Origin of the sequence: Streptomyces sp. XM4193 (assembly GCF_023072595.1) — a bacterium.
Classification (GTDB): domain Bacteria; phylum Actinomycetota; class Actinomycetes; order Streptomycetales; family Streptomycetaceae; genus Streptomyces.
Genome location: NZ_JALLGK010000005.1, coordinates 1 through 114,427 on the forward strand (window position 1 = coordinate 1; position 114,427 = coordinate 114,427).

Here is a 114,427-nt window from a genome sequence, read left to right on the forward strand (position 1 = left end):
TCCGCCGTCGGCGCCGCACGCCGGGCACGCGCCGCCGATGCCGCATGCGCCCCAGGCGCCGCCCGCGCCTTCCTACGGCGGCAGCTTCGCTCCGCCCGCGCCCGGCGGCTTCGCCCCGCCGGGAGCCCCGACCGCGCCGCCGGGTGCGCACACCCCGCCGGGTGCGGGGCAGCAGCCCGGATACGGCGTACCGCAGGCGGCCGGCCAGGGCCTCGGCGTCACTCTGGAGAAGTACCGGGAAGCTCCCAACGGCCAGCGCTGGACGCAGCAGAACGCACAGCTCGTCCGCGTCGACCTCGGGATCGACGGCCAGCCCGTGCTCGCCAAGCAGGGCAGCATGGTGCTCTACCAGGGCAAGGCCGAGTTCGGTTACAAGGGCGCCGGGATCCGCGGCCGCATCGTGGGCAACGCCACCGGCCAGGAGATGCAGCTGATGCGCTGCAGCGGCAGCGGGCAGGTGTTCTTCGCCGAGGAGGCCGCCTATGTGCACCCGGTGGAGCTGCAGGGCGACGCCATCTGCGTCTCCGCCGAGAACGTCCTGGCCTTCGACGAATCGCTCCAGTACGAGGTTCGTCGGATCGAGGGACACGGCATCCCCGGCGGCGCCCTGTTCACCATGCAGTTCCACGGCACCGGCACGATCATCGTCAAGACCCGGGGCACCCCCGTCGTGCTCCCGGTGACGCCGTCCACCTACGCCGACGCCCAGGCCGTGATCGCCTGGTCCGCCGCGGCACAGGTCATCGTCAGCAGCCAGGTCCGCCTCCGCCGCCAGGCGTACCCGGGCCACAGCGGCGAGAGCGTCAACCTCCAGTTCCGGGGCGCGCCCGGGAACTTCATCGTCGTCCAGCCGTACGAGGTCTGAGGGAGCCCGTCATGCACCAGCAATCCATCGCGGGCTTCGCCCCGTCACCGCCGGCCGCACGTATGGAGTGCCACGGCAGCAGCATGCTCAAGGTCGCCATGGCCACCGGTCAGGACCTCTTCGCGCGCACCGGCTCGATGGTCGCGTACGAGGGCTTCGTCCAGTACGAGCCGAACCCTCCCGCCATCCGCCGGATGGCCTCGCAGTGGCTGACCGGTGAGGGCGCGCCGCTGATGCGCTGCCACGGCGACGGTCTGCTCTACCTCGCCGACTACGGCGCCGACGTCGTGGTGCTCCACCTCTCCGAGGACAGCCTCTCGGTCAACGGCACCAACATCCTCGCCTTCGACGCCCACCTCGACTGGGGAGTCGAGCGGGTCAAGGGGATGGCCAAGTTCGCCGGCCAGGGGCTGTTCAACGTCGCGATCTCCGGCACCGGTTGGGTCGCGCTGACCTCGCGCGGCACGCCCGTAGTCGTGGACTGCGGCCGCGGCGAGGACGAGACCTACGTCGACCCCGACGCCCTGGTCGCCTGGTCGAGCGGGCTGAAGATGAAGGGCAAGCGGAGCTTCAAGGCCTCCTCGATGATCGGCCGCGGCAGCGGTGAGGCGTACCAACTCGGCTTCTCCGGGCAGGGCTTCGTCGTCGTCCAGCCAAGTGAGGACAGCGCCGACCGCCTGCGGGCGCGCGGCTGAAGGGGAGCGAAGACACCATGCAGAGTCCGCTTTTCGGCCACACCGAGGTCCAGAGCCAGGAACGCTACGCGCTCCAGAACGACAAGATGCTGCGCGTGGCGCTCACCGGCCACGAGGACGTGCTCGCCCGCAAGGGCAGCATGGTCGCGTACCAGGGCATGATCGAGTTCGACGGCGAGTACCAGAGCCACCAGCAGCAGCACGCCCAGTGGTGGACCGGCGAGGTCATCGACCTGATGCGCTGCTCCGGCCAGGGCACGGTCTACCTCGCCAACCTCGCCCAGTCCGTGCACATCATGGAGGTCGACTTCCAGGGTCTGACGGTCGACAGCTCGTACGTCCTGGCGATGGACTCCCATCTGCACTGGGACGTCATCAGCGTCGACAGCCAGTACGGCATCTCCGGCTCGGGCAAGTACAACCTCGTCATCACCGGTCAGGGCAAGGTCGCCCTGATGACGTCCGGTCAGCCGCTGATGATGCAGGTCACTCCGGACAAGTACGTCAGTGCGGACTCCGACGCCGTCGTCGCCTGGTCGACCTCGCTCCAGGTGCAGCTCCAGGCCCAGACGAGCTCCTCGGGTGTGTGGCGGCGACGGGGCTCCACCGGCGAGGGCTGGGAGCTCAGCTTCATGGGGGAGGGCTACGCGCTCGTGCAGCCCAGCGAGTTGCTGCCGCCGCAGGGTGCGGAGATCGGCCAGGGCCTGCGCGCCCAGTACGGCATGGGCAACCAGGGCGCCCGCGGGATGAACCAGGGCCAGGGCTGGGGCCACTAGCAGCACCACTTTTCCGAGCCGGTGAGCCGGACGGGCGTGCGTGACGCGGCGCGCCGCTGCCTCGGCCGGGAGGGTGGGGCGCGTCGGTGGCGGGCGACCCGGGCGGGTCGCCCGCACCGGGCAGCCCGAAGCCGGACTCGAAGCCGAAAGCCGAAGCCGAAAGCCGAAGCCGAACTCGCACCCTTCCGGCTCAGCCGCGCCGGATCAGCGACACGGCCCGGCTCCGGACCAGCGACGCAGCCGACCCCGGATCAGCCGTCCCCGTCGCGGGCGGGCCCGCCCGGGCCGAGGGGCCGGCCCGCTGCGAGCCTGGAGCGGGTCGCCGACACCAGGCGCAGCACCGACCCGTCGGCCACCTCGGCCAGCCGTGCCCACCCGGCCGCGTCGCCGTAGCCGTACCAGCGCAGGTCGAGCGACTCCTCGCTGATCCGCTCGGCCGCGTCCGGCGGCGCCAACGCCGCGTACTGCACGTCCAGATGCACCGCGCACGGTGTGCTGTGCCGGTCCAGCCGCACCGGCCCGCCGGGCAGCAGGCGCAGGCCGACCACTCCGGACTCCTCGGTCGCCTCCCGCAGTGCCGCAGCGGCCAGGCTGTCGTCCTCCGGCTCGCAGTGCCCGCCCATCTGGAGCCACATCTCCAGCTTGCGGTGCAGCGTCAGCAGCACCCGCTCGCCCACGGGGTCCACCACCAGCGCGCTCGCGGTCAGATGGCCCTCCGCACAGGCTTTCCACATGCCGTCGCGGTGGGCGAGCAGGTGATCCAGATACGCCTGCCGCAGGGCGTCCTGCTCCTCGCTCGGCGCGGTCCACTCCTTGAGCGACCGCGCCGCCTCCGTGTGCAGGCTCACGAGTCCTTGCCGCTCCTGCCGCCGTCCGCGCCGCCGTCCGCGTCGTCCTCGTTGCTGCTGCCGTCCGTACCGCCGTCGTCCTTGCGCAGATCGGTACGGCCCTCGGCGCCGCCTTCGTCCGAGCCCCGGTCCGTACGGCTGTCCGCGTCCTTGCGGCCCTCGGCGGCGTCGCCGAGCAGACGGTCCAGCTCGGAGAAGTCGACGTGCTCGCGGTGCACGAAGCCGTCCGGATCGTCCAGGTCGGCAGCGGTGGGCAGCATGTCGGGGTGCTCCCAGAGCGCGTCGCGGCCGTCGGCGCCGCGGGCGTCGGCCAGCGAGGCCCACAGCCGGGAGGCGTCACGCAGCCGGCGAGGACGCAGCTGCAGCCCGATCAGGGTCGCGAACGTCTGCTCGGCCGGGCCGCCGGTCGCCCGCCTGCGCCGCAGCGTCTCGCGGAGCGCGCCCGCGGAGGGCAGGTGCGGCTCCGCGGCGGCGTGGACCACCGCGTCCACCCAGCCCTCGACCAGCGCGAGCGCGGTCTCCAGGCGGGCGAGCGCGGCCTTCTGCTCGGGGGTGTCCTCCGGCTGGAACATGCCCTGCTGAAGCTTCTCCTGAAGCTCCTCCGGGTTGTTCGGGTCGATCCGGCCGACCACGTCCTCCAGCTTCTCGGTGTCGACCTTGATGCCCCGGGCGTAGCCCTCGACCGCGCCGAAGAGGTGCGAACGCAGCCACGGCACGTGGACGAACAGCCGCTGGTGGGCGGCCTCCCGCAGCGCAAGGTAGAGCCGGACCTCCTCCTGCGGCACGCCGAGGCCCTCACCGAAGGCGGTGACGTTGCCCGGCAGCAGCGCGGCCCTGCCCGAGGGGCCGAGCGGCAGACCGACGTCCGTGGAACCCACGACCTCACCGGCCAGCACGCCGAGCGCCTGCCCGATCTGGGTGCCGAACATCGCGCCGCCCATGGAACGCATCATGCCGAGCAGCGGGCCGGCCATGGCCTGCATCTCCTCGGGCAGCACGTCGCCCATCGCGGCACCGACACGCTCCGCAACCGGGTCGACGAGATCGCGCCACACCGGCAGCGTCGCCTCGACCCATTCGGCGCGGCTCCACGCCACCGCCGACGTCGCGCCCGAGGGCAGGGAGGTCACGCCGTCCAGCCACAGGTCCGCGAGGCGTACGGCCTCCTCGACCGAAGCCTTCTCGGACGGGCCGACGCTGGCGTCCTTCGAGCCGTCCTCGGCGCCCTGGGCGACGGTCTGGCGGGCGATGTCCTTGGCCATGTCCCAGTTGACCGGGCCGCCCTCGTAGCTGAGCATCTGCCCGAGCCGCTGGAAGGCGGCGCCGAGGTCACCGGGGTTTCCCGGGCCGCCGGCGAGCGAACCGAACATCGCGGCGAGCGGGTTCTCCGCGCCCGAGCCCGTGCCGAAACCGAACGGGTCGCCCCCGCCCTGGCCCGACGAGCCGCTCTCGCCACGGCGCTTGTCCCGGCCGTCGTCGCCGTCCTCCGGCTCCTCCGGCGGGAGGTTGAATCCGAATGGGGTGTCACTCACGGGGTTCCTCGGATCTGTACGGTCGCGGATGGGTGGTCTGCCGGTGCCGGCGACACGGGCGGCGGACGCTGCCCGCAGCCCTCTCCTGTGACGAGCACTATCTCCAGCCTAGACATCCGTCGGCGCGGCGTCAGGCAGGATGGGTGCCGGTGGAGGCCGTACCAGAGACAACCGCGGGAGAAGCCTGGTGAGTTCCCAGGAGCAGTACGTTCGCGTTGCGCGAAACAACGGTGCCCACGCGACGATCGCGATCACCGGGGCGGCGACGGGGGTGGGGGCGCTGTTGACCAGGAGGCTGGTCGACTCGCCCGAGATCAAGGAGGTCCTGGCGCTGGACGACCAGCGCGGCGACGTCGCGGAGGCGCAGTGGCACATCACCGATGTCCGCGACCCGGGCATCGCCGAGCGCTTCCGCCGGGACGGCGACCCGGTCGACGCCGTGGTCCACCTGGCCGTCGACCTCGATCTCGGCACCGACCCCGCGGCCCGGACCGCCTACAACGTCCGCGGGGCGCAGACGGTCCTCACCGCCGCTGCGGCGGCCGGAGTGCGCCGTGTCGTGCTGTGCACCTCGGCGATGGTCTACGGGGCGCTCCCGGAGAACGACGTACCGCTCTCGGAGGACGCGGAGCTCTCGGCGACCGCCGACGGCACCGGCATCTCCGACCTGCTGGAGATCGAGGAGCTGGCCAGGCGGGCGCCCCGCGCGCATCCGGGGCTCAACGTCACCGTGCTGCGTCCGGCGATGCTGGTCGGCGGCACGGACACGGCGCTGACCCGCTACTTCGAGTCCCCGCGGCTGCTCGTGGTGGCCGGCTCCCGGCCATGCTGGCAGTTCTGCCACGTGGACGATCTGGCGAGCGCCCTGGAGTTCGCCGCGCTGGAGAAGGCCGAGGGCGAGCTGGCGGTGGGCTGCGAGGGCTGGCTGGAGCAGGAGGAGGTCGAGGAGCTGTCCGGTCTGCGTCGGATGGAGCTGCCCTCCGCGGTCGCGCTGGGTGCCGCCTCCCGGCTGCACCGCCTCGGGCTGACGCCCTCCCCGGCCGGCGACCTCGCGTACACGATGTACCCCTGGGTGGTCAGCGGCAGCCGACTGCACGCCGCCGGCTGGCGGCCCGAGTACACCAACGAGGAGGCACTGGCCGCGCTACTGGAGGAAGTCTCCGGGCACCACACGGTTGCCGGCCGCCGCCTGGGCCGCAAGGACGCCGCCACCACGCTCGGTGCCGCCGGCGCCACCGTCGCCCTGGTCGGCACGGCAGCCCTGGTGCGCCGCGCCCGCCGCCGCCGCGGCCTCTGACGCCCGGCCCGCCCCACCGGTCCCGCCCCACCGGCCCCGCACAGCGCGCGCCGATGCCCGGCGTACGGACTCCTGCGCCCGCGTACGGACCGACCCCCGCGCTCGGCGTACGGACCCCGCGCCCGGCGTACGGACCCGCCGGCCGCCCGAGACCGGCGCCCGGCCCGCGTCCCCGTACGGGCGCCCGCCCACCGGGCCGGACGCCCGGGGACGGGGCTCGTGCGGCAGCATTGGCGCATGGCAAAGAGTCACGACCACCCGGGCGAGCAGGCCGCGGAGCGACCGATCAAGCTGCTCGCCGTACGCGACACACCGCTCTCCCTGGACGAGGTCTTCACCGCCGTGGGTGACGACGCGGCCGGGGGCACCGCGCTGTTCGTCGGCACTGTCCGCGACCACGACAGCGGTGCCGATGTGGACAGGCTGAGCTACTCGGCGCATCCGACCGTCGAGGAGGAGATGCGTCGAATCGCCGAGCGCGTCTGCGCCCGGCATCCGGTCCGAGCGCTGGCGGCGCTCCACCGTGTGGGTGATCTGGAGATCGGGGATCGGGCGGTGATCGTCGCGGTCTCCTGCCCGCACCGCGCCGAGGCGTTCGAGGCCTGCCGCATGCTGATCGACGACCTGAAACACGAGGTCCCGATCTGGAAGCACCAGACCTTCGCCGACGGAACGCAGGAGTGGGTCGGCGCCTGCTGACAGCCCGGAGCGCTCCGGGCGGCCCGTCACCGGCTCCTGTCCCGGTTGCGTAACCCTCCGTGGCGCCGGACTGTTGACATCTCCGATGGACAACTCCTTCGCCCCCGTCGACCGCGGGGGCGAAGAGTCGGGAGGAACGGTCATGGCGTCACTTGTCTGGTTGCTGATACCCGTGATGGCGGTCTGCATAGCCGGGTTGTGGTCCTCCTGGGCCACCCGTCGACGTATGAACGGCGGCGGTGACGCCGCGGGCGTCGCCGGATACGACGCGTTCCGCAGCGCGATGGAACGCCCCCGCGAAGCGTGGGCAGCGGAGCCCGCGCCCGAGGCCGACAGCGCACCGCGGGCCGAGGACGAACCGCAACCCGACTGCGACGACCGGCCGCCGGCCCGGAATCGCCGTCGCAACCGCTCCGGGGTCGAGCTCAACTCCCCTGTCGAGCACGTCGATCGGCGCTCTCCCGCCACCACCCGAAAGGACCGTCGCTCGCGGCTGGAAGCCGTGCGCGAGCCGGTGGTGAGCGCAGCCGCCACGGACAGCCCGTCCCGGACGGCGGACTGAGGACGCCGCCCGTTAGTGTCGGGGCATGTCACGCCGTCATGCGACGATCTTCAGCTCGCTGTTCCTGCTCATAGGTCTGCTGTGCGCCATGCTGGTGGTGCGCGTGCCCTACTCCGAGCTCTCTCCCGGTCCCACGGTCAACACTCTCGGGGACCACGGCGGTGACCCGGTCCTGAACATCGAGGACCGCAAGACGTATCCCACCTCCGGCCACCTCAACATGACGACGGTCCGGGTCACCAGCGCCGACTACCAGATGTCGCTTCCCGAGGCGATCTACGGGTGGATCCGGGACGACAGCGCGGTCGTGCCGCACGACACGCTCTACCCGGACGGCAAGACCGCCGAGCAGGCGGAGCAGGAGAACGCCGAGGAGTTCAGCCAGTCCCAGGAGAGCGCCAAGGCGGCTGCCCTCAAGGAGCTGGACATCGAGGTGCCCACCCGCACGGTGGTGGCCGCGGTCGTCAAGGACAGCCCGGCCGAGGGTGCGCTGCGGGCGGGCGACGTGATCAAGGCCGTGGACGGCGAACCGGTGCGCAAGCCGGGCGAGGTCGCCGAGCTGGTGACCAAGCACAAGCCGGGCGAGGACACGGAGTTCACCGTCGTACCGGTCAAGGAGGCGGCGGCCGCGGAGAAGGACGGCGAGGACCCGACCAAGGGCAGGACCAAGAAGGTCACCGTCACCACCGCGGCGGCGGACGACGACAAGCGGGCCATCGTCGGGATCCAGGCGGGCAGCGCGTACACCTTCCCCTTCCCGATCGACATCAAGCTGGCGGACGTCGGCGGTCCGAGCGCGGGGCTGATGTTCTCGCTGGGCATCATCGACAAGCTGAGCCGGACGGACCTGACGGACGGCGAGTTCGTCGCGGGCACCGGGACCATAGACGCCGAGGGCAAGGTCGGACCGATCGGCGGCATCCAGATGAAGACCCTGGCCGCACGTTCCGCCGGTGCCTCCTACTTCATGACGCCCGAGGCCAACTGCCCCTCGGCGACGCGCAATGTGCCCGACGGGCTGAAGCTGGTGAAGGTCGGCACGCTCCAGGACGCGCTCGATGCGCTGAAGTCCGTGCGCGAGGGCAAGCCCGAGGAGATCCCGGTCTGCGGCAGGGACTGACCGGCCCGCCCGAGGCCGCGCCCGCGCGGCGACAACCCGGGTGCCGACAACGCGGGTGCCGCACGCAACATCGCGCGGCGCCCGGCATCCGGACACGCCTCCGCCCGCCGGCGATCGAACCGGCGGGCGGAGGTGTGTCGGCAGAGGTGCGTCGGCGACGGGGCGTAGACGACCGCGCCGGGCGGTCAGGAGAAGGTCGCGCCGAGCGCCTCGGCGAGCCCGGGGACGAGCGAGGAGCCGGTGAGCACCTCGGTCTCGCTGTCCTTCTGCTTCAGGCGCAGCGCCGAGTCGCGGGTGCCGTCCCGCAACACGGCCACGGTGATGCGTACGTCCTGGCGGTCCGGGTGCTCCGCGACCCACTTCGCCAGCTCGCCGTCGTCCAGCCCGGCGGGGATGGACTCCTCCGCGGTCGGCGGGAGCATCAGCCGCTCGATCGTCAGCGCGCAGCCCGCGACCGCGTCCGGCCAGGCGATCGTGGCGAGGAACTCGTCGAGCGGGACACCGGCGGGAAGTTCGTCCTGCTCCACCGGGGTGAGAGGTGCCTGTGCGCTGCCCTCGTCGCCCTCGGCGTCGTCGGTGAGGCCCAACTGGTCGGCCAGCGCCGGTTCCTGGGCGCGGAGCCGGGCCGTGTCGACCAGTGCGAAAAGTCGGGCGGGCTGATCCCAGCCCAGGCCCGAGGCGTAGCCGTCGATCTCTAGTACGGCCCTGGTCAGCGGGTTGGCGGCCAACGGAGTGCCGTTGTCGGGGAGGTTGCTCATCCCCATATCGTGCCTTGCCCTACCCCGGGAACGGGAACTGAGTAAAGCTTGAGTAAGTTGATGGGGGTGGGCCCTAGTATTCGGGGCTGCTTCATTTACTGCTTCACCCACTGCGATCTTCGAGGTGCGCACCTTGGCTTTCCAGATGCCGGACCGGGGCTCAGGAGGCCCCACCGGGCCACGGATCAGAGTCGGCCAGCCTTCCAGGCGCGCCAAGACGCTGCTGACGACAGCAGGCGTACTGGCAGTGCTGGCCATGCTCTTTGTCATGTTTGCCGGGTTCTGGACGGAATGGCTCTGGTTCCAGTCCGTCCAGTACACGACGGTCTTCACGACGACGTTGTGGACCAAGGTGGGCCTCTTCGCCTTCTTCGGTCTGCTGATGTCGCTCGCCGTGGGCCTCAACATCTGGCTTGCCCACCGGCTCAGGCCGCCGCTCAGCGCGATGTCGCTCGAGCAACAGAGCCTGGACCGCTACCGGATGGGCATCGCGCCTTTCAAGAAGTGGGTTCTCCTCGGGATCACCGCGCTGGTGGGGCTGATCTCCGGCGCCTCCGCCGCGGGTCAGTGGCGCACCTGGCTCATGTGGGTCAACGGCACCTCGTTCGGCAAGACCGACGCGCAGTTCGGCAAGGACATCTCCTTCTTCGCCTTCGACCTGCCGTTCTACCGCTTCCTGCTGAGCTTCGGCTTCGCCGCCGTGGTGCTCTCGCTGATCGCCGCCGCCCTGGTCCACTACCTCTACGGCGGGCTGCGGCTGACCACTCCCGGCGCGCGTGCGACCTCGCAGGCGACCGGTCATCTGTCCGTGCTGCTGGGGCTGTTCGTCGCGCTGAAGGCGGTCGCGTACTGGCTCGACCGGTACGGCCTGGCGCTGAAGTCCAGCAGCATCCGCGGCACCGACTGGACCGGCCTGAAGTACACCGACGCCAACGCGTACCTGCCGGCGAAGACGATCCTCTTCATCATCGCCGTGATCTGCGCGGTGCTGTTCTTCGCGGCCCTGTGGCGTCGCACCTGGCAGCTGCCGGTCATCGCCTTCGGCCTGATGGTGCTCTCGGCGATCCTGATCGGCGGCCTCTACCCGGCGATCGTGCAGAAGTTCCAGGTCCAGCCGAACGAGCTGGTCAAGGAGACGCCGTACATCAAGAAGAACATGGAGGCGACCCAGGAGGCGTACGGCATCAACGACGCCGACGTCTCCGACTACAAGGGCACGACTCCGGACAACGGCGACGAGAACGAGAAGCTGCGCGAGGCCGCGGACACCACCGCCAGCCTGCGGCTGCTCGACCCCAGCGTCGTCCCGCCCGCCTACCGCCAGCTCCAGCAGGTCCGCGGTTACTACACCTTCCCGGACACGCTGGACGTCGACCGGTACGCCGACAAGGACGGCAAGGAGCGGGACACCGTCGTCGGTCTCCGTGAGATCAACATCGACGGCATTCCCGAGCGGAACTGGATCAACGACCACTTCAAGTACACGCACGGCTTCGGCATGGTCGCCGCCAGCGGTACCGACGTGGACACCGACGGCACGCCGGTCTTCTCCGAGCGCAACCTGCCGCCCGAGGAGACCCTCGCGGGCAAGTACCAACCGCGCGTCTACTACGGCGAGAAGACGACTCAGTACTCGATCGTCGGCGGCCCCCAGGAGGAGCTGGACTACGCGGACGACGAGGGCGAGAAGACGTACAACTACACTGGCAAGAGCGGTGTGAGCATGTCCGGCCCGCTCAACCGGGCGGCGTACGCGCTGACCTTCGGTGAGCCGCAGTTCATGTACTCCTCGGCCATCGGCGACGGTTCGCGCATCCTCTACAACCGGACTCCCAAGGAGCGGGTGGAGGCGGTCGCCCCCTGGCTGACCATCGACGGCGACCCGTACCCGGCGATCGTCAAGGGCAAGATCCAGTGGATCGTGGACGCCTACACGACCTCGGACGGCTACCCCTACTCCTCGCGCACCACGCTCGGTGACACCACCGAGGACTCGCTGACCGCCGACGGCCAGCGCTCGGTGATCGCGCAGCAGGACGAGGTCAACTACATCCGGAACTCCGTGAAGGCGACCGTCGACGCGTACACCGGCGATGTGAAGCTCTTCGAGTGGGACAAGCAGGACCCGGTGCTGAAGACCTGGATGAAGGCCTTCCCCGGCACCGTCGAGGGCAAGGAGAAGATCAGCGACGAGCTGATGGACCATCTCCGGTACCCGCAGGACCTGTTCAAGGTGCAGCGCGAGCTGCTCCAGCGCTACCACGTGGACACGCCGGGCCAGTTCTACTCCGGCTCGGAGCGCTGGCAGATCCCGGACGACCCGACGCACAAGGACAACCCGTCGGTGCCGCCGTACTACCTGAGCATGAAGATGCCGGACCAGAAGGCGCAGACCTTCTCGCTCACGACGACGTTCAACCCGAACCGACGTGAGACTCTGGGCGCCTTCATGGCGGTGGACGCGGATGCGAGAAGCGACGAGTACGGCAAGATCAGAATTCTGAAGCTGCCGTCCAACACCACCGTCGCCGGACCGCAGCAGGTGCAGAGCAAGTTCAACTCCGATCCGGACATCGCGAGAGAGATCAACATCCTCCAGCGCGGTGACTCCGAGGTGGAGTACGGCAACCTGCTGACCGTGCCGCTGGAGGGCGGACTGCTCTACGTGGAGCCGGTCTACGTCCGCGGCGCCGGCACCAACTACCCGCGCATGCGGAAGGTGCTGGTGACCTACGGCGAGGAGATCGCCTTCGAGGACACTCTGGAGCAGGCGCTCGACAAGGTGTTCAACACCTCGGGCGGCGGCGACGAGGACTCCTCGGACGATCCGCCGGCCGAGGACGAGGAGGAGAACACGCCTCCGGACAACGACGGTCCGCCGACCTCCGTCGAGGACGCCCTCTCCGACGCCAAGGACGCCTACGAGGCGGGCCAGAAGGCGCTGGAGGAAGGCGACTGGGAGGAGTACGGAAAGCAGCAGAAGGCGCTGCAGGAGGCCCTGGAAGAGGCCGAGGGCGCCTCGGACCCGGGTGACTGACCTGCTCCTTCGGCTGCGATGAGCCCTCCCGCGCCGTGGTAGTGTTTGCACTGCTACGGCGCGGGGTGGAGCAGCTCGGTAGCTCGCTGGGCTCATAACCCAGAGGTCGCAGGTTCAAATCCTGTCCCCGCTACGAAGGAAGGGCCCGGAGTTTCGACTCCGGGCCCTTCGTCGTGTGTGCGCTCGCGGTCGCCGTTCCCGTCGGGCCCGGCAGTGCCCGGGGCCGGATGTGCTGCGTCCGACGGTGCCCGTCAACCTGTCGCACGGAAGTGACCCGAGTACGCCTGCGAGTCTGTTTTCGTCTCCCGCGCGACCGTATCGACCGCCGCCGTGAATGCGGAGATTTGGTGACGCCCGTATCCGGGTTGCCGGCGCCGGCGCTCTGAGCAGCCAGGGGGCGGGAGCGTCCCGCGAAGGTTGATGAACGCTCAACTGCCAAACCCCCAAACGTGTTTGAGCACCCGTGATGTCGGGAAGTCGACAAAACGCTGAAGTGACCTCCTGGCTGCGATATACCAGGTGTACGCCGGTTACGGGTGATGCGACGATGGAGCTTATGGGGGACAGGGCGAGATTCGACACGGCATCCTGCCCGGCCGTCCACGACGTCGACGAGACGACACGGAAGGCGGCCGAGCAGGGGGACCGGGCTGCCCAGAGCAAGCTCGGCGTCGCGCTGCTGCGCGACGGCGAGTTGGACGGCGCGGAGGAGATGCTGCGCTCCGCGGCGCTCGCGGGTGACCGCGCTGCCGCCAACAATCTGGGAGTGCTCCTGCAGCAGCGGGGGAACGCGGCCGAGGCCGCCGAGTGGTGGCGCACTGCCGCCGTTGCGGGCTCCGCCGCAGCGGCGCACGCACTCGGCCGCCACCACCGCGAGCGGGGGGACGAGCCCGCCGCCGACTACTGGTTGCGTCAGGCCGCCGAGTCCGGGCATCTGCTCGGCGCGTACGCGCTGGCGGACCTCCTGGACCACCGCGGCGAGGCCGGGGCCGAGGAGTGGTTCCGGGCAGCCGCCGAGCGTGGGCACCGGGAGGCCGCGTACCGCGTCGGTGTGCTGCTGCTGAACTCGCGCCGGAGCAAGGCCGGTTCGAGCGGCGGCTCCGGCTTCGGAGGCTCCGGCGGCTCCGTCGGGGCCGGAGGTTCCGGCGGCGGACACGACCGGCGCGAGGCCGAGGCCGAGCGGTGGTTCCGCCAGGCGGCCGCCCGGGGGCACCGCCTCGCGGCGTTCCGGCTGGGCACCCTGCTGGAGGAGCGCGGCGATCTGCGCGAGGCCGGCCGCTGGTACCTGATCGCGGCCAACGACGGTGAGCCCAGGGCCGCTTGTGCCCTCGGCTTCCTGCTCCGCGACGCGGGCAACGAGGAGGCCGCCGAGCAGTGGTGGCGCACCGCGGCCGAGGCGGGCGACGGCAACGCCGCCAACGCGCTCGGCGCGCTGTGCGCGGACCGCGGCCAGTTGCAGGCGGCCGAGCGGTGGTACCACGCGGCGCTCGACGCGGGCGACCCCAACGGCGCGTTCAACCTCGGGCTGCTCTGCGCGGGCCAGGGGCGGACCGCGCAGGCGGAGAGCTGGTACCGCAGGGCGGCGTACGCCGGGCACATCGAGGCGGCGAACGCGCTGGCCGTACTGCTGCTTCAGCGCGGCGACGCCCAGAGCGCCGAGCCGTGGTTCTCCAAGGCGGCCGAGGGCGGCAGCGTCGACGGTGCGTTCAATCTCGGCATTCTCTACGCGGGCCGACACGACCAGCGCGCGGCCGAGGACTGGTACGCCAGGGCGGCTGCCGCCGGGCACCCCGAGGCGGCGCTCCAGGTGGCCGTCACGCTGCTGAACGCCGGTGACGCGGCGGGCGCCGAGCAGCAGCTCCGCAAAGCCGCGGAGGGCGGCAGTGTGGAGGGCGCGTTCCGGCTGGCCGACATGCTGGAGCGCGAGGACCCCGAGCTGGAGGCGCGCAGCGGCCCCGACACCATCGGGTTCGGCGGTGGCCGCGACGTGCTCGGTGCCGCCTCGCGCGCGCCGGCGGGCAGGGCCTTCGGCCGTGCCGCCCTCACCGGTGACGGGGCGCCCGGAGCAGCGGCCGCAGGCGACGGCTCCGAGGGCCGACTCGACGGCGAGGGCGAGGCGTTGGAGCCCGGTCCGACGCGTCCGGCGGAGGTGCCGGAGTACGAGCGCTGGTACCGCTCGGCGGCCGAGCGCGGCCATCGCCGTGCCCAGGTCCGCCTGGGAATGTGCGAGGCGGGTCGAGGCGACGTCGTCGAGGCCGCGCACTGGTACCGCACCGCCGCCGAGGCCGGCAGCAGCCACGGTGCGTTCAACCTCGGTCTCCTCCTGGCCCGCGAGGGCGCGGAGCCCGAGGCGGCGATCTGGTGGGAGCGGGCCGCCGACGCGGGACACGGTCGTGCCGCGCTGCGTCTGGCGCTGCTCGCCGCCCGCCGGGGCGAGTTGACCGAGGGTCGGCACTGGTGCGAGCGCGCACAGGACCTCGGTCCGGCCGAGGTCGCGGGCCGCGCCGAGCGCCTGTGGGAGGCGCTCCGTACGGGTCTGAGCGCCTGAGCGCCGCCCGGGGCCCCGTGGGGCGGGGCACCCGGGTACAGCCGTGCCCGGCGCGTACGCGGCGCCCGTCGCGGTGGTGCGGACCGCGTGCGTCCGCCGCGACTGCCGCTGCGGGTACGACGCGTACAGGAGGTGGCCGGGGAGCACCCTCGGACGAGGCCGCACGGCGGGCGGTCCAGCTTCGGCCGCTTCGTTGGCAGGAGGTCCTGCTGAGACTGCGGATTCCGCGTCGCGTGGGCAGCGCGCCGATCGGCAGATCTTCAGCAATCGCGTGGCACGGCGGGGGCTGGGCGGAGTGGATCCCTGCCCCGGCTGGGGCTGTTCAGTCGGCAGTCTGGATCCGCTCCGGGCTAATGCCCAGGATGAGTTTCTCCAGCGCGTCGTGGGCAGAGCCGAACGTAGCCAGCCAGGTCTCGACCAGGTAGATCTCGCTGTTCTCGTCGATACCGAGGAAGAATCTGCCCTCATCGAGTTCTCCGATCGGGAAGATGACGCATCCGATGGTGTGACTCCAGCCCGCGAAGCGGTCTTCCTCGCCGCTCAGTTTGGCCGGGTCGAAGTTGAATGGGGTCTTGGCGCAGTTGATCCCGGGGCCGCGGATCTGGAAGTCCAGGCCGCCGAATTCTGCCAAGAAGGCTTCAGCGGCATCGTGCATGCGAACCAGGCCGGTCTTCTCGAGCGTCCTGCGCCAGTGGTCCGTCGGGACGCGCCGTCCTGGCCGCCAGCCTGCTGAGCGCAGTGCCTCCTCGATCACGCCGGTTTGCCGCGGATACGTCACCGTATCGACCCACCCCTGGTCCACGGGCACGTCTTCTGGCCAGCCGGGCCGCCAGGCTGCCTGCCAGCGGCCGAAGTCGTCCCGCAGGAACTGTGGGTCAACCGGCTTGAGCCGCACTTGCTGGCGCTCACCGGCCCACCAGACCTCGAACTCGGCCTCGGTGCCTTGGGTCGGCCAGTGTGCCGCGGCCGCCGGTAGAAGAAGAACATCGACGAACCCTCCGATCGGAAGGCCGATGTCGACGAAGATCCCGATCGCGCCCGGCCTCGGGACTGCCGTCACAGTCCCACGGAATCGTTGTCCGAACCTCAGGCTGCGACGGATTCGAATCCACTCCTCGGCGCTGACCACCCGGACATCCTGGCACCTCGCTCTCCGAAGCAGGGGCCGTTGCCGCCCACGACCAAGGGGTCCAATGACCGAGTGGTTCCCGGGCTGACCGCCACCGACCACAGCTGTCAATGCAGACGCACGACGAAGGCCCGGCTCCTGTGAGGAACCGGGCCTTCGACTTCAGTAGCGGGGACAGGATTTGAACCTGCGACCTCTGGGTTATGAGCCCAGCGAGCTACCGAGCTGCTCCACCCCGCGTCGGTGAAACCACCATATCCAGGCGGCGGTGAACAGCGCAAATCCGTTCCCGCCCGCCCTCCTGAGGGCGTGCCGTCGGTGCTGGTGTGTCAGGAGCGGCACGCGCACGGATCCGGACGGCGAGACCCGAACCGGCCCGCACGGAGCCCGGGGCGTTGGCGCGGCGTCGGGTGCGGTTCCACGCGGCGGACCGGCGCACGGGCGCCGTGCATGCACAAGGCCGCCGGCCCGGGGGAGGGGCGGCGGCCGGAGGGTCAACGGGGGTGCTGTCAGGTGCAGTTGGGGCAGACGCCGCGATAGGTGACGGTGGCCTCGGAGATCGTGAAACCGAAGCGCTCGCTCTCCGGGAGCGCGCCGAGCGGGTCGCCGAGCGGGTGCACGTCGCGGATGGTGCCGCAGCGGGAGCAGACCAGGTGCTGGTGCTTGTGGTGCGCGTTCGGGTCGTACCGCTTGGCGCGGCCGTCCGTGCTGACCTCCAGCACCTCGCCGAGCGCCACCAGCTCGCTCAGGGTGTTGTAGACGGTCGCGCGGGCGATCTCGGGGAGCCGCTCGACCGCGCGTGCGTGCACCTCGTCCGCGGTGTAGTGCACGTGCTGCCCGTTGAGTACTTCGGCGACGACTCTCCGCTGGGCGGTCAGCCGCCAGCCTCGTTCGCGCAGGCGTTCCAACAGGTCACTCATCACTCCACCCATCGCTTCAGGTAAGGGTCAGCTTAGCAGCGTTTCAAGTCATAACCGGACACGGTATCTTCTTCTCCGGCGTCTTGACTTGGACAATGTCCAATGTAGGCTCGGATCTCGGCGAAAGCCAAGGGACAGGACAGAGCGCAGGAGGCTCAAGTGAGTGCAGGGAACGACACGGCCGGTCCGCTGACGACGGAAGCCGGAGCGCCGGTCGCGGACAACCAGAACAGTCAGACCGCGGGGGCAGGCGGCCCGGTTCTGGTGCAGGACCAGCTGCTGCTGGAGAAGCTCGCCCACTTCAACCGCGAGCGCATCCCGGAGCGCATCGTGCACGCCCGCGGCGCCGGTGCCTACGGCACCTTCACGGTGACCGCCGACCTGAGCCGCTACACCCGTGCCAAGTTCCTCTCCGAGGTCGGCAAGGAGACCGAGACCTTCCTCCGGTTCTCCACGGTCGCCGGCAACCTCGGCTCTGCCGACGCGGTGCGCGACCCGCGCGGTTTCGCCTTGAAGTTCTACACCGAGGACGGCAACTACGACCTCGTCGGCAACAACACCCCGGTGTTCTTCATCAAGGACGCCATCAAGTTCCCGGACTTCATCCACACCCAGAAGCGCGACCCGTACACCGGCTCCCAGGAGGCGGACAACGTGTGGGACTTCTGGGGTCTGTCTCCCGAATCCACCCACCAGGTGACCTGGCTCTTCGGTGACCGCGGGATACCGGCCACCCTGCGCCACATGAACGGCTACGGCTCGCACACCTTCCAGTGGACGAACGAGGCCGGCGAGGTCTTCTGGGTCAAGTACCACTTCAAGACCGACCAGGGAATCAAGAACCTCACCCAGGACGAGGCCGACGTGCTCGCCGGCCAGGACCCGGACAGCCACCAGCGCGATCTGCGCGAGTCTATCGAGCGCGGTGACTACCCGAGTTGGACCGTCCAGGTGCAGATCATGCCTGCGGCCGACGCGGCGACGTACCGGTTCAACCCGTTCGACCTCACCAAGGTGTGGCCGCACGAGGACTACCCGCCGATCGAGCTCGGCAAGCTGGAGCTCAACCGCAACCCGGAGAACATCTTCGCCGAGGTCGAGCAGTCGATTTTCTCCCCGCACCACTTCGTGCCTGGCATCGGCCCCTCGCCGGACAAGATGCTCCAGGGCCGGCTCTTCGCCTACGGCGACGCGCACCGCTACCGGGTGGGCATCAACGCCGACCACCTGCCGGTCAACCGTCCGCACGCCACCGAGGCGCGCACCCACGGCCGGGACGGCGTGATGTACGACGGCCGCCACGGCCGCGCCAAGAACTACGAGCCCAACAGCTTCGGCGGCCCGACCGAGACCGGTCGCGCGCTCTGGGAGCCGGCCGAGGTCAGTGGTGTGACCGGTGACCACGTCGCGCCCTCGCACGCCGAGGACAACGACTACGTCCAGGCCGGAAACCTCTACCGGCTGATGTCGGACGCGGAGCAGGAGCGCCTGATCGCCAACCTGGCCGGTTTCATCTCCCAGGTCTCGCGGGACGACATCGCGCAGCGCGCGATCGAGAACTTCCGCAAGGCGGACGAGGAGTACGGCAAGCGCCTGGAGGCAGCGGTGCAGGCCCTGCGCTCCTGAGTACGGAGGCCGCCCGCCCCCGAGAGGCGGCGGGCACCTCGTGCGCGCGGACGGGTCACCGCGACGGAACGGCCCTGCGTCGCCGGTGATCGACCGCCGTGCCCGGAGGGGCCGGACGCCGAAAGGCTCCGGCCCCTCCGCGGTCCTGGCACCCGCCCGGGCCGCCGCGCCCCGCAGCTCCCGCGAACCGCCTGCTCCTCAGCGGTGGCCCCGGCCCGACCGGCGGGAACGCTGCGGGTCGGCGGTCAGCCTCCCAGGTACGTCAACACGGCATCGTGCAGCAGGCCGTTGGAGGCCGCCGCGTTGCCGCTGTGCGGCCCCGGCCGCCCGTCCAGGCCGGTGTACATGCCGCCCGCCTCCTGCACGACGACGGCCGGCGCCGCCATGTCCCACAGCGACAGTTCCGGCTCGGCGCACATGTCCACCGAGCCCTCCGCGACCATCATGTACGGCCAGAAATCGCCGTACGCCCGGGTGCGCCAGCAGTCCCGGCTCAGCTCCAGAAGCCCGTCGAGGTTGCCCTTCTCCTCCCAGCCGTGCAGCGAGGAGAACGCGAAGGAGGCGTCCTGGAGGCCGGCCACCCCCGACACACGGATCCGGGACGCCTGCGAGAGGCTGCGCCCGGTGAAGGCGCCGGTGCCCTCGGCCGCCCACCAGCGACGGTGCAGCGCGGGCGCGGAGACCAGGCCCACGACCGGCCGGTCGCCGCCCTCGCCGGCCTCCATGAGCGCGATCAGCGTCGCCCAGACCGGAACCCCGCGCACGTAGTTCTTGGTGCCGTCGATCGGGTCGATCACCCAGCGCCGGGGACCGGTGCCCTCGCTGCCGTACTCCTCGCCCAGGACCGCGTCACGCGGTCTGGCGCGCTTGAGCTGACTGCGCAGCAACTCCTCGACGGCCTTGTCCGCCTCGCTCACCGGAGTCATGTCCGGCTTGGTCTCCACCTTGAGGTCCAGCGCCTTGAAGCGCTCCATCGTGATGGCGTCGGCGGCGTCGGCCAGTACGTGGGCAAGACGCAGATCATCGTGGTAGTCGGGCATGGCCGAACAGTATCCAGTGCTCAGGTGGGGTACCACCAAGCACCCCCGGGCGCCGTCGCGCGGCAGATGACTGGCATATGTCTTGACACCATCTGGCGGTGCGTCAATTCTGTGCGCGGGCCCGCCCCCAGGGGCCCGGAAAGGTAGTGATGTCCACAGCGCGCGAGACCTTGCTGGACGCGGCCCAGGCCATCCTCGAGAACCGACCGTGGTCCACGGTGCGGATGGTCGAGGTCGCGGCGGTGGCCGGTGTGTCCCGGCAGACCCTGTACAACGAGTTCAGTTCCAAGGAAGGGCTGGGGAACGCACTGGTCAGCCAGCGGGTGGAGGTGTTCGTCCAGGGCGCCGCCGCCACCGTGGCAACCGCCCGCAGGGAGGGCGGCGAGCCCGCCGTGTGCTGGGCGACCGGCGTGGTGTGGATACTCCACCGGGCACGGGAGGAGGCGGTCGTACGGGCCGCCCTCACCGGAGGTTGGAGCGCCCGGCTGCCGCTGCCCCAGTTCTCGCCCGAGCAGCTGCTCGGCCAGCTCTGCGACCGGATGCTCGCCGCGCTGGATGCGGCGGGAACCGTACCGCTGGAGGATCCGCGGACGCTGCGCCGCGCCTGCGAGGCGGGGCTGCGCCTCGCGCTGTCCTATGTCGTCGCGCCACCGAAGGAACCCGAGGCGGCGGCGCGCGTCGCGGACGTGGTGACCGCGTTGTGGGTGCATCTGCGCGCGGACGAACGCGAGCGCCGCATGGGCAGCGCAGCGGAGGCCGCCCGGACGACCCGACCGCCCGAGCCCGGCCGGATCCCCGGTCCGGCGCGCGGCGGCGAACCGGGGCGGGGCGTCGGCCAGGGGCGTGCCGGGGTGCCCGAACGTCCTCGGGAGAGCTGACCGGCCGTCGGGCCGCGACCCCGTGAGGACGGGGGCGTCGATCGGCGGGACGCGCCGGGCAGCGCACGCGCGCAGGGACGAGCTCGCGCAGGGCAGGGCCCGAGCAGGCACTCGCCGGGCAGAAGCAGGGGCAAGAGGCATTGGCAGGGGGTTGGCGGGCCGGCTCAGTCGCCCTCGTGACGCTCGCGGGTCGCCAACAGCCGCCGCAGGGAGTCCAGCCGGGCCGGATCGGCGTGGCCCGCGGCGACCCAGGCGTCCAGTGCGCAGTCCCGCTCGTCGTGGCTGCACGCGCGGGGGCAGCCCTCGGTGCCCGCCTCCAGCTCCGGGAAGGCGTGGATCACACGTGAGGGATCGATGTGGTGCAGCCCGAAGGAGCGCACGCCCGGGGTGTCGATCACCCAGCCGTCGGAGTCGGGCAGCGGCAGGGCGAGAGCCGAAGTGGTGGTGTGGCGCCCGCGGCCGGTGACCGCGTTGACCACGCCGGTCGCCCGCTGGTTGGCGGGTACGAGCGCGTTGACCAGGGTGGTCTTGCCGACACCGGAGTGGCCGACGAAGACCGAGACCCGGCCGCTGAGCAACTCCCGCACCGCGTCCGGCTCCTCGTGGTGGTGCACCGCGACCGTACGCACCCCGAGCGGCGCGTAGGTCTCCAGCAGCGGGGCGGCGGGGGCGAGATCGGACTTGGTGAGGACGAGCAGCGGCTCCATCCCGGCGTCGTACGCGGCGACCAGGCAGCGGTCGATCATCCGGGGGCGCGGCTCGGGGTCGGCGAGCGCCGTGACGATGGCCAGCTGGTCCGCGTTGGCGACGATCACCCGCTCGAACGGATCGTCGTCGTCGGCGGTGCGGCGCAGCACGGAGGTGCGGTCCTCCACGCGCACCACCCGCGCCAGCGTGTCCTTGGCTCCGGAGAGGTCGCCGACCAGCGCGACCAGATCGCCGACCACCACGCCCTTGCGCCCGAGTTCACGGGCCTTCATCGCGGTGATGCGGCGGTTGTCGACGAGGCAGGTGATCCGGCCGCGGTCGACGGTGAGGACCAGGCCCTCGGCCGCGTCCTCGTGCTTGGGCCGGATGCGGGTGCGGGGACGGCTGCCCCGGCGGCTGGGACGGTGCCGGATGTCGTCCTCGTCGGTGTGCTTGCCGTAACGGCGCATGCCCCGGCCTCTCAGGCTCTCGTGCCGAGCATGCCGTGCCACATGTCGGGGAAGTCGGGGAGCGTCTTGCCGGTGGTCGCGATGTTCTCCACGCGGACGTCGGGCACCAGCAGTCCGAGCAGCGCCCCGGCGGTGGCCAGGCGGTGGTCGTCGTAGGTGTGGAAGACGCCTCCGTGCAGCGGCCGCGGACGGATGTGCAGCCCGTCCTCGATCTCGGTGACGTCGCCGCCCAGTGCGTTGATCTCACGGGTGAGCGCGGCCAGCCGGTCGGTCTCGTGCAGCCGGAGGTGGGCGACGCCGCGCAGTACGGACTCGGAGTCCGCGAGCGCGGCGACGGCGGCGATGCCCGGGGTGAGCTCGCCGACCTCGCCGAGGTCGATGTCGATGCCCCGCACCCGCCCCGATCCGGTGAACGTCAGTCCCTGCTCGGTGAGTTCGCAGCTGCCGCCCATCGCGGTGAAGATCTCCCGCAGCGCGTCGCCCGGCTGGGTGGTGTGCGCGGGCCAGTCCGTCACCGTGACCGCGCCGCCGGTCAACAGGGCGGCGGCCAGGAAGGGTTGGGCGTTGGAGAGGTCGGGTTCCACGACCAGATCGCGACCGAGCAGCGCACCCGGCGCGACCCGCCACACGTCCTGATCGCCGCCGGCCTCCGGGCTGTCCACCTGAGCACCCGCGGCGCGCAGCATGTCGACGGTCATCCGGATGTGCGGCATCGACGGCAGCTTCCCGCCGACGTGCCGCACCTCGACGCCGTGGTTGTAGCGGGCGCCGGAGAGCAGCAGTGCGCTCACGAACTGGCTGGAGGAGGAGGCGTCGACGGTGACCGGGCCGCCGGCCAGCGAACCGCTGCCGCGCACCGTCAGCGGCAGCGCGCCGCGGCCCTCGTCCTCGATGCCGGCGCCGAGGGCGCGCAGTGCGTCGATGACGCCGTGCAGCGGGCGCTCGTGCGAGCGCGGGTCGCCGTCGAAGTGGATCGGGCCGTCCGCCAGCGCGGCGAGCGGCGGGAGGAAGCGCATGACCGTACCGGCGTTGCCGACGTCCACGGTGACCGGGCCGCGCAGCTCGTCCGGGACGATGCGCCACGCCTCCCCGGTGCCGTCCGGGCCGACGCCCTCCTCGATGCCCACGCCCAGGGCGCGCAGCGCCTGCGCCATCAGCAGGGTGTCCCGGGACCGCAGCGGTCTGCGCAGCCAGCCCGGCTCGGAGGCCAGGGCGGCCAGCACCAGAGCGCGGTTGGTGACCGACTTGGAGCCGGGCACGGTGACGGTGGCCTTCACGGGGCCGCGGGCGAGCGGAGCGGGCCAGTGCGCGCTGTGCGTGGACTCGTCGGTCATGCCCACACTTTAGTGGGTGCGGTACGGGCCCGACCCGCCCTGTGGCCCCGCCTCGCGCCCCTCACCAGCCCAGCAGCCAGCGTGCGCCGCCGGTGAGCGAGCAGAGCGAGACGGCGTGGAAGAGCAGCAGCCAGACCACGGCCGGAGCGTGGGTCAGCCGCTGCAACTGGTCGGCGTCGGAGTCCCGGGCGCCGCCGTACCGCCGCTTGGCCTGGAGCTCGAAGACCGGCCGGACCCCGCCCAGCAGCAGGAACCACACCACTCCGTAGGCGAAGACCGACTGCACCTCGGGCTCGGTGAACCAGGAGACCGCGAAGAACAGACCGCCGGTGACGATCACGCTGAGCGCGCCGTAGACGTTGCGGATCATGATCAGCATCGCCAGCAGCAGCGCCGTGGCGCCCCACAGCAGCGCGGTGATGTGCCCGGTGGTGAGCAGCCAGGCGCCGAACAGGCCGAGCAGCGAGGGCGCGGTGTAGCCGGCGGCGGCGGTCAGCACCATGCCGATGCCGGTCGGCTTGCCGCGCGAGACGGTCAGCCCGGAGGTGTCCGAGTGCAGCCGTATGCCGTCCAGGCGGCGGCCGGTGAGCAGCGCCACGAGACCGTGGCCGCCCTCGTGGGCGATGGTCACCGCGTTGCGGGCGATGAGCCAGCTGGGGCGGACGCTCACCACCAGCAGCGCCACCGCCGCGACTGCGAGGACCAGCCAGGTCTCGGGTGCTGGTTGGGTGCCGGTCACTTCGTCCCAGACGTCCGTCATGACTGCGATGTCCCCCTCTGCTCGTCCATGCGTCTTCGCCGTTCCCCGTACCACCGCCCCAACGCTCGACACGGCCCACGAGTGCCGTGGCAGTCTGGCACTCATGTGCGGACGGTATGCAGCCAGCCAGAAGCCGGAGGACCTGGTCCGGCTCTTCGACGTGTCCGGGTGGGACCCGCAGGAGGCACTCGCGGGCGACCACCCGAACTACAACGTCGCGCCCACGGACCGCGTTCTGGCCGTGCTCGACCGGCCGTTGCGCCACAGCGAGGACCCGACCCCGGTGCGGCAGCTGCGCGAGCTGCGCTGGGGGCTCGTGCCGTCCTGGGCGAAATCGCCGGAGAGCGGGGTGAAGATGATCAACGCCCGTTCCGAGACGGTCGCGGAGAAGCCCGCCTACCGCAGGGCGTTCCTCTCCCGTCGCTGCCTGCTGCCGGCCGACGGGTACTACGAGTGGGTCACCGCGAGCGGCGAACTCGACCTGGAGCAGCAGGGCAAGCGCAAACGCCCGCGCAAGCAGCCGTACTTCGTCACACCGGTGGACGGATCGGTGATGGCCTTCGCCGGGCTCTACGAGTTCTGGCGCGACCCGTCGGTGCCCCAGGGCGATCCGAGCGCGTGGTGGGCGACCTGCACCGTGCTCACCACGGAGGCCGAGACCGATCCGCTGCCGGACGCGGCGGAGGGCGGTCCGCGTTCGCTCGCCGACATCCACCCGAGGATGCCGGTCGCGCTGCCCGCCGACCGTTGGGACAGCTGGCTCGACCCGCGGCACCAGAACCCCGACGAGCTGCGGGAGTTGACGAGCGCGCTGCCGGCCGGTCGGCACCGCGCGTACCCGGTCGGCACGGCCGTCTCGAACGTGCGCAACAACGGACCGCAGCTGAAGGACGAGTTGGCCGAACCGGAGCTGGGCACCCTCTTCTGATCCCGCGGCGGTCGCCGGCGGGGCGCCGGACGGACGCGGACGCGGGTGGAACGCGGGTGCGGGCGGCGCGGGTGTGACGCGGGCTCGGGTGGCCCGCGTCCTCGGCGGGCGGTCGGTCCCACGGCGGCGGAAGCGGCCAACCCGCCGTACCGCTGCGGGTGTTGGTGTGCCGGTCGGCCGCGGTGCTTCGATGGGGCCATGGTCTCCGAACCCACCCCCTCCCAGGTCCCCACTCCGGCCGGACCGGCCAGGATCCACTGGCACCGCGCCGCCTCCGCGCACACGCTGCTGGCGCTCGGCCACGGTGCGGGCGGCGGTGTGGAGGCCCGCGATCTGCGCGCGCTCGCCGGCTCCCTGCCCGCGCGCGGCGTGACGGTCGCGCTCGTCGAGCAGCCCTGGCGGGTCGCGGGCCGGAAGGTGGCGCCCGCGCCCAAGACCCTCGACTCGTGCTGGCGTGCGCTGTGGCCCGCGCTGGAACAGGAGCGGCTGCCGATCGTCGCCGGCGGGCGCAGCGCCGGTGCGCGGGTCGCCTGCCGCACGGCGGGGGAGCTGGGTGCCCGTGCGGTGCTGGCGCTCTCCTTTCCGCTGCATCCGCCGGGTCGTCCGGAGAAGTCCCGGATCGAGGAGCTGACCGCGGCCCGGAAGGCGGTCGGGGAGGTGCTGGTGGTGCAGGGCGCCCGTGATCCGTTCGGGCGGCCCGAGGAGTTCCCCGCCCGGGAGCGTCCGGTCGCGGTGCCCTTCGCCGACCACGGCTTCGCGGTGCTGAAGAAGGCGGACCTCTCCCAGGACGGAGCGATGCAGGTGGTCACCGAGGCGGTCGCCGGCTGGCTTGAGGGCCAACGGGCGTGACCCCGCACGGGGTTGGCGTTCTGTGAGCGAGGTCTCAGAGCCGGTTCCGGGCCGGTTCGCCGGATCGGGAATGAACGGCGGGTGAGGGCTGTTGTGCGGAGTGTCCGGTACGAGACCGGCCGGTTCGAGCCACCGCACTGAGAGGGAGCCGCAAGCATGGGTTCTGTAGCCTGCCCGCAGCGTCCCCAGGCCGCTGACCTGGACTGGGCCACGTTGGCGCTGGCCGGCGCCGCGCACATCCGGCCGGTGGACACAGCAGGCCGAGGGGTGTCCGATTCGCTATTCTCCGATGCCAGTGGGTCCGCGCACGGGCTCGCCGTCGCTACCGAGGAGGTGGGTCCGGTCACCGGTTCCGAGGACGAGGGCACCCGGGTGGAGAGCGAGAGCGAGCGCAGCGCCCGTTTCGAGCGCGACGCGCTGGGCTTCCTCGACCAGATGTACTCCGCCGCGCTCCGTATGACGCGGAATCCGGCCGACGCCGAGGACCTGGTCCAGGAGACGTACGCGAAGGCGTACGCGTCCTTCCACCAGTTCCGCCAGGGCACCAACCTCAAGGCGTGGCTGTACCGCATCCTGACCAACACCTTCATCAACTCCTACCGCAAGAAGCAGCGGGAGCCACAGCGCAGTGCCGCCGAGGAGATCGAGGACTGGCAGCTCGCCCGCGCCGAGTCGCACATGTCGACCGGTCTGCGGTCCGCGGAGTCCCAGGCCCTGGACCACCTCCCGGACTCGGATGTGAAGCAGGCGCTCCAGGCGATCCCCGAGGAGTTCCGCATCGCGGTCTACCTCGCGGACGTGGAGGGCTTTGCCTACAAGGAGATCGCCGACATCATGGGTACGCCCATCGGCACCGTGATGTCCCGTCTGCACCGCGGTCGCAGACAGCTTCGCGAAATGCTGGAGGACTACGCCCGCGAGCGCGGCATGGTCCCGGCAGGCGTCGCCGCCGGAGGGTTGGACGAGTCGCACAACCGGAAAGGCTCGGGCTCATGAGTAGCTCTGACCCGAAAGAGACGAACTGCTCTGAGGCTCTGGACCATCTCTACGAGTATCTGGACCAGGAGATGCCCGACGTCGATCGGGACAAGCTGGCCGAGCATCTCGACGAGTGCTCCCCGTGCCTGGAGAAGTACGGCCTGGAGCAGGCGGTCAAGAAGCTCGTCAAGCGGTGCTGCGGCCACGACGACGTGCCCTCGGACCTGCGCTCGAAGGTCATGGACCGCATCGACCTGATCCGGGCCGGCGAGGTGCTGCCCGAGGACACCGTGGTCGACATGGCCGGCTACCGGCACTCGCCGCCGGAGGGCGTCGCCGAGAGCATCCCCGAGGGTCGGAGCGAGCCGGACAGGCCCGCCGCGCAGGAAACGCCGCAGCCCGGCGGGACGCGCAAGCAGACCCACTGAGCGGCGGGCCCCGCGCGGGTCCGCCGCCGCACCTCCTCCGCGCCGCTCCGCTTCCCCCGCCCGGGCTGCCCGAAGCGTCCGGGCTTCCCGAAGCGCCTCCGCGCGGGGCGCGGTCGCTGGCGGCGCTGTCCGGGCGTCCTTCTGCCGCCGGCCCGGGGCGTGTACGCCTGGTGGAGCCGGTACGCCGCCACCGTTCGGTGTGCGTGAGCCGGGCGGCCTCTTCGGATTCCCGTGCCGAGGCTCCGGCCCGGAGCCTCTCGGGTGCGGCCCTCTGCCCCCCCAGACGCGGCTCTCTGCCCTCCACCGCTGCCCGAGCCCTCCCTGGCGCCCTTGGGTCGCCGCTGCATCGCCGCGTCCCCGCTGACCCGCGTCCCCGCTGACCCGCGTCCCTGCTGCCCCCGTTCCTCTCGCGTGCCTCCGTGTGGTGAAGCAAGCTGATCCCAGGACGTACGGCCAACTGTCGAGCCGGTGTCCGAATCGGGCCGCACGACTACCCCGTCACCGGTCCGGATCGGTTCGACTCCCGGGTAATGAGCACACCGCGAGGTGGGCATGGTTGGATGCGGGAACAGCGGCCCGAGCGAGCGAAGCGGAGTCCTCGGCGACTTCGGGAGCCCTCGGACGGGTAACTCCACTACCAACAGGCGGGAACCAGGCGGGATCATCGTGAAGTTCTTCGGCAGGGTGCGGCATCGGCCGTCCACGGACTGGCGGTTGGCCACCGACCGCGCGTTCACCCTCATCGGCGACGGCCGTTACGAGGACGCGGGCGCGTTGCTGACGCGTGCCGCCGATCTCGAACCCTGGCTGTCGGAGTCCTGGTTCAACCTCGCGCTGCTGCACAAGTTCCGGCACGACTGGGACCGTGCCAGAGTCGCGGGCCTGCGGGCCGTGGCGCTGCTGGACCGGTCCGCGGGTGCCCCGGACTGGTGGAATCTGGGCATCGCCGCCACCGCGCTGCAGGACTGGCCGCTGGCACGGCGCGCCTGGCAGGCGTACGGCCTGCGGGTGCCCGGTCCGGCGCCGGCCGAGGCGTCCCCGAACGCCGAGCCGACGGGCATGGGGCTGGGCAGCTCCGCCGTGCGGCTGTCGCCGGAGGGCGAGGCGGAAGTGGTCTGGGGCCGCAGGCTGGACCCGGCCCGCATCGAGGTGCAGTCCATTCCGCTGCCGTCCTCGGGGCGCCGCTGGGGCGAGGTGGTGCTACACGACGGCGTACCGCACGGTGAGCGCACGCTGATGTCCGGTGCGTCGCTCTCGGCCTACCCGGTTTTCGACGAGATAGAGCTCTGGGCGCCCTCGCCGGTGCCCACCTGGGTGGTGCTGCTGGAGGCGGCGGCCGAGGAGGACCGGGACGCGCTGGAGGCGCTCGCGGCCGAGGCCGGGTTCGCCGCCGAGGACTGGTCGTCCTCGGTGCGGCTGCTGTGCCGTTCGTGCTCGGAGTCGCGGATGCCCAGCGACCAGGGCGACGGCGAGCTGCGCCAGGATCCGCACGACCACAGTGCGCCGGGTCGGCCCGGCCCGCTCGGGCACATGGCGCCCGGAGGCCCGGGCCTGCTGTGGACCCCGGAGCGCGAGTGCGGGATCGCGGCGCCGCGCGGCCTGGTGAAGGGCCTGCTGGACAGCTGGGTCGCGGACAGTCCGGAATCGCGTGCGTGGCGTGATCTGGAAGAGGTCTGCTGAGGCGCTTCGCACGGCCCCGTACCCTGTAGGCCGATATCTGGTCGGTTGAGGAAGGCGTACGGCGGACATGGCCCAGCAGCAGGAGACCCGGTCTACGGACGAGACAGCCGAGGACGAGTTCATCGTCGACACGGAGGACTGCGAGGCGCGGGAGCAGGCGTACCGCGAGCGGGGCACGGCCCGCCCGATCACGGTGGTGGGGAATCCGGTGCTGCACCGCGAGTGTGCGGACGTCACCGAGTTCGGGCCCGAACTCGCGGCGCTCGTCGACGACATGTTCGCCTCCCAGCGGGCCGCCGAGGGCGTGGGGCTCGCCGCGAACCAGATCGGAGTGGACAGCAAGGTCTTCGTCTACGACTGCCCGGACGACGACGGTCTGCGCCACGTCGGTGTGGTCTGCAACCCGGTTCTGGACGAACTCCCGCCGGAGCGCCGCAATCTGGACGACAGCAACGAGGGTTGCCTCTCGGTGCCGACCGCGTACGCCTCGCTGGCACGTCCCGATGTCGCGGTGGTCCGCGGCCAGGACGCCGAGGGCAAGCCGATCGTGGTGCGCGGCACCGGCTACTTCGCACGCTGCCTCCAGCACGAGACCGACCACCTCTACGGCCGGCTCTACATCGACCGGCTCTCCAAGCGCGAACGCAAGGACGCGCTGCGTCAGATGGAGGAGGGCACGCCCCGCTACGAGACCGTGCCGAACGACTGAGCCGGGTTTCCGGTCCGCTGCGGCCGCCCGCGCCGATGCCCGGCGCGAGGCGGCCGCACGTCTGCCACGGCCTCGCCGCTCGGGGTGCGTTTGATTGCATCGGCCATGGTGGCAGCGGTGCCAATGGTCCGCCCACTGGTAGTTCTCCGCGCGTAGTTGACGCGTTGTGAGCGGTGGGCCAACCTCGGTTCCCATGTGGAGACGACGCGTGCCGAGGGCCCTTCTCGCATTTGTCATGGCCGCGACTGGCGTGGTGGGTTTCACGGCTGCCACCGCCTCGACCGCACAGGCCGACGAGTGCTTCACCTGGGACCGTACGCTCGCTCCGGGCGACACCGGCGCCGATGTGACCGAGCTCCAGATCCGGGTCGCCGGCCACCCCGCCCCCGGTGAAGTGCTCACCGTCGACGGCGACTTCGGGCCCGCCACCGAGGCCGCGGTCGGACGTTTCCAGAGCGCGTACGGGCTGGAGTCCACCGGCGTCGCCGACTCCGGCACCTTCGACAAGATCTACGAGCTGCAGAGTCCGGACTGTTCACCCGCGCACTTCGAGTTCAGCGAGCTCAACACCTGCAACTCCGACTGGAGCGGCGGGAAGGTGAGCGCCACCGAGGCCAGGGAGAACGCGAAGCGGACCATGTGGAAGCTGGAGGCGATGCGCAGGGCGCTCGGCGATCAGCCGATCCGGGTCACCAGCGGGTTCCGATCCGTCGCCTGCAACGACGCGGTGGGCGGCGCGCCCGACAGCCGCCATCTGTACGGCGATTCGGCCGACCTCGGTGCCTCGCCGCACTCCCTGTGCACCCTGGCGAAGGCCGCCCGCGACCACGGCTTCAACGGCATCCTCGGCCCCGGATACCCGGGCCACGACGACCACACCCACGTCGACCACCGGCCCGCCAAGTTCTGGTCGGCCCCCGGCTGCGGAATCTGAGCCCGGTCGGACCGACCCCTTCCGCGAGCAGCGCGCCCGTACGACCCGTACCGGTGCGCAGCCGCCCCCACGACCCCCACTTCACCACCGGAACCGGAAGGTACCCCCACATGAAGAAGCTCGCGAAGCGCACCGTCGCCATCGGCGCGGTGCTGGCGCTGCCGCTGCTCGTCGTCCCCGGCTCGGCCCAGGCCGACAGCGGGGCCGCCGGCGACGTCGGCAGCGCCGCCAAGATCAGCCACTCGCAGGCCGCCTCGATGTTCCAGGGCGCAGGCATCCCCTGGACCTCCAGCGGCAACTGCTCGGACCGCAACAAGCCCAACTGCACCTCGTTCGAGCAGATCCACGACCACACGGTGCGCGGCGCCATCACGCTGAAGTCGGCCAGCGGCTGCGCCATCAACGTGACCGGCGGCACCGAGACCGGCCACGCCGACGGCCAGTACAGCCACTGGAACGGCTACAAGCTCGACATGTCGCTCTCCAGCTGCATCCAGAACTACGTGGACGCCAACTTCGCCTACATCGGCGGCAACAAGTGGCAGTCGGGCTCCGGCAACATCTACTACCGCGAGGGCAACCACTGGGACATCACCTTCCACAACTGCGGCGGCTGCTGACCCCGGCGGTCCCACAGCGCGCAGCAACGCGGCCCGCCTCCCCGTGTGTCGGGAGACGGGCCGCGTCGGCCGGTGGGCGCGGGGCGTCATCGAAGGCTCAGGGATTCAGTGCTCCCACAGCCCTTTCATCACCCTCCGCAGCACCCACCGCCCTCTCAGCCTCAGAACTCGTCGTCGAAGCTGACCGAACCCTCGACGGCCACCTGGTAGGCGGAGGCCCGGCGCTCGAAGAAGTTCGTCAGCTCCTGGACGTTCTGGAGCTCCATGAAGCCGAACGGGTTCTCCGAGCCGAACACCGGCTCCAGCCCGAGGCGTACGAGCCGCTGGTCGGCGACGCACTGCAGGTACTCGCGCATCGACTCGGTGTTCATGCCCGGCAGTCCCTCGCCGCACAGGTCGCGACCGAACTGGAGCTCCGCCTCGACGGCCTCCTTGAGCATGGCGGTGACCTCGCGTCCGAGCTCCTCGTCGAAGAGCTCGGGCTCCTCCTGGCGGACGGTGTCCACCACGTGGAAGGCGAAGTCCATGTGGCAGCTCTCGTCCCGGAACACCCAGTTGGTGCCGGTCGCCAGGCCGTGCAGCAGTCCGCGCGAGCGGAACCAGTACACGTAGGCGAAGGCCCCGTAGAAGAACAGCCCCTCGATACAGGCGGCGAAGCAGATCAGGTTCAGCAGGAAACGCCGGCGGTCGGCCTTGGTCTCCAGCCGGTCGATGCTCTCGACCGAGTCCATCCACTTGAAGCAGAACTGCGCCTTCTCCCGGATGGAGGGGATGTTCTCCACCGCGGCGAACGCCTCGACGCGCTCGTCGTGGTCGGGCAGATAGGTGTCGAGCAGCGTCAGATAGAACTGGACGTGCACGGCCTCCTCGAAGAGCTGCCGCGACAGGTAGAGCCGCGCCTCCGGGGAGTTGATGTGCTTGTACAGCGTCAGCACCAGGTTGTTCGCCACGATCGAGTCGCCGGTCGCGAAGAAGGCGACGAGTCGGCCGATCATGTGCTGCTCGCCGGCCGACAGCTTGGCGAGGTCGGCGACGTCGGAGTGGAGGTCGACCTCCTCCACGGTCCAGGTGTTCTTGATGGCGTCCCGGTAGCGGTCGTAGAAGTCCGGGTAGCGCATCGGGCGCAGCGTCAGTTCGAAGCCCGGGTCGAGCAGGTTCTTCTGGTCGGACGCGGCGGAGGCGGTGTGGCCGGCGGAGGGCCTGGTCTCTTCCGGTGTGGTGGTCATTACTGGCAGGCCTCGCAGGACTCGGGGTTCTCCAGCGAGCAGGCGACGGCTTCCTCGGCCTCGGCGATCTGCTGCGCGGGGATGGGGGTCGGGGACTTCTGGCTCACCGTCGCCGCCCGTGCGGACTGGGCGATGCGGGTGGCCGGGCGCGAACGCAGGTAGTACGTGGTCTTGATGCCGCGCTTCCAGGCGTAGGCGTACATCGAGCTGAGCTTGCCGATGGTCGGCGCCGCCATGAAGAGGTTCAGCGACTGGCTCTGGTCGATGTAGGGCGTACGGGCCGCGGCCAGGTCGATCAGCGCGCGCTGCGGGACCTCCCAGGCGGTGCGGTAGAGCGCCCGTACGTCCTCGGGGACGCCGGGCAGTTCCTGCGCCGAACCGTTGGCGTCGCGCAGCGCCTGGCGGGTCTCGTCGTTCCACAGGCCGAGCCGCTTCAGCTCGTCCACCAGGTAGGTGTTGACCTGGAGGAACTCACCGCTGAGCGTCTCGCGCTTGAAGAGGTTGGAGACCTGCGGCTCGATGCACTCGTAGACACCGGCGATCGAGGCGATGGTGGCGGTCGGGGCGATCGCCAGCAGCAGCGAGTTGCGCATGCCGGTTTTCGCGATCCGGGCGCGCAGCGCCTCCCAGCGCTCGGCCCAGGCGGGCTCGGCGTCGGGGTAGTGGTCCGGGTGCAGCACGCCCCGGGCGGTACGGGTCTCGCTCCACGCGTCGTGCGCGCCGTGGCGCTCGGCGAGATCGGCGGAGGACTCGTAGGCGGCGAGCATGATGCGCTCGGAGATCCGGGTGGAGAGCTCCTTGGCCTCGGGGGAGTCGAAGGGCAGCCGCAGCCGGAAGAAGACGTCCTGGAGCCCCATCAGACCCAACCCCACCGGCCGCCAGCGGGAGTTGGAGCGCTCCGCCTGCTCGGTCGGGTAGAAGTTGATGTCCACCACGCGGTCCAGGAAGGTGACGGCGGTGCGCACGGTGGCGTCCAGCCGCTCCCAGTCCATCTCGCCGTCGTCGCCGAGGTGGGCGGCGAGGTTGACCGAGCCGAGGTTGCACACGGCGGTCTCGCCGTCGTTAGTGACCTCGAGGATCTCGGTGCAGAGGTTGGAGGAGTGGACGACCCGGCCGGACTCCGCGGTCTGGTTGGCGGTGCGGTTGGCGGCGTCCTTGAACGTCATCCAGCCGTTGCCGGTCTGCGCGAGGGTGCGCATCATCCGCGAGTACAACTGGCGTGCGGACACCTGCTTGTTGGCCAGCCCCGCCTCCTCGGCCGCCCGGTAGGCGGCGTCGAACTCGGCGCCGTACAGGTCGACCAGCTGCGGGACGTCGGCGGGGGAGAAGAGCGACCACTGGCCGTCCGCCTCGACCCGGCGCATGAACTCGTCCGGAATCCAGTGCGCGATGTTCAGGTTGTGGGTCCGGCGCGCCTCCTCGCCGGTGTTGTCCCGCAGCTCCAGGAACTCCTCCAGATCGGCGTGCCAGGTCTCCAGGTAGACGCAGGCCGCGCCCTTGCGGCGTCCGCCCTGGTTCACCGCGGCGACCGAGGCGTCCAGGGTGCGCAGGAAGGGGACGATGCCGTTGGAGTGTCCGTTGGTGCCGCGGATCAGTGAACCCCGGGCGCGGATGCGGGAGTAGGACAGCCCGATGCCGCCCGCGTGCTTGGACAGCCGCGCGACCTGGTGGTAGCGGTCGTAGATGGAGTCCAGCTCGTCCAGCGGCGAGTCCAGCAGGTAGCAGGAGGACATCTGCGGGTGCCGGGTGCCGGAGTTGAAAAGCGTGGGGGAGGAGGGCAGGTAGGAGAGCGTGCTGGTGAGCCGGTAGAGCTCGGCGACGTCTCCGAGCGCCTTCTCGCTGTGGTCCTCGGCCAGTCCGCAGGCCACCCGGAGCAGGAAGTGCTGGGGGGTCTCGATGACCTGGCGGGTCATCGGGTGGCGCAGCAGGTAGCGGGAGTGGACGGTGCGCAGGCCGAAGTAGCCGAAGCGGTCGTCGGCGCCGTCGGCCACCGCCCGGTCGACCAACTCGTCGAGCGCGGCGGCGTGTTCGGCCACGAACGCGGCTGTGCTGTCACCGATCAGGCCCTCGCGGTGGCCCACCGCCACGGAGGCGGCGAAGGACACCGCGCCCTGGCTCGCGGCCTCGTCCCGGATGGCCAGGGTCAGCAACCGCGCGGCGAGCCGGGAGTACTCGGGCTCGTCACCGATCAGGGCGGCGGCGGCCTCGGTGGCCAGCGACCGCAGTTCGGCGTCGTCCGAACCGGCGTTGCGACCGCGCAGCGCGGCGGTCGCCACCCTGTCGGGGTCGACGGCGGTCAGATCGGCCGTGAGATCGGTCAGCGTACGCAACAGCGTGGCTGATACGGGCTCCGTGGGGGCGATGGTCACGGGGCGGTCTCTCCCTCGCTCGGCAGTGGGCTCGAGGGACGAGGACAGCAGGGGCGCACACGGAAATGACGGCGCGGGGCCGCGGATTCACATGGCGTCCCGGAGTCCAACCCACGAGACCCGGACGTTTTGAGATGCTGCCGACAGGTCGTCGGACTCGCGCGTCCGGCCGTTGTGGGCCCGCGCGCACACCGTTGCGGGACAGTCCCGGATTCGCACCGGGTTCCCCTGCTGCGGCAGCGAGACCGAGCATACATCTTGTGGTGCGTGATTCACGTACCCCCATATGTTGTGTCTGTTGCTGACCCGGGGTCATCGATTTGCTGCTGCGTGCTCGGGCCGCGACAAGCCCGGAAGCGGCGCCCGAGGAGGGTTCGGGAAGTGTTTGCAGTGTCCTTCCGGACGATTGCCGAGCCTCGGCGTGTCGCCCGCGGGCGGGCTTCCTCTCCGCCGGCGGCGGCGCACACGACCGCGGGGCCCGCTCCGACGGAACGGGCCCCGCGGGCCGAGGCGTTGCACGGAACCGGGCAGTGCCGGTTCCGCGGGCGAGGGGTTCAGCAGCAGCGGAACCCCTCGCGGGGGTCGTCCTCCGCCGCGTCGGTGCGCCGGCGTTCGAACTCCCGGCGGCTGAGCGGGGACGCACCCGGATTGTGGGCGCGGGCATGGGCGAGGTAGCGGTCGTACGCGGACTCGCCGGTCAGCTCGCGCCAGTACCAGCGCAGCTTTCCGGCCAACACGCGCAACCGTCCTGTGCGTTCTCTCACTTCCACATCCGTGTCCTCACGCTTCCGAGTGAACTCCCGCTCCGGCAGGGGCTTTCCGCCCCCGCCGGAACGGGACTGCGGACCGGCGGCGTTCAGCCGGTCCGACGGCCGCGGCTCACCGTGCGCCGGTGGCCGGGTCGCCGCTGTCGGACCGGGAAGCCTCCGCGAGTTCGGCCTTCTCCTCGGCCGTCGGGAAGAATCCGGCCGGTGCGACGATCCGGGACTGCTCGAACTTCGCCTCGTGCAGCACGACCTGCTCCGGGTACCGGATCGCGCGGTAGCAGACCCGTCCGGCGTCCACCAGGATCACGATCACCAGCAGCGCGAAGAACGCGGCCAGCACGCCGTTGACGGTCGAGTTGAGCACGACCGTGTGCATGTCGTCCATGTCCTTGGCCGGTGCGATGACCTTGCCCGCGTCGATCGCGTCCGCGTACACCTGGCGCTGGGCGAAGAAGCCCACGGCGGTGTCCCCGGAGAAGATCTTCTGCCAGCTCGCGGTGAGGGTGACCGCCACGTCCCACGCCAGCGGAACCGCGGTGACCCAGGCCCATTTGAGCCGCCCGGACTTAACCAGCAGCGTGGTGCACACCGCGAGCGCGACGGCGGCCAGCAGCTGGTTGGCGATACCGAAGAGCGGGAAGAGCTGGTTGATGCCGCCGAGCGGATCGTGGACTCCGGCCCACAGGAAGTAGCCCCAGCCGCCGACCACGACCGCACTGGCGATCCACACCCCGGGCTTCCAACTGACCTCGCGGAACGGCTTGTAGACGTTGCCCAGCATGTCCTGGAGCATGAACCGGCCGACCCGGGTGCCGGCATCCACGGTGGTGAGGATGAACAGCGCCTCGAACATGATCGCGAAGTGGTACCAGAACGCCTTCATTCCGGCGCCGCCGATCACCGCGGAGAAGATCTCCGACATTCCCAGAGCAAACGTCGGTGCGCCGCCGGTGCGCGAGAGCAGGCTGTCCTCCTCGACCGCTGCGGCCGCGGCTGTCAGATCCTGCGGGGAGATGGTGAATCCGAAGTTCGCCACCGCCTCCGAGGCGGACTGGACGGTGTCGCCGATGGCTCCGGCGGGCGCGTTGATCGCGAAGAAGAGACCGGGGTCGATGATGCAGGCGGCGACCATCGCCATGATGGCCACGAAGGACTCGGTCAGCATGGCGCCGTAGCCGACCATCCGGACCTGGGTCTCCTTCTGGATCATCTTCGGCGTCGTGCCCGAGGCGACCAGCGAGTGGAAGCCGGAGAGCGCGCCGCAGGCGATGGTGATGAAGACGAAGGGGAAGAGCGAGCCGGCGAACACCGGTCCGTCCCCGCGCGAGGCGAACTCGGTCACCGCGGGCATCTTCAGCGTCGGCATCGCGACGATGACACCGATCGCGAGCAGTGCGATGGTGCCGACCTTCATGAAGGTCGAGAGGTAGTCGCGCGGCGCCAGCAGCATCCAGACCGGCAGCACCGAGGCCACGAAGCCGTAGATCACCATCCACACGACCAGCGCGCCCGGCGAGAGCGTGAAGGTCTCCGCCCAGGAGGACTCGGCCACCCAGCCGCCGGAGACGATCGCCAGCAGCAGCAGGATGACGCCGATCACCGACACCTCGGTGACCCGGCCCGGTCGCAGCACCCGCAGATAGAAGCCCATGAAGAGCGCGATCGGGATGGTCATCGCGATCGAGAAGACACCCCAGGGGGATTCGGCCAGAGCGTTGACGATCACCATGGCGAGCACCGCGAGCAGGATGATCATGATGGCGAAGACCGCGATCAGCGCCGCCGCTCCACCGACCGGACCGACCTCGTCCCTGGCCATCTGCCCCAGCGAACGCCCGTCGCGCCGCGTGGAGAAGAAGAGCGTGACCATGTCCTGCACGGCGCCGGCGAAGATGACGCCGACCACGATCCAGATCGTGCCGGGCAGATAACCCATCTGTGCCGCGAGCACGGGGCCGACCAGCGGCCCGGCGCCGGCCACCGCCGCGAAGTGGTGCCCGAAGAGCACCCGGCGGTCGGTGGGGTGGAAGTCGACGCCGTTGTTGAGGCGTTCGGCGGGGGTGGCGCGGTTCTTGTCGACCTTCAGGACCCGGTTGGCCAGAAAGCGCGAGTAGAAGCGGTAGCCGATGGCGTACGTACCGAGGGCGGCGACCACCATCCAGGTCGCCGACACCTCCTCGCCGCGCGCGAGGGCGAGCATCGCCCATCCGACGGCGCCGGCGATCGCGACCAGGGTCCACACGACGATCGACCTCGGACTGAGCCGCTCACCGGAGGACTGGTGCTTGTCGGGTGGTGCTGCGGCCGGTTCTGGCATGGTGGCGACTCCGTTTCCTGCGACTCCTGGGGTGACTCCTCAGTCAAACGCGCAGGAAATCTAAGGCAGAGTGCGCCGATCGTCACTAGGCCGTCCGCCGAGTGGAAGACGAGCGGTCGCGATGTGCGCCGAACGGCGGCGTCGGCGCGGGCCGTCGGCCGCCTGCCACGGCTGCGGGTACGCCCCTCCCGGCGCCGCCGCTACCGGTCCGGCCGCCTGAGCCTGGCCACGAACTTGTACCGGTCGCCGCGGTACACCGAGCGCACCCACTCCACCGGTCTGCCGTCCTTGTCGAAGGAGTGCCGGGAGAGCAGCAGCATCGGCAGCCCCACGTCGGTGCCGAGCAGACCGGCCTCGCGCGGTGTGGCGAGCGAGGTCTCGATGGTCTCCTCGGCCTCCGCGAGCTGGGTGTCGTACACCTCCGCGAGGGCGGTGTAGAGCGAGGCGTACTTCACCAGGCTCCGCCGCAGGGCGGGGAAACGGCGCTGGGAGAGGTGGGTGATCTCGATCGCCATCGGCTCGCCGCTGGCCAGCCGCAGTCGTTCGATGCGCAGCACCCGCCCGCCGGTGTCGATGTCGAGGAAGGCGGCGAGCCGGTCGTCGGCCGTGACGTAGCCGATGTCGAGCAGCTGCGAGGTGGGCTCCAGGCCCTGGGCGCGCATGTCCTCGGTGTAGGAGGTGAGTTGGAGCGCCTGGGAGACCTTGGGCTTGGCGACGAAGGTGCCCTTGCCCTGGATGCGTTCCAGCCGGCCCTCGACGACCAGCTCCTGGAGCGCCTGGCGCACGGTGGTGCGGGAGGTGTCGAACTCGGTGGCCAGGGTGCGTTCGGGCGGCACCGGGGTGCCGGGCGGCAGGGTCTCGGTCATCTCCAGCAGATGCCGCTTGAGGCGGTAGTACTTCGGCACCCGGGCCGTACGGCCCGCGGCGCCGGCCTCCGCCGGGGTGCGGCCCACGCCGTCCTCGCCGGCCCGTACGCGCCCGTTCGGCCCCTGCTGTGCTGCTGCGGTCACCGCATCCTCCGACTTCGCTGCCCGGCCGCCAGTCGCGACGCCGTCCGTTGCCCTGTGGGGCGAGAGTCTTCCACCGTGCCCGACGCGGGCGCGGTCGCCCGGTGCCGGAGCGGCTCCGGGCAAGGGGAAGCCCGGTGCGGGCGGTCGGGGTCGCCCCTTCTTATACACCTCGCCGGCCGCTCGGGTCTTCCCCAGGTCTCCGGGGCCGCCGACGGGCCACCATTCTGGTCTAAACCATTAAAGTGCTCCAGTCCGCGCGTGGCCAGGGGATACGCGCGTTTCCCGGTGCGCGGCGCACGGCGGGGAGGCGGCGCGCCGGCAGGGGGCGGCCCGCTCGTACGGGCGTCGACGGGGACGGGCGCCAAAGCGATGCCCGCCCGGGGGAGTTGGCCGCCCGCCTCGCGTTGGTGTCGTTCCCGTAACGGACATCGGAGCCACTCACCGGCACTCTTGACACCCTTAAAGGTCTAGGCCAGAGTGCGGGCACTGGTCCAGACCATTTGGGGCCAGCGCCCCAAGTTCCCCGCGGTGCCAGTGCGTTGACCGTCCGGTCGGGAGGGGCCATCCGACATCCTTGAGGAGGGTGTGACGTGCGGCGGAAGCTCACAGCGACCATTGGTTCCATGGCGATGCTCGCCACGCTCGCGGCCTGCGGTGGTTCAGGCAGCGACAATTCGTCGAAAGACCCCAAGGACCGGGACGACACGCTCACGGTCTGGCTGATGAACGACGCGGAGAGCACCTGGCCCGAGCTGGTCAAGGACGTCAACGCGCAGTTCAAGAAGAAGTACCCCAAGGTCAACGTCAAGGTGCAGTTCCAGCAGTGGGGCGACAAGGCCAAGAAGCTGGACACCGCGCTCGGCGGCAGCAAGTTCCCCGACGTCGTCGAGCTCGGCAACACCGAGACGATGACCTACATACTCAACGGCGCGCTGGCCGAGATCGACGAGAAGAAGTACGACAACAGCGACACCTGGATCCAGGGTCTGAAGGACACCTGCACCTTCGAGGGCCAGATGTACTGCGTGCCGTACTACGCCGGCGCCCGCGTCGCGGTGATGAACACCGAGATGTTCGAGAAGTCCACCGGCTCCGAGGAACTCCCGAAGACCGAGGACGACCTGAAGAAGGCACTGAAGAAGGTCGAGCAGGAGTACGGCTCCGACAAGGCCTTCTCCGCCCTCTACCTGCCGGGCAAGTACTGGTACGCCGCGATGTCCTACGTCGCCGGGTACGGCGGCCAGATCGCCGAGTTCGACGAGGGCGCCAAGGAGTGGAAGGGCACTCTCAGCAAGCCCGAGGCGCGCAAGGGCATCCAGCACTTCGTCGACCTGGTCAAGGACTGGAACAACGCCGACAAGACCAAGGACGAGCAGGACCACGCCAACGTGATGGCCAACGGCAAGGCCGCCGTGATCTACGGCAACGGCTGGGAGGCCGAGTCCGTGGTCACGGGCGAGAGCGGCAACCCGAAGATGAAGGGCAAGGTCGACATCGCGGGCATGCCCGGCCCCAACGGCAAGCCGCTGCCCTCCTTCATCGGCGGCTCCGACCTCGCGGTGATCGAGAAGTCCAACGTCAAGGACCTCGGCGAGGAGTGGATCTCGCTCTTCACCAGCGAGAAGTCCATGAAGGTGCTGTCGGCCAAGAACATCCTGCCGAACAACACCAAGCAGCTCGAACCGCTCCAGAAGGACCCGAAGACCGCACCGATCGCCAACGCGGTGCCGGACGCCTGGTTCACCCCCATCGCTCCCGGCTGGACGGCCGTGGAGAAGCAGCTGGTGCTGGAGAACATGCTGCTGGAGATCCTGCGCGGCGGTTCGGTGGAGTCGGCGACCAAGAAGGCCGACGACAAGATCAACGAACTGATCAACACCGAAGCCTGAGCCTCCCCCCATACGTACGCGCCGCGGGCCGGAACCGCACCCGAGCCCGCGGCGCGTACCCCACGCGGACGGTCGGCGCGCGGTTCAACCGCCGCCGCCCGTACTGCACTTGTGGTGAACTGATCGAACGGAAGGCCGTACAGTGACCGCCGCTGACACCGAAGCCGCCGCACCACCGGCCGACAGCGAACCCCCACCGCCCACCGGACGGAAGTCCGGCCGGCCCAAGGGCGGCGGCAGAGCCACCGCCCGCACCGGCGGGGCGCTGCTGCCGTATCTGCTGATCGGCCCCGCGATCGTGGCCATCGCCGCGATCTTCGCCTGGCCGCTCGTCAAGACCGTGATCATGTCCTTCCAGGACATGGGCCGCCGTGAACTGTGGACCGGCGACTCGCCGCCGTGGGTCGGCTTCGAGCAGTTCAGCACGATCCTGGGCGACTCCCACTTCTGGTCGGTGACGTTCAAGACCGTGCTGTTCATGGTCGTCTGCGTCACGCTCACCATGTCGCTGGGTCTCCTCATCGCCATGTCGATGCAGCGGATGTCCCCCTGGGTGCGACTGCTGCTCACCGGTGCGCTGATCGCCGCCTGGTCGATGCCGCTGCTGGTGGCGACCTCGGTCTTCCGCTGGCTCTCCGACTCCGACTACGGCGTCATCAACAGCACGCTGAGCAAGATCCCGGGGCTGGACTTCCAGGGACACAACTGGTTCCTCAACCCCTGGCAGGGCTTCACCATCATCGGCGCGGTGGTGATCTGGGGCGCGATCCCCTTCGTCGTCATCACCCTCTACGCGGCCCTGACCCAGGTGCCCAAGGAGCTCGAGGAGGCCGCCAAGCTGGACGGCGCCAACTCCTGGGGCGTCTTCCACCACGTGGTCTTCCCGGTGATCAAGCCCGTCTTCCAGATGGTCGCGACCCTCTCGGTGATCTGGGACTTCAACATCTTCGGCCAGGTCTTCCTGATGCGGGGCAACAAGCCGGAGCCCGAGTACGAGCTGCTGGGGATCTACTCCTTCCAGAAGGCGTTCACCAGCTCCTCCTTCAGCCAGGGCACCGCCATCGCCCTCATCACCGTGCTGCTGCTGTCCGGTGTGGCCGCGTACTACCTGCGTCAGCTGCTCAAGACGGGAGAAGTCGAGTGAGCACCACCACGACCGCGCGCACCTCCGAGGGCGCGGACACCGAACGGGCGCAGACCCCGCCGAAGAAGCCGGCGACCCGCAAGTACCGGGCCGACCGCCGGCCGAACCGGATCGGCTTCAACATCTTCGGGCTGGTCGCCTTCGTCGTCATGGCCTTCCCGGTCTACTGGCTCGTCCTCAGCGCCTTCCGCCCCAACAGCGAGATCCGCAGCTACGACCAGTCCCTCTTCCCGACCTCGGTCACCTTCGACAACTTCGTACGGGCCACCGAGACGCGGTTCTTCTGGACGGCAATCCAGTCCAGCCTGATCATCTGTGTCACCGCCGTGCTCGGCGCGATGGTGCTCGGCACGATCGCCGCCTTCGCCATCGGCCGCTTCAACTTCGTGGGCCGCAAGGCGTTCATGATGGTCCTGATCGTGGTGCAGGTGCTGCCGCCGACCGCGATGCTGATTCCCATCTACGTACAGCTGAACTCCATGGGCGCGCTCAACGAGTACTGGGGCGTCATCGTCGTCTACCTGGTCTCGGTGCTGCCGTTCAGCATCTGGATGATCCGCGGCTTCGTCATCAACGTGCCCAAGGAGCTCGAGGAGTCCGCGATGGTGGACGGCTGCTCCCGGATGCAGGCGTTCTGGAAGGTGATGTTCCCGCTGCTCGCGCCGGGCATCGCGGCGGCCTCGATCTTCTCGCTGATCACCGCCTGGAACGAGTACCTCTTCGCGTACGTCATCATGCAGGACAACGACAAGTACACGCTGAACGTGTGGCTGATGAACTTCACCACCGACCGCGGCACCGACTACGGCGGGCTGATGGCCGGCTCCGTGATCGTCGCCGTACCCGTCGTCATCTTCTTCATGATCGTCCAGAAGAAGATGGCCGCGGGCCTCACCTCCGGCGCAGTGAAGGGATAGCTCGACCGATGACCACCCTCACCTCCTCCCAGTCCACCCTCACCAGGAACGCGCTGGCGGTGCTCCAGCCCGGCTTCGTCGGGACGACCGCCCCCCAGTGGCTGCTGCGCTGTCTGGACGAGGGGCTCACCGCGGTCGGCCTGTTCGCCCGCAACATCGAGTCCCCCGCCCAACTCACCGAGCTGACGGCCCAGTTGAGGGCGGTACGGCCGGAGGTGCTGGTGGCCATCGACGAGGAGGGCGGGGACGTCACCCGGCTGGAGGCGCACACCGGCTCCTCCTTCCCGGGGAACCTCGCACTGGGCACCGTCGACGACCCCGACCTCACCCGCGACGTCGCGGCCGAGCTCGGCCGCCGGCTCGCCGAGTGCGGCGTCAACCTCAACTGGGCGCCGTCCGCGGACGTCAACTCCAACCCGGGCAACCCCGTCATCGGAGTGCGTTCCTTCGGCGCGGACCAGGAGCTGGTCGCGCGGCACACCATCGCCTACATCGAGGGCCTTCAGTCCGCCGGAGTCGCCGCCAGCACCAAGCACTTCCCGGGCCACGGCGACACCTCCGTCGACTCCCACCACGCCCTGCCCCGCATCGACGCCGATCTGGAGACGCTGCACGCGCGCGAACTCGTCCCCTTCCGCGCGGCCGTGGCCGCCGGCACCAAGGTGATGATGAGCGCGCACATCCTGCTCCCCGCCCTGGACGAGTCGCTGCCCGCCACCCTCAGCCCCTCCGCGCTCACCGGGCTGCTCCGCGCGCCGATCACCGAGGGCGGCCTCGGCTTCGACGGGCTGATCGTCACCGACGCGGTGGAGATGAAGGCCATCGCCGACCACCACGGCGTCGAACACGGCACCGTGCTCGCCATCGCCGCGGGCGCGGACGCGATCTGCGTCGGCGGCGGGCTGGCGGACGAGGCCACCGTGCTGCGGCTGCGCGACGCGCTGGTCGCCGCCGTGCACAGCGGCGAGCTCCCCGAGGAGCGCCTCGCCGAGGCCGCCGGCCGGGTGCGCGCACTGGCGGAGTGGACGTCCGCGCACGCCGACGCCGCGGCGCAGCGGCCGGTACGGGCCGACGTCGGCCTGGTCGCCGCCCGCCGCGCCCTGCACGTCACCGGTGCCCGCCGCGGGAACTCCGAACTGCAGGTGGCCGCCTTCACCCCGATGCGCAACATCGCCGTCGGCCACGAGACCCCGTGGGGCCTGGCCAACGAGCTGGAGCCGCTGCTGCCGGGCACCACCACCGCCGACTACCGTCGCGAGCACGCCGAGGCGGAGGGCACCGAGGCGCTGGCCGCCAGGGTGCTCGCCGAAGCGGGCGAGCGCACCATCGTCGGGGTCGTACGGGACGTGCACCGGCACCCGTGGATGGCCGAGGTGCTGGCAGCGGTGGTCGCGGCCAGGCCGGACACCGTGGTGGTGGAGATGGGGGTGCCGCAGGCACCGCCGACCGGCGCCCTCCACCTCGCCACACACGGCGCGGCCCGGGTCTGCGCCCGTGCCGCCGCCGAGGTCATCGCCGGTACCGCGAACGGGAGTTGAGCCCCGTACGCGGTGCGCCGTGACAAGTATTGAAGGCTTGTGGCGAGAGTCTGTTCAGAGCATGGACAGACAAGCCTGGTCTAGTCCACAATCGTGGGCACGCACAACGCTTCCGCTCTCCCCGCACAGGAGGGCGGAACGAGATCGCGGTCACTTTCTGCCCTGACGGTGCCGGGATCTCCGATCGCTCCGGGCTGCGGTGCCGGACGGGCTGAGGGTCCCGTTCAGGCGCCGCGGCCCGAAGTGCTTTCCGGGCCCGATCCGGCTCAATCCGGCCCGTGCTGCCCCGCCCGCGCCCACCGCGCCGGCTCCACGTGCGGCCACTCCCGGCGTCCCGCCCCGACGCCCCGCCGCTTCGGAAGTCGAACGAGAGCCCCTGGCAGGCCGTACGACAGCGACAGCGGCTCCCGCCGCGTCCACACGCAGCACGCAGCACGCAGCACGCAGCACGCGGCACGCAGCACGCAGCGCACGGCACGTCGCGTCCGCACCCCGCGTCCGCCCACCCCGTCTGCCGCGTCCGTGCCGCCCGTATCGGCGCACCGGGCTCACAGGCGGGCGGTACGGGGCCCGGAGGCGGCAGCGACTACGCTCGTCCGTGTGCCCTCCATGAACGATCTCGTACGGCAGCACACCGCCCTCGGCGAGGCCGACCTCGACTGGCTCCATCTGCTGGTTTCCGAGTGGCAGTTGCTCTCGGACCTCTCCTTCGCCGACCTCGTGCTCTGGGTGCCGACCAGCGACGGCACCCGGTACGTGTCGGTCGCGCAGATGCGACCCAACACGGGTCCGACCTCCCACCAGGACGACATGATCGGCCATCTGGTGCCGCGCGGTCGCAGGCCGCTGCTGGACTCCGCGCTCGACGGGGGCCGGATCGTCCGCGAGGGCGACCCGGAGTGGCGGGAGGAGGTGCCGGTGCGGGTCGAGTCGATCCCGGTGCGCCGGGCCGGCCGGGTCCTCGGCGTGATCGCGCGCAACACCAATCTGCTGACCGTGCGCACCCCCAGCCGGCTCGAACTCACCTATCTCCAGAGCGCTTCCGACCTGGCGCAGATGATCGCCGCGGGGTCGTTCCCCTTCGTCGACCAGCAGGCGGACACGGATGTCTCTCCCCGGGTGGGAGACGGGCTGATCCGGCTCGACGCCGACGGGCTGGTCCAGTACGCCAGCCCCAACGCCCTCTCCGCGTACCACCGGCTGGGCCTCGCGGCCGATCTGGTCGGCCTCCACCTGGGCCGCACCACCGCTCAACTCGCGCCGGTGCGTGGACCGGTGGACGAGTCGCTGGTCAAGCTCGCGAGCGGCTGGGCGCCCCGCGAGACGGAGATCGAGGGGAACGAGTGCGTGATCCAGCTGCGCACGATTCCGCTCAACCCCAAGGGCAACCGCATCGGTTCGCTCGTACTGCTGCGCGATGTGACGGAACTGCGCCGGCGCGAACGCGAGTTGCTCACCAAGGACGCCACCATCCGGGAGATCCACCACCGGGTCAAGAACAACCTCCAGACCGTCGCCGCGCTGCTGCGCCTGCAGGCCAGGCGGATCGACTCCCAGCGCGGACGCGAAGCCCTGGAGGAGGCCGTACGGCGCGTCGGCTCCATCGCCATCGTGCACGAGACGCTGTCCCAGAACCTCGACGAGCGCGTGGAGTTCGACGCCATCGCCGACCGGGTGCTGGCGATGGTCGCGGAGATCTCGCCCGGCCGGGTGGAGGCACGACGCAGCGGCAGCTTCGGCATTCTGGACGCGGAGGTCGCCACCCCGCTGTCCATGGTGCTGACCGAGGTGCTCCAGAACGCCCTGGAGCACGGTTTCGGTCCGGGGGAGCAGGGAGCCGTCGAGGTGGGCGCGGTGCGCGGCGCGTCTGCGCACACGACGCACCCGCAGCACCCGGCGCCGCACTCGCCGCATCCGGCGCGCTCCTCGCATCCGCGGCTGATCGTCACGGTGCAGGACAACGGCAAGGGACTGCCGGAGGGTTTCGACCTGGAGCGCACCAGCAGTCTGGGACTTCAGATCGTCCGCACGCTGGTGGAGGGGGAGTTGGGCGGGCTGTTCACCATGGCGCCGGGGGAGGAGCGCGGTACTCGCGTCACTTTCGACATTCCGCTCACCTCGGAGAAACGTTGATCGCCGTCCTGCTTCGCACGCGCGGGAAGTGAGGTTTCCGCGCACTCGCGGGAGAAACGGTGACCGCCCGGCGAAAGGGCGTCAGAACGCGGCAGAGCCCCGCCGTGAGAATCTCGGCGGGGCTCAACTCGCGTGAGTGTGTCGGGTGTTGTTCTTCACCCTGGCACTGCGTTGCTGCGGCTCGGGGGCAGCGGCGCGAAGGGGGCGGTGGGCGTCAGGCAGTTGCCTTGCGAGCCCGGTTGCGGGCGGCGCGGCGCTTCATCGCGCGGCGCTCGTCCTCGCTGAGGCCACCCCAGACACCGGAGTCCTGACCGGACTCCAGGGCCCACTGCAGGCACTGCTCCATGACGGGGCAGCGGCGGCAGACGGCCTTGGCTTCCTCGATCTGCAACAGCGCAGGACCGGTGTTGCCGATGGGGAAGAAGAGCTCGGGGTCTTCCTCGCGGCAAACGGCGCGGTGACGCCAGTCCATGGCTGCTCCATCTCCTACGTATTGCGGTAAGTACGTTGCGTTGCTTGTGAATGTGAACGCTTTCACGAATCCCCCAACAACGGAAGGTCCCGCAGTCGAATGTGACGCGGGTCCCAGGTGTTGGTAAGGGGGGTTGTGGCTCTCAAGGGGCCCGGTGAGGGGCTGTCCCGATCGCCATGAAGAGACTCGCAAACCTCGGCGTGGGATACAAGCCCTTCCGGCAATCTTTTTTTGATTCCTTGGTGTCGCATCGCTCACAGCCGTACTTCTAGTGGGTGGAGCATGGCCTAAACGTTCGAGTAGAAGGACTTTGGGTGCTTCTACTTACACAATCACACGCAGTGCGCGGCGTACGCCTGTGAAGGTAACGCTGCTTCGCAGTCCCAGGTGGTCGCCGTCCATCTGAAAGGGCAAAGGCGCCTGCGATTCCAAGGTGAAGTCCGTCAGGTCGTGACGGGTGACCGCGTGCTTGCCGCGAGGCCCCCGCTCGGGGGAGGAAAGCAGCAGTTGAGCGCCGTAACGCGTCACCGCGGCGGTGGACATGCTGGTCAGTCCGAGCACGTCCAGGGCGGTGTCGAAGGACGCCTGCGGGGCCGCGTACACCGGGCGATTGCCCAGGTAGGTCCAGGGGGAGGCGTTGCAGACTATCGACATCGCGAGCTCGTGGACCGGCTCGTGGCCGGGCTGGGAGAGCGTGATCGTGCCGCGGCGCCGGTGCGGTTCGCCGGCGAACTGGCGCAGCGCCTGGCGGATGTAGAGCGCGTGGGTGGAGCGCTTGCCGCGTTCCCGTTGCTGTTCGACCCGGCCGACCACTCCGGCGTCGAACCCGAATCCGGCGCAGAAGGTGAACCAGCGGCCCGGCACCTCCGCGTCCGCGGTGTCCGGGGTCCCGGTCGCCAGACCGAGACCGATCGTGCGCGAGCGCCGCTCGGCTATCGCGTCCAGCAGCGCGCCCGTCGCCTCCACCACGTCGTTGGGCATCCCCAGGGCACGAGCGAAGACGTTCGTCGAGCCACCGGGCACGACGGCGACACCGGGCAGCCGGTCGGGGTCGGGCCCCTCGTGCAGAAGGCCGTTGACGATCTCGTTGACCGTGCCGTCGCCGCCGAGGGCGATCACCAGCTCGACCTGTCCCTCGTCGGCCGCGCGGCGTGCCAGGTCGCGGGCGTGGCCGCGGTACTCGGTGGTGGCGACCTCCAGCTTGAGATCGCTGGCGAGCGCGTGGGTGAGCACGTCGCGGGTCCGCACACTGGTGGTGGTGGCTTTCGGGTTGACCACAAGGAGCGCACGCATGAGGTGCAGGGTACCCACCTGCGCGGGGAGCCTCCCAGCCCGTCCGCGGGAGGCCGCATCCCGGCTCGGGGGCAGGCCGGGAACGCCGGGCCGGTCGGTGTGGGCGGGGGAGGGGGTCGGCCTTCGGGCTACGCTGGCCGGGTGAGTAAGGAAGCCGCCGCCCCCGTGCCCGCCGAACCCGCCGAGCCGGGGCCGACCCGACCGACCCGGGTGACGGTAGCCGCCGTCCTGGTCGCGATCGAGGGCCTGGCGCTCGCCGGTGTCGGCGTCCAGACGCTCGTGATGCTGCTGGCGGGTTCCGAGCCGGACAGCGTCACCCAGGCCGTGACCGGGGCGATCACGCTGCTGGTGCTCTCGCTGCTGCCGCTGGGCACCGCGCGCGGGCTGTGGGTGCTGAGCAAGTGGAGCCGCGGGCCCGCGATCTTCCTGCAGTTGCTCGCGCTCCCGGTCGGCTGGCAGATGGCAGGCAGCGAAGGAGCGCTGTACGTGGCGGGGATGGCGACCGCTGTGGTGGCCGTCGCCGCACTGGTCTGCCTCTTCCACCCGAAGACGCACGCCGTGCTCCGGTCCGAGCCGGGGCCCGCGGAGACGGGCTGAGCGGAGTGTGCCGGGTCGCGTGCGCCGGAGTGTGTGGCGCGCGTACGCCGGGCTGAGTCGTGCGCGGCAGGGGCCGGTGTGCCGTGGGCCGCGCAGGGGTGCGGCTCGGGGCGCTGCGGGAGCCGAGGGGCAACGCCCGCTCGGCGGCGGTCTGTTGGGCCGGAACGGTGGGCACGTCGTTGGGCCCACGAGGCGTCTGGCGGCGGCTGTGCCCGCCTGCGCGACAGCGCGCCGACGGCGGGGCGTACAGACCGGTACGGGCCCTGCAGGATCGGTCCTGCGAGGCCCGTCGTGGTTACTCCTCCACCAGCAGCCGGTCGCGCAGCTGGGCGAGAGTGCGGGCGAGCAGCCGGGAGACGTGCATCTGGGAGATGCCGACCTCCTGGGCGATCTGCGACTGCGTCATGTTCCCGAAGAAGCGCAGCAGCAGGATCTTCTTCTCGCGCGGCGGGAGTTGTTCCAGCAGCGGCTTGAGCGACTCCCGGTACTCCACGCCCTCCAGCGCGACGTCCTCGGAGCCGAGGGTGTCGGCGACGGCCGGCGACTCGTCGTCGGTGTCCGGGACGTCCAGCGAGAGGGTGCTGTACGCGTTCGCGGACTCCAGCCCTTCGAGCACGTCCTCGTCGCTGATGGACAGGCGCTGCGCCAGCTCGTGCACGGTGGGCGCCCTGCCGTGCTGCTGGGAGAGCTCCGCCGTGGCGGTGGAGAGCGACAGGCGCAGCTCCTGGAGCCGGCGCGGGACCCGCACCGCCCAGCCCTTGTCGCGGAAGTGCCGCTTGATCTCACCCACGACGGTCGGGGTCGCGTAGGTGGAGAACTCGACGCCGCGGTCGGGGTCGAACCGGTCCACCGACTTGATCAGGCCGATGGTGGCCACCTGGGTCAGGTCGTCGAGCGGCTCGCCGCGGTTGCGGAAGCGGCGGGCGAGGTGCTCGACCAGCGGAAGATGCATCCGGACCAGGCGGTTGCGCAGCTCGGCGCGCTCGGGCGACCCGTCGGGCAGCATGCGCAGCTCGATGAAGAGCGCCCGCGCACCGCTGCGGTCATGAGGGTCGGCGGGGTGCCGACCCTCATGACCGGACCGGCCGTTCGGGCTGCCGCGGCCGTCCGTGGGGTGCTGGTCCTGGTCCATCGTTCCTGCCCGCTCCGGCTGCTCGGCTCGCTGACTCGGTTCGGCCGGGTGCGGCCTGGCCTGCTCCGGGATCGCCGGATCGGCGGCCATCTCGTGGCGGCCGACAGCCGAGTCGTGCTCCAGGTCGTTCATACCGGCCCCCTCGTCCGGTGCTGGCCCCTTGGCATTAGTCACGATGCCCCTGGGGCAGCGCCGCGCTTCTTGTGCAGGCTGATGCTGACCGTACGGTCCTCGGCCACTGCCGAGTCCACTTCGCCGGCCAGTGCGGAGAGCACCGTCCAGGCGAAGGTGTCGCGCTCGGGGGCGCGACCGTCCGTCGTGGGAGCAGAGACCGTCACTCTGAGTGAGTCTCCGACGAGCTTGAAGACACAGCTGAGGACGCTCCCTGTAACGGCTTGCTGGAGGAGGATCGCGCACGCCTCGTCGACCGCGATGCGTAGATCCTCGATCTCGTCGAGGGTGAAGTCCAACCGAGCTGCCAGACCGGCCGTGGCCGTCCGCAGCACCGAAAGATAGGCACCCTCCGCGGGCAGGCGGACCTCGACGAAGTCCTCCTCCCCACCTGCGATCTGGGACACCCTCACCTCCAAGGTGGCACACACTGGCGGAGCCGCCCGGGCGCGATCACCCGGCAACCCCGTGCGGGAGGCCGGCTGCGAGCCGAGGCAGCTGGTTCAGCTGCGACGCTATCGCGATCCACGGCATGCTGTCGCCCAGATGGAAGCAGCTCACCCCATACCGTGAACGTCACCCATAGTAAACACATATATACAGTGCGTGGCTAGGGGGGTGGAGGGACCAATTCCCGGCGGATTACCCTGCGTTGCGGCTTTGCCGCCCTCATGGGGGTTCCGTGAAGGTCACCCCGAGGCGCGTTCGCCGCTCGTACGCTCTTCCCGACACCGGTTGATCGACGACGCCGCCGCACTCAACTCCCGCGGTGGGTGCCGATCGCGCCCCCGCCGTCGTACGTGCTCCGCGCCGCCAGCGCCCGCAGCGGGGCGCCGCTGAGCCGGAAGACGGTCCACTCGTCCATCGGCTCGGCGCCGAGCGACTTGTAGAAACCGATCGAGGGCTCGTTCCAGTCAAGTACCCACCACTCGAAGCGCTCATAGCCGTGCGCCTCGCAGATTTGCGCGAGGGCGGCGAGCAGCGCCCGCCCGTGGCCGCCGCCGCGCGCCTGCGGACGCACATAGAGGTCCTCCAGATAGACGCCGTGGGTCCCGGTCCAGGTGGAGAAGTTCCGGAACCAGAGGGCGAATCCGACGGTCTGCGGGTCGGCGTCCGGCTGGGCGCCCGGCTCTTCGGCGATCAGGGCGAAGACCGCGGGGTGCGGGCCGAAGAGGGCGGCGTGCAGCTGCTCCTCGGTGGCCAGCGCGTGCTCGGCGGCACGCTCGTACTCGGCCAGCTCGCGGACCATGGCGAGCAGGGCGGGAACATCGGTGGGGACGGCGGCGCGGATCATGCCGTCGACTATAGGAAGCGGGGTCCGCGGACCCCGCGGGGCGGGTGCCGCGGCGGCGAACGACGCGCCGCGGGCGCGGCCGTCAGTGCGCGGGCGACTCGGGCGGTGTGGACGGCTCGGGCGGTGTGGACGGTGTGGATGGCTCGGACGGTGTCGGCGGCGCAGGCGGTGCGGGTGGCGGGGCGCCGGTGACGACCGCCGCGAGAGCGGTGCCCGGGGCGAAGCGGCCCGCCTCGGCGAGCGCGGTGAGACCGAGAAGCATCTTGGCGACGTAGATCCGCTCCACCGCGATTCCGTGCCGCTGCTCGAAGTCCTCGGCGTACGCGAGGAGTTCGGGCGTCGTACGGGCGTACCCGCCGCAGTGGAAGCCCTCCACGAGGCGCCAGTCGCCGCGTGGAGCGCCGAACGCGGCCTGTTGGAGGCCGGACACCTCCGAGGTCAGGAAATCGCCCCTGAGGACCGGGAAACCGAGCGAGGGCGGCCCGGTGGCGGCCATGCCCGCGAGAGTGCCTCCGGTTCCGCAGGCCACCGCGGCGAGGTCGGCCTGTCCGCGCAGCTCCGCACCGAGTGCGGTGCAGCCGTGCACGGCCGCCGCGTTGCTGCCGCCCTCGGGCACGACGAGCACGTCCCGGCCGAACAACTCCCGCAGCCCGGCGGCGAGTTCGGGCGTGCCGCGGTCCCGGTACTCGGCCCGGGTGACGAAGTGCAGCCGCATGCCGTTCTCCCGGCAGCGGGCGAGCACCGGGTTGAGCGGCCGGTCGGCGAGCTCCTGGCCGCGCACCACCCCGATGGTGGGCAGCCCGAGGAGCCGGCCGGCGGCGGCCGTCGCCCGCAGATGGTTGGAGTACGCGCCGCCGAAGGTGAGCAGCGCCGAGCGCCGCTCAGTGAGCGCGGTACGGAGGTTGGGCGCGAGTTTGCGCCATTTGTTGCCGCTGAGCTCGGGGTGGATCAGATCGTCCCGCTTGAGCAGCAGCCGCAGCCCGCGCCCGTCGAACCGCTCGTCCCGCACCTCCTGGAGCGGAGAGGGGAGTCGGGGTTCGAGGGCGTCGAGCTGCGGAAGCATGGCCCGATTGTGGCGGATCCGGTGCTCGGACCCGCTGTGCGGACCGGTGTGCTGTTCGGTGTGCGGTGTCGGCGCGCGGCGTCGGTTCTCGTGTGCCGTGCAGCTGTGCGGCGTCGGTGTTCCGTGTTCGGTGTCGGGCCCGTCGGGGGCGGGGGTCAGGAGAGCCGCTTGCGGATGCGGTCGCGCATGGAGTCCATGGTGAAACCGCGGGGGTCGACCTTCTGGTTGGTCCACTGGAGGTGGCCGATGACCGACATCTCGTTCCAGCCGTGGTGGCGGCAGATCGCCGCCGCGGCACGCTCGATCGCCTCCAACTGGGCGTCCGGCCACGGGTCCTTGCCGTCGCCGAGGTTCTCGCACTCGAACCCGTAGAAACGGGCGTTGCCGTCGATGTCGTGCTTCGTGGGGGCCGGCGGGCGCTTCTCGGCGACGACCGCGGCCATCACGTCGCTGTCCCCCAGGCCCGCGTGGTTCGCGCGCCCGTGGCCGACGAGGTGGACTCTGCCGTCCTTGGTGATCACGCCGTGGCACAGCGGCCCCGGCAGGGACGAGTAGCCGTCCCGGCAGATCTGCACGGTACGGGCGGAGCCCTTGGTGACGGTGTGGTGGATCATCACGCCGTTGACCCCGCCCCACGCGCCCACGTGGTTGCGGTTGTGCGTGCGCCAGTCGCCGACCTCGACGACGGTGACGCCCTCGTCGCGAAGTGCCGTCAGGAGTTTGCTCGCAGTAATCGGTGTCGCCATAACTCCTGTGTACCCACTTTGCCGCCGTTGCCTCCACTCGAACGGCAGTACTGCCCACCGCACTTGGGAGGGAACCCGGCGATACAGACACGCGGGTGCCCGGCCGCGGGCGGTGCGCGCGTCCCCGACGACCGCTCCGCGACCACGGTGCGTGAGGCCGACCCCGTGCGCCGGTCCCGCGTGCGGCCCGTACAGTCCTGCTCATGCCCGCACGCTCCGCCCCGCCTCCCGACCCGGCCGGTCTGCCGCCGGACGCCCGTCCCCGGCTGCTCTCGCTCAGCGCCGCCCCCGAGCCCCGCCGGGTTCTGGAGGTGGACGACTCGCTGCGCGCGGACGCCGCGTTCAAGCTGGTCTGCGAGGGGACGGCGCTGCTGTGGCGCGGCGACTTCCACGGGGCGCGCCAACTGCTCACGGCCCTGGGCCGCCGGGCCGACCGCAGCCCCGCCGGCAGGGGCGGGTCCGCCCGGGAGACCTTCCATCTGCACCGCCGGGCCCAGGGCCGACGGGCACGGCTGCTCGGCATGCTGCTGGTGCCGCTGGAGTCCGACCACAGCGTTCCGCTGCGCCGTGCGCCGGACGTGCGGGAGGCCTGCGCGCACGCGTACGGGCCGCTGCCGCAGGCCGGCGGGGACGGCGGGCGGGCCGGACACGCCGTCGCGCTGCGGGAGTTGCTCGGCGCGGTCGGCGGCTGGGAGTGGCGGCGCAAGGGCGTGGAGGTGGACGCGCTCGGCGGTGATCGCGTCCACCCGTACCACGGGGTCTTCTCCCCGCTGCGGGGCGAGTACGTCGATCTGGTCGCCCGGGCGCCGCTGCCCGCCGACCGCTCTCTCGCCCTGGACCTGGGCACCGGCACCGGAGTGCTGGCGGTGGTGCTGGCCCGCCGCGGGGTCCGACGCGTCGTCGCGACCGAACTGGACGTCCGGGCACAGGAGTGCGCGCGGGAGAACGTCGAACGGCTGGGCGTCGCGGACCGGGTGGAGGTGCGGGAGGCCGACCTGTACCCGGGAGAGCGGGCCCCGCTGGTCGTGTGCAACCCGCCGTGGGTGCCGGCGAAGCCGACCTCGCCGATCGAGCACGCGGTGTACGACCCGGGCAGCCGGATGCTGCGAGGCTTCCTGTCCGGACTGCGCGGCGCGCTGCTGCCGGGCGGCGAGGGATGGCTGATCCTCTCCGACCTGGCCGAGCACCTGGAGCTGCGCAGCCGCGAGGAGTTGCTCGGTCTGTTCGAGCGGTCCGGCCTCGAGGTGCTGGACCGACTGGACGCCAGGCCCCGCCACTCCAAGGCGCAGGATCCGGACGATCCGCTCGCCGCGGCGCGCGGCGCCGAGGTGACCTCGCTCTGGCGGCTGGCCGCGGCCCCGGCCTGACCGACGGCCCGGGCCCTGCCGGTACGGCGTGCGCGGGAGGCCCGCCGTACCGCCCGCGCGGGTGCGGCGGCAGGTCGGCGGCAGAGGTTCAGTGCCAGCCGGTCAGCAGCAGCCGGCGCTCGCCCGCGCGGTAGAGCCGGACGGCCTCGAAGGTCGGTGCCACGGCGTCCTCGGGCACCTCCTCGAAGGGCACCCAGCAGACCCGGGAGTGCTTGGCAGGCTCGGCGTTGACCGGTTCGCCGTTCCAGCGGTCGGCCGCGAAGACGACGGTCAGATATCCGTTCGGCGACTCCGCGCCGTGTGCGCCGTGCACGACGTGCACCAGCGCCAGATCCTCCTCGCGCACCAGCAGCCCGGTCTCCTCCCGCAGCTCCCGGACGGCCGCGGCGGCGACGGACTCGCCCGGATCGCATTTGCCCACCGGAAGGTCCCAACTGCCCCTGGCGAACTTGGCGTTCGGTCCGCGCTGGAGGAGTACGAGCCGGTCGTGCGCCCGGTCGTGCACGATCACCGCCGCGGCCAGCAGGGTCATCGAGTCGGTGGCGGGCGGCAACGGCTTCACGGCGGTCCCTCGCGGCTGGTGACGGTCTCGGCCCGTCACTCTCGCACCCCCGCCTCCTGGCGGCACACCGGTTTTCCCCCGGCCGCACGGGCCGGGCCCGCCCACCTGGTGGTGGACGGGCCCGGTCGGCGCAGCAGCGGGGAGGGCCGAACGGCCCCCGCCTCAGCGGAACTTGACGTCGAACTTCTTGGCGAAGGCGGAGACGCCGTTCGCCCAGTGCTGGTTGGTGCGGTTGATCTCGTTCTGGTCGGGCTGCGCGTTGGTGCAGGACGGGCCGGGGCCGCCGCCGGACATCAGCTCGCTGCACGGGCCGGAGTAGTTGTCCGGGAGGCCGAGGACGTGGCCGGTCTCGTGGGTGGTGACGCGGGTGGAGTCGTACTGCTGGTTCTGGGCGTAGTCCAGGAAGATGTAGCCGCTGCCCTTGCCGTCGGTGGAGGCGTAGGAGCCGCGCGGGTCGTTGCCCTCGCGGTAGTCGAAGTCGGCGTTGCTGCCCTCGGCCAGCTGGACGTTGCTGACGGAGGAGTTCCAGATCTGGGTGCTGCGGGCTATCTCGCTGGCGAAGGTCGGCGCCTGGCTGGCGTCGTAGGTGACGGTGACGGCCTGGGCGCCCGGGTTCTCGGCGTGCTTCTCGAGCGCCGACTCCATCACGGCCTCGAAGAACGCCTTGCTGTTGGCGTCGTTGGCCTCGGACTGGCTCCACGCGGTGTAGCCGGCGAAGGTCTCTTCGGCGGTCTGCGCCGAGGCGGTGGTCGGAACGGCGGCGAGCGCCGCGGCGAGGCCGAGGCCGAGTGCGGCCGAGATCGCGGTCCTGGTGCGCTTCATGGGGGGTCCCTTCTTCCGGCTCCCGAGTGGACGCACGGGGTGGGGGTGCGCGTCCGGGGCCGACCGGATGAACGTTGTCGCACTGAGTCTGGGTCAGGCCAAAGGTCCTGTGCACGATGCCATTTGGCGATAGCACCGGCCAATACCCCCGCGCGGTCGCCGAGTTCTGTGGACAAAGCGCAGGTCGGGGCCCCTGTTCGACCGGTGTGCGACGTGGATATCCTCACGCGGTGGAGCTAGAGGTGAGGCATCTGCGCGCACTGTGCGCCATCGCGGACAGCGGCAGCGTGCGCAAGGCCGCCCGCCATCTGGGTGTGACGCAGCCCTCGCTCACCACCCAACTGCGCCGTATCGAGCAGGCGTTGGGCGGGCAGCTCTTCGTGCGCGAGCGCACCGGCAGCGAGCCGACGGCGCTCGGCCGGACCGTGTTGAGCAGGGCGCGGCCGATCGTGGCCGAGATGAGCGCGCTGGTCACCGAGAGCCGGTACGCCGCGCTGCGGACCAGGAGCGGACGGCTGCGCATCGGCAGTACGGGAAGCACGGGCAGCCGCGCGGTCGCGGGCTGGCTGCGGCGGCTGCACGGCCGCTACCCGGACTGGGACACCACCATCCACATCGACGTCTCCGCCAACAAGCTGCTGCGGATGGTCGGTTCGAACCAGCTGGACGCGGTGTTCGTGCACGAGGTCACCGGCTGCCCGCTGGTCTTCCCGCCCGGGGTCGAGCAGTGGGTGCTGGTGGAGCGCGAGCCGCAGTTCGTCGCGCTCGCCGAGACCCACCCCGCCGCCGCCCGCACCGAGGTGGGGCTGTCCGAGCTGGCCGACGCGCGGTGGATGGTCGAGCCCCTCGCGGACGGCGAATGGGACGGCCTGCGCAGAGCGTTCGCACACGCCGCGCTCAACCCGCGGATCGTGCTGGGCGACTACATGACGGCCACCGATCTGGTCGCCGCCGGCGAGGTGGTGATGCCCTGCCAACCGACCTCCGGCCCGCGCCCGGGCGTCGCCATCCGTCCGCTGGCGGACCAGCCGCTCACCGTACGGCTGCTGCTGGCGTTCCGCGCCGGCGGCCGGGCGGACACGCGTCTGGACGAGGTCTTCGGCGAACTGCGGGCCGCCTACCGGGAGGTGGCCGCCGCGAGCCCCACGTACCGCGACTGGCAGTCCCGGCACGGGGGTTCGTTCCCCGGCTGAACCGGCGGGGACGGCTGAAGCGGACGGGGTCGCCTTCCGGTCTCCCGGCCTCCCGGCAGGCGGGTCGGCGGGCCGGCGGGTCGGATGGCGGCGGTAGGCGGTCGGTCGGTCAGGAGTCGCGGAAGAGGGTCTCGTACTCCTTGAGGAGCTGCGACTGGCGCTTGCCGACGGAGGACTTGGGCGGTTCGTCCGCGAGGGTGGACTTCAGCAGGTCCAGGCAGATGTGCCAGCCCGCGGCGTTCCGCACGGCCCAGTCGCGGCCCTCGAAGGAGGCGGTGAGCGCCAGCTGCGTCTTCTCCTCGCCCTCCTCGGTGAGTTCGATGCGGATCCGGTCGCCGTCCCAGGTGAACGCGAACACCGACGGCTCGACGACCTCGTCGACGGTGCCGGTGGACGGCGGACCGTCGTCGCCCTCGAAGGTGAAGGTCATCGGTGCGCCGGCGACCAGTTCCGGGCAGTCGACACGGGCGGGGAACCAGGCCGCCATCAATTCGGGGTCGGTCACGGTCTGCCAGACGTCGGCGGCGGGTTGGCGGTACACGCGCTCGAAGCGCAGTGTCTGCTGGTCGCCTTCGCTGTGCAGCGTCGCGGTCACGGTGCCTACTTTCGTCGCGCTCGGCTTCGGGTACGGGGTCCGCGGTCTGGTCCGACCCTGCTGGTGAACGGTCCACCCTAGGCGGTGCCGGACGTGCCGCCGCGGGGCGGTCGCGCGCCCGCTCCGTGTCCCACCGGTCGGGCGCGCGAGGACCCGAATCCGCGTCCGAATCCGGGTCCGAATCCGGGGCCATGCCCGTGTCCGTGTCCGCGGTCCGGGTCCGTGTCCGCGGTGAGGGTCCGTGATGCGGATGCGGTCGGCCGGTCGCACGCGGGGCGGTCCGCGGTGGGCCGGTCAGTCGCCGGCCTGTTCCCGGCGTTTGCGGGCGCGGTAGGCGGCGACGTTGGCGCGGGTGGCGCAGCGGTCGGAGCAGTAGCGGCGGGAGCGGTTGGTGGAGGTGTCCAGATAGGCGTTGCGGCACGGTTCGGAGCGGCAGATGCCGAGCCGGTCCACCCCGAGGTCGGCGAGGCTGAACGCCAGGCCCATGCAGGCGATCGCGGCGTAACCCGCGCCCGCGTTGGCGGGGTTCTCCGCGAGGTGGAGATGCCAGCGCGGGTTGCCCTGCTCGTCCCGGTAGTCGTGGCCGGCGATCTGCGGACTGGCCGGGTACTCCATCAGCAGTGAGTTGAGCAGGTCGACGGCGCGGAACTCGTCGCCCTCGGAGGCGGCGGCGAAGACGGCGCGCAGCCGGGTGCGCACCGCGCGCAGCCTCGGCACGTCGGCGTCCGAGGCGCGACGGGCGGCCTGCTTGCTGGCGCCGAAGAGCTCCCGGACCGTCTCCACGGAGGTGAGGACGTCGGTGCCCCGGTGCGGGTCCTCGGTGTTCACCAGTCGTACCGCGAAATCCGCGTAAGAGGTGAGCTCCACTTGTAGTCCTTACGAGAGAGGCGTTACAGTCGCTGGCAAGTAAGGGCTCAGCACTGTTGCAGGCTATTACATCCCCGAGGGGGAGACATGACCGATACCACCACACCTCCGGACTGGCAGGCGTGGCAGCGCAGTTGGGACCGTCAGCAGGAGTTCTACCTGCCCGACCGTGAGGAACGCTTCCGCGTCATGCTCGACACGGTCGAGGCCCTGGTCGGCCGCGAGCCGAAGGTGCTGGACCTGGCCTGCGGCACGGGGAGCATCACCGCGCGCGTTCTCGACCGCTTCCCCGGGGCACGGACCACCGGCGTCGACCTCGACCCCGCACTGCTGACGCTCGCGCGCGGCACCTTCGCCGACGAGCGGCGCGCCGAGTTCCTCACCCTCGACCTGCGCGACCCGAACTGGCGGGAGGCGCTGCCGCACCACGAGTACGACGCGGTGCTCGCCTCCACCGCCCTGCACTGGCTCCCGACCGGCGAACTGGCCGTGCTCTACGGCCGGTTGGCGGCTGTGCTCCGCCGGGGCGGGGTCTTCCTCAACGTCGATCACATGCCCGACCCGACCACACCCGCGATCGACGCGGCACTGCACACCCTGGACCGTGCGCGTCGCGAGAGCGAGAAGGAGCAGGGGGCGCAGGACTGGGTCGCGTGGTGGCAGTCGATGGCCGCCGAACCCGCGTTCGCGGAGGTGGTGGCCGAGCGGTACCGAATCTTCAACGACCCGGCCCAGGGCGACCACAGCAACGACCACATGCAGTCCCCCTCCTGGCACACCGAGGTGCTGCGCAACGGTGGCTTCCGCGAGGCCCGCACGGTCTGGTCCTCCCCGCTGGACGCCATGGTGCTCGGTCTGCGCTGAGCGGCGTCCGCCGCCCGCCCACTGCCGCGCGACGTGCCCGGGCCCGTCGGGCACACGTGGGGCGTACGAGGGGGCGTACGCGGCGTGGGCGCGCTCGGCGGAGTGCCGGGCGCGCCCACGGGCGTCGGTGCGGGTGTCGTGGTGCCGCGGGAGGGGTCCGCGGACTCAACGGCGGGTGGCGAGAGGGGGGGTTGGCGCGGTCGGGCGCGCACCGCGCCGTACCGCTCGCCGGGTGGGGGCGGCCCTCGATGGCCGTCGAGGGCCGCCCGTCAGGGAGTCAGCCGAGGTTGCTGACGTTCAGCAGCAGGTTCGGCGAACCGGCACCGGGGTTGCCGACCACACCGGACTGGGCGTTGCCCACCAGGGCGTCGGCGACCTGCTGCGGAGTGGCGGAGGGGTTCGCCGACAGGTAGATCGCACCCGCGCCCGCCGCGTGCGGCGAGGCCATCGACGTACCGCTCATGATCTGCGAACCGCCGCCGTTGGCGGTGGAGTTGATCTGGCCGCCGGGCGCGAACAGGTCGACGCAGGTGCCGTAGTTGGAGAAGGAGGAGCGGCCGTCGCCCTGGTCGGTGGAGCCGAGCGTGACCGCCGCCGGCACCCGTGCCGGGCTCGAACCGCAGGCGTCGGAGTTGTTGTTGCCGGCCGCGACGGCCATCTGGACACCGGCGTTGATCGCGCCCTGCACCGCGGCGTCGACCGAGTCGTTGGCGCCGCCGCCGAGGCTCATGTTGCCGATGGAGGGGCCGCTCGCGTTCTGCGCGACCCAGTCGATACCGGCGATGACCTGCGACCACTGGCCAGATCCGCCGCAGTCCAGGACCCGCACCGAGACCAGGTTGACGCCCTTGGCGACACCGAAGGAGGCGCCGCCGACGGTGCCGGCGACGTGGGTGCCGTGGCCCTGGCAGTCGCTGGCGTCGGCGTCGTTGTCGATGAAGTCGTAGCCGCTGGTGGCGCGTCCGCCGAAGTCCGGGTGGGTCATGTCGATGCCGGTGTCCAGGACGTAGGCGGTGACGCCCGCTCCCTCGTTGGGGTAGGTGTAGCTGCTGTCGGCCGCACCGTCCACCCGGTCCAGGCCCCAGGAGGGCGGGCTGGGCTGCGTGCCGGAGATCTTGGCGACGCCGTCGGCCTCCACATAGGCGACGTTCGGGTCGGCCGCGAGCTTCTTGGCCTGCGCCTCGGTGGCGCTGACCGAGAACCCGCGGAAGGCCGCCGAGTACACCTGCTCCACATCGCCGCCGTGCACCGAAACAAGGCTCTTGGCCTGGGAGTTGACCGCGGTGCGCACCGAGGACTTGGCAGCCGCCTCACCCTTCAGCGAGACGATGTACTGGCCCTCGACCGCGCCCGGCGCCTCCGCGCCCCGGATGGTCCCTTCCGCCGCACCGGGCTCCGCGGCGCCCGCCATCGCGACGCCACCGCCCAGCGACAGAACCAGGGCCGCGGCGGCACCGATACCGGTCACTCCGAGCTTTCTCTTCCCTGCGCGCATGCTCGCTCCTCTGTGGGGGTCCACCGGTCCGGTACCTGTCCGGGCCGGTTGAGGACACACCTTCGACGCGAAGCGCCCGGGAAACAATCCGGGATTCGATACGTAGACACCCGTAGCTCTGCGTTCGGCGCCGTCCCGACGGGACGCCGACAGGGGCGCCGACAGCGCGTCGACGGAACGCCGACAGCGCGTCGAGACGGTGCGTCGACGGCCGTACCGGGCGGGGCGGTTGAGCCCTGCCGAGCCGCGCCGCGCCGTGGCGCCGCGCCGCGCCGTGGCGCCGCGCCGCGCCGTGGCGCCGCGCCGCGCCGTGGCGCCGCGCCGCGCCGTGGCGCGGGCCGCCGTGGCGTACGGCGGTGGGCGCGGCTCGGTGGCGGGGCGGTGCACCGCGGCGGAGGCGGCCGGACGAGCGCCGCGCACCCGGCCGTGCGTTCCGCCCTGCGCTCAGTCGTGCACCCGGCCGTGCGTTCCGCCGCGCGCTCAGTCGCGCGGGACCTCCGCGCGCGAACGGACTCCGAGCTTGCGCAGCACCTTGGCCACATGCTGCTCCACGGTGCGCGGCGAGAGGAAGAGCACGTCGGCGATCTCGCGGTTGGTGTGTCCCGCGGCTACCAGATGCGCCACCTCCCGCTCGCGCGGCGAGAGTTGGTCCCCGTAGCCGCGTCGTCCGCGCCGCGAGGGCAGGGTCGCGCCCGTACCGCGCAGTACCCGGCGGCAGCGGGCGGCGTCCCTGGTGGCGCCGAGCGCGCCGAACTCCTCGACGAGCGCCACCAGTTCGCCCGCGGTCTGCGGTGTCGCGGCACCGGCGGCGAGCGCGCAGCGCACTGCGGCCTCCTTCGCCCGCGCGGCGTAGTACGGCTGCGGAAGAGCCCGGTAGGCTGCCGCCGCCCGCTCGAACTCCCGTACCGCCGCCGCCGGTTCGCCGGAGCCCGCGGCGACGGTGCCCCGGCAGGCGGAGAGTGCGGCCTCGGCCAACGGCGCGTCGCGGCCGGCGATCCCCTCGGCGAAGTCCGCGAGCACCTCCTCGGCACGTGCCTGCTCGCCGGTGCGCACCAGTACGGCCAGGGCGTCCGGCAGCAGGTTCCCCGCGCACGCCCACAGCCCCTTGCGGCCGGCCCGCCGCAGCGCGCGCAGCGCGAGCGAACGCGCGGCGGCCGGCTCGCCGCGTGCCAGGTGCAGCCGCGCCATCGCCCCGCTGCCCGCGGTGAGCACCGGGTCCATCGCGTTGGCCGGATCGGCCAGCCCCGCGCGCTCCAGCCGGTCGGCGGCCTCGTCCCACTCGCCGCCCGCCGAGGCCAGCAACGCCAGCACCAGATGCGCGTCCGAGGCGAGACCGGGTGCGTCGCGCGCCAACTCCAGGGTGCGGTGCGCCCGTTCGGCCAGGCCCTCCCAGTGGCCGGTATACCAGTCGATCCGCAGCGCGGTGCCCTCGACGATGCCCTCCAGGTACGTCGCCCCGCAGGCCGCGGCGAGCCGGCGGCCCTCCTCGCGGAAGCGGTGTGCTGCCGCGTAGTGGCCGGTGCAGGTGGCGGCGTCGGCCAGATTGGCGCAGGTGCGGGCGAGTTGCAGACGGTCCTGCTCGCCGGCGCGCGAGCCGAGCAGCTCCTCCGCCGCTCGCCACACCTGCGGATCGCCGGAGGCCACCAGCAGCGACAGGTGGTTGCCGCGCACGGCGGTGCGCAGTGCGCTGTCGGGCTGCCCGGCCGCCAGCTCCTCGGCCCGTTCGATCCACCGCTCGTAGACCCGGCGGGGGTGGTCGCCCCACATCGGCATCGCCAGTGCCGCCATCGCACGGGCGGCGAGTGCCGGCCGTTCGCGCAGCTCCTCGACCGCGAGTTCGGTGTCCACCCGCCCCTCCTCGTACCGGCCGGCCTGGTTGTTCAGCAGCAGTCCCAGGTTGAGCCGGATCTCGCCGCGCACCCCGTCCGGGAGCTGGGAGTCACCGACGACGCGGCGCAGCAGCGCGGTGACCCGGCGATGGGTCAGCCCGACCACCGCGTCACGGCTGAGCTCGACCGCGAGCCGTGCGTACTCCTCCCGGCCCAGCCGCTCGTCGCTGAGCAGCTGCTCCAGCAGCTCCACCGCGAGCGCCAGATCCCCCATGGACCGGGCCGCCGACGCAGCCTCCTCGGTGTACCGCCGCCACTGCGCGGGCGCCCCCGACTGCCGTGCGTGGTGGGCCAGTTGGACGTACGGTCTGGGATCCTCGCGGCGCAGTGCGCGGATCGCGCTGCGGTGCAGGGCGCGGCGGTCGGGTCCGGGCAGCCGCCGGTAGACGGCCTGTTGGGCGAGCGCGTGCCGAAAGCCGTAGGTGTCCTCGCCGCACTCGTGGAGCACACCGGCACGCAGCGCCTCGCGCAGCGCACGCGCACAACTCCCGGCGCCCCGGCCGGAGTTCGGGCCGGCCGAGTCCTCGGCGCCGCCCGTACCGCCCGTGCCGCCGGTGCCGTTATCCAGCACGGCGGCGATCAACTCCTCGCGCGCGGGCAGTTGGAGCACGGCGACGGCGTGCACCACTCGGGTCGCGGCGGCCGAGAGCCCCGCCATCCGCTCGGCGATCGCCTCCTGGAGGAGAGTGGGCACGGCGAGCGAGTCCAGCGCCGTGCGGTCCAGCCTGCGGCCGTCCCGGCCGTCCGCGGGCAGCGTCCGCACCACCTCCTCGATCACGAACGGGATCCCGGCCGTACGGCGGTGCAGTTCGGCGGCGAACTCCGTTGAGGCGTACGGGCTCTTGGTGATCGAGGCGACGAGACTGCGCACGGCGTGCGCGTCCAGCGGACGGAGCGGAATCAGCACACTGGTGGTGCCCGGCGGGTGGCGGTAGGCGCGGCCCAGCGGCAGTCCGCTGCCGGGAAGGTCCTCCCGGCGGTAGCTGAGCACCACCGAGAGCCGCGCGGGCGGATCGTCGACGAGGAAGCGCAGCAGATCCCTGGTGCCGTCGTCGGCCCAGTGCAGGTCCTCGACGACCATCACCGTCTCGCCGAGCGCGTCCAGCAGCGCCCGCACCGCCCGGAAGAGCCGGTGCCTTCCCGCGCCGGCGTCCGGCAACGGCTCGGGGGCGGGCGGCAGTTGGTGGGCCAGCTCGGGCAGATACGGACGCAGCGCCCCGCACACCGGACTCAGTCCGCCGGGCAGCGCGTCGGCGAGATGCCGCAGCAGATCGAAGACCGGCCCGTAGGGGAAGGGCTCGCGCAGCGGATGGCAGTGACCGACGACGGTCTGTCGTCCCCGTACGAGTGGATGGGCCAGCGCCTCGCGGATCAGTCGGCTCTTGCCGATACCGGCCTCGCCCTCGACCAGCGCGACCGACGGCGGATGCGTCACGGCGTCCAGCAGCGCGTGCAGTTCACCGGCCCGGCCGGCCAGCACGGGCGCCTCGGACGGCCGCGGGCCGGGCGCGGACGCGTCGGCCCGCCAGGGGCGCGGCCGTGCGTGCGAGCGGGTGTCCGGCTCGGCGGGTGGCTGTGGGTCCGACTGGGGCTGGTGCCCGGGGAGCAGTGAGGACATGGGGGCAGCGGCCAGGTGGGGGCCGTGACATGTGCCCTGCGACATGGGGACAGGGCTGTGCACCACCGTGCCGGAGTGAAGTCTTGCCCAGCGGCTCTTCGTTGGACAAGACCCGTATCACCGCCCGGACACCCGTGACGACTCTGCGTGCGCCTGCGGGGAGTCGCGAACGCGCGGTGGGCGGGACGAACCGTGTCCGTCCCGCCCACCGCGCACCCGGTCAGCGGGCCGCGACGCCCTCGGCGCGCGCGGCGGCGGCGACCGCGGCCGTCACGGCGGGGGCCACCCGCTCGTCGAACGGCGAGGGGATCACCTTCTCCGCGCTCAGCTCGTCGGCCACCACGGCGGCCAGGGCCTCGGCGGCGGCGAGCTTCATGCCCTCGGTGATGCGCGAGGCACGCACCTGGAGCGCCCCGGCGAAGATGCCCGGGAAGGCGAGGACGTTGTTGATCTGGTTCGGGTAGTCGCTGCGCCCGGTGGCGACGACCGCCGCGTACTTGCGCGCCACATCCGGGTGGATCTCCGGATTGGGGTTGGCCATGGCGAAGACGAAGGCACCGGGCGCGAGCCGGGCCACCGCCTCCTCGGGCACCGTGCCGCCGCTGACGCCGATGAAGACGTCGGCACCGGCGAGCGCGGACTCCAACGACCCGGAGAGCCCGGCCTTGTTGGTGAAACCGGCCACCTCGCGCTTGACGTCGGTGAGATCGGTGCGGTCCGCGGAGACCACGCCCTTGCGGTCGCAGACCGCGACATCGCCGATGCCCGCCTCGGTGAGGATCTTGGCGATCGCCACCCCGGCCGCTCCCGAACCGGAGATGACCGCACGCAGCTCACCGAGCGAACGACCGCTCAGCCGGGCGGCGTTGCGCAGCGCGGCGAGGGTGACGACGGCGGTGCCGTGCTGGTCGTCGTGGAAGATCGGGATGTCCAGCTTCTCCTGGAGCCGCCGCTCGATCTCGAAGCATCGCGGTGCGGAGATGTCCTCGAGGTTCACCCCGCCGAAGGAAGGCGCGAGACGCACGACGGTGTCGACGATCTCGTCCGTGTCCTTGGTGTCCAGCGCGATCGGCACGGCGTCGACCCCGCCGAACTGCTTGAAGAGGATCGCCTTGCCCTCCATCACCGGCAGGGACGCCTCCGGGCCGATGTCGCCCAGGCCCAGCACCGCGCTGCCGTCGGTCACGACCGCGACCACCTGCGACTTCCAGGTGTAGTCGTAGACCAGCTCCGGCTCCTCCGCGATGGCGCTGCACACCTTGGCGACACCGGGCGTGTAGGCCAGGGACAGGTCGTCGGCGTCCTTGACCGGGACCGTCGCACGCACTGCCATCTTGCCGCCGCGGTGAAGCGCGAACGCCGGGTCGATGGCGTCCTCGTCCAGTTCACCCTGCGGATTCACAATCTCCGCTGCCACTTTTGACCCCTTTATCCGTGTATCTACCGAGGGTTACCGCTGCCAGGTTGAGGAGCGGGCGGGCACTGCGTTCGTGTCCTGTTCGGCGGTTGGGCCGCCGTCCAGGGGGAGGACGAACGCCGGGCGCGCCGCACACGCGCCCTGTGTCCCCGGGTGAGGGGTGTAGCTGCCCTTTTTACCGGATGCCCGGGGTTCAGCACGAGTGAGTTGTGACTCTCGTCGATCACCGGCCGGGCCGACCGGTGCGGCTCTCCGTCGCTCGTACCGTAAACGGGCTGATGGGAGCGGCTCCGGAGCCGAAGCGGGCGTGGCAGGAAGCTGCCCGGGCCGATCGGGCGCTCGTGACGAAGGTCTCAGGGCTTTGTGGGACATCCACAAATGATCGATCGGCGGCGGAAGTTAATCGCGGGAAGACCGCCGTTATCCGATTTTGATATCGCTGAACCCCAAGGAGAGTGTGTCCGGATGGCAAGATTCGGGCACTACACAGGGTCGCGGTACTCGAAAGTGTGTACCGGCAGTCCCACCCCTCTTATGCCCCACCCCCAAGCAGGAGGCCCCGCATGACCGCACGCTCGATCCACCGCATGCCCCGGCGCCGCAGGATCGCCGCCGCCGGAGCCGTCGCGGTGGCGGCCTCCCTGCTGCTCAGCGCCTGTGGCGACCAGACCAACGACGCCGGCGACGGCGACACCAAGACCAAGGGGTCGGACGCCAAGTTCTTCGACCAGCTGCCGAAGAAGATCCAGAACGACGGCGTCATCAAGGTCGGCTCCGACATCGCCTACGCCCCCATCGAGTTCATGGACGAGGGCAACAAGATCGCCGGTATCGACCCGGACATCGCGAAGGCACTCGGCAAGGAGCTGGGCGTCGAGCTGAAGTTCAACAACGGAAGTTTCGCGCAGCTCGTCGTCGGCCTGAACTCCGGCCGCTACGACCTGGTGATGTCCGCGATGACCGACACCAAGGAGCGCCAGGAGGGCGTCAGTAAGGACGCCAAGGGCGGCGCGGACTTCGTCAACTACTTCCAGGCCGGCTCGGCAATCCTTGTTCAGAAGGGCAACCCGAAGAAGGTCGAGTCGCTGGAGGACCTCTGCGGTCTCTCCGTCGCCGCCCAGCGCGGCACGGCGAACGAGAGCCTGATGGAGGAGCAGGGCAAGAAGTGCGACGACAAGATCAAGCCGTTCGTCGCCGACAAGGACACCGACACCATCACCCAGCTCCAGACCAAGCGCTCCGACGCGGTGATCACCGACTACCCGGTCGCGGTCTACAACGAGCAGACCGCCGGCGGTGGCAAGCTCTTCGAGGTCACCGGCGACCAGATCGACGCCGCCCCCTACGGCATCGCCGTGAACAAGGAGAACCAGCAGCTGCGCGACGCCGTCCAGAAGGCGCTGCAGGAGATCATCGACAACGGTGAGTACGAGAAGGTCCTCAAGAAGTGGAACGCGCAGGACGGCGCCGTCGAGAAGGCGACCGTCAACGCAGGCAAGTAGTCCCCGGAGAAGGCCCCACAGTTAAGGCAACCCCTCGTGACCGAACCGACTGAACCGTCCGCACCCAAGGACACCGGAAAGGGCCTCACCAAGGGCCCGGACATGGGCAAGGGCCCGGGCACCCCGACCGGCCCCGCCTCCCGGGACAGGGTCCCGCCGGCGGCGATCAGGGCCATCCCCGTGCGCCACTACGGGCGCTGGGCCAGCGCCGCGGTGGTGCTCGGGCTGCTGGCCGCGCTGCTGTACGCGTTCGCCGGCGCCAAGATCAACTGGGGCGTCGTCGGCGACTACCTGTCCGACGGCACCGTCGTACGGGGCGCCTGGGAGACGCTGAAGCTCACCGTGCTGGCGATGGTCATCGGCGTCGTCCTCGGCATGCTGCTCGCCGTCATGCGGCTCTCGAAGAACCCGGTGCTCAGCGCCGTCGCCTGGGGCTACATCTGGTTCTTCCGCGGCACTCCGGTGCTGGTCCAGCTCTTCCTCTGGTTCAACCTGGCGCTCGTCTTCACCTATCTCGACCTCGGTCCGATCTACAAGGACGAGATGAACGACGTCATCACGCCGTTCGTCGCCGCTCTACTGGGCCTCGCGCTCAACGAGGCCGCGTACATGGCGGAGATCAGCCGGGCCGGCATCCAGTCGGTCGACCAGGGCCAGACCGAGGCCGCGCACGCGCTCGGCATGAGCTCGGCGAAGACCACGCGCCGCATCGTGCTCCCGCAGGCGATGCGCGTGATCATCCCGCCAACGGGCAACGAGTTCATCAACATGCTCAAGACCTCGTCGCTCGCGTACGCGATCGGGTTCAACGAGCTCTTCAAGGCCAGCGTGGACATCGGTGCCCGCAACCTGGCGAGCGTCGAGATGCTGATGGTGGTGACGATCTGGTACCTCGTGCTGACCACCGTGTTCAGCATCGGCCAGTTCTATCTGGAGCGGCACTTCGCGCGCGGCTCCGACCGTGAGCTGCCGCCGACGCCGATCCAGCGGATCAAGGCGCAGCTGACCTCGTTCCGTACTCCGAGCAAGGTGGGAGGCACCACCGTATGACCGCCCGTCCTGCCGAGCAGTCCGGCAAGCAGTCCGTGCAGCCGATGGTGAAAGCCGAGGCCGTGCACAAGTCCTTCGGCCCCGTCGAGGTGCTCAAGGGCATCGATCTGGAGGTGGCGCCGCAGGAGGTCTTCTGCCTCGTCGGCCCGTCCGGCTCCGGCAAGTCGACCTTTCTGCGGTGCATCAACCACCTGGAGAAGATCAACGCCGGCCGGCTCTCGGTCGACGGCCGCCTCGTCGGCTACCGCGAGAAGGGCGACAAGCTCTACGAGCTGAAGGACAGCGAGGTCGCGGCGCAGCGCAAGGACATCGGCATGGTGTTCCAGCGCTTCAACCTCTTCCCGCACATGACGGCCCTCGGGAACGTCATGGAGGCCCCGGTCCAGGTCAAGGGTGAGTCCAAGGCCGCGGCGCGCGAGCGCGCCGAGAAGCTGCTCGAGCGCGTCGGGCTCAGCGACCGCAAGCACAACTACCCCGCCCAGCTCTCCGGCGGACAGCAGCAGCGCGTCGCCATCGCCAGGGCACTGGCGATGGAGCCGAAGCTGATGCTCTTCGACGAGCCCACCTCGGCGCTCGACCCGGAGCTCGTCGGCGAGGTGCTCGACGTGATGCGCGACCTGGCGGAGTCCGGAATGACGATGATCGTCGTCACCCACGAGATGGGCTTCGCCCGCGAGGTCGGTGACGCGCTCGTCTTCATGGACGACGGCGTCGTGGTCGAAGCCGGCCACCCGCGCGACGTCCTGAACAACCCGCAGCACGAACGCACCCAGGGCTTCCTCTCCAAGGTGCTCTGAACAGCGGCGCACCGGCGGCGCGGCCCGTGGGCGGTGTCGGCGGGCCCGCGGACCTCGCGGCCCCTCACGGGGCGGCGCCGGTCGACGGGACTCGCGGGACTCGCTCGACGAGGACGCGGGTCCCTCGGCGGGCCGTCGGACTTCACGAAGCGGCCGGCGGCGACGCGGCCGGCGACGGCACTTCGGCGGGGTGGCGGCCTTCAACGGGCCGCCACCCCGCCGTCGCGCGTTGCCTGCGGCGCGACGGCGCGACGGCGGGGACTGCGGGACGGCGGGACGGCGGGAACTGCGGGACGGCGCCCGGCAGACGAGCACGTGGGCGTCCGGGCGCGAGCGTGCCGGCCGCAGCGGCGGGCACGTGCCGTCCGCCCCTCGGTACGCGTCGGCCGTCGGCCGGGGCCGTCGGGCGGCTGACGTCCTGGGCGCACCGGCGAGTGGTGTGACGCTTCGTACTACCCGTGGGTAGCTTGGGTTCATGTTCGCTGCCTATGCCACCGGAACCGATCGCGACGCACCTCTGAACGGGCTGGAGCTCGGTGAGCGCCCGGAACCCGACGTGCCGCCGGGCTGGACCGTCATCGACGTGCGGGCCGCCTCGATCAACCACCACGACCTCTGGTCCCTGCGCGGCGTCGGCCTCGGCGACGAACAGTTGCCGATGATCCTGGGCTGCGACGCCGCAGGAGTGGACGCCGACGGCAACGAGGTCGTCGTCCACGGAGTCGTCGGGCAGACCGGCCACGGTGTGGACGCCCGCGAGACCCCCACGATCCTCACCGAGAAGTACCAGGGCACCTTCGCCGAACGAGTCGCCGTACCGCAGTGGAACGTGCTGCCCAAGCCGTCCGGGATCTCGTTCGAGGAGGCGGCCTGTCTGCCCACCGCCTGGCTCACCGCGTACCGGATGCTCTTCGGCCGCGCGAGGGTGCGCCCCGGCCAGAGCGTGCTCGTCCAGGGGGCGGGCGGCGGAGTCGCCACCGCGGCGATCGTGCTCGGATCGGCCGCGGGTGTACGGGTCTTCGCCACCAGCCGCGACGAGGCCAAACGGGCGCGGGCACGGGAGTTGGGCGCGGAGGACGCCTTTGAGACCGGCACACGGCTGCCGCGCCGGGTCGACGTCGTGCTGGAGACGGTCGGCGCCGCCACCTGGTCGCACTCGGTGAAGTCGCTCAGGCCCGGCGGCACCCTCGTCGTCGCAGGCGCCACCACCGGGCCCGATCCGAAGAACGCCGAGCTGAACCGGATCTTCTTCCAGCAGTTGAACGTGCTCGGCTCGACCATGGGCACCAGGGAGGAGCTGGCCGATCTGCTCGACTTCTGTGCCACCAGCGGGGTGCGGCCCGTCATCGACTCCGTGCTGCCGCTGGCGCGTGCGCGCGACGGTCTGGCGAAGATGGCCGCCGGCGAACTCCTCGGCAAACTGGTCCTGACGCCGTGACGCCGTGACGCCGTGACGCCGTGACGCCGTGACGCCAAGTGGCGAAGGGCTTCGTGGTGTTCGGGGCCGCGCGCAGTGCGCTCCGACGCGCTGAACGGAACGCGAGCGCGGCAACGAAACCGGTTGCACGGCTGCGGAGAATGGCCGCATGACCTGGAAAGTGACAGCGGCCGACATCGACTCGCAGGCGGCACAGGGCGAACTCCGCGCCTACTACGCCGAGTTGGTCTCGCGCTACTTCGACCGTCCTGCCACCCCGGAGTCCGTGGACGCCGCGATGGCCGACGAACCCAGTGGCGATCTGACCCCGCCCAGCGGGCTCTTCCTGCTCGCCGAGCACGGAGGGACGGTCGGTGGCTGTGTCGGCGTGCGCCTCATCGAACGCCCCGACCGGGACGCGTCCCGGCCAGGGCGGGGAACAGCGCTGCCGTACGAGCCGCAAGTCGCCGAACTGACCCGGCTGTTCGTACGTCCGGAGCGCCGGGGGAGTGGTGGCGGCGCGGCGCTGCTGGCCGCAGCTGAGGAGGCCGCCCGCGGCCTGGGTGTGCATCTGCTGCGGATGGACACCCGCAAGGACCTCGTGGAGGCGCGGGCGCTCTACGCGCGGCACGGCTACGCCGAGGTGCCCGCGTTCAACGAGGGCCCGTACGCCGACCACTGGTTCGCCAAGCACCTCGTCTGATCCCGCGTCCAGGGCGGAACCGGCAGGCGGGACCGGTGCATCGGGACCGGTGCACCGCGGGGCCGACAACGGCGCCTCGGGCGGGAGCAGCGGAGGGGTGCCGCGCCGACTCGGTGCGGCACCCCTCCGGTCTGCGGTAGGCGCTCAGTCCTTCGGGCGCAGCACGCTTCCGATGCGCACCGCCGCGCCGGACAGCTCGCGACGGATCTCGTGCAGCTGATCCCGGGTGACCCCATGATCCCGAGAGGCGTCCCGGACATCGTCCCGGAAACGGTCGAGCAGCCGCTCCAGCGCGCGGGCCGGCTCCTCGTCCTCCCGAAGCGGCTCCGTGGCCCACTCCGGCTGCGGTGCCTCAGCGGCGGCCGAGCTGTCCGCATCGGCTGCTGTCTCCCCGGGGGCACCCTCGTCCGACGAAGCGCCGTCCGACCGGCCCCGGTAGGTCTTGCTGCTCCAGCCGGCGCCGAACGGCGGCCATGCGGTGGCCTGGCCGGTTATGCGGCCCAAGGTGCCCATCTCCTTGGCGAGTTCGGCCATGCCCTCGCGCACCGCCCCCTGCCAGTCGCCGGTCTTCGCGCGCTCCTGGACCTGGTCCTGCACGGTCCGGGCGATCCGCCTGACCTCCTCCTCGGCGGCCTCCCGGGCCTCCTGGTGGGCCTCCTGCCGCGCCTTGCGGTGGGCGCGGTCGGCCTCCTCCTCGGCGGCCTTTGCCTGCTGCCGCGCACGGCGGCTCTCGTCCCGCGCGCGCCGCGCCTGCCGCTGCAACTCGCGCTTGGCCTGCATCAGTTCGTCCTTGGCCCGCTGCCAGCTCTCCTGGTCGGGCCAGGAGGAGCGAGCGCCGGTGTCCTCCGTCGCACCGCTGCCGACGGAGGCGCCCGCCTGCGGCGCGGCGACGTTCCGCGTCGCCTCGAACACCTCGCGGCGCAGCTCGCTCGCGCTGTCCCGGACGTCCTCGCGTATCTCCTCGGCGAGCGCGGTCAGCGACTCGTGGATCTCCAGCTCCAGATCGGCCAACTCGCCCTGGCGGTCGGCCAGCTCGGCCAGCCCCGCGGTGGTGATGCTGTAGACCTTCCGGCCGCCCTCGGTGACGTGCTCGATCAGCCCCTCGGCCTCCAGCTTGGCCAGCCGCGGATAGACGGTGCCCGCGGAGGGCGCGTAGAGACCCTGGAAACGCTCCTCCAGCAGCCGGATCAGCTCGTAGCCGTGGCGGGGCGTCTCGTCGAGGAGCTTGAGCAGGTAGAGGCGCAGTCGGCCGTGGGCAAAGACTGGGGGCATGTCAGAGGTCCTTACCGGGAGTCGCGTGGTCCTGGGCTGCGTGGGCCGGCTCGGCCGGCGGACGTCGGAGCAGGGTGACGGAGCCGGAGACGCTCTTGGCCTGCAACCTGCCGCTTCCGCTGCCGAGCTTCCCGCTGATGCGGCGGCCGGCCCACTCGGAGGCGACCGCCAACTCGCCGAACGCCGACCGGACGGTGCCGCTCGCGGTGCTGGCGTCGACGGCGAGGTCCGGCTGGTCGGGCAGGCGCACCGAGATGGCGCCCGAGACGTTGGTCAGCCGCAAGTCCGAATCGGCACCGACCTTCGCCAGATCGAGCACGAGATTGCTGTCCACCGCCTCGGCCCGGACGCTGCCGCCGCTCTCCACGGCGGTGAGCGCGCCGGAGACGGAGTGGAAGCGCAGCGGGCCGGACAGCTGCTGTGTCTCCACATCGCCGGAGACGGTGTCGGTGCGCACTTCGCCGCCGAGCCGCACCAGAGTGGTGTCGGCGCTGACCGCACGCACCTCGGTGCCGGCGGTGATTCCGGAGACCACCGCGCGACCCGTCACCTGGCCGAGCTTCAGCTCGCAGTCGGCCGGCACCGCGAGCGTGAGCACGACATGGCGCTGCCAGTTCTTCGGCTCCAGCAGCTTCAGAAAGCCCTGCCAGGGCAGATCGGCGTGGGTGACCGTGAGGGTGCCGTCCTCGACGCTCACCCGCAGCGGCTCGCCCTCGATCGAGGTGACCTCGAGGCTGGCCTCGGTGATGCTCTCGCTGCCGACGACGTTCACCGTGCCGCCGACGACCCGGATCCGAGCCCGCCGCACGGGCGGCGGGATCGTGAGCTTCTGTGGTTCGCTGACGGACCACTCTGACCGGTCGGGCACTTGCGGCCTCCCTGACTGGGCTTGTGACGCGAGGAGTTGGGGCCGGCGGCGGACACGCCGAGAACCGGGCCACACGAGAACGCAACATATCGCGTCTCGTGAAAAACACGATACATCGCGTATCGCGAGCGTCAAGGGGCGGTTTCCGCGGTGCGGAGGTCACCGGTCGGTGGACGGCCGCCGCTGCGGGGTCTGCAGGGTCTGCGGGGTCTGCGCGTCGACGGCCGCGAGCACCGCGGCGGCCAGTTCCGCGGCGGATCGGCCGCTGCCCGCTTCCGCGGCCGACCTCCCGCCGCCCGCGTCGATGAGTGCCGGGCCCGGCCCGCCGAGGGCATCGGTCAGCAGCGCCTGGTAGCGCTCGCTGCGGGCCAGGAACTTGTCCATCAGCTCGCGTTCCCCACCCGTTGCTGTTTCGTAGTGGCCCGCGGCGTGAATGCGGGCGCGGATCAGGGAGGCGTCGGCGGTCAGCCACACGGCTGCCGTGTGCGGAGTCCGCAGTCCGGCGATGTGGGTGGGCCAGAGCGCCGAACCCTCCAGTACGAGCCCCGCGCCGCCGCGGTCGTCGGCGGCGCGGGCCGTGATCAGCTCCTCGACACGGGGCCGGAGCCGGTCGTAGTGGGCGCACACGGAAGTGATCAGTTCGTCCACCGACAGCGAGGCGTAGTGCTCCGCGACGTGCGCCGGCACCTCCCGGTCCACGGTCCGCCAGGGCCGCCCGGGGTGCCGGGCCAGCGCATCGGTGCTCAGACACTCGAACCCGAGCGTCTCCGCCACCAGTTGGGCGACGGTCGACTTGCCCACGTTCGACGTCCCGCCGATCAGCACCACTCGCAGCTCACGCACGCAAACCCACCGTTCTCTCCGGAGTGGTGCCCGAGGTCTACGACGACCGCCCGCGCGTGTGCAGTGTGCGGTTCGGGCGCCGGGCGCCGGGCGTCGGCGTCGGGCGGACGACCGGACGACCGGACGCCGGCTCGGGCAGAGGCCGCTACTCGTCGTCGTCCTCGTCGTCCAGGCGGGCCAGCCAGGTGGCGAGCCGTTCGACGGGCACCTCGAAGTCGGGGTTGAGGTCGACGAAGGTCCGCAACTGCTCGGCGAGCCAGCCGAGGCTGACCTCGTCCTCGCCTCGCCGGCTCTCCAGCTCCTCGATGCCGCGATCGGTGAAGTACAAGACGTGCTCCGGTGGTTGTGACGAATTCTCGGCAACTGCCCGCGGCCCGTGAGGGCCGCACCGGGAGGATTCTCCCGGACCGTGCCCCCGTACGAGCGCCGACCCCCACACCTACGGGTGGTCCGCCCTCCACGGCTCCGCGGACCCGCATCGCGGGAGAGCGTCCACGAGACGACCGCACCGCGCAGCACGGACGGACCCGACCCGCCTCCCGACCGCTTCTCGACCCGCTTCTCGACCCGCTTCTCGGCACGGCCCGACCGCCGCACCCCGCCGCCCCGCGTTCGCGGGACCACACGAACGAGTGGCCCGGGCCGAAGATCCCGGCCCGGGCCACTCGTCTGCAGGCGGTGTGCGCGCTCAACGGCGCGCTCGCTCACCGCACTTCACTGCTCAGAGGTCGAAGACCTCTTCGACCAGCGCCTGCTGCTCGGCCTGGTGGCGCTTGGCCGAACCGACCGCGGGCGAGGAGCTGGACGGGCGCGACACCCGGCGCAGCCGGTCCGCGTTGTCCGGCGCCGCACCCAGCACCAGGTCGAGGTGGTCGATCAGGTTGAGCGCGATGAACGGCCAGGCACCCTGGTTCGCCGGCTCCTCCTGGGCCCACACGTACTTCTGCGCCTTGCCGTACTTGGCCAGCTCCTCCTGGAGCTCGTGGCCCGGCAGCGGGTACAGCCGCTCGATGCGCACCAGCGCGGTGTCGGTCAGACCCCGCTTGGCCCGCTCCGCCTCCAGGTCGTAGTAGACCTTGCCGGAGCAGAAGACGACCTTGCGGATGTCGTTGGCGCTGACCTCGCCGCGCTCGACCATCGTGTCGCCGATGATCGGCCGGAAGCCGCCCGTCAGGAACTCCTCCGTCTTGGAGGCCGCCGCCTTCAGACGCAGCATCGACTTCGGGGTGAAGACGACCAGCGGCTTGTGGTGCGGGTTGTGCACCTGCCAGCGCAGCAGGTGGAAGTAGTTCGACGGGAGCGAGGGGTTGGCGACCGTCATGTTGTCCTGGGCGCACACCTGGAGGAAGCGCTCGATCCGCGCCGAGCTGTGGTCCGGACCCTGGCCCTCGTAGCCGTGCGGCAGCAGCAGCGTGACGCCGGAGGTCTGGTTCCACTTCTGCTCGGCGGAGGAGATGAACTCGTCCACCACGGTCTGCGCGCCGTTGACGAAGTCGCCGAACTGCGCCTCCCACATCACCAGCGCCTCGGGCCTGGCGAGCGAGTAGCCGTACTCGAAGCCCATCGCCGCGTACTCGCTCAGCAGCGAGTCGTAGACGTTGTAGCGGGCCTGGTCGTCGGAGAGGTAGAGCAGCGGCGTGTAGTCGTCCCCGGTGTTCTGGTCGAGGATGACCGCGTGCCGCTGGCCGAAGGTGCCGCGCCGCGAGTCCTGGCCGGACAGGCGTACGGGGGTGCCCTCCATCAGCAGCGAGCCGATGGCGAGCGTCTCGCCCATGCCCCAGTCGATCGTGCCGTCCTCGACCATCGCCATCCGCCGCTGCAGCTGCGGGCGCAGACGCGGGTGCACGGCGACGCGGTCGGGGATGTTGACCTGGGACTCGGCGATCCGCTTGACGACCTCGGCGCTCACCGCGGTCTCCAGCGGCACCGGGAACTCCGCCTGCGGGGCCGGCACTTCGGTCGGGGAGGAGGACACGTCCGCCTCCCGAACCTCGGTGAAGACCTTCTCCAGCTGCCCCTGGAAGTCTTGGAGCGCCTGCTCGGCCTCCTCCATGGTGATGTCGCCGCGACCGATCAGGGACTCGGTGTAGAGCTTGCGCACCGAGCGCTTCTTGTCGATCAGCGTGTACATCTGCGGCTGCGTGAAGTACGGGTTGTCCGTCTCGTTGTGGCCGCGGCGGCGGTAGCAGACGAGGTCGATGACGACGTCCTTGTTGAACGCCTGCCGGAACTCGAAGGCCAGCCGTGCCACCCGGGCGACTGCCTCGGGGTCGTCGCCGTTGACGTGGAAGATCGGCGCTTCGATCATCCGGGCCACGTCGGTGCAGTACATCGACGAGCGCGCCGCCTCCGGCGCGGCCGTGAACCCGACCTGGTTGTTGATGACGATGTGCACGGTGCCGCCGCAGCGGTAGCCGCGCAGCTGCGACATGTTGAGCGTCTCGGCCACCACGCCCTGGCCGGCGAAGGCCGCGTCACCGTGGAGCTGGATCGGCAGGACCGTGAAGTCCGTACCGCCCTTGCCGATGATGTCCTGCTTGGCGCGGGCGACGCCCTCGACGACCGGGTCGACCGCCTCGAGGTGCGAGGGGTTGGCGGTCAGCGAGACGGTGATCTGCTCGCCGTTGAGACCGGTGAAGGTGCCCTCGGCGCCCAGGTGGTACTTCACGTCGCCGGAGCCGTGCATCGACTTCGGGTCGAGGTTGCCCTCGAACTCGCGGAAGATCTGGGCGTAGGACTTGCCGACGATGTTCGCCAGCACGTTCAGCCGGCCGCGGTGGGCCATGCCGATGACGGCCTCGTCCAGCCGGGACTCGGCCGCCGAGTCGATCACCGCGTCCAGCAGCGGGATGACGGACTCGCTGCCCTCCAGCGAGAACCGCTTCTGACCCACGTACTTGGTCTGCAGGAAGGTCTCGAACGCCTCGGCGGAGTTGAGCCGGCGCAGGATGCGCAGCTGCTCCTCGCGCTCGGGCTTGGAGTGCGGACGCTCGACGCGGTCCTGGATCCACTTGCGCTGCTTGGGATCCTGGATGTGCATGTACTCGATACCGGTGGTGCGGCAGTACGAGTCGCGGAGCACACCGAGGATGTCGCGCAGCTTGAGCATCGACTTGCCGGCGAAACCGCCGACGGCGAACTCCCGCTCCAGGTCCCACAGGGTGAGCCCGTGCGAGGCGATGTCCAGGTCGGGGTGCTTGCGCTGCTTGTACTCCAGCGGGTCGGTGTCGGCCATGACGTGGCCGCGCACCCGGTAGGAGTGGATCAGGTCGAAGACACGGGCGGCCTTGGTGACCTCGTCGTCGTGGCTGACGTCGATGTCCTGGTTCCAGCGGACCGGCTCGTACGGGATCCGAAGCGCTTCGAAGATCTCGTCGTAGAAGTTGTTCTCGCCGAGCAGCAGCTGGTGCATGATCCGCAGGAACTCGCCGGACTGCGCACCCTGGATGACCCGGTGGTCGTAGGTGCTGGTCAGCGTCATGACCTTGGAGATGCCCAGCTTGTTCAGGGTGTCCTGAGAGGTGCCCTGGAACTCGGCGGGGTACTCCATCGCGCCGACACCGATGATCGCCGACTGGCCGGGCATCAGCCGCGGCACCGAGTGCACGGTGCCGATGCCGCCGGGGTTGGTCAGCGAGCAGGTGACGCCGGTGAAGTCGTCCATCGTCAGCTTGTTGGCGCGAGCGCGCCGGACGATGTCCTCGTACGCCTGCCAGAACTCGAAGAAGCTGAGCGTCTCGGCCTTCTTGATGCCGGCGACGACGAGCTGGCGGTCGCCGTTCGGCTTCACCAGGTCGATCGCCAGGCCCAGGTTGACGTGCTCGGGCTTGACCAGGGTCGGCTTGCCGTCCTTCTCCGCGAAGGAGTGGTTCATCGACGGCATGGCCTTCATCGCCTGCACCATCGCGTAGCCCAGGAGGTGGGTGAAGGAGACCTTCCCGCCACGGGCGCGCTTGAGGTGGTTGTTGATGACGATGCGGTTGTCGAAGAGCAGCTTCACCGGCACGGCGCGGACCGAGGTGGCGGTCGGCAGCTCGAGCGAGGCGTTCATGTTCTTCGCCACGGCGGCACCGGGGCCGCGGAGGGTGACCAACTCGGGGCCCGCGGGGGCGTCCTGGTCGGCCCGGCCCGCCTTGTCCGCGCTCTTGCCGCCGTCGCCCTTCGCGGGCTGCGACTTCGCGGCGGGCTTCGTCTCGGCGGGCTTCGGCGCGGCCTTGGCGGCCGGCTTCTGCTGCTCGGGCTTCGCCTCGGCCGGCTTGGCGGGCGCCGACTTGGCGGGCGCGGCCTCCGTTCCGGCCGTGCCCGTCGAACCGGACGGTGTGGTGGGAGTCGGAGCGGGTGCCGGCTCAGCCGCGTCGGCGGCTGGCTGCGGGGGCTCCCCGTCCGTCTTCCCCGGCTTGTAGTCGGCGAAGAAGTCCCACCATGCCCGGTCTACTGAGTTCGGGTCCTGGAGGTACTGCTGGTAGATCTCGTCGACGAGCCACTCGTTCGGACCGAAGGCGGCAGCGGGACTCTTCCCTTGCCCGTCCTGGTCGGTCGAGATGCTCGAGGTCTTCGGGGACTGTGACGACACGGCGGCAACCGCCCTCTTCCGCTTCACATGGTGATGGACAGCGGGAATTAAGGCTACGCCCCCCAGACGGTTCGGTGCAGTCCGCATGGGCCACACGTCACGTACGTCACACAAAAATGTGGGTTTCAGCGGTGCGGCCGCCGGGAATTTGAACCTGTTTTGCCTTGTCAGGGAACACGGAGCCGAGGCTCGGGCGCATCTTTGCGCGAGCCTTCCCCCTGTCCGTCCCCCTACTGACGCGTAGCGGGGGCGGAAAGGTTCCGTCCGGTTCGACTCTATGCCGTGCGTCACTCGGGCCGACGCCCACCCCCGTCGAGGACGACGGAGCGGGGTCGGAACGGGCTCCGGCCGCGCGTGAGCGGGTGCTGCGCCGGCTCAGTCCGCGGGCCGGGACGGGCCGGGCAGGGTGACGAGCATCCGGCAGCCCGTCGGTGATTCCGCCACCCGCACCCGGCCGCCGTGCAGATCGACCGCCCAGCGGGCGATGGCCAGGCCGAGCCCCGTACCGCCGTCCTTGCCGTGCGAGGCGATCGCCGCCCGGCCGAAGCGCTCGAAGACCCGGTCGCGGTCGCACTCGGGAATGCCCGGACCCTCGTCGATCACTTCCAGCTCAAGTCCCTGCGCCGGCCCGGTGCCTCGCGCCCGCAGCGTGACCCGGCCGTGCGGCGGGCTGTGCTTGACCGCGTTGTCGACCAGATTGGCGACCACGTGGTGCAGGCGTTCCACATCCGCGTGGGCGGTGAGATCGGGCGGGTGCACGTCCAGATGGAGGTGGACATCGGTACGGGAATGCGCGGGCCCCTTCGCCGAGTTGGCCTCGCCGAGCACGTTCGACAGATAGGGCCAGACCTCGAAGCGGCGTATCCGCAGGGGTACGACACCGTTGTCCAGCCGCGAGAGGTCCAGCAGGTGTTCGACCAGTCCGCTCAGCCGCTCGGTCTGGCGCAGTGCGGTGCGCATGGTCTCCGGATCAGCGTCCGAGACGCCGTCCACGACGTTCTCCAGCACCGCGCGCAGGGCCGCGATGGGGGTGCGCAGCTCGTGCGAGACGTTCGCGACCAGCTCCTTGCGGTGCCGGTCGACCGACTCCAGATCGGCGGCCATCCGGTTGAACGTGGCGCCCAGCTCGCCCAGTTCGTCCCTGCGGTCGAAGCGGACCCGCCGCGCGTAGTCGCCCCGGGCCATCGCGCGGGCGGCGTCGGTCAGCTCGTTGAGCGGGCTCACCAGGCCGTGCCCGACGAACTGCGTCACCAGCAGCGAGGCGATCACCGCGAGGATCACGATGACCTGGAGCTCGATCGCCGCGTGGAAGGCGACAAAGCTCAGGAAGGTGGTGAGCGAGACGGAGACGACCACCATGCTCGCCAGCCCCGCCTTGACCGAGCGCAGCGGGTCGAAGGGGCGCAGCGCCTCCCAGAGCCGGGTGAGCAGCGCGAACCGGCCGAGCCGTCCGCGCGCCTCCTCCCGTTCCTGATCGGTGCGCGGGCCGAAGCCCTCAGGCACCGTCGGCAGCCGGAGCGGGGGTCTCCAAGGCGTAGCCGACCCCGTGCACGGTGCGTATCCGCTCCGCGCCGATCTTGCGGCGCAGCGCCTTGATGTGGCTGTCGACGGTACGGGTGCCGGAGGCGTCCGCCCAGTCCCAGACCTCGGCCAGCAACTGCTCCCGGGAGAGCACCGCGCGCGGTGTGTGCGCCAGGCACACCAGCAGGTCGAACTCGGTCGGCGTCAGATGCACGTCCTCGCCGTCCACCCGCACCCTGCGCTGTGCGTGGTCGATCTCCAGCTCGCCGAAGCGCAGCGTGCCCGCCCGCGGCGAGGTCACGGCTATCGCGGCGCGCTCGACGCGGCGCAGCAGCACATGGACGCGGGCCACCAGCTCCCGCATCGAGAACGGCTTGGTCATGTAGTCGTCCGCGCCGACCCCGAGGCCGACCAGCATGTCCGTCTCGTCGTCGCGCGCGGTCAACATCAGGACCGGAAGCGGACGTTGGGCCTGCACCCGGCGGCACACCTCCAGGCCGTCGAAGCCCGGCAGCATGACGTCCAGCACCAGCAGGTCGGGCTGCCAGCTCTCGGCGGCCTCCACCGCGGCGGGGCCGTCCGCCGCGGTCTGCACGGCGAAGCCCTCGGCGCGCATTCTGGCGGCGATCGCCTCGACGATCGTGGGATCGTCCTCCACCACCAGAACGCGGCGTTGTGCGCCCGGGGTCACCGTGGTGTCCCCGCCCTGGGTCTGCGCCGTGTCCGTGTGCTCCATACGCCCCGCCCTGTGCCTGTCACGTGAAGTATCAGGGCAGCAGAGTAAGGGGCGGGCCGGTACGGCGGCTACGCAGGATCTACGCGGGTTTGACTGCGAGGTGTACGGCGTCGGGGACGCCTCGGACGACGGCGACCTCTTCGGTGCGAACCCCGCTGAATCCGGAATTCCGCATAGCTTCCTCGAAGTTCGACGAGGGGCGGGCGGACCAGACCGCCAGTACACCGCCCGGTGCCAGGGCGGCTGCGCAGGCGGCCAGCCCGGCGGGGGAGTAGAGCGAGCCGTTGCCCTCGGTGACGGTCCAGTCCGGTCCGTTGTCGATGTCGAGGCAGAGCGCGTCGTAACCGCCGTCCGGCAGCGGTCGGGCCCGTCCGCTCAGCTGGTCGAGCAGATCGGCGTGCAGGAGTTCGGTGCGCGGATCGGCCAGCGCCCGCGCGGTCAGCCCGCCGAGCGGGCCCGAGCGGTGCCAGTCGATGACCGCCTCCTCGCGTTCGACGACCGAGATGCGGCCCCAACTCGGCTCGTCGGCGGCCTCGATCAGCGAGAACCCGACCCCCAGGCCGCCGATCAGCACTCTGGGGGCGCGGGCCGGCGGGCCGTCGCGGAACAGCTCGGCGTGGGCCGCGCGCACCAGCAGGCGCTCGGAACGGCCGTCGGAGGTGTCCATCAGGAAGCAGCCGTTGGCGATGATCTGGAACCGGCCGCCATGCCGCCGCAGCACCACCTCTCCGTACGGTCCCTGGCGTCGGTCGAGGATCTCGGGCTCGGCGGCTGCACACTCCGGCCCCGGGCCGGCAGGCGGAAGAAGCGACATCCGTACATCCTGCGGCAATCGCTGCGCGAGTGCCGTGCACTGCCCTGACGTCGAGCCGGGTCGGCGTGATTGAATCGGTACGGAACATTCACGTGCTGTCGGGAACCCCGACCGTACGAGAGCGACCGCCGCAGTTCGGAGGGAGCCGGGCACATGGGTACCTGGGTACGGACACCGCGTTCGCACACAGTCGCTACCCTGCCGCACCCCGCGGCCGGGGGCGCCCCGCAGAGCGCGCGGGCACAGAGCGCCGATGCCGACGGACCCCCTCCGGGCGCGGCCGACCGCGCCGGCGCGGACGGCGACCGCGAGACGTCCGGCGAACCCGCTCCTGGCCCCCGTGCTGATTCCGACTCCGGTGCCGACACCGCTCCGCCGACCGGGTCCCGCGGCGACGGGGCGACACCGCCGCCGCACGTGTGGGCGCGCCGGCTCTTCCCGACGCCCCTCGGCACGCCCTTCACCTTCTGCTACGCGCTGACGCTCGTCGCGACCACGCTCTTCATCAGCTTCGGCGACCCCGCCGTGGTCACCCGCTGGCTCGCCGGCTCCAGCGCGGACGTCAAGAACCTCGCGCAGGAGCCGCTCTTCGTGCTCTTCGCGAGCGCGCTCTTCTACAAGGGAGCGCTGCTCTCGGTCTTCACCGTGGGCTTCGTGCTGGTGCTGACCGCGCTTGAGCGGCGCATAGGCGGCTGGCGCACCGCCGCCGTCTTCATCGCCGGGCACCTCTTCGCCACGCTCGCCACGCAGTTGACCGTCGCGGCGGCCGTCGCGCTCGGTCGGCTGCCGGACTCCTCGCGCAGCCGCTTCGAGTACGGCATCGACTACGGCGTGCTCGCCTGCGCCGCCGCGCTGGCCGGTGTGGTGCACCTGGTGTGGCTGCGCTGGGCGCTGATCGGCGGCATCGGGACGATGGTCCTGTCCAACCTGGTCACCCTCACCGATCCGGTGGTCGACTGGGGCCATCTGCTGGCCTTCGCGCTGGGTATCGCCCTGTGGCCGCTGCTGCGCCGCTACCAGCGCAGGGGCTCGGCGGTGGGCGGGCACTCCGCCCCGCTGCAGGGTCCGCGCACCCAGCCCGGCGGCGCCGGCGCGTAGCGGGCGCCCGGCAGCCCCGCGCTCCAGGCGGGCCAGAGCCCGAGACCGCGACGCCCGGCCCGTGACCCTGCCGAGCCTTCCGCGCCCGCCGTGCCCGAGGAGACGACGAAGCGCCCCGCCGAACCGCTCACCCGGTTCGGCGGGGCGCCTCTCGTCAGCACCGGTCGGCTGCCGCCAGGAGCGGACCGGTACTTCCCCCGTTGGTTCTGTGAGTTGAGGCACGCGGTGCGCGGGGAGGCGATCACCGCGTGCGTCGAACTGCGGCCCCGGCGCGGGAGCCGCGTGTGGCGCCCGTCCCGGGGGCCCCGACCGTACGCGCGTAGAGCACGGGCCGGAAGGGGCTCCGGCCACCGCCTGTGGTCTACTCCTGCGAAAGACCGGAAAAGCTGCGGATACGGGCACTTCGCCGGGAAACTTTCAGCCGACGAAAGGTGTCGCCGGACGCGGGACCCGCTTTCGGGCGCCGCATCCCGCCGCTCGGTGGGGTCGGTTCGGCGGCCGAGGACGCCGCACGGTGGCACTGTGCGGCGATGAGCACTTCGCGTATCCGGAAGGCGAGGACGGGCATGACCGAGGACGGGTCGCATTCCGAGACCGTGACGAGCCGGTCGGCGGCGACCGCCGGCCGGCTCCATCCCGAACTCCTCGACCTCGAAAGGGAGTTGTCGGTCTTCCTGCGCCGGGCCCGGGCGGCCTCCGGCGGGCTGGCCCGCGAGGTGCACCCCGAACTCGAACCCGCCGCCTACGGACTGATGATGCGTCTGGACGACGCGGGCGCCCAGCGGGCCACCGACCTCGCGGCCTTCTTCGGTGTCGGCAAGGCGACGATGAGCCGTCAGCTCCGCGCGCTGGAGGGCCTCGGGCTCGTCGTACGGGCACCCGACCCGGACGACGGCCGCGCCTCGCTGGTGGAGCTCACCGCGGAGGGCCGGGCGCGCTTCACCGTCGTCCGGCAGGCCCGGCGCGAGACCTTCGTCGCCCGGCTCGCCGGCTGGGACCGGGCGGACGTGGCCGAGCTGGCCAGACTGCTGCACCGCTTCAACACCCCGCTGGACGCCGAGGGATGACGCCCCCGGGGCCCGGCGCCGCCGAGTCCCGAGCCCCGACGGCTGAGGCTTCCGGCCCGGGCCCGCGGTGTTGAACGTCGAGGCCCCGTGCCCGAGGGGCCGCTGTCCCTCCGCCGGGGACGTCGCCGCAGGACGAACCCCCGGCCGGACCGGCCGTCCAGCGCCGGAGTCCCGTCTCGGCGCGCGCGGGGCCCGGCTCAGCGGGCCAGGTACACGGCCGTCGCGTCGTCGTGGGCCTTGCCGCGCGGATACCGATCGCCCAGCGGGTCGGCCCGCTCCGCCGTACGCACCTCCTCCAGAAGCGCGTTCGGCCCGGCGGTGCGGACCAGGGCGAGGAGTTCGCCCCAGTCGCCGCGTTCGAAGACCTCGGTCCACCGGCTCGCCCCGTCGGTGAGCGCGAGCAGCGAGCGCACCCGGTCGAACGGCAGCGAGCCGGTCACCGCCCGGGAGGCGACCGCGGGGTCGGCCGCGGCGGTGTGGAAGCCGCCCTCCGCGTTGCGCAATGACTCGATGCGGGCGGCGCGTTCGGCGCGCGGCACGGTACGGGCGAGGCGCCGCACCTCGTCCAGGGAGGTCTCCCGGACGGCGCTGACCCGCCCCTCGACGGACTCCAGCAGGAGCACCGAGTCGGAGAGCACCAGGTACTCCAACCGCCCGTGGGCCTCCTGCGCCGCCGGCCGCCCGGGAGCGTCGCCGGGGGACGCGGCGGCGTCGGCCGAGGGGGCAGCGTCGGGCGCGTCGGGCCGGGCGTCGGCAGCGGTGCCGGCCATCGGCGCGGGGGCGGGCGTGGATTCGCGCGGGGCGGCGGGCGGTCGTGCGTCGGCTCCCCAGCGCACGAGGACGACGGTCGCCTGCGGGGTGCGTTGGTGAGAAAGGTCACAGGTTTCGCGATGAACCTCCGCGGTACGTGAGATGGCGTCGGCCAGGCACTGGGGGAGCGTCAGATCGCGCCGGGAAACGGTCAGTTCGAGAAGCGCGCCGCCGAGGTTGGCCACGAACCACGGCACTCCGTGGACGCATCCGTCGGGTGCGGCGGGAGGGGTGACGCCGTCCAGGAGCACGAGCGCGCCACCCAGTCCTGAGGCGGGTGCGGCCATGGCCGCGTAGTCCTCGTTGGCGGCGTGCGGGAGGCCGGGCTCGGTGGCCAGTTCCATTCGCATGACGGCAGTCTGCCGGAGCTCGCGCGGAGTTCGACGGTGGCCGGAAAACGTCGGTGCGTGGTGCGCTGCGCCGGGGCGCGCGAGCGGTCGACGCGCTGCGGAATCACCGGAATTGAGGTATTCGCACCGCGGAGGGCGAGCATCCTGCCATGCGCCGGGCGTGCTTCCAACCCCCGGCCGACACGGGGGTCGGACACCGTTGTCCCCGGGTTTGTTCTGCCACTCCCCGTGATGTTCACTCCTTCAGGTGGCGCGGCGAGCGAAGTCCGTCCACCTCCTCTCGGCGCTTGAAAGGCTGCGGTCTAACGGAAGACCTCGGGCGGCCTGGCAGGTCGATGCGCCGCGAGTGAGGCGGGGCCGCACTGATGCCGCACAACTGCCGCTCAACTGATGGTCGTCGGCTGGCGCACCCGCCAGTCCGCGGTAGCGAGAATGCGAGCACGGGTGGGGACTAAGCGACTCCGCGAAAGCAGCCAGCACCAGCAGGACCAGCCCACCGGCGGCCGAACCCGACGCGCACGCGTACGGAACCGGCTCCTGGTCTGCGTCCTCGTCGGCACCCTCGCGGTTCTCGCCGCGGGCGCGCCGATGCTGATAGCCGCCTCCTCGGACCTGTCCGAGTCACAGGGCCTGGTCGAACGCGCCGAGACCGGCAAGCGGGCCGTATCGCTGGCCCATGCGCTGGCCGACGAGCGCGACGGCCAGGTACGGCGTCTGGCCGCCAAGGGCGCCGACGTCGACCCCGAGCCCCCGACCGGGCTCCCGGGCGAGCCGCCGCCGGTGGAGCAGCCGGCCGAGCCCGTCGACGTCGGCCCGCTGGAGAAGCAGGTCGACAGCCGGGTCCGCGAGTTGCAGGCCGAACTCCCCGCCGAGGTCGCCGAACTCGTCGACGCCATCCCCGAACAGCGGCGGCAGGCCCGCGCCGCGAACGGCAGCGCGGACTCCGTGCTGACCGTGCACGCCGCGTACACCGACGCCGTCCAGGCGCTGGGCGGCGTCACCGAGGACACCGCGCGCGACCTCCCGCCCAGGGCGACCGAGGACTCCGATCCGGCCGATCCGCACGCCCTGCCCTACCTGGGCCGCGGGGTCGAGCAGGCCGCGGCGACCCGAGGGCTGCTGCTGGCGGCGCTCACCGCCGGCGGCCCGCAGCCGGATCTCACCGCCGCCGCCCAGCAGGCCCGGGTGCGCGAACAGGCCGCCGACGCCGACTTCGAGCAGGCCGCGCACGAGGACACCCGCGAGCGGCTGAGCACCACGGTGACCGGCAGCGAGGTCACCACCGCCGAGCGGTACCTCGACCGGCTGACCGCCGACTCCCGCCTGAGCGAAGCCGCCCAGCGGGTCAGTGCCGACCGGGTCGAGACCAGTCTGACGGCCCGGGTGGACCGGATGCGCAGCGTCCACTCCTCGCTCGCGGGCGAGGAGGTCGAGCGGCTGGAGACCCTGCGCGACAACGATGTGACCGCGCTCCAGCTGGGCTTCGTCTGGGTGGGCGGGGCGCTGCTGCTGGCGATCGCCGCCGGCGTGTACAGCGCCCGCTCGATGACCAGGCCGCTGGCCGTGCTGCGGCTCGGTGCGGCCCGTCTGGCCGGCGATCCGGCGAACGAGCCCGAGGTGCGATTCACCGGCAGGAACGACGAGTTCGCCGAGGTCGTGCGCTCCCTCAACCAGGTCCGCGAAGTCACCGCCGAGCTGCGCGAACGCGCCGAGACGGCCGAGTCGGACGCGGTGCGCCAGGCCGCCGGGCGCAAGAAGCTCGCCGCCGACCGGGAGGCGCTGCGCACACGCACCGCCGAACTGGAGGCTCGGCTGGCTGAGTTGGACGGAGCCGTGCACGGCGCGTTCGTCCAGCTGGCACTGCGCAATCTGGGCCTTGCCGAGCGCCAGTTGAGTCAGCTGGAAGCGCTGGAGGAGCGCGAGCACGAGCCGGCCCGCCTCTCGACGCTCTTCGCCCTCGACCACCTCGCCACCCGGATGCGCAGGCACGGCGAGAACCTGCTGCTGCTCGCCGGAGCCGAGCACGCCACGCACCAGCACCCCGAGCCGGTCTCGCTGCTCGACGTGGTGCGGGCGGCGATCAGTGAGATCGAGCGCTACGAGCGCGTCGAGCTGGCCACCACTCCGCCGCACACCCAGGTCGCCGGATTCGCCGCGGACGACGTCAGCCACCTGGTCGCCGAACTCCTCGACAACGCCACCGCCTTCTCGCCGCCCGAGTCCGAAGTCCAGGTCTCCGGTTGGATGTTGGAGAACGGCGAGCTGATGCTCTCGGTCGCCGACACCGGCATCGGCATGACCGCCGAGCGGCTCACCACGCTCAACGAACGGCTGAGCGAGCCCGAGAAGCAGGACCCGCCCTCCGCCACCGGCGGTGACGCGCTCGGCGTCGGACTGTATGTCGTCGCGAAGCTGGCCGAACGCCACGGAATCCGGGTGCAGTTGAGGGTCCAGAAGCAGGGCGGAGTGACGGCGGTCGTCGTCCTGCCGCGTGCGCTGCTGCCCGACCGCCCGACCCCCGGACGCATCGGCCCCGCCGCAGCCGGAGCCGTCGACGGACCGTCGCTGCCGGGCACCGAGGCCGAGGCCAACTCCCACACACTGCCCGCGCGTCGGGGCCGTCTGTCGGCGGCCCGCGGGGCGAGCACGACCGCGGCCGGGGCCGCACCCGCCGGGGACGCGACGCAGAGTGAACCCGCCGAATCGGCGGCCGACGCGGACGCTCCCGCCGGTGACTCCGGTGGCGCGGCCACGAGCCCCGTCGCGAGCGCGTCCAGCCCCGTCGCCGACGAGGCGGTGGCAGGCTACCCGTCCGAGGACGCCGCGTCCGAGGAAACCGCGGCTGCGGGCTCCGCAACCGTGACCGCGGGCGAAGCCGAGGCTGCGACCGGGATTGCGGACGACACCGAAACCCCGCACGCCGGGGCGACTTCGGACGCCGCCGGCCCGCAGCCGGCCACGGATGCCGAAACCCCGGACACCCGTCCGGAAGCGGGCCCCGAGGCCGGCCCCGAGGCCGACTCCGATTCGGGCCCCGACTCCGACGTCCGGCCCGCCCCGGGCTCCGAGAGCGACATCGGGCAGGCCCCGGAGACGGACCAACTGCCGCGCACCGCACTGGGGTTGGCCAAGCGAACCCCGCGCGTCAGTCCGATGCCTCCGCCGGCCTCCGCCGTCCCTGCGCCGCGCGCCGGTGACGACCGGGCCGACGAACTGCGCCGGCGCATCAGCGGCTTCCGTTCGGGCTCCCAGCGGGGCCAGAGTGACGCGGCGGCCCTGCTCGCCGCTGAAGACAAGAGCGAGGCTGCCCGCCGCAATCCGCCGGGCACGCCGGACTCCGGCTCCGAGGAGCGCCCGGGCGCAGGCGGAACCACCACCGGTGGCACCGCCGACATCCCGGCCGCCCGCGCCGCGAGCGACACCGGCGCCGACACGTACGACACCGACACGACCAACGCCGGTACCGGTACCAACACCAACCCCGGCTCCGACACGACCGACACCGACCGCACGGCCGTGACCGGGCCGACAGAGAATGGCGACGACCACACCACACGTGACCACGGGAACCACCAATCGGGGGCGGACGAAGTGAGCCAAACCGCCGAGGAGGCACGTAAGTGAACGCGTCGAGCGCCGCACAACCAGCGGGCACCACCGCAGGAAAGGCGGACAGCCTGCGCTGGCTGCTGCCGAACCTGATGGAGGAGGTCCCCGGTATCCGCTCGGTTGCGGTCGTCTCCTCGGACGGCCTGCTGCTCCTCAGTTCGGACGCCGACGCCGGTGCCGATCAGGCCGGGAGCGAACGCGGACCGCGCGGTGCGAGCGCCGATCTGGCGACCATCATCTCCGGCCTCGCCTCGCTCACCAGCGGTGCCGCGGGTCTGATGGACGGCGGCGAGGTGAAGCAGACCATGGTCGCGATGGACTACGGCACCGTCTTCGTAATGGCCATCAGCGACGGGTCCCTGCTCGGCGTACACGCCGCGGCCGACTGCGACATGAGCACGATCGGGTACCACATGGCGCTCTTCGTCGGCCGGGCCGGCCACGTGCTCACTCCCGAACTCCGTAATGAACTGCGACTGTCGATGGAGCAGGAACAGTGACAGCGAACCCCCCTTTGCCCAGCCGAACCTCCGCCGACCGCAAACCGGCGCGGGTGCGGCCCTACAGCATCACCGGCGGCCGTACGCGCTTCGGCCATGTGCTGCTGGTGGAGACCTTCGTCGCCGCCGTGGAGCAGCCCGCGCTCCAAGCGCCCCCGGAGCGCGGCGAGTTGACCGGTCGCGAGTCCTCCGGGCACCGCGACCGGGTGATGCCGGAAATGCGGGCGATCATCGAGCTCTGCCGCCAGATGCGCACGGTCGCCGAGATCGCCGCGCTGCTGCGGATGCCGCTCGGTGTCGTACGGGTCCTGCTGAGCGATCTCGCGGACCAGGGGCGGATTCGGGTGTACGGAACCGGTCGGGAGGCCACGAGCCGTCCCGACCGCGCATTGCTGGAGAGGGTGCTGGATGGTCTACGCCGGCTCTGACGACAACGTGACGCAGGCATGGCAGCGGGACACCGGCAGAGCACCGATCGCCACCAAGATAGTGGTGGCCGGCGGCTTCGGTGTCGGGAAGACGACGCTCGTCGGCGCGGTGTCCGAGATCGAACCTCTGGTCACCGAGGCGGTGATGACGCAGGCCAGTGAGGCCACGGACGATCTGGCGGCCACGCCGGAGAAGACCACGACCACGGTGGCCATGGACTTCGGCCGGATCACCCTGGACGCCGGACTGGTGCTCTACCTCTTCGGCACGCCCGGCCAGCGCCGTTTCTGGTTCATGTGGGACGACCTGGTGCGCGGTGCGATCGGCGCCATCGTGCTGGCCGACACCCGCCGGCTGGAGGACTGCTTCCCCGCGCTCGACTACTTCGAGAGCTGCGGACTGCCGTACATCGTGGCCGTCAACCACTTCGAGGGGACGACGCGGTACGAGCCGGAGGACGTGCGCGAGGCGCTGTCGGTGCCCCCGCGGGTGCCGATCGTGGTGGTGGACGCCCGGGAGCGCGAGTCGGCGCTCGCCTCGCTCACCGAACTGGTGGGCCACGCCGTCGAACTCACCCCTGCGTGACGGGACCGGACGAGCGCCCCGCGGTCGCGATCGCCTCACCGCCGGGGACGCCGTCCGGCTCGACTCCCTGTGTGCGTACTCAACTCCCGCTGTGTGTACGCCGGTTGGCGCTCCGTGCGGCACGGTGCGGCTGTCCGTCCCGAGGTCACACCGCGGCCGACGCCGCCGCGCAACCGTCCCGCCGCTGCGCGCCGCCTGCTGCCCGCTGCAGTGTGAACGATGTGCGATCGCCCAACTACCGCCACTCGAACTGACGTTGGATCATCTAGGTCGGGCGCGGGTCCGCGTCCGACGCCACCGAGGAGCGTGAACCATGCGCAAGATACTGATCGTCGGGGCCGGCCAGTCCGGTCTCCAACTCGCCCTGGGCCTGCAGTCGCAGGGGTACGAGGTGACGGTGATGTCGAACCGCACGCCGGACGAGATCCGCGGCGGGCGGGTGATGTCGACGCAGTGCATGTTCGACCGGGCGCTCTCCCACGAGCGCGATCTGGAGATCAACTTCTGGCAGAACCAGGCACCGAAGATCGAGGGCGTCGGCATCTCGGTGGCGGGCCCCGACGGCTCCCGGCCGATCGACTGGCTGGGACGTCTGAAGGGCTTCGCCCAGTCCGTCGACCAGCGGGTCAAGATGGCCGGCTGGCTGGAGACCTTCGCCCAGCGCGGCGGCCAGCTCGTCATCCACGGCGCCGCCGTCTCCGACCTCGACTTCTTCGCCCGCACCTACGACCTGGTCCTGGTGGCGGCCGGCAAGGGCGAACTGGTGTCGATGTTCGCCCGGGACGCCGAACGCTCCCCCTACGACGCTCCCCAGCGCGCGCTGGCCGTCTCCTACGTCAACGGACTCGGGCCGCGCCCCGAGCACCCGGAGACCGAGGCGGTGCGCTGCAACCTGGTGCCGGGAGTGGGGGAGCTGTTCATCATGCCCTCGCTCACCAACAACGGCCGCTGCGACATCCTCTTCTGGGAGGGCATACCCGGCGGCCCGCTCGACGTCTTCCAGGACATCCGCGATCCGGCCGAACACCTCGCCACCACACTGGAGTTGATGGAGCGCTTCCTCCCGTGGGAGTACGCCCGCGCGACCAAGGTGGAGCTCACCGACGCCGGCGGCACCCTCGCGGGCCGCTACGCGCCCACCGTGCGCAAGCCGATCGGCCGGCTGCCCGGAGGCGGCGCCGTGCTCGGTGTGGCCGACGTCGTGGTGGCCAACGACCCGATCACCGGCCAGGGCTCCAACTCCGCCTCCAAATGCGCCGCCATCTATCTGGACGCGATCCTGAAGCACGGCGACCGCCCGTTCGACGAGGAGTGGATGCAGGCCACCTTCGACCGCAACTGGGAGAGCGTCCGGCACACCACTCGCTGGACCAACGCCATGCTCGCCCCGCCGCCCGAGCACGTGCTCAACATCATCGGAGCAGCAGGGCAGTCGCAGCAGATAGCGGACCGCTTCGTGAACGGCTTCGACGACCCCAGCGACCTCGAGGGCTACTTCTTCGAGCCCGAGAAGGCGAACGCCTTCCTCGCGGAGGCAACCGCCGCCGCAGGGCCCGCCGACAGCTGAGCGGACCCGCTCGACCCGCACGGTCCGCTCGATGCGCCCGGTCCGCTCGATGCGCCCAACTGCCGGGCGCACAGGGCCGACTGACCGACAGTCAGGTGTGACGCGACGATGGTGGCGGCGGTGCCGGAACCCGCCCGCCGCCACCACGGGTGGGCCCTCCCGCCGCCACGGCCGTGCTCCCGCCCTCACGGCGCGGACGCCTGCTCAGGGCGCGGTGGTGCCCGAGTGCCCGGTGTCGTCGCCGTCGGTGGCGCCCTTCGGCAGCGCAGGCGGCGTGTAGCGGTCGAGCGCGGTGTCGTCCGGGTCGGGTCGTACGGCGCCGAGCACCGGGTTCGCCGCGACCGGCGAGACCTTCACCCCCCTGCCGGGGCGCGGTGCGTGCACCACCCGCCCCTTCCCGAGGTAGAGCGCCACATGAGAGGCGTCCTCGAAGTACACCACCAGGTCCCCGGGGCGCAGTTGGGAGAGTTCGATCCGGGGGAGTGTCCGCCACTGCTCCTGGCTGGTGCGCGGCACCGTCCCGGAGTCCGCGCGGGCGCGGCCGACCGGAGTGCCGTCCCCGGCCGCCGCGGCCCAGGCCCTGCTGGTGAGGCCCGAGCAGTCGAAGGACCGCGGCCCGGTCGCGCCCCAGCGGTAGGGCTTGCCGATCTGCCGCACCGCGAACTCCACCGCCGCCGACCCCGCCGCCGACGGCGTCGAGCCTCCGCGCAGCAGCCCGGTTGCCAGGAACCTCTTCCCTCCGCCGCCCGAGCGCTTCGGCTTCAGCTTCGCCATCTCGGCCCGTTCACTCTCGCTGAGGGAACCCAGCAGCTCGGCGACCGAGTCGAGCCGGTCGCGCACCGAGTCCCGTCGCGCCTTCTGTTCGGAGGCAAGTGCGCGCTGTCGGGCAAGTGCCTTGCGGGCGCGAGCCGTCGAAGCGGTGAGCCGCTGCTCCCCGCCCCTGAGCCGACTGAGCGCCAGCGCCTGACCCTTGGCGGCGCGGCGCAGCAAGTGCCGCTGTTCCAGGGCCCGTTGAGGGTCGTCGGTGAGCGCCATGCGCAGATACGGAGTGAGCCCGGCCGTACGGTCCCGGTACTGCGCGCGGGCCAGTCGTCCCGCGTCCACCCGGCGCAGCCCCAGATCTGAACGGGCGCTCCTGAGCTGTTTGTCGAGCCGGGCCACCTTGCTGCGCTGGGCCCGCAGCCGCACCTGCGCAGCGTGGTACGCCCGGGTGGCGGCGCCGGCCGCCCGGTGACGGCTGCGCAGCTCGCCGAGAAGTTCGGCGACCGGCCGGTCGGGCAGTTCGGCGGCCGGCCGGTCCGGCGGTGCGGCGTGCGCCCGGTCGGGCAGCGGGCCGCCGTGCGCCACAAGCGCCAGCAGCATCGAAGCCGCCGCGCCACCGATCACTGCGGTGCGCCGCCGGCCGCCGCGCACCCACGGCCGACTCCCCGCCCGCGCCTCGCCCCGGCCCCCGCGGCCCTGCCCGCAGCGGCACGCGTGGCCGGGGCCGTGCACGGGCTCCGGGCCGTACGTGCCGACGGGCTTCGGGCCGAGTGCGCAGCTGTGCTCGTGTGCGGGGCCGTGCTCGCAGTCCGTGCCGCACCGGACCGCGCACGGGCCGACCGCGTCTTCGTCCCGACGTCGGCCGGTGGTCGCACCGGTCGCACTGGTCGCTCTGATCGCTGACACGTCATCACCTCCGGTCACGACGGTGATCGTGACAGGGGAGACGCCCGGGTTGTCGTATTTTCTGCCCGGGCTGAGTCGAACCGCTCGCCCGCTCAGCCGATGGCGCACCGCTCTCCGTCGCCGCCCGCGGGGCCGCCACCGGTGCCGCGCCGCCCCGGACCGCGTCCGCGCGCCGCTGCCGCCGGGCCGCAGCCCGAATCACCCGTGCGGGGAACGCCCATCGGGGAACGTGCGTCCCGGGACGCCGGCAGGGGAGCGTGCGTCCGGGGCCGTCCGGCCCGGGAACGTGTGGCCGAGAACGTCCGGGTGCCTCCGACAGCGGTCGGGCGCGTCCTCCGGTCAGTCCATTCGGGACCAGGGCCAGCGGAAGCGGCGCGGCCGGCCCTCGGGGTCGTAGACGTACCGGAAGTCGCGCGGCAGCCGCAGTCGGGGCGTGACCGTCGACGCCTCCAGCCGGTAGACGTACACCGTGGGCTCGCCGCCGTCCGGGTCCGGCACCGGCAGCTCGTAGACGGTGGGCGGTCTGCCCGTCGCGCCGACCAGTACGGGCAGTGTGCGCCCGTCCATCGGACCGCCCTCGAACCGTGTGTCCTCGCTCCTCATCGCCGCCCGCTCACAGCAGCCGTGCGGCCGGTGTCACGACCGGCAGGATCCGGTGGGCGAGCTGCGCGAGCTGACCGCCGGGCTCCTCCAGCTCGACGGCCAACTCGATGCAGGCGGCGGCCTGTTCGTCCCGCGCACCGGTCGTCACCAGCGTGCACATCAGCTGGTCGATGAGCCAGTCCCGCAACTCCTCGCGGGGCATCGGCCGACCGCCGTCCAGCCAGATGAGGGAAGCGGCCTCCACGGAGGAGATCCACGTCCGCACGGCCGTGCTCAGCAGCGGACCCGGATCGGGCACCTCCAGATGCGAAAGAATCTGCTCCGCCGCCTGGCGGCGCACCTCGTCGACTATGGCACTCGTACTGGAGGTCTCCACCACGCTGCCGCCGCGCAGCAGGGCGCTGAAACCCGCGTCGTGCTCGTCGATGAACAACAGATAGCGCCCGAGCGCGCGTTGCAGCCGGTCGGTCAGCGACCCGACCTTCGGCTCGTTGAAGCACGTCTCCAGCTCGTCGGCGGCGCTGCGCAGCGCCGCCTCGTACAACTGCTGCTTGCCGCCCGGGAAGTAGCGGTAGACCAGCGGCCGGGACACACCCGCCGCGGCGGCCACGTCCTCCAGCGAGACCTCCTCGGGCGCCTGGCCGGAGAACAGGTTGAGCGCCGTGGAGAGCAGCTGGCTGCGTCGTTCTTCCACGCTCAGTCTTCGGTACGCCGGGACGGTCATGCCAGGCAGCGTAACCGCACCCTGGTCCGTACCGGGGGTCGGATGCCGACGTCATCGCCCGGAACCGGGGTGCACGCACGGGCGCGCGCACCCGGACCGGTGCCCCTGGCACGGGCCCCGGCGCGAGAACCCGCTCGGTCCGGCCGGGGTGCCGCTCAGGCCAGCAGGCCGCTGCTCTTCCACATCCGCCGCCCGACGCCGCGCAGGATGCCGACGTCGTCGAGGAAGTCCGTGAGACGCTTCGCCCCTGCCTGCATCACCTCGCGACGATGGCCGCTCGCCTTCACCTGCGCCACGGCCTCGCGGCGGTCGAGACCCACGTTCGTGTAGACCTGCGGATTGACGAACGCGACGGAGAAGACGCGGGCCGCCTCGCCGCAACTGATCCTCGTCATCTCCTGCTGCCAGCGCGGCGCGGTCACCATCTGGCGCCTCAACTCCTCCCGCGCGTACCGCACATGGCGCGCCTCCTCCACTACGTGGATGCGCGTCACACCGCGCACCAGCGGCTGGATGCGCTCGTCCGGGAAGGTCAACCGCTGCATCCAGTCCAGCACTTCCTCGCCGAGCAGCGTGCAGGCGAACGAACCGGGCGTCGTCGAGACGGTCTTGAGCACCCGTGCCAGATTGTGGTTGAGCCGCGAGACCGGGTACGCGGGCGTACCGCTGTGGGTGATCATGCGCGCGAACATCATCGAGTGCCGGCACTCGTCGGCGATCTCGGTGAGCGCGTACCGCACATGGGAACTGGTCAACGACTTGTCGTAGATGTGCCGCACCAGCAGCTGCATCAGGATGATCTCGAACCAGATGCCCAGCGAGGCCAGCGAGGCGGCCTCGTGCCGGGCCAGCTCCATCCGCTGCTCCTGCGACATCCGCCGCCACAGCGGGGTGTCGTAGAGCGAGACCAGCTCCGGCGGCCAGAACCACTTGTCGGCCGGCATCGGAGCGTCCCAGTCCAACTCCTTGTCCGCGTCGAAGGAGTGGCGCCGGGAGGACTCCAGCAGGCGCTCGGCGACCTGCTCGCGGTCCTTGAGCAGCCCCAGCGCGTCGCGCAGCGCCTCGGCGGATTCCGGTGCGGGCTGAGGGGTGGTGGTCATGGCACCTCGCAGACGTGGACGGGCCGCAGGGCCGGGCCGCGGCGGGCGGACGGCCACCGGGCGGGCGGCAGGCTCACCCGCTTTATGAGACTGCGCGTCAGCAAGTCCGTCAATCCCCCGGACACGACTTGTTGGGGAACGCCGCCCCCGCCCCTGCCCGACGGCCGCCCAACGGCCGCCGATGGCCACGGACTTGGCGGCGGCGCCGGCCTGCGGACTCGGCTGCGCCGCGGGCGTGCCGCGCCGCACCCGCTTCCGGTCGCCCGGTCGTTCGCCGCGCCCGGTCGCCCGTTGCGCGCTCGTCGAGAGCTCGTCGCGACCGCTCTGCTCGGCTCGTGGCCTTCGTGCGCCCGGTCGGACCACCCGGGCTGCTCGTCCCTCCCGCGGGCCCCGGCGTCCCTCCCGCGGTTCCGGCCAGGACGGGGCTGCCGACCGAACCGCGCTCCCGGAGGGCGGTTCGGCCGTGCACCCGCAGTTCGGGAGTTGGGCGACATGTAGCAGGATGGGCGTCCGCACCCACGTTCGACAGAACGCCACACAGGTCCGAGGACTCACGATGACGACGCCCCCGTTCCCGCCGCCACCGCAACAGGGCCCGGGAGGGCCGCAGTTCGGCGGGCCGCCGCAGCAGCCGCCCGCCGGAGGAGCTCAGCCGCCCTACGGGGCGCCACAGCAGCCGTACGGCTCGCCGCCACCCGGCGGCCCCGGAGGCCCCGGTCAGGGTGGCCCCGGCGGCCCCTGGGGCGGACCGCCCGGCGGGCAGGGCCCGTACCCGCAGGGTCCCCAGCAGCCCGGGGGCGGCAAGGGCAAGGGCCCGCTGATCGCCGTCATCGCGGCCTGTGTCGCGGTCGTCGTTCTCGCGGTCGCGGTGACCTTCTTCGTTCTCGACGACCCCGACGACGAGGGCAAGGACGCCAAGGCCAGCGAGTCGAGCGAGGTCACCCCCTCCGACGACGCGTCCGACGGCGCGGACACCGAGGACGACTCCGACGACGCGGACGCCACCCCTGACAAGGAGCCCGGCGCCAAGGAGCTGGGCCTGCCGAAGACGCTCCTGGACCGCGAGTACCGGATGCTCCAGGACATGTCCGACCAGTTCCAGCGGGAGGCGCCCTCCGAGGACGTCACCGGTCTCGGCGGCACCTTCGCAGCCGGCGGCGGCGACACCCTCGTGGTCGCCGCGTACGAGGGCAACCTCGGCAACACCGCTGTCGCCAAGCGCGAGTTCCTCCAGGGCACCGGCTCCGGCGCGGGCGCCAAGATCACGGTGCAGCCCAAGGACTTCGACGTCGACGACTCGGACTCGCCCGTCACCTGCCAGGTGGTCACCCAGACCCAGTCCTCCGTGCAGGTCCAACTCCCCACCTGCGTATGGGCCGAGGGCGAGATCCTGATCTCGGTCATCCACAGTGACCCGGCACAGGTCGACACCGAGGCCAAGGGCATCGAACTCCAGCCCCAGGCGGACCGGCTGATGAAGGTCCTCGACGAGTTCCGCGACGCCGCGGCCTGACCGTCCCACCGCTTCCGGGCGGCGCCCCCACCACGCAAAACCCGGTGCTGGGCACCGTCCGGAAGCTGGTAGTGTTCTACCCGTCGCCACAAGGCGGCAGCGCCCCCGTAGCTCAGGGGATAGAGCAACGGCCTCCGGAGCCGTGTGCGCAGGTTCGAATCCTGCCGGGGGTACTTCCGGGTCGGCGACGCAGAAGTCGCTTCGACCGGGTTCGTACTCATTCGGGAACGGGCGGGACTCAGTTCAACTGGGTCCCGCCCGTTCCTGTTTTGTTGTGTCTGCACGCGGTCGCGAGTGAGCGCCGAGTGGGTTCCGTCGTCGTGCTCGGGTCGGTTGCGGCGGCCGGGGCGGTATGTGGGCGGTGGGGTGGGTACTCGGTGCGCGGAACTGCGGAGGGTCGGCGGAGCTTCCGGTCGGCCCCGTACGTGTGCGACGGACGGAGGAGCCTGTGACCAGCGAGAACATGGGTGACGAGGTCTATCAGCCCACCGGGGGCAACGAGGAGCAGGAGGACGCCGCTCCGTTGGACCTCCAGGACGCGGTGGACGAGCCCGACTACGACGATCTGCTCGACGAGGGGTACTCGCCGCCAGAGAAGCCGCTCGGTGTGGACAAGCCGGGCACCACCGCCGAGGAGCAGCAGCAGGGCGAGTCGCTGGACAGTCGGCTGGCCGAGGAGGTCCCGGACGTGACGGACGGGCTGAACGAGGAGTTGGACGCGGCGGACCGGATCGGAGACCTGCCCGGCGGCGAGGGCGAGCCCGTCGACCCGGAGGCGGGCGGTGAACGCGCGGGCCGCCTGGTCGCGCCGGACGGCGGGTTGCACCAGGACCGGGAGAAGGATCTGCTGGCGACCGATGTGGGCATCGACGCGGGAGCCGCGGGCGCGGAGGAGGCCGCCGTCCATGTGCGGGACGACGGGGAACAGCCCGCCGGTCCGGCCGTACGCCCGAACGAGTCCGGGGCAGCGGACGAGTCCGGCGGGGCGGGCGTGGACGGGGAGGCGGGCGAGGAGCGGGACGGTCGGCTCGACGACCTGCCCTGAGCACCTGCTGTGGACTGCCCGACCTGTCCCTGTCTCCAGTCGCGAACCGATCGGCGGCGGCCGGTTGCCGCACCTCGGCCTACGTGCGGGGCGTCGGCGGACGGTACGGGCCCGGCGCACCGCTTGTCCGGTCCGGCGGGTGAGGTGATGATCGGGCTGAGGGGCGTCGCCGAGTACGGGCGTACCGGCCGGCGGGCGCCACGAGCGCGTGGCCATGCGTCTGCGTCCCTGTCGTGGAGCGGAGACGCAGGCTCCGTTACCCGTCGGGAACGCTTCGGCGCCTCCGATCGTGGTTGATGAGTGTGGTTCCGAATCCCGCTCGACCGGAGCGGGCGGACAGAGGTGAGAGGGAAGAGATGCCGGCAGAGGATCTCGTCTCCCGTCCGGCCCCGAAGAACACGGCGGGGGAGGTTTCGCTGGTCGCGGGAATCGTCGCCGTGCTCTGCTCGATCGTCCCGATCGTCGGCGATCTGGTGGCCCTGCCGGCGGCGCTGCTCGCCGTCGTCCTGGGTGTGATCGGGATCGTCCGCAGCGAGCGGGGGCGGGCGACGAACTTCGGTCACTCGCTGATCGGCGCCACGCTCGGGGCTCTCGCGGCGTTCATGGTGGCGCTGATGTTCTTTGTCTCCAGCGGGTAGCGCCGCTCGTCCGCCTCCTGGGCGCCGCAGGTGCAACGGCCCGCCGCTGTCCCACGCCCGGCCGTCCCACCCCTCCCGGCTGTCCCACCCCGCCCGGAAGTCCGACGCGGGGCCGTGCGCCCGGCCGGGGCGTCGTGCGCGTCGGTGTGCGATACGGGGTGGTTCATTCGCGGCGGATCGTGCGGGTGCGGTCGGGTGGCGGGGTGGTGGGGGAGTCGGTCTCCAGCGGGACGGCCCCGGCGGGTATCAGGCCCAACTGCACCGCGTGGCGCGGCAGTACGGCGTCCAGCAGCCAGTCGGCCGAGACGCGGGCACGGTTGCCGGGCTGCGAGAACAGGTGGTACGCGCGCGTCACGGCGGCGGCCGGCAGCCCGGAGAGCGGTACGTGCAGCGGGTTGGCCGCCGCGTCCCTGCCGCCGAGGTCGACCATGAAGCCCAGATCGTGGTGGCTGTAGCGCTCGGGTCGGCCGCGGCCGAGCGAGGCCAGCACGTTGTGGGCGGCCAACTTGCCCTGGCGGTGGGCGTGTTGGGCGGTCATCGCGGTGTGGCTGCCGGGGTTGGTCGCGTCCGGTACCGCAGCCGCGTCGCCGCAGGAGTAGATCTCCGGCTGCTGCGGGACCCGCAGCAGGGGGTCGACGCAGAGCCGTCCCTTCTCGGTCGGCAGCCCGAGCGAGGCGACGAACGGGTCCGGCCGTACGCCCACGCACCACACCAGCGTGCGGCTGGGCACATGGGAGCCGTCGCTCAGCCGTACGCCCTCGGGTCCGGCCTCCTCCACGGAGACGCCGGTGCGTACCTCCACGCCGCGTTCGCGCAGCACCCGGTGCGCCTCGGTGGAGAGCCGCTCGTCGAGTTCGGGAAGGATGCGGTCGGCGATGTCCACCAGGATCCAGCGGGGTTTGGGGCCCGCGCCCAGCGCGGTGTTCTGGCGGTGCAGCGCGTCGGTCAGCCGTACGCCCTGTGCCGTGACCTCGGTGCCGGTGTAGCCGGCGCCGACGACCACCGCGGTGGTGCGTGCCTGGCGCTCGACCGGGGAGACCGCGGTGGCGGCCATCTCCGCCTGGCGCGTGAGGTGGTCGCGCAGGTAGAGCGCCTCGGCGATGCCGCGGAAGCCGAGCGCGTGCTCGGCGATGCCGGGGATGGGGAGCAGCTTGTTGACGCTGCCGACGGTGAGCACCAGCCGGTCGTAGCCGACCCGCCCCCGGGTGCCCTCGGGGTCGGTGTAGCTGACGGTGCGCTGTGCGGGGTCGATCCCGTCCGCCTCGCCCAGCACCAGCTGAACGCCCGGCAGGGTCGCCGGCAGCGAGACCGTGACACGTCGCGGCTCCAGCCCGCCGCCGGCGACGTCGGGGAGCAGCGGGAGGTAGAGGAAGTAGTCGTTGGGGTTGATCATCACGACCTCGACCGCGCCGCGGGTGCGGCGCAGCAGGGTTCGGGCGCACTGGTAGCCGGCGAAACCGGCGCCGACGATCACGATGCGCGGACGCCTTGCCACCATGGGGACTCCTCCGATTCGCCGCGTTCCCGGGCCGGCACCGGCCAGGGCGTCGCCCCGCCGCACCCCGACGGGGCACACCGACCCGCTCGACACCGCCGGGTGGCCCGTACGTGCGCATCCCAAACAACCGCGGACGGTTGGGAGACGCGTGGAGGTGAGGGGAGCCGCGGGGAGCCGGGCGGCGGAGGGCGGCGGAACGGATCGAGCGCCGCCGATGTGTGTAGCCCCTGCTCCGCCGAGGAACCCGGCGCCCGAACGTCGTTCGCGGCAGCGTTGCCGGTGGCGCGAGAACCGACACCGTCAGCGCGAACGCGTCCCCCGGCACCCGACTCCGGCGACCGACCCGCGAGACCGGTACCGGAGCCGGACACCGGGAGCGGACAGCCGGGAGCGCGGTTGCCGGAGAACCCCGGCGTCGACGGAAGAACTCGAAACCACCCACGGAGGTGCACGATCATGAAGGCAGCGGTGTGGAACGGGCGGCACGACGTACGCGTCGAGAACGTCCCCGACCCCTCGATCGAGAAGCCCACCGACGCGGTCATCCGGGTCACCTCCAGCGGACTGTGCGGTTCCGACCTGCACCTGTACGAGGTCCTGGCCCCGTTCATGACACCCGGCGACGTGCTCGGGCACGAGCCGATGGGGGTGGTGGAGGAGACCGGTTCGCAGGTCACCGGGCTGGCGCCGGGCGACCGGGTGGTGGTGCCCTTCCAGATCTCCTGCGGACACTGCTTCATGTGCGAGCGAGGGCTCCAGACGCAGTGCGAGACGACCCAGGTGCGCGATCAGGGCTCCGGCGCCGCGCTGTTCGGCTACACCAAGCTCTACGGCGCCGTTCCGGGAGCGCAGGCGGAGTACCTGCGGGTGCCGCAGGCCCAGTACGGGCCGATCAAGGTCCCGTCCGGACTGCCGGACGACCGCTACCTCTTCCTCTCCGACGTGCTGCCGACGGCGTGGCAGGCGGTCGAGTACGCGGAGGTGCCCGAAGGGGGCACGCTGGCCGTGCTCGGACTCGGACCGATCGGCGAGATGGCCTGTCGGATCGCGCTCCACCGCGGGGTCTCGCAGGTCATCGGCATCGACCTGGTGCCCGAACGGCTCGCCCGGGCCCGCTCCCGAGGCGTCCACACCCTCGATCTGCGTCAGCACGAGGGGAAGGGCGAACTGGGCGACGCGGTAAGGGATTTGACCGAGGGGCGCGGCGCGGACAGCGTGGTCGACGCGGTCGGCATGGAGGCCCACGGCAACGACGCGGCGCGCCTGGCCCAGAACGCCGCCGCGGTACTGCCCGGCAAGGCGGCGGAGAAGGTGGCGCAGAAGGCGAGCGTCGACCGGCTCGCCGCCTTCGAGGCGGCCGTCGACATGGTGCGCAGGGGCGGCACGATCTCCCTCAGCGGGGTGTACGGCGGCACGGCCGACCCGCTGCCGATGCTCACCCTCTTCGACAAGCAGATCCGCCTGCGCATGGGCCAGGCCAACGTCAAGCACTGGGTCCCCGACATCCTGCCGCTGCTCACCGACGACGACCCGCTGGGCGTCGACGACTTCGCCACGCACCATCTGCCGCTCGACGAGGCTGCCCGGGCGTACGAGATGTTCCAACGCAAGGACGACGGCGCAGTGAAGGTGGTGTTCCGGCCGTGAACAGGACGGAAGCGCATGGGAGTTCGGAGCGCGCCGGAGCGAAGATCGTCGCGGTGCTCTTCCCGGACAGCGAACGCGCGGGCTGCCAGGACGTGCCCGCCACCGCCGGCAACGTACTCGGGCTGAAGCCTTTCCTGGAGGAGCGCGGCCACACCGTCGTCGGCATCTCGGACACGGGCGAGCAGCTGGACCGTGAACTGGCCGACGCCGAGGTGCTGATCACCACCCCGTTCTGGCCGCTCTACCTCGACGAGGAGCGGGTGCGCAGCGCCCCGCGACTGCGGCTCGTCATCACCGCCGGTATCGGCTCGGACCACATCGACGAGGAGGTGGCGCGCCGCCACGGCATCGCCGTCACCGAGGTCACCGGCAGCAACGTGGTCAGCGTCGCCGAGCACAACGTGATGGCGATCCTCGCCCTGGTGCGCGGCTTCCTGCCCGCCCACCGCCAGGTCGCCGACGGCGAGTGGGATGTCGCCTCGGCCTCCTGCGAGGCCGAGGACCTGGAGGGCAAGACCGTCGGGCTGGTCGGCCTCGGCGCGATCGGCGCACGTACGGCCCTGCGGCTCGCTCCGTTCGACGTCACGCTCCTCTACCACGCGAGGCACCGGCGCACCGCGGCCGAAGAGGCCACACTTGGCGCGCGCTACGCCCGGCTCGACGACCTCGTCGCCCGCTCCGACGTCATCTGCCTCGCACTGCCCCTGAGTTCGGGCAGCCACGCCCTGTTCGACGCCGAGCGCCTGGCCGCCATGAAACCCGGCAGCCACCTGGTGAACACCGCACGAGGCGCCATCGTCGACCGCGACGCACTCGTGGACGCCCTGGAGCAGGGACGTATCGCCGGGTACGCGGGCGACACCTGGTATCCGCAACCCGCGCCGCCCGACCACCCCTGGCGCACCATGCCGCGCAACGCCATGACGATCCACTACTCCGGTATGACGCGCCAGGCGCAGCGCCGCATCGCGGACGGCGTACGGGAGATCCTCGACGCCCACCTCACCGGCGCCCCACTGCCCGACGACTACGTCCTCGTCGAAGCCCGTACGACGTGACCGCCCCCCCCGCGGGGGCGGGGCCTCGACATCGGGGCCCAGCGCAGTCACGGGACCATCCCTGCGTGCGACGAGCAGTGAAGTTGTCCCCCGAGGGACAACTCTGGCGGGGGCCATCCCCGCGTGCGCGGGGAGCAGGTGGCCAACTTCAGCCACATCTCGCGCGGGCCGGGACCATCCCCGCGTGCGCGGGGAGCAGGATGGTGTCGGGCCCCTTCTATGTCTGGAGACGGGACCATCCCCGCGTGCGCGGGGAGCAGAGGACGTCACGCGCGGCGCTCTGTACCTGGTAGGGACCATCCCCGCGTGGGCGGGGAGCAGTTACTCGTCCTGCCCACCTTCACGGTCCCCGTGGGACCATCCCCGCGTGCGCGGGGAGCAGGGCGTTCTCCTGGACAGCGATAAGTGGGGACCATTCCCGCGTGCGCGGGGAGCAGGCAATGCAGGCCACGAGGACGACGAGCCACCAGGGACCATCCCCGCGTGCGCGGGGAGCAGGATGGACTTCAACACGGCCTCCATCAAGGCCAGGGACCATCCCCGCGTGCGCGGGGAGCAGAGTTGCTGAGCTGGGACGTTACCGGGCCGGAGTGGTGTTCTGAGCAACTTTTAAAGATACGGACAATTCGGCCTCTGTGTGCGGCGGTTGGGCCCTCACCGTACGTGCTTCTGGTCCGGTCGTGCCCGGCTCGTAGCCGGCTGCCCCCGACGCCCGTTGGCGCCAGCTCGCCAGCTCGCCAGCTCGCCAGCTCGCCAGCTCGCCAGCTCGCCAGCTCGCCAGCTCGCCAGCTCGCCAGCTCGTGGCGCGGGGTGGGCGGACGGCTGGCGAGCTGGTGGGGGCGTCGGGTGGGTGGCTCAGGGGTGGGGGACGGGGTGTGGGGTGGTTCTTGGGTGGAGTGCTTCGTCGATGGACTTCTCCCGCCAGTGGGCGAGGAGTTGGTGGAAGGCGACGGCGCCGTGGGGGTAGGCGCTGGGGCCGTTGGGGCGGCCGAGGCCCTCGCGGTTGTAGTAGCCGGGAGTGCACTCGGCGTGGAACCACTCGTGGTCGGGGGCGCCGTCGGCGAGGACGGCTATCCAGGCGTCCTCGGCCTCGCGGGAGGGTTCGAGGAGGGCGTTGTCGGCCTCGGCGGCGGCGACGAGGGCGGCGGCGTGGCGGGCCTGTTCGTCCAGGATGTGGGTGAAGTTGACGCTGCTGGCGTTCTGGAAGGTGCCCATCTGGACGAGGTTCGGGAAGCCGTTGCTGGTGAAGCCGTGCAGGGTGCGCGGGCCTTTGCTCGCCCAGGTCTCGCGCAGTGCGGCGCCGTCGCGGCCGTGCACGGGCAGGCGGCCGGAGTGGATGCCGGAGGAGCCGACGAAGAAGCCGGTGGCGAAGATCAGGCAGTCGACCTCCAGCACGGTGTCGCCGACCCGTACGCCTTCCGCGGTGATGCGTTCGATGCCGTGGGTGTCGGCGGTGTCGACGAGTGTGACGTTGGGGCGGTTGAACGCCTCGTAGTACGCGTCCGAGAAGGTCGGGCGCTTGCAGGCGTAGCGGTACCAGGGTTTGAGCAGTTCGGCGGTCCGCCGGTCGGTGACGATCTGCTCGACGCGGGCGCGCAGTTCGTCCATCTTGGCGGCGTCGGCGACCTCGTACGCGGCCTCGAAGCCGGTTCGGTCGTCGGGGCGGCGGAAGCTCGGGAGCAGCTTCTCCAGGAGGGCGGCGGAGGCGGTCCACTGGTCGGCGACGAGGTCCCGGTCGGCGGGCTCGCCGGAGACGATCCTCAGGTAGTTCTCGCGGCGTTCGTGGGCCCAGCCGTCCCGGTCGGCGCCGACGTCCTGCGCGGTGGTGCGGCGGTTGGCGCGGATGTCGACGGTGGAGGGGGTGCGTTGGAATACGTACAGGTGGGCGGCGTCCTCGGCCAGCTTGGGGATGACCTGGATGCCGGTGGCTCCGGTGCCGACGATGCCGACGCGCTTGTCCGCGAGCGAGGTCATCGCTCCGTCGGGCGAGCCGCCGGTGTAGGCGTAGTCCCATCGGGAGGTGTGGAAGGTGTGGCCCTTGTACTCCTGGATTCCGGGGATTCCGGGGAGCTTGGGGTCGGTGAGGGTGCCGGTGGCGTTGATGACGTAGACCGCGCGGAAGCGGTCCCCGCGGTCCGTGGTGACGTTCCAGACCTCCGCGCTCTCGTCCCAGTCCAGTGAGGTGACCGCGGTGGAGAAGAGGGCGCCGGGGTAGAGGTCGAAGCGCCGGGCGATCCGTACCGCGTGCCGACGGATCTCCTCGCCGGGCGCGTACTTCCACTGCGGTACGTAGCCGGTCTCGTCGAGCATCGGCAGGTAGACGTGGGACTCGATGTCGCAGTGGACGCCGGGGTAGCGGTTCCAGTACCAGGTGCCGCCGAAGTCGCCGCCGCGCTCGACGATCCGCACCCGCTCCACGCCCTGCTGCCGCAGGCGCGCGCCGGCGAGGATGCCGCCGAAGCCGCCGCCGATCACGGCCACGTCGACGGTGTCCCGGAGGGGCTCGCGTTCGGCGGGGGCGTCGGTGTACGGGTCGGCGGCGTAGTAGCCGAACTCGGCCTCGTGGTACTGGGTGGCGCCGTCGGGCCGTACGCGGCGCTCGCGCTCGGCGCGGTAGCGGAGTCTGAGGGCGTGGAGGTCGTCGGCCGACGGTGCCTGACTGGGCGTCATGTGGGGGTCTCGATCCTGCAGTTGGGCTCGATGGGCCGCGACGGGCCGCGCGGCCGTCGGCTACGGTAGCAACTACCGGACAGTGGTGTCCGGTTGGATTCCCGGGACACCGCGAGTTCCGGCCACAGTCGAGCGCCGTCGAACCCGGGCGGTCCCGCGGCGGTCGGGAGCGCGCGGACCGTCCCCGCCCCCGCACCGCACACAGAGAGCCAACTCCCATGCGACGAAGCCCGATTCGACCCCTGGCCGCGCTCACCGCGGTGAGCGCGCTGCTGCTCACCGGGTGCGGAACACAGACCGCCAGCGACGCGCGCACGGCCGACGCGCGAGCCGACGCACCCGTCGCCGCGGGCAAGGAACTCACGCTGCGCGCGCAGAAGTTCATGAAGCTGACCGAGGTGCACGAGCAGACGGGGATGACCCTGCTCGAAGGGCCTGTCTTCGACGAGCGGGGCCGACTGATCGTCGTCGACGTCACCGCTCCCGAGGGCGAGCCCAAGGTGATGTCGGTCGACGTCGAGAAGAAGAAGTCCCGCCCGCTGCACACCGAGGGGCAGGCGGCCTACACCTCCGCGCAGTTCAGTCCCCACGACGGACGGCTCTATCTCAGCGACTTCGCCCACGGCGAGATCGTCAGCCTGGCGCCGGACGGCAGCGACCGGCGAACCTTCTTCTCCGGCGAGGTCGAAGGCGCGGTGATGAACCCCGACGACATCGCCTTCGACGAGAAGGGCAACCTCTACATCAGCGACTCGCGCGGCCTGACCGACGGCGAGTCCACGGGCCGCGTGGTGCGGATCAGCCGCGACGGCGAGCAGGCGGACGTGTTGGCCGGCGACCTCGCCGCGCCCAACGGGATCTCCTTCGACGCCGACTACCGCGGTCTGTGGTTCAGCGAGCTCACCGAGAACCGGATCTCCTACCTCGGACTGGACGACGAGGGCGCTGTCACCTCGCGGCACACCGCGATCCGGGTGGACGGCGGAATCGCCCAGACCGACTCAATCGCGGTCGACGCCGACGGCAACCTCTACCAGGGCCTGCACGGACGACCCGCGATGGCCGTCTACGCCCCGACCGGCGAACGGCTGGCGACGGTCGAACTCCGCGGCGCGACCAAGGGGTTGGAGTCGGCGACCAACGTCGCCATCACCCCCGGCGGGACCAAGGCGTACATGACGGTGAGCGGCCCGGCCGGCGGACACCTCTACACCTTCGACGCGCTCGCCGAAGGCACCCGCCAGTCCAACGGCGGCTGAGCGCCCCCTCGTTCGCGCCTGAGTTCGGTTGCCGGTGCCGGACGCGGTGTCGGTGTCGATGTCGGATCCGGTGTCGGTGCTTGGCCGGTGTCGGTGCCGGTGTCGGGTCCGGCGCCAACTCGGCCCGGTGGTCCGCCGGTTGACGGGAGCGGACCGTGGGCCCGTCGGGTGGCCGTGGTGTTCGTACGCCGACGGGCGCGGGCCGGGAGCCCGTGCGTTCGAGGGGTGCGGTGTCGTGAAGTGTCCGTGTTGCAGCGGCAGTTCGAGGAGCGGCGGCGGAACTCGGGCCGGACGAAGGGGGGTACGCGCGTACGGGCGCCCAAGTCCGTTCACAGACCGCGGAGTTCCGCGGAGTTCCGGACGCCGGACGCCTCGGCGAGCACGCATCGCCGAGCGCTGCGGCGCCGGGAAGGGCGGTGCGCTCCGAAACCCGCGGTGTCGGGGCACGGAGGCGCTCACGGTCCGAAGGGCCGTACCGGTCCCACCTCGACGCCGAGCAGCCGCCAGGCCGCGAGCGCGCGTCGTTGCCGCTCCTCCCGGGTCGGGCCGACGACGGTTGCCGAGACCATCGCGACCGCCAGCTCCAGATCGGCCGCGTCCAGCCGGTGTCCGGGCGGCAGATGTGCGCCGAGGCTGCGCTGCACCCGGCCGGAGAGCAGCGAGGAGTACGCCCGCAGCTCGGGGCCCTCGGCCCGGCCGGTGTGCAGCAGCCCGATGAAGGCGGCGGACTCGGCGAGGTGCCAGGTCACGACGCCGAGCAGGCCGGGGAGCGTCGCGTCCTCGGCCTCGGACGCCTGCTCGATCTGGCGCACGTTCTCCTCCAGCACCGCGCCGACCAGCGCCGTCCGGTCGGGGAAGTGCCGGTAGAGCACGCCCTGGCCCACCCCTGCCCGGCGGGCGACGGCGGACAGCGGTGCCTGGAGGCCGTGCTCGCCGAAGAGCTCCCGGGCGGCGGCGACCAGCGCGGCCCTGTTGCGGGCCGCGGCTTTCGGTCCCGGATTCGCGGGTCGCCGCACCGCAGGCCCGGCGTGCTCGGCGTGCTCGGTGTGGTCGGTCACCGGGGCAGGTTACCGCCGGTCCCGTTTCGCCTCGTGCCGGTCCCGCTCGCCGGCGCCGGACGACGGGCCGCGAGCGCACGGGCCGGACGCCTCACACCGGTTTCGTCGCGGCCCCGGAGGTCAACCCGGTCCTCGGACCGGCAGTACGAGCCGATCCGCCGCGACCGGACCCCCGCGGATCGGCTCGTACGGGCCGGACGGCCGCCGCGTCCCGCCGGGGCGCCGACTCAGGGAGCAACCCGTGCAGCGACAGAGTGACAAACACAGCGCCCTACGCGACGACGAGCTCAAGCAGGAGGTGGAGGGGCGCATGCGCTCGGGCCATCCGACCCGTGCCGACGAGGCGCTCGACGCCGAGCCCCCGGCCGACGACGACCCCGTACTCGCCGAGGACCCCGTGCACGGCGCCGGTTCCGACCGGATCTCCACCGACCCCGGCACGGATCTGAGGCTCGAACTCGCCCGGCACCTGCCACCGGACGGATTCCCCGCGGAGCAGTCCGAGTTGGTGGACCGGCTGCGGGGCGCGGAGGCCCCCGAGCGGCTGCTCGCCAGGGCGCGGGAACTGCCGGAGGGGCGGAGTTACACCGACGTCCAGGACGTCGTCACCACGCTGGAGCGACAGTGGGACGGCTGATCCGCATGCTGGTCCGTCTCGTCCTCCACGGTCTGCGCAGGCGCGGCCGGGGGAGTGCCGGCGGACCGGCGGGCGGTGCGGGTGCGGGCCGTGCGGGCGCGAAGGGAGCAGGGAGATGAACGACTCCGAACGGATGCCGCTGGGTGCCTGGGACCAGCAGCCGCTGGGCAGCATGGAACACCGCATCCGCAGCATGGACGCGAAGCAGCTGCGCACCCTCCAGGACCACGAGAGGACGCACGCGGCCCGTCCGGCGGTGTTGCGCCTGCTGGAGGAGCGCCAGTCGCAACTGGCGCACGGCGCCAAGCCGAGCCCCGGCGGGGAGGGCCCGCCCAGCGACAGCCCCGAACGACGCCGTGCCGGTTCGCCGGTGACGCCCTCCACCCAGGCTCCGCCGCGTCACGCGCCCCCGCACGGCACCCCCGACCAGCCCGGCCGGGGCGACCGGATGGGCCCCGGCGCGTAGCACGCACCTGAGACGCGTCGGTGGGGCCGCGCCGGTCGGCGGTGGCAGCGGTGGCAGCGGTCGGGTCAGGCAGTGCTCCGAGCGTCCCGGGAAGCCTGTCGGCGACGCTGCCGCCAGCGGGTGAGCGGGCCCACGACGCTCCGGCCCGCCCGCCGTCGCCACTCGTGCCCGGGCGCGCGACGGACAGTCCCGTCCGGTCCCAGCCGCCAACGGGGCCCGGACGGGTGATCCGCCCACTCAAGCCACATCGAGAACTCGAAGACGCCCTCGTCGTTCGGCATCAGCAGCGGCGGGGCGCAGCAGGAGGCGTGCCCGACGCGTCGCTCTCCCCAGTCATCCACCGAAGTTTCGCCGGGGCCCAGCGGGTGCCGGAGGTACTTCTCGTTGAAGCAGCCTTTGGCGAGGCGGCGCTCGTCGAGGCGGGCCTCCAGGCGCAGACGGACGTCGAAGAGCGGGGCGTTCGACCAGTTCCCGACGGTGCTGGTGCCGAGTGTGGCGTGTGGCCCGTCCGGGCAGGTGTGGTGGGGGATGACGCGCGGCGCGGTGAGGACCACGCGGCTGCGCTGTAGCCGGGCGTCCCACCATCGGAAGGCTCCTGTGCTCGCCGGGGACACGAAGGCCCTCGCGGCCGAAACCGGTTCGATCATGTGCCGATTCTGCGGCCGTGTGCTCTCCGGGGACGAGCTCTGGACGCCCGTGTCACCCGTACGGGGAGCGCCAACTCCCCGTACACCGCCGCGACTTCGAGCGAAGAGCGACCGAAGCGCGCCGGCCCGAAGTGCCTCGGCGTACGGGGAGGGCGGCGGGGGCGGCCGTCAGGGCAGCGGGGTGCCGCCGGTGGCGTTGACGATCTCGGCGGTGACGTAGCTCGCCTCCGACGAGGCGAGGAAGACGTACGCCGGTGCCATCTCCGCCGGTTGGGCGGCGCGGCCCAGCGGGGTCGAGGCCCCGAACTCCTCCGTCTCCGGCAGCGTCGCCGGGATCAGGGGCGTCCACACCGGGCCCGGCGCCACCGCGTTGACCCGGATTCCGCGCTCGGCGACCATCGCGGCCAGGCCCTGGGTGAAGGTGACGATCCCACCCTTGGTGGTGGCGTAGTCCAGCAGCGGCGGGCTCGGCTTGTAGCCCTGTACGGAGGCGGTGTTGATGATCGAGCCGCCCCCGGGCAGATGCGGCAGCGCGAACTTCGACATCCAGAACAGCGCGTAGAGGTTGGTCTTCATCACCCGGTCGAACTGCTCGGTGGTGATGTCCTCCAGCCCGCCCGGCTGTGCCATCTGGTACGCGGCGTTGTTCACCAGGAGGTCGAGTCCGCCCAGCTTCTCGACGGTGCGGTCCACCACCTCGCGGCAGACCTGCTCCTCCCTGAGATCCGCGGTGAGCACCAGCGCGGTGCGGCCGGCTGCGCGCACCAACTCGGCTGCCTCCTGTCCCTCTTCCTCCTCCTCCGGCAGGCAGGTCAGCGCCACATCGGCGCCCTCGCGGGCGAAGGCGAGCGCGACGGCGCGGCCGATACCGGAGTCCCCGCCGGTGACCAGGGCCCTGCGATCGAGCAGCCGGTCACTGCCGCGGTAGCTGTGCTCCCCGTGGTCGGGACGGGGCGAGAGGTTCCCGGTGTGCCCGGGGTACGGCTCGGACTGGTCCGGGAACGGCGGGCGCGGGTGCAGGGTGGTCGGGTCGTTCGGTGCGTTGTCGTCCGACATCTCTCTCCTCCTGGCGAACGGGCCTCGTGCTGGGGCGAATCGGCGGAGACGCGGTCTGTCGCGGCAGCTCCCGGGCCGGCCGATCCGCGCGTTCTGCGGCGCGGTGGTCCGCCGCCCGGTCCGACTTCCCGGCTGCTCAACTGCCGACCGCCCGGCGTGCTTTGCGGTCGGGCGGGCAGGTGCACCAGCGGGCGACGGTTGCCCGGCGGCTCGCCTGCCCCACCGGTCGGACCCGCCGGCCGGTCGGCTGAACTCGCCTGCCCCGCTGGTCGGTTCGACCGGTCCGCCGCGTGTCCGTCGATGCGTACGGCTCTCGGCGTGCGCGGGGTACGGGCAGCTGCACGGTGGATCAGGGAGCTGCGGTGCGCCGCGGAAGCGTACGGGCCTGCCGGGAGCGTCGTGTCGTGCGTCGTCCCGGCGGCCGGGCTTCGGGCGGTCCGGCGTCGTACGGCGGACTGCCGGACGTGGAGACGGGCGGCCGGGTGCGCCCGTGGGTGCGCAGATACGCGCCGATGCGTCGGCTGAGCACCAGCGCCGCGGCCTCGCGTACGGCGACCGGTCTGCTGTCGGAGCCGGGGCCGACGTTCGTACGGCGACGGAGGCGGTACGGCTGGAGTGCGACCGGTGGCGGCCGCAGGCGTTGCGCCGACCCGGTCGGGCAGCCGCCGCGTTCGGGTGCCGAGTCCGCCGCGCCGCTTCCCGGCGGTGCGAACGTTCCGTCGGCACCGCTCTGTCCCGCTGTGCCGCGCCCGGCCGGGCGCGGTCCCTCGACCGCCCGCGCGGCACGTGGTGCGCGGCGTCGGAACTCCGCGGCCGCGTAACCGAGTTGCCCCGGTGGCGTCGGCTTCCGGCGTACCGCCGGCGGCAGTTGGCCTCCGCGCTGCGTACGGGCACCGGCGCGCACACCGGCCTCGGCGGCGTTTGCCGACTGTGGTGGCGTGCGGCGGTCGAAGCGGCAACTCGGCTTGTCCCGCGGTGAGTTGACGGCCCCACGAGCGCCGACAGTGCGAGCGCCGGCAGTGTCCGTGCCGGCGTCCGCGTACACGCGAGCAGCGGAGCCTTGCGCGCCGGCCCGTTCGCTGGACCGCGCGTCGGCTCGTGCGTCGCCCCCGCGAGCGCCGGCTGCCCCGGCCGGGACCGCCGATGATTCCGCCGACGCCGGCCCGGTCGACGCGGAACCGGTCGACGCGGCAACGTTCGCCACGGGCCTGGCCGCCACGGGCCGTGCCTTGCGCGGCGCCGAAGTGGGCCCGGTGCCGGCGGGTTCGGTGGCGGAGTCGGCGGACGCGGGAGGTTCAGAGGCGGCTGGGGCCGTTTGGCCGGGTTCGGGGAGTCCGGCGTCGCGGCGCACCCGGGTGCAGATGCTGCGCAGGCTGCGGGAGATGTGCATCTGGGAGACGCCGAGTTCGCGCGCGATGTGGCTCTGTGCCATCTCGCGGTAGAAGCGGAGATAGAGGATGTGCCGTTCGCGCTCGGAGAGTCGGCGGAGCGCGGGGGTCACCGCTTCGCGTTCGACGACCAGTTCGTAGCCGGGCTCGGTGATGCTGAGGGTGTCGGCGAGCGGCCGGCGGTCGGTGTGCTCGGCGTCGGAGCCGGCGTCCAGGGAGAGCGAGCGGAAGCTCTCCATCGCCTCCAGCCCGCGTTCCACCTCGGACTGCTCGATGCCGAGATGGCGGGCGATCCGTTCGGGGGTCGGTGTGCCCGACCGCGGATCGGCCTCCAGTTGTCGGACGGCGGTGCGCACGGTGTTGCGCAACTCCTGGACGCGGCGCGGCACATGGAGATCCCAGGCGTGGTCGCGGAAGTGGCGTTTGATCTCGCCGGTGATGACGGGCACGGCGTAGCTCTCGAAGGCGTTGCCGAGGCCGGGGTCGAAGCGCTGGACTGCCTTGATGAGGCCGAGCGAGGCGACCTGCTCCAGGTCTTCGAGGTCCTCACCGCGTTCGCGGTAGCGGTGGGCGAGCCGTTTGGCCATGGGCAGCCACGCGCGGATGACGCGGTCCTCGGCGCGGGCGCGTTCCGCGCCCTGGGGGAGGACGGCCAGCAGGTCGAGGTCGGCCTCGGTGTCGGGCCGGTCGGGGTGTGGCCTGCGTGCGGTCTGGGTGCGCTGTGCGTTCACAGTTGATCACTCACCAAGGGTGTCCGAGGTCGGTCGGGCGGCGCCGTGTCGGTTGTCCCGCGAAACGTGCGGTTTCGCGTTCTGTGGCGACTGGCGCTCCTCTCGCTCGGGTGCTCCGAGGGTTGCGGTCCCGGTGCGGGTCGGTGGCCGCCCGGTTCGGGAGGGCCGACCCACATGGTTCGCGTTGCCGGGTGCGCCCGGCGGAAACCCGCTGCGGGCCCCTGTCCCGGGCGCCCGTTCCCCGTGCCTACCGCTGCGACGAACCGGAATCGGATACGTATCGCCTGCCGCGGGTTCCCGCACCGGGCACGGCCCGGAACCGGAATTCGTTCTCCGACCAGCGTCCCCGCTATCGTCGCGATCCGCGAGGCGTACGGGAGACAGGGCGGGAAACAGGAGGTCAGATGCCGTCGGACGGCACTTCGGGCAGCTCGGGAGACCGCGAGCCGCGCAAGCACGAGCCGCACAGGCACGAGCCGCGCGACTGCGAGCCGCGCCACCACGAGCCGCGCGACCACGAGCCGCGCGACCACGAGCCGCGCGACCACGAGCTGCGCGACCACGAGCCGCGCGGGCACCAGCACGAGCCGAGCGACCTTCGGCCGAACCGCCGGGAACGCGGCGAATCCGCGCCCGGCGTGGTGCGCACCGCCTGGTGGACGGTGCGCCAGGACGTGGGCCTGGCGTGGGCCGCGGCCGTACGGGCGGTGCGCCGGCCCGGCCGGGAACGCGATCTGGCGGCGCAGTCCCTCAAGAGCGCCCTCGCCGCGCTGATCGCCTGGGTGCTCGCCAGTTGGCTGTTCACCGACAGCCTGAGCCTGATGGGCCCCTGGGTCGCCGTGGTCCTCGTCCAGTCGACCGTCTACCAGTCGCTGTCGCAGGGACTGCGGCAGACGGTGGCGATCGTGATCGGTACGGTCCTGGCGACCGGCACCGCGCTCGTCCTGGGCAGCCAGGTGGCCGCGCTGCTGCTGGTGCTGCCGGCGGCGCTGCTGCTGGGGAATCTGCGGCAGTTCGGGGCGCAGGGCATCACGGTGGCGACGTCGACCATCTTCGCGCTGGTCGGCAGCCCGGTCACGCTCCAGATCAGTGCCGAGCGGGTGGGCGCGGCCGTGATCGGGGCGCTGGTCGGTATCGCGGTCAACGCGCTGGTGCGGCCCCCGCGCTATCTGCGCGATGCGCGGGCTGCGGTCAGGGACGCCACCGACACCGTCGCCCGTACGCTCGACGAGCTGGCGGACGCGCTCGCCGAGGGGGCCGACGCGGAGCGGGCGCGCTCGCGTCGCAGGGAGGCCGACCAACTGCCCGCCCGGGTGGAGGCGGTACGGGCCGCGCTGGCGTGGGACCGGGAGAGTCTGCGGCTCAACGTCCGCAGGCGCAGCACCTCCCCGCTGCTGCCGTCCGACTACACCACCCACGACGTCGTGCACACGGTG

Annotated in this window: 96 protein-coding genes, 3 tRNA genes, 1 CRISPR repeat array and 1 riboswitch (1 of these 101 cut by a window edge); of the genes, 51 read left to right on the forward strand and 48 right to left on the reverse strand. The window is 71.6% G+C overall.

Annotation, left to right across the window (positions count from 1 at the left end; translation table 11 throughout):
- The 3 genes from MTQ01_RS15235 to MTQ01_RS15245 all read left to right on the forward strand — a co-directional run.
- The coding region (locus tag MTQ01_RS15235) for an AIM24 family protein (RefSeq protein WP_247490737.1) at positions 1-865 on the forward strand (865 nt) is incomplete at its 5' end.
- 11 nt (positions 866-876) lie between these two features.
- Complete coding sequence (locus MTQ01_RS15240) at positions 877-1,560, forward strand: AIM24 family protein (RefSeq protein ID WP_211039048.1); 684 nt, start codon at positions 877-879, stop codon at positions 1,558-1,560.
- Between the two features lie 17 nt (positions 1,561-1,577).
- Complete coding sequence (locus tag MTQ01_RS15245; protein ID WP_247490739.1) at positions 1,578-2,336, forward strand: AIM24 family protein; 759 nt, start codon at positions 1,578-1,580, stop codon at positions 2,334-2,336.
- 251 nt (positions 2,337-2,587) lie between these two features.
- Here the strand turns inward: MTQ01_RS15245 and MTQ01_RS15250 are convergent, their stop codons facing one another.
- Positions 2,588-3,184, reverse strand: a complete 597-nt coding sequence (locus tag MTQ01_RS15250; protein ID WP_247490741.1) for an NUDIX hydrolase — start codon at positions 3,182-3,184, stop codon at positions 2,588-2,590.
- Positions 3,181-4,716 (reverse strand): zinc-dependent metalloprotease, encoded by a 1,536-nt coding sequence (locus MTQ01_RS15255; protein WP_247490744.1) that lies wholly within the window; start codon positions 4,714-4,716, stop codon positions 3,181-3,183. Before MTQ01_RS15255 ends, MTQ01_RS15250 begins: the two co-directional genes overlap by 4 nt.
- Positions 4,717-4,903: 187 nt before the next feature.
- Here MTQ01_RS15255 and MTQ01_RS15260 point away from each other — a divergent pair, with 187 nt between their 5' ends.
- The 4 genes from MTQ01_RS15260 to MTQ01_RS15275 all read left to right on the forward strand — a co-directional run bounded on the left by MTQ01_RS15260 (position 4,904) and on the right by MTQ01_RS15275 (position 8,394).
- Positions 4,904-6,013, forward strand: a complete 1,110-nt coding sequence (locus MTQ01_RS15260; RefSeq protein WP_211039044.1) for an NAD-dependent epimerase/dehydratase family protein — start codon at positions 4,904-4,906, stop codon at positions 6,011-6,013.
- A gap of 237 nt (positions 6,014-6,250) precedes the next feature.
- Entirely contained in the window at positions 6,251-6,712 is a 462-nt protein-coding gene (locus MTQ01_RS15265; RefSeq protein WP_247490746.1) for a molybdenum cofactor biosynthesis protein MoaE, read from the forward strand.
- 142 nt (positions 6,713-6,854) lie between these two features.
- The gene (locus MTQ01_RS15270; protein ID WP_247490748.1) at positions 6,855-7,274 is read left to right on the forward strand and encodes a hypothetical protein; all 420 of its coding nucleotides are present in this window, start codon (positions 6,855-6,857) and stop codon (positions 7,272-7,274) included.
- A 25-nt stretch (positions 7,275-7,299) separates the two neighbouring features.
- On the forward strand, positions 7,300-8,394 hold the full coding sequence (locus MTQ01_RS15275; RefSeq protein WP_247490749.1) for a PDZ domain-containing protein: 1,095 nt from the start codon (positions 7,300-7,302) through the stop codon (positions 8,392-8,394).
- Between the two features lie 185 nt (positions 8,395-8,579).
- Here the strand turns inward: MTQ01_RS15275 and MTQ01_RS15280 are convergent, their stop codons facing one another.
- Positions 8,580-9,152 carry a PPA1309 family protein gene (locus MTQ01_RS15280; protein ID WP_247490751.1) on the reverse strand — a complete coding sequence of 191 codons (573 nt, stop codon included), beginning with the start codon at positions 9,150-9,152 and terminating at the stop codon, positions 8,580-8,582.
- A 124-nt stretch (positions 9,153-9,276) separates the two neighbouring features.
- On the opposite strand from MTQ01_RS15280, the gene MTQ01_RS15285 reads away from it, so the two are divergent.
- From MTQ01_RS15285 to MTQ01_RS15295, 3 genes are all read left to right on the forward strand, one after another.
- Positions 9,277-12,189, forward strand: a complete 2,913-nt coding sequence (locus MTQ01_RS15285) for a UPF0182 family protein (protein ID WP_247490753.1) — start codon at positions 9,277-9,279, stop codon at positions 12,187-12,189.
- 59 nt (positions 12,190-12,248) lie between these two features.
- Positions 12,249-12,322, forward strand: a tRNA-Met gene (locus MTQ01_RS15290).
- Between the two features lie 414 nt (positions 12,323-12,736).
- A complete protein-coding gene (locus tag MTQ01_RS15295; RefSeq protein WP_247490755.1) occupies positions 12,737-14,737 on the forward strand; it encodes a tetratricopeptide repeat protein in 2,001 nt (666 codons plus the stop codon).
- Between the two features lie 322 nt (positions 14,738-15,059).
- On the opposite strand, the gene MTQ01_RS15300 is transcribed toward MTQ01_RS15295, so the two are convergent.
- From MTQ01_RS15300 to MTQ01_RS15310, 3 genes are all read right to left on the reverse strand, one after another.
- On the reverse strand, positions 15,060-15,797 hold the full coding sequence (locus MTQ01_RS15300; RefSeq protein ID WP_247490757.1) for an SUKH-3 domain-containing protein: 738 nt from the start codon (positions 15,795-15,797) through the stop codon (positions 15,060-15,062).
- 235 nt (positions 15,798-16,032) lie between these two features.
- Positions 16,033-16,106: transfer RNA gene (locus tag MTQ01_RS15305), tRNA-Met, on the reverse strand.
- A gap of 269 nt (positions 16,107-16,375) precedes the next feature.
- The gene (locus tag MTQ01_RS15310; RefSeq protein WP_247490760.1) at positions 16,376-16,786 is read right to left on the reverse strand and encodes a Fur family transcriptional regulator; all 411 of its coding nucleotides are present in this window, start codon (positions 16,784-16,786) and stop codon (positions 16,376-16,378) included.
- Between the two features lie 159 nt (positions 16,787-16,945).
- On the opposite strand from MTQ01_RS15310, the gene MTQ01_RS15315 reads away from it, so the two are divergent.
- Positions 16,946-18,412, forward strand: a complete 1,467-nt coding sequence (locus MTQ01_RS15315) for a catalase (RefSeq protein ID WP_247490762.1) — start codon at positions 16,946-16,948, stop codon at positions 18,410-18,412.
- Positions 18,413-18,657: 245 nt separating this feature from the next.
- On the opposite strand, the gene hisN is transcribed toward MTQ01_RS15315, so the two are convergent.
- On the reverse strand, positions 18,658-19,452 hold the full coding sequence (gene hisN / locus MTQ01_RS15320) for a histidinol-phosphatase (RefSeq protein ID WP_247490764.1): 795 nt from the start codon (positions 19,450-19,452) through the stop codon (positions 18,658-18,660).
- A gap of 149 nt (positions 19,453-19,601) precedes the next feature.
- Here hisN and MTQ01_RS15325 point away from each other — a divergent pair, with 149 nt between their 5' ends.
- Positions 19,602-20,330, forward strand: coding sequence for a TetR/AcrR family transcriptional regulator (locus MTQ01_RS15325; RefSeq protein WP_247490766.1), 729 nt, complete (start codon positions 19,602-19,604; stop codon positions 20,328-20,330).
- A 164-nt stretch (positions 20,331-20,494) separates the two neighbouring features.
- Here MTQ01_RS15325 and rsgA read toward each other — a convergent pair whose 3' ends face one another.
- From rsgA to MTQ01_RS15340, 3 genes are all read right to left on the reverse strand, one after another.
- Positions 20,495-21,487, reverse strand: a complete 993-nt coding sequence (gene rsgA, locus MTQ01_RS15330; protein ID WP_247490768.1) for a ribosome small subunit-dependent GTPase A — start codon at positions 21,485-21,487, stop codon at positions 20,495-20,497.
- Positions 21,488-21,498: 11 nt separating this feature from the next.
- Positions 21,499-22,821, reverse strand: a complete 1,323-nt coding sequence (gene aroA / locus MTQ01_RS15335; RefSeq protein ID WP_247490770.1) for a 3-phosphoshikimate 1-carboxyvinyltransferase — start codon at positions 22,819-22,821, stop codon at positions 21,499-21,501.
- 61 nt (positions 22,822-22,882) lie between these two features.
- Positions 22,883-23,581, reverse strand: coding sequence for a M50 family metallopeptidase (locus MTQ01_RS15340; RefSeq protein ID WP_247490772.1), 699 nt, complete (start codon positions 23,579-23,581; stop codon positions 22,883-22,885).
- 103 nt (positions 23,582-23,684) lie between these two features.
- Between MTQ01_RS15340 and MTQ01_RS15345 the strand changes: the two genes are divergently transcribed.
- The 8 genes from MTQ01_RS15345 (at position 23,685) to MTQ01_RS15380 (ending at position 30,707) form a co-directional block, all read left to right on the forward strand.
- Positions 23,685-24,509, forward strand: coding sequence for an SOS response-associated peptidase (locus MTQ01_RS15345; RefSeq protein WP_247490773.1), 825 nt, complete (start codon positions 23,685-23,687; stop codon positions 24,507-24,509).
- A gap of 198 nt (positions 24,510-24,707) precedes the next feature.
- Positions 24,708-25,358, forward strand: a complete 651-nt coding sequence (locus tag MTQ01_RS15350; RefSeq protein WP_247490774.1) for an alpha/beta family hydrolase — start codon at positions 24,708-24,710, stop codon at positions 25,356-25,358.
- Positions 25,359-25,514: 156 nt separating this feature from the next.
- Positions 25,515-26,354 carry a sigma-70 family RNA polymerase sigma factor gene (locus tag MTQ01_RS15355; RefSeq protein WP_247490775.1) on the forward strand — a complete coding sequence of 280 codons (840 nt, stop codon included), beginning with the start codon at positions 25,515-25,517 and terminating at the stop codon, positions 26,352-26,354.
- A complete protein-coding gene (gene rsrA, locus MTQ01_RS15360) occupies positions 26,351-26,764 on the forward strand; it encodes a mycothiol system anti-sigma-R factor (protein WP_247490776.1) in 414 nt (137 codons plus the stop codon). Before MTQ01_RS15355 ends, rsrA begins: the two co-directional genes overlap by 4 nt.
- 666 nt (positions 26,765-27,430) lie before the next feature.
- Positions 27,431-28,444, forward strand: a complete 1,014-nt coding sequence (locus MTQ01_RS15365; protein WP_247490777.1) for a hypothetical protein — start codon at positions 27,431-27,433, stop codon at positions 28,442-28,444.
- 67 nt (positions 28,445-28,511) lie between these two features.
- The gene (gene def, locus MTQ01_RS15370) at positions 28,512-29,153 is read left to right on the forward strand and encodes a peptide deformylase (RefSeq protein ID WP_247490779.1); all 642 of its coding nucleotides are present in this window, start codon (positions 28,512-28,514) and stop codon (positions 29,151-29,153) included.
- A gap of 235 nt (positions 29,154-29,388) precedes the next feature.
- Entirely contained in the window at positions 29,389-30,087 is a 699-nt protein-coding gene (locus tag MTQ01_RS15375; protein WP_247490781.1) for a D-Ala-D-Ala carboxypeptidase family metallohydrolase, read from the forward strand.
- Positions 30,088-30,197: 110 nt separating this feature from the next.
- Positions 30,198-30,707 carry a hypothetical protein gene (locus MTQ01_RS15380; protein WP_247490782.1) on the forward strand — a complete coding sequence of 170 codons (510 nt, stop codon included), beginning with the start codon at positions 30,198-30,200 and terminating at the stop codon, positions 30,705-30,707.
- Between the two features lie 161 nt (positions 30,708-30,868).
- Here MTQ01_RS15380 and MTQ01_RS15385 read toward each other — a convergent pair whose 3' ends face one another.
- The 5 genes from MTQ01_RS15385 to MTQ01_RS15405 all read right to left on the reverse strand — a co-directional run bounded on the left by MTQ01_RS15385 (position 30,869) and on the right by MTQ01_RS15405 (position 38,396).
- Positions 30,869-31,933, reverse strand: coding sequence for a ribonucleotide-diphosphate reductase subunit beta (locus tag MTQ01_RS15385; protein ID WP_247490784.1), 1,065 nt, complete (start codon positions 31,931-31,933; stop codon positions 30,869-30,871).
- Complete coding sequence (locus MTQ01_RS15390; RefSeq protein ID WP_247490786.1) at positions 31,933-34,302, reverse strand: ribonucleoside-diphosphate reductase subunit alpha; 2,370 nt, start codon at positions 34,300-34,302, stop codon at positions 31,933-31,935. Before MTQ01_RS15390 ends, MTQ01_RS15385 begins: the two co-directional genes overlap by 1 nt.
- Before the next feature lie 124 nt (positions 34,303-34,426).
- Positions 34,427-34,567: riboswitch (cobalamin riboswitch) on the reverse strand.
- 289 nt (positions 34,568-34,856) lie between these two features.
- On the reverse strand, positions 34,857-35,066 hold the full coding sequence (locus MTQ01_RS15395) for a YbdD/YjiX family protein (protein WP_247490788.1): 210 nt from the start codon (positions 35,064-35,066) through the stop codon (positions 34,857-34,859).
- A 115-nt stretch (positions 35,067-35,181) separates the two neighbouring features.
- Positions 35,182-37,386 (reverse strand): carbon starvation CstA family protein, encoded by a 2,205-nt coding sequence (locus MTQ01_RS15400; protein WP_247490790.1) that lies wholly within the window; start codon positions 37,384-37,386, stop codon positions 35,182-35,184.
- Between the two features lie 200 nt (positions 37,387-37,586).
- Positions 37,587-38,396, reverse strand: coding sequence for a GntR family transcriptional regulator (locus MTQ01_RS15405; RefSeq protein ID WP_374207753.1), 810 nt, complete (start codon positions 38,394-38,396; stop codon positions 37,587-37,589).
- A gap of 590 nt (positions 38,397-38,986) precedes the next feature.
- On the opposite strand from MTQ01_RS15405, the gene MTQ01_RS15410 reads away from it, so the two are divergent.
- From MTQ01_RS15410 to MTQ01_RS15430, 5 genes are all read left to right on the forward strand, one after another.
- A complete protein-coding gene (locus MTQ01_RS15410) occupies positions 38,987-40,285 on the forward strand; it encodes a sugar ABC transporter substrate-binding protein (RefSeq protein ID WP_247490791.1) in 1,299 nt (432 codons plus the stop codon).
- Positions 40,286-40,427: 142 nt separating this feature from the next.
- Positions 40,428-41,429: a carbohydrate ABC transporter permease gene (locus tag MTQ01_RS15415; RefSeq protein WP_247490793.1), complete on the forward strand. Its 1,002-nt coding sequence runs from the start codon at positions 40,428-40,430 to the stop codon at positions 41,427-41,429.
- 110 nt (positions 41,430-41,539) lie between these two features.
- Complete coding sequence (locus tag MTQ01_RS15420; protein ID WP_247491269.1) at positions 41,540-42,346, forward strand: carbohydrate ABC transporter permease; 807 nt, start codon at positions 41,540-41,542, stop codon at positions 42,344-42,346.
- 8 nt (positions 42,347-42,354) lie between these two features.
- Complete coding sequence (locus tag MTQ01_RS15425) at positions 42,355-43,884, forward strand: glycoside hydrolase family 3 protein (protein ID WP_247490794.1); 1,530 nt, start codon at positions 42,355-42,357, stop codon at positions 43,882-43,884.
- Positions 43,885-44,493: 609 nt separating this feature from the next.
- Entirely contained in the window at positions 44,494-46,017 is a 1,524-nt protein-coding gene (locus tag MTQ01_RS15430) for a PAS domain-containing sensor histidine kinase (RefSeq protein WP_247491271.1), read from the forward strand.
- 214 nt (positions 46,018-46,231) lie between these two features.
- Here the strand turns inward: MTQ01_RS15430 and MTQ01_RS15435 are convergent, their stop codons facing one another.
- A complete protein-coding gene (locus MTQ01_RS15435; protein WP_211039019.1) occupies positions 46,232-46,489 on the reverse strand; it encodes a WhiB family transcriptional regulator in 258 nt (85 codons plus the stop codon).
- Positions 46,490-46,813: 324 nt separating this feature from the next.
- Positions 46,814-47,782, reverse strand: a complete 969-nt coding sequence (locus MTQ01_RS15440) for a diacylglycerol kinase family protein (protein ID WP_247490796.1) — start codon at positions 47,780-47,782, stop codon at positions 46,814-46,816.
- A gap of 141 nt (positions 47,783-47,923) precedes the next feature.
- Between MTQ01_RS15440 and MTQ01_RS15445 the strand changes: the two genes are divergently transcribed.
- On the forward strand, positions 47,924-48,379 hold the full coding sequence (locus MTQ01_RS15445; RefSeq protein WP_247490798.1) for a hypothetical protein: 456 nt from the start codon (positions 47,924-47,926) through the stop codon (positions 48,377-48,379).
- A 295-nt stretch (positions 48,380-48,674) separates the two neighbouring features.
- On the opposite strand, the gene MTQ01_RS15450 is transcribed toward MTQ01_RS15445, so the two are convergent.
- From MTQ01_RS15450 to MTQ01_RS15470, 5 genes are all read right to left on the reverse strand, one after another.
- Positions 48,675-49,643, reverse strand: coding sequence for an RNA polymerase sigma factor SigF (locus MTQ01_RS15450; protein WP_374207754.1), 969 nt, complete (start codon positions 49,641-49,643; stop codon positions 48,675-48,677).
- A 38-nt stretch (positions 49,644-49,681) separates the two neighbouring features.
- On the reverse strand, positions 49,682-50,089 hold the full coding sequence (locus MTQ01_RS15455) for an anti-sigma regulatory factor (protein ID WP_211039016.1): 408 nt from the start codon (positions 50,087-50,089) through the stop codon (positions 49,682-49,684).
- A 350-nt stretch (positions 50,090-50,439) separates the two neighbouring features.
- Entirely contained in the window at positions 50,440-50,976 is a 537-nt protein-coding gene (locus MTQ01_RS15460; RefSeq protein WP_247490800.1) for a GNAT family N-acetyltransferase, read from the reverse strand.
- A gap of 82 nt (positions 50,977-51,058) precedes the next feature.
- The gene (locus tag MTQ01_RS15465) at positions 51,059-52,039 is read right to left on the reverse strand and encodes a 1-aminocyclopropane-1-carboxylate deaminase/D-cysteine desulfhydrase (protein WP_247490802.1); all 981 of its coding nucleotides are present in this window, start codon (positions 52,037-52,039) and stop codon (positions 51,059-51,061) included.
- Positions 52,040-52,194: 155 nt separating this feature from the next.
- Positions 52,195-52,785: an N-acetylmuramoyl-L-alanine amidase gene (locus MTQ01_RS15470; protein ID WP_211039013.1), complete on the reverse strand. Its 591-nt coding sequence runs from the start codon at positions 52,783-52,785 to the stop codon at positions 52,195-52,197.
- A 203-nt stretch (positions 52,786-52,988) separates the two neighbouring features.
- On the opposite strand from MTQ01_RS15470, the gene MTQ01_RS15475 reads away from it, so the two are divergent.
- The gene (locus tag MTQ01_RS15475; RefSeq protein ID WP_247490804.1) at positions 52,989-54,152 is read left to right on the forward strand and encodes a class I SAM-dependent methyltransferase; all 1,164 of its coding nucleotides are present in this window, start codon (positions 52,989-52,991) and stop codon (positions 54,150-54,152) included.
- Between the two features lie 88 nt (positions 54,153-54,240).
- Here MTQ01_RS15475 and MTQ01_RS15480 read toward each other — a convergent pair whose 3' ends face one another.
- The gene (locus MTQ01_RS15480; RefSeq protein ID WP_374207755.1) at positions 54,241-54,714 is read right to left on the reverse strand and encodes an NUDIX domain-containing protein; all 474 of its coding nucleotides are present in this window, start codon (positions 54,712-54,714) and stop codon (positions 54,241-54,243) included.
- A 162-nt stretch (positions 54,715-54,876) separates the two neighbouring features.
- A complete protein-coding gene (gene snpA / locus MTQ01_RS15485) occupies positions 54,877-55,536 on the reverse strand; it encodes a snapalysin (RefSeq protein WP_247490805.1) in 660 nt (219 codons plus the stop codon).
- 230 nt (positions 55,537-55,766) lie between these two features.
- On the opposite strand from snpA, the gene MTQ01_RS15490 reads away from it, so the two are divergent.
- Positions 55,767-56,729 (forward strand): LysR family transcriptional regulator, encoded by a 963-nt coding sequence (locus MTQ01_RS15490; protein WP_247490807.1) that lies wholly within the window; start codon positions 55,767-55,769, stop codon positions 56,727-56,729.
- 109 nt (positions 56,730-56,838) lie between these two features.
- Here MTQ01_RS15490 and MTQ01_RS15495 read toward each other — a convergent pair whose 3' ends face one another.
- Positions 56,839-57,324, reverse strand: coding sequence for an SRPBCC family protein (locus MTQ01_RS15495; RefSeq protein WP_247490809.1), 486 nt, complete (start codon positions 57,322-57,324; stop codon positions 56,839-56,841).
- Positions 57,325-57,618: 294 nt separating this feature from the next.
- Complete coding sequence (locus MTQ01_RS15500) at positions 57,619-58,191, reverse strand: CGNR zinc finger domain-containing protein (RefSeq protein WP_247490811.1); 573 nt, start codon at positions 58,189-58,191, stop codon at positions 57,619-57,621.
- 87 nt (positions 58,192-58,278) lie between these two features.
- Here MTQ01_RS15500 and MTQ01_RS15505 point away from each other — a divergent pair, with 87 nt between their 5' ends.
- Positions 58,279-59,055 carry a trans-aconitate 2-methyltransferase gene (locus MTQ01_RS15505; protein ID WP_247490812.1) on the forward strand — a complete coding sequence of 259 codons (777 nt, stop codon included), beginning with the start codon at positions 58,279-58,281 and terminating at the stop codon, positions 59,053-59,055.
- Positions 59,056-59,332: 277 nt separating this feature from the next.
- Here MTQ01_RS15505 and MTQ01_RS15510 read toward each other — a convergent pair whose 3' ends face one another.
- From MTQ01_RS15510 to MTQ01_RS15520, 3 genes are all read right to left on the reverse strand, one after another.
- The gene (locus tag MTQ01_RS15510; RefSeq protein ID WP_247490814.1) at positions 59,333-60,550 is read right to left on the reverse strand and encodes a S8 family peptidase; all 1,218 of its coding nucleotides are present in this window, start codon (positions 60,548-60,550) and stop codon (positions 59,333-59,335) included.
- Positions 60,551-61,030: 480 nt separating this feature from the next.
- Complete coding sequence (locus MTQ01_RS15515) at positions 61,031-64,057, reverse strand: AAA family ATPase (RefSeq protein ID WP_247490816.1); 3,027 nt, start codon at positions 64,055-64,057, stop codon at positions 61,031-61,033.
- Positions 64,058-64,277: 220 nt separating this feature from the next.
- Positions 64,278-65,474: an NADP-dependent malic enzyme gene (locus MTQ01_RS15520; RefSeq protein WP_247490818.1), complete on the reverse strand. Its 1,197-nt coding sequence runs from the start codon at positions 65,472-65,474 to the stop codon at positions 64,278-64,280.
- A gap of 563 nt (positions 65,475-66,037) precedes the next feature.
- Between MTQ01_RS15520 and MTQ01_RS15525 the strand changes: the two genes are divergently transcribed.
- From MTQ01_RS15525 to MTQ01_RS15545, 5 genes are all read left to right on the forward strand, one after another.
- Positions 66,038-66,976, forward strand: coding sequence for an ABC transporter substrate-binding protein (locus MTQ01_RS15525; RefSeq protein WP_247490820.1), 939 nt, complete (start codon positions 66,038-66,040; stop codon positions 66,974-66,976).
- A 36-nt stretch (positions 66,977-67,012) separates the two neighbouring features.
- Positions 67,013-68,026, forward strand: a complete 1,014-nt coding sequence (locus MTQ01_RS15530; protein WP_374207757.1) for an amino acid ABC transporter permease — start codon at positions 67,013-67,015, stop codon at positions 68,024-68,026.
- The gene (locus tag MTQ01_RS15535) at positions 68,023-68,823 is read left to right on the forward strand and encodes an amino acid ABC transporter ATP-binding protein (protein ID WP_282613723.1); all 801 of its coding nucleotides are present in this window, start codon (positions 68,023-68,025) and stop codon (positions 68,821-68,823) included. The genes MTQ01_RS15530 and MTQ01_RS15535 overlap by 4 nt, the downstream gene beginning before the upstream one ends.
- A gap of 475 nt (positions 68,824-69,298) precedes the next feature.
- On the forward strand, positions 69,299-70,261 hold the full coding sequence (locus MTQ01_RS15540) for a zinc-binding dehydrogenase (protein ID WP_247490822.1): 963 nt from the start codon (positions 69,299-69,301) through the stop codon (positions 70,259-70,261).
- A 148-nt stretch (positions 70,262-70,409) separates the two neighbouring features.
- Positions 70,410-70,943 (forward strand): GNAT family N-acetyltransferase, encoded by a 534-nt coding sequence (locus MTQ01_RS15545; protein WP_247490824.1) that lies wholly within the window; start codon positions 70,410-70,412, stop codon positions 70,941-70,943.
- Positions 70,944-71,087: 144 nt separating this feature from the next.
- Here MTQ01_RS15545 and MTQ01_RS15550 read toward each other — a convergent pair whose 3' ends face one another.
- The 8 genes from MTQ01_RS15550 to MTQ01_RS15585 all read right to left on the reverse strand — a co-directional run bounded on the left by MTQ01_RS15550 (position 71,088) and on the right by MTQ01_RS15585 (position 81,570).
- Positions 71,088-72,215, reverse strand: coding sequence for a PadR family transcriptional regulator (locus MTQ01_RS15550; protein ID WP_247490826.1), 1,128 nt, complete (start codon positions 72,213-72,215; stop codon positions 71,088-71,090).
- Position 72,216: 1 nt separating this feature from the next.
- Positions 72,217-73,083 (reverse strand): DUF4097 family beta strand repeat-containing protein, encoded by an 867-nt coding sequence (locus MTQ01_RS15555; RefSeq protein ID WP_247490828.1) that lies wholly within the window; start codon positions 73,081-73,083, stop codon positions 72,217-72,219.
- Positions 73,084-73,242: 159 nt separating this feature from the next.
- Entirely contained in the window at positions 73,243-73,926 is a 684-nt protein-coding gene (locus MTQ01_RS15560) for a (d)CMP kinase (RefSeq protein ID WP_247490830.1), read from the reverse strand.
- A gap of 145 nt (positions 73,927-74,071) precedes the next feature.
- Positions 74,072-74,254: a DUF6104 family protein gene (locus MTQ01_RS15565; RefSeq protein WP_247490832.1), complete on the reverse strand. Its 183-nt coding sequence runs from the start codon at positions 74,252-74,254 to the stop codon at positions 74,072-74,074.
- A gap of 393 nt (positions 74,255-74,647) precedes the next feature.
- Positions 74,648-78,499: a multifunctional oxoglutarate decarboxylase/oxoglutarate dehydrogenase thiamine pyrophosphate-binding subunit/dihydrolipoyllysine-residue succinyltransferase subunit gene (locus MTQ01_RS15570; protein WP_247490834.1), complete on the reverse strand. Its 3,852-nt coding sequence runs from the start codon at positions 78,497-78,499 to the stop codon at positions 74,648-74,650.
- A gap of 375 nt (positions 78,500-78,874) precedes the next feature.
- The gene (locus MTQ01_RS15575; protein WP_247491281.1) at positions 78,875-79,930 is read right to left on the reverse strand and encodes an ATP-binding protein; all 1,056 of its coding nucleotides are present in this window, start codon (positions 79,928-79,930) and stop codon (positions 78,875-78,877) included.
- Positions 79,931-79,994: 64 nt separating this feature from the next.
- The gene (locus MTQ01_RS15580) at positions 79,995-80,756 is read right to left on the reverse strand and encodes a response regulator transcription factor (RefSeq protein WP_247490836.1); all 762 of its coding nucleotides are present in this window, start codon (positions 80,754-80,756) and stop codon (positions 79,995-79,997) included.
- 79 nt (positions 80,757-80,835) lie between these two features.
- Entirely contained in the window at positions 80,836-81,570 is a 735-nt protein-coding gene (locus tag MTQ01_RS15585) for a spermidine synthase (RefSeq protein WP_247490838.1), read from the reverse strand.
- A gap of 153 nt (positions 81,571-81,723) precedes the next feature.
- Here MTQ01_RS15585 and MTQ01_RS15590 point away from each other — a divergent pair, with 153 nt between their 5' ends.
- Together MTQ01_RS15590 and MTQ01_RS15595 are read left to right on the forward strand one after the other, a co-directional pair.
- The gene (locus tag MTQ01_RS15590) at positions 81,724-82,668 is read left to right on the forward strand and encodes a rhomboid-like protein (protein WP_247490840.1); all 945 of its coding nucleotides are present in this window, start codon (positions 81,724-81,726) and stop codon (positions 82,666-82,668) included.
- A 530-nt stretch (positions 82,669-83,198) separates the two neighbouring features.
- Positions 83,199-83,735: a MarR family winged helix-turn-helix transcriptional regulator gene (locus MTQ01_RS15595; protein WP_247490841.1), complete on the forward strand. Its 537-nt coding sequence runs from the start codon at positions 83,199-83,201 to the stop codon at positions 83,733-83,735.
- A 197-nt stretch (positions 83,736-83,932) separates the two neighbouring features.
- Here the strand turns inward: MTQ01_RS15595 and MTQ01_RS15600 are convergent, their stop codons facing one another.
- Positions 83,933-84,895 (reverse strand): hypothetical protein, encoded by a 963-nt coding sequence (locus tag MTQ01_RS15600; protein ID WP_247490843.1) that lies wholly within the window; start codon positions 84,893-84,895, stop codon positions 83,933-83,935.
- 444 nt (positions 84,896-85,339) lie between these two features.
- On the opposite strand from MTQ01_RS15600, the gene MTQ01_RS15605 reads away from it, so the two are divergent.
- The 5 genes from MTQ01_RS15605 (at position 85,340) to MTQ01_RS15625 (ending at position 91,585) form a co-directional block, all read left to right on the forward strand.
- Positions 85,340-88,519 carry a nitrate- and nitrite sensing domain-containing protein gene (locus MTQ01_RS15605; protein ID WP_247490845.1) on the forward strand — a complete coding sequence of 1,060 codons (3,180 nt, stop codon included), beginning with the start codon at positions 85,340-85,342 and terminating at the stop codon, positions 88,517-88,519.
- Positions 88,516-89,004, forward strand: a complete 489-nt coding sequence (locus tag MTQ01_RS15610; RefSeq protein ID WP_308294403.1) for a roadblock/LC7 domain-containing protein — start codon at positions 88,516-88,518, stop codon at positions 89,002-89,004. The genes MTQ01_RS15605 and MTQ01_RS15610 overlap by 4 nt, the downstream gene beginning before the upstream one ends.
- Positions 89,001-89,432 carry a DUF742 domain-containing protein gene (locus tag MTQ01_RS15615; RefSeq protein WP_247490847.1) on the forward strand — a complete coding sequence of 144 codons (432 nt, stop codon included), beginning with the start codon at positions 89,001-89,003 and terminating at the stop codon, positions 89,430-89,432. Before MTQ01_RS15610 ends, MTQ01_RS15615 begins: the two co-directional genes overlap by 4 nt.
- The gene (locus tag MTQ01_RS15620) at positions 89,413-90,018 is read left to right on the forward strand and encodes an ATP/GTP-binding protein (RefSeq protein ID WP_247490849.1); all 606 of its coding nucleotides are present in this window, start codon (positions 89,413-89,415) and stop codon (positions 90,016-90,018) included. Before MTQ01_RS15615 ends, MTQ01_RS15620 begins: the two co-directional genes overlap by 20 nt.
- 313 nt (positions 90,019-90,331) lie before the next feature.
- A complete protein-coding gene (locus MTQ01_RS15625; RefSeq protein WP_247490851.1) occupies positions 90,332-91,585 on the forward strand; it encodes a styrene monooxygenase/indole monooxygenase family protein in 1,254 nt (417 codons plus the stop codon).
- A 204-nt stretch (positions 91,586-91,789) separates the two neighbouring features.
- Here MTQ01_RS15625 and MTQ01_RS15630 read toward each other — a convergent pair whose 3' ends face one another.
- From MTQ01_RS15630 to MTQ01_RS15645, 4 genes are all read right to left on the reverse strand, one after another.
- The gene (locus MTQ01_RS15630; protein ID WP_247490853.1) at positions 91,790-92,947 is read right to left on the reverse strand and encodes a C40 family peptidase; all 1,158 of its coding nucleotides are present in this window, start codon (positions 92,945-92,947) and stop codon (positions 91,790-91,792) included.
- A gap of 645 nt (positions 92,948-93,592) precedes the next feature.
- Complete coding sequence (locus tag MTQ01_RS15635; protein ID WP_247490855.1) at positions 93,593-93,856, reverse strand: hypothetical protein; 264 nt, start codon at positions 93,854-93,856, stop codon at positions 93,593-93,595.
- A 10-nt stretch (positions 93,857-93,866) separates the two neighbouring features.
- Positions 93,867-94,580: a TetR/AcrR family transcriptional regulator gene (locus MTQ01_RS15640; protein ID WP_247490856.1), complete on the reverse strand. Its 714-nt coding sequence runs from the start codon at positions 94,578-94,580 to the stop codon at positions 93,867-93,869.
- Positions 94,581-94,735: 155 nt separating this feature from the next.
- Positions 94,736-95,680: a diiron oxygenase gene (locus tag MTQ01_RS15645; protein WP_247490858.1), complete on the reverse strand. Its 945-nt coding sequence runs from the start codon at positions 95,678-95,680 to the stop codon at positions 94,736-94,738.
- A gap of 556 nt (positions 95,681-96,236) precedes the next feature.
- On the opposite strand from MTQ01_RS15645, the gene MTQ01_RS15650 reads away from it, so the two are divergent.
- From MTQ01_RS15650 to MTQ01_RS15665, 4 genes are all read left to right on the forward strand, one after another.
- A complete protein-coding gene (locus tag MTQ01_RS15650) occupies positions 96,237-97,193 on the forward strand; it encodes a hypothetical protein (protein WP_247490860.1) in 957 nt (318 codons plus the stop codon).
- 101 nt (positions 97,194-97,294) lie between these two features.
- A tRNA-Arg gene (locus MTQ01_RS15655) sits at positions 97,295-97,366 on the forward strand.
- Between the two features lie 275 nt (positions 97,367-97,641).
- Positions 97,642-98,238, forward strand: coding sequence for a DUF5709 domain-containing protein (locus MTQ01_RS15660; protein WP_247490862.1), 597 nt, complete (start codon positions 97,642-97,644; stop codon positions 98,236-98,238).
- Between the two features lie 356 nt (positions 98,239-98,594).
- On the forward strand, positions 98,595-98,876 hold the full coding sequence (locus MTQ01_RS15665) for a hypothetical protein (protein WP_247490863.1): 282 nt from the start codon (positions 98,595-98,597) through the stop codon (positions 98,874-98,876).
- A 163-nt stretch (positions 98,877-99,039) separates the two neighbouring features.
- Here the strand turns inward: MTQ01_RS15665 and MTQ01_RS15670 are convergent, their stop codons facing one another.
- The gene (locus MTQ01_RS15670; RefSeq protein WP_247490865.1) at positions 99,040-100,374 is read right to left on the reverse strand and encodes an NAD(P)/FAD-dependent oxidoreductase; all 1,335 of its coding nucleotides are present in this window, start codon (positions 100,372-100,374) and stop codon (positions 99,040-99,042) included.
- 456 nt (positions 100,375-100,830) lie between these two features.
- On the opposite strand from MTQ01_RS15670, the gene MTQ01_RS15675 reads away from it, so the two are divergent.
- Positions 100,831-102,021 (forward strand): zinc-dependent alcohol dehydrogenase, encoded by a 1,191-nt coding sequence (locus MTQ01_RS15675; protein WP_247490868.1) that lies wholly within the window; start codon positions 100,831-100,833, stop codon positions 102,019-102,021.
- Positions 102,018-103,079: an NAD-dependent formate dehydrogenase gene (locus MTQ01_RS15680; protein ID WP_247490870.1), complete on the forward strand. Its 1,062-nt coding sequence runs from the start codon at positions 102,018-102,020 to the stop codon at positions 103,077-103,079. The genes MTQ01_RS15675 and MTQ01_RS15680 overlap by 4 nt, the downstream gene beginning before the upstream one ends.
- 51 nt (positions 103,080-103,130) lie before the next feature.
- A CRISPR array of direct repeats spans positions 103,131-103,639; the repeat unit is 29 nt; unit sequence GGGACCATCCCCGCGTGCGCGGGGAGCAG.
- Positions 103,640-103,934: 295 nt separating this feature from the next.
- Here the strand turns inward: MTQ01_RS15680 and MTQ01_RS15685 are convergent.
- Entirely contained in the window at positions 103,935-105,749 is a 1,815-nt protein-coding gene (locus MTQ01_RS15685) for an NAD(P)/FAD-dependent oxidoreductase (protein ID WP_247490872.1), read from the reverse strand.
- A 218-nt stretch (positions 105,750-105,967) separates the two neighbouring features.
- Between MTQ01_RS15685 and MTQ01_RS15690 the strand changes: the two genes are divergently transcribed.
- On the forward strand, positions 105,968-107,008 hold the full coding sequence (locus MTQ01_RS15690) for an SMP-30/gluconolactonase/LRE family protein (protein ID WP_247490874.1): 1,041 nt from the start codon (positions 105,968-105,970) through the stop codon (positions 107,006-107,008).
- Positions 107,009-107,463: 455 nt separating this feature from the next.
- On the opposite strand, the gene MTQ01_RS15695 is transcribed toward MTQ01_RS15690, so the two are convergent.
- The gene (locus MTQ01_RS15695) at positions 107,464-108,066 is read right to left on the reverse strand and encodes a TetR family transcriptional regulator (RefSeq protein ID WP_247490876.1); all 603 of its coding nucleotides are present in this window, start codon (positions 108,064-108,066) and stop codon (positions 107,464-107,466) included.
- A 241-nt stretch (positions 108,067-108,307) separates the two neighbouring features.
- Here MTQ01_RS15695 and MTQ01_RS15700 point away from each other — a divergent pair, with 241 nt between their 5' ends.
- Both MTQ01_RS15700 and MTQ01_RS15705 read left to right on the forward strand, forming a co-directional pair.
- Positions 108,308-108,703, forward strand: a complete 396-nt coding sequence (locus MTQ01_RS15700; protein WP_247490878.1) for a DUF2795 domain-containing protein — start codon at positions 108,308-108,310, stop codon at positions 108,701-108,703.
- A gap of 115 nt (positions 108,704-108,818) precedes the next feature.
- A complete protein-coding gene (locus tag MTQ01_RS15705) occupies positions 108,819-109,169 on the forward strand; it encodes a hypothetical protein (RefSeq protein WP_247490880.1) in 351 nt (116 codons plus the stop codon).
- Positions 109,170-109,234: 65 nt separating this feature from the next.
- On the opposite strand, the gene MTQ01_RS15710 is transcribed toward MTQ01_RS15705, so the two are convergent.
- From MTQ01_RS15710 to MTQ01_RS25175, 3 genes are all read right to left on the reverse strand, one after another.
- Entirely contained in the window at positions 109,235-109,816 is a 582-nt protein-coding gene (locus MTQ01_RS15710) for a hypothetical protein (RefSeq protein ID WP_247490882.1), read from the reverse strand.
- Between the two features lie 168 nt (positions 109,817-109,984).
- Complete coding sequence (locus tag MTQ01_RS15715; protein WP_247490883.1) at positions 109,985-110,872, reverse strand: SDR family oxidoreductase; 888 nt, start codon at positions 110,870-110,872, stop codon at positions 109,985-109,987.
- A gap of 349 nt (positions 110,873-111,221) precedes the next feature.
- Positions 111,222-112,991, reverse strand: coding sequence for a SigB/SigF/SigG family RNA polymerase sigma factor (locus MTQ01_RS25175; RefSeq protein ID WP_308294404.1), 1,770 nt, complete (start codon positions 112,989-112,991; stop codon positions 111,222-111,224).
- 404 nt (positions 112,992-113,395) lie between these two features.
- Between MTQ01_RS25175 and MTQ01_RS15725 the strand changes: the two genes are divergently transcribed.
- Positions 113,396-114,427: the 5' portion of an aromatic acid exporter family protein gene (locus MTQ01_RS15725; protein ID WP_247490885.1), read on the forward strand. It continues 342 nt past the right edge of the window; 1,032 of the gene's 1,374 nt are visible here — the first part of the coding sequence; it begins with the start codon at positions 113,396-113,398; its stop codon lies off the right edge, out of view.

What these genes read in the sequence shown, in the direction of transcription:
- MTQ01_RS15355 (WP_247490775.1), top strand. Translation starts at nt 25,515, where the DNA reads ATGGGTTCTGTAGCCTGCCCGCAGCGTCCCCAGGCCGCTGACCTGGAC.
- MTQ01_RS15645 (WP_247490858.1), bottom strand. Translation starts at nt 95,680, where the DNA reads ATGACCACCACCCCTCAGCCCGCACCGGAATCCGCCGAGGCGCTGCGC.
- MTQ01_RS15245 (WP_247490739.1), top strand. Translation starts at nt 1,578, where the DNA reads ATGCAGAGTCCGCTTTTCGGCCACACCGAGGTCCAGAGCCAGGAACGC.
- MTQ01_RS15425 (WP_247490794.1), top strand. Translation starts at nt 42,355, where the DNA reads ATGACCACCCTCACCTCCTCCCAGTCCACCCTCACCAGGAACGCGCTG.
- MTQ01_RS15665 (WP_247490863.1), top strand. Translation starts at nt 98,595, where the DNA reads ATGCCGGCAGAGGATCTCGTCTCCCGTCCGGCCCCGAAGAACACGGCG.
- MTQ01_RS15535 (WP_282613723.1), top strand. Translation starts at nt 68,023, where the DNA reads ATGACCGCCCGTCCTGCCGAGCAGTCCGGCAAGCAGTCCGTGCAGCCG.
- MTQ01_RS15625 (WP_247490851.1), top strand. Translation starts at nt 90,332, where the DNA reads ATGCGCAAGATACTGATCGTCGGGGCCGGCCAGTCCGGTCTCCAACTC.
- MTQ01_RS15540 (WP_247490822.1), top strand. Translation starts at nt 69,299, where the DNA reads ATGTTCGCTGCCTATGCCACCGGAACCGATCGCGACGCACCTCTGAAC.
- MTQ01_RS15325 (WP_247490766.1), top strand. Translation starts at nt 19,602, where the DNA reads ATGTCCACAGCGCGCGAGACCTTGCTGGACGCGGCCCAGGCCATCCTC.
- MTQ01_RS15470 (WP_211039013.1), bottom strand. Translation starts at nt 52,785, where the DNA reads ATGGCGACACCGATTACTGCGAGCAAACTCCTGACGGCACTTCGCGAC.
- MTQ01_RS15685 (WP_247490872.1), bottom strand. Translation starts at nt 105,749, where the DNA reads ATGACGCCCAGTCAGGCACCGTCGGCCGACGACCTCCACGCCCTCAGA.
- aroA (WP_247490770.1), bottom strand. Translation starts at nt 22,821, where the DNA reads ATGACCGACGAGTCCACGCACAGCGCGCACTGGCCCGCTCCGCTCGCC.
- MTQ01_RS15580 (WP_247490836.1), bottom strand. Translation starts at nt 80,756, where the DNA reads ATGGAGCACACGGACACGGCGCAGACCCAGGGCGGGGACACCACGGTG.
- hisN (WP_247490764.1), bottom strand. Translation starts at nt 19,452, where the DNA reads ATGCCCGACTACCACGATGATCTGCGTCTTGCCCACGTACTGGCCGAC.
- MTQ01_RS15435 (WP_211039019.1), bottom strand. Translation starts at nt 46,489, where the DNA reads ATGGACTGGCGTCACCGCGCCGTTTGCCGCGAGGAAGACCCCGAGCTC.
- MTQ01_RS15675 (WP_247490868.1), top strand. Translation starts at nt 100,831, where the DNA reads ATGAAGGCAGCGGTGTGGAACGGGCGGCACGACGTACGCGTCGAGAAC.
- MTQ01_RS15295 (WP_247490755.1), top strand. Translation starts at nt 12,737, where the DNA reads ATGGAGCTTATGGGGGACAGGGCGAGATTCGACACGGCATCCTGCCCG.
- MTQ01_RS15715 (WP_247490883.1), bottom strand. Translation starts at nt 110,872, where the DNA reads ATGTCGGACGACAACGCACCGAACGACCCGACCACCCTGCACCCGCGC.
- MTQ01_RS15450 (WP_374207754.1), bottom strand. Translation starts at nt 49,643, where the DNA reads ATGAACGACCTGGAGCACGACTCGGCTGTCGGCCGCCACGAGATGGCC.
- MTQ01_RS15385 (WP_247490784.1), bottom strand. Translation starts at nt 31,933, where the DNA reads ATGACCACCACACCGGAAGAGACCAGGCCCTCCGCCGGCCACACCGCC.
- MTQ01_RS15280 (WP_247490751.1), bottom strand. Translation starts at nt 9,152, where the DNA reads ATGAGCAACCTCCCCGACAACGGCACTCCGTTGGCCGCCAACCCGCTG.
- MTQ01_RS15630 (WP_247490853.1), bottom strand. Translation starts at nt 92,947, where the DNA reads ATGCTGCTGGCGCTTGTGGCGCACGGCGGCCCGCTGCCCGACCGGGCG.
- MTQ01_RS15650 (WP_247490860.1), top strand. Translation starts at nt 96,237, where the DNA reads ATGACGACGCCCCCGTTCCCGCCGCCACCGCAACAGGGCCCGGGAGGG.
- MTQ01_RS15620 (WP_247490849.1), top strand. Translation starts at nt 89,413, where the DNA reads ATGGTCTACGCCGGCTCTGACGACAACGTGACGCAGGCATGGCAGCGG.
- MTQ01_RS15525 (WP_247490820.1), top strand. Translation starts at nt 66,038, where the DNA reads ATGACCGCACGCTCGATCCACCGCATGCCCCGGCGCCGCAGGATCGCC.
- MTQ01_RS15465 (WP_247490802.1), bottom strand. Translation starts at nt 52,039, where the DNA reads ATGCTTCCGCAGCTCGACGCCCTCGAACCCCGACTCCCCTCTCCGCTC.
- MTQ01_RS15475 (WP_247490804.1), top strand. Translation starts at nt 52,989, where the DNA reads ATGCCCGCACGCTCCGCCCCGCCTCCCGACCCGGCCGGTCTGCCGCCG.
- MTQ01_RS15585 (WP_247490838.1), bottom strand. Translation starts at nt 81,570, where the DNA reads ATGTCGCTTCTTCCGCCTGCCGGCCCGGGGCCGGAGTGTGCAGCCGCC.
- MTQ01_RS15275 (WP_247490749.1), top strand. Translation starts at nt 7,300, where the DNA reads ATGTCACGCCGTCATGCGACGATCTTCAGCTCGCTGTTCCTGCTCATA.
- MTQ01_RS15710 (WP_247490882.1), bottom strand. Translation starts at nt 109,816, where the DNA reads ATGATCGAACCGGTTTCGGCCGCGAGGGCCTTCGTGTCCCCGGCGAGC.
- MTQ01_RS15510 (WP_247490814.1), bottom strand. Translation starts at nt 60,550, where the DNA reads ATGCGCGCAGGGAAGAGAAAGCTCGGAGTGACCGGTATCGGTGCCGCC.
- MTQ01_RS15345 (WP_247490773.1), top strand. Translation starts at nt 23,685, where the DNA reads ATGTGCGGACGGTATGCAGCCAGCCAGAAGCCGGAGGACCTGGTCCGG.
- MTQ01_RS15350 (WP_247490774.1), top strand. Translation starts at nt 24,708, where the DNA reads ATGGTCTCCGAACCCACCCCCTCCCAGGTCCCCACTCCGGCCGGACCG.
- MTQ01_RS15400 (WP_247490790.1), bottom strand. Translation starts at nt 37,386, where the DNA reads ATGCCAGAACCGGCCGCAGCACCACCCGACAAGCACCAGTCCTCCGGT.
- MTQ01_RS15340 (WP_247490772.1), bottom strand. Translation starts at nt 23,581, where the DNA reads ATGACGGACGTCTGGGACGAAGTGACCGGCACCCAACCAGCACCCGAG.
- MTQ01_RS15310 (WP_247490760.1), bottom strand. Translation starts at nt 16,786, where the DNA reads ATGAGTGACCTGTTGGAACGCCTGCGCGAACGAGGCTGGCGGCTGACC.
- MTQ01_RS15240 (WP_211039048.1), top strand. Translation starts at nt 877, where the DNA reads ATGCACCAGCAATCCATCGCGGGCTTCGCCCCGTCACCGCCGGCCGCA.
- MTQ01_RS15505 (WP_247490812.1), top strand. Translation starts at nt 58,279, where the DNA reads ATGACCGATACCACCACACCTCCGGACTGGCAGGCGTGGCAGCGCAGT.
- MTQ01_RS15550 (WP_247490826.1), bottom strand. Translation starts at nt 72,215, where the DNA reads ATGCCCCCAGTCTTTGCCCACGGCCGACTGCGCCTCTACCTGCTCAAG.
- MTQ01_RS15690 (WP_247490874.1), top strand. Translation starts at nt 105,968, where the DNA reads ATGCGACGAAGCCCGATTCGACCCCTGGCCGCGCTCACCGCGGTGAGC.
- MTQ01_RS15590 (WP_247490840.1), top strand. Translation starts at nt 81,724, where the DNA reads ATGGGTACCTGGGTACGGACACCGCGTTCGCACACAGTCGCTACCCTG.
- MTQ01_RS15545 (WP_247490824.1), top strand. Translation starts at nt 70,410, where the DNA reads ATGACCTGGAAAGTGACAGCGGCCGACATCGACTCGCAGGCGGCACAG.
- MTQ01_RS15440 (WP_247490796.1), bottom strand. Translation starts at nt 47,782, where the DNA reads ATGCGTGCGCTCCTTGTGGTCAACCCGAAAGCCACCACCACCAGTGTG.
- MTQ01_RS15375 (WP_247490781.1), top strand. Translation starts at nt 29,389, where the DNA reads ATGGCCGCGACTGGCGTGGTGGGTTTCACGGCTGCCACCGCCTCGACC.
- snpA (WP_247490805.1), bottom strand. Translation starts at nt 55,536, where the DNA reads ATGAAGCGCACCAGGACCGCGATCTCGGCCGCACTCGGCCTCGGCCTC.
- MTQ01_RS15270 (WP_247490748.1), top strand. Translation starts at nt 6,855, where the DNA reads ATGGCGTCACTTGTCTGGTTGCTGATACCCGTGATGGCGGTCTGCATA.
- rsgA (WP_247490768.1), bottom strand. Translation starts at nt 21,487, where the DNA reads ATGCGCCGTTACGGCAAGCACACCGACGAGGACGACATCCGGCACCGT.
- MTQ01_RS15600 (WP_247490843.1), bottom strand. Translation starts at nt 84,895, where the DNA reads ATGCGAATGGAACTGGCCACCGAGCCCGGCCTCCCGCACGCCGCCAAC.
- def (WP_247490779.1), top strand. Translation starts at nt 28,512, where the DNA reads ATGGCCCAGCAGCAGGAGACCCGGTCTACGGACGAGACAGCCGAGGAC.
- MTQ01_RS15635 (WP_247490855.1), bottom strand. Translation starts at nt 93,856, where the DNA reads ATGAGGAGCGAGGACACACGGTTCGAGGGCGGTCCGATGGACGGGCGC.
- MTQ01_RS15430 (WP_247491271.1), top strand. Translation starts at nt 44,494, where the DNA reads ATGAACGATCTCGTACGGCAGCACACCGCCCTCGGCGAGGCCGACCTC.
- MTQ01_RS15595 (WP_247490841.1), top strand. Translation starts at nt 83,199, where the DNA reads ATGAGCACTTCGCGTATCCGGAAGGCGAGGACGGGCATGACCGAGGAC.
- rsrA (WP_247490776.1), top strand. Translation starts at nt 26,351, where the DNA reads ATGAGTAGCTCTGACCCGAAAGAGACGAACTGCTCTGAGGCTCTGGAC.
- MTQ01_RS15460 (WP_247490800.1), bottom strand. Translation starts at nt 50,976, where the DNA reads ATGATCCGCGCCGCCGTCCCCACCGATGTTCCCGCCCTGCTCGCCATG.
- MTQ01_RS15705 (WP_247490880.1), top strand. Translation starts at nt 108,819, where the DNA reads ATGAACGACTCCGAACGGATGCCGCTGGGTGCCTGGGACCAGCAGCCG.
- MTQ01_RS15670 (WP_247490865.1), bottom strand. Translation starts at nt 100,374, where the DNA reads ATGGTGGCAAGGCGTCCGCGCATCGTGATCGTCGGCGCCGGTTTCGCC.
- MTQ01_RS15265 (WP_247490746.1), top strand. Translation starts at nt 6,251, where the DNA reads ATGGCAAAGAGTCACGACCACCCGGGCGAGCAGGCCGCGGAGCGACCG.
- MTQ01_RS15380 (WP_247490782.1), top strand. Translation starts at nt 30,198, where the DNA reads ATGAAGAAGCTCGCGAAGCGCACCGTCGCCATCGGCGCGGTGCTGGCG.
- MTQ01_RS15640 (WP_247490856.1), bottom strand. Translation starts at nt 94,580, where the DNA reads ATGACCGTCCCGGCGTACCGAAGACTGAGCGTGGAAGAACGACGCAGC.
- MTQ01_RS15515 (WP_247490816.1), bottom strand. Translation starts at nt 64,057, where the DNA reads ATGTCCTCACTGCTCCCCGGGCACCAGCCCCAGTCGGACCCACAGCCA.